Origin of the sequence: Arthrobacter sp. UYCu512 (assembly GCF_040547075.1) — a bacterium.
Taxonomy (GTDB): domain Bacteria; phylum Actinomycetota; class Actinomycetes; order Actinomycetales; family Micrococcaceae; genus Arthrobacter.
Map to the genome: position 1 here is coordinate 1 of NZ_JBEPPA010000002.1, position 115,343 is coordinate 115,343.

The window sequence follows — 115,343 nt, forward strand, 5'->3', positions numbered from 1 at the left end:
CGAAGCAAAAGAACACAAAAGAGGCAATCAGGTACATGTACCCGATGGTCTTATGGTCAGTCGAGGTGATCCAGTTGACGACAATGCGTCCCTTGGATTTCGGTACTACGGGAGCCCCAAGGATCCCGGTGGGCTGGGAATAGGTAGTTGCCACGTCGCTCCCCTTACTTGTTCTCGGCCGGGGCCGGGTTGCGGTCGTACTCTTCGCCGAGGAGGCCCGTGTTGCCATCCTGGCGCAGCTGCTCCAAGTGCGACTGGAATTCGGCTTCGGAAACGACCTTCACGCGGAACAGCATTTCGGAGTGGTACTCGCCGCAGAGTTCGGCGCACTTGCCGTCGTAGGTTCCCTCTTTAGTCGGGGTGAACCTGATGTAGTTGGTCTTCCCGGGAATCATGTCGCGCTTCTGCAGGAAGGCGGGAACCCAGAAAGAGTGGATGACGTCGCGGGCGTTCAGTTCCAGGTCAACGGACTTGTCCACGGGCAGGTACAGGGTGGGCAGCTTTTCCTTGTCCACATCGTTGCCCGTCAGGTGGGCCTGGACTCCGGCTTCGTGGACATCCTCCTGGATGACGTCGCCCTTTTTGTAGTTGAAGTCCCAGGCCCACTGCTTGCCGCGGACGTCAACGACAACGTCGGCAGGTACCGACCGGTTGTCGATGGCCTGCTGGTCGTTGTCAGTGAAGTAAAAGAAGACCAGAACCATAAACAGCGGGATCGTCAGGTAGAAAACCTCAAGGGGCAGATTGAAGCTGTTCTGCCGGGGGAACCCAACGGTGCCTTTACGGCGCCGGTAGGCGACGATGCACCAGATCATCAGGCCCCAGGTAATGACGCCTACGATCAGCGCGGCAATCCATGAGTTGACCCAGAGGTCCATGATGCGGTCAGTGTGGTTGGTGGTGCCACGCTCAGTGGGCAACCACCCTTTCTGTACCTCTGGTGAACATCCAGTCAAAGCCAACGCGCCGGCGAGTGCCAAGCCAGTGATCGTAGTGATCTGTTTGCGTCGGCTGCCGGTTCGGTTCTGCGAACTCACAGACGGCCCTTCCTACTTGTTGCTGTTGCCCCGGGCCGCAAAATCGCGGACGGGGCAGCCGAAAAGTTTTACTACTCGGTGTAGAGCTTACCGCTCCCCGCGAGTTTTCGCCCACATGTCCGCGCAGTGCGTCGGGACCTTTTTAAGGGCCCCGCTCGTTGTGGATCCTGCGGCACTAAGCCCGGGCGGATTCGCCGGCTTTAGTGGAAAGAATCGCCGCAGGCGCAGGACCCGCCGGCGTTGGGGTTGTCGATCGTAAAGCCCTGCTTAGAGATGGTGTCTTCGAAGTCGATGCTGGCTCCGCTGAGGTACGGCACACTCATTTTGTCGACCACAACTTCAACTCCGTCGTAGTCGCGGACGGCGTCGCCGTCGAGGAGCCGCTCATCGAAATAAAGCTGGTAGATCAGGCCGGAGCAACCGCCGGGCTGCACGGCCACGCGGAGGCGCAGATCGGTGCGGCCCTCCTGCTCCAGCAGGCTGCGGACCTTGCCGGCCGCCACGTCGGTCAGTTTGACCTCGTGCGCTGCCAGTTCCGTGCCCGCCTCGGCGGTGGTGTCGGTGCTGTTTTCATTGGTTGTAGTGCTCATGGCCTACCTTCTAACGACGGTGGTGGCGGCGCCGCTCCCGCGGCACCCGCCCCTACTTATACGGTACGGGCTATAGCTACATGCTACGTCGATCAGCCGTGTAGCTCTAACTCCTGAGCCAACCGTCCAAGCGGGCCGGATGTTCCCTGGACAGACACCCGGCCCGCCCGCCTAGGCCAGCCCGTCAGCGTTCAGCCGGGCCAGCATCAGGGCCTCCGCAACGATGGCGTTCCGGAAGTCGGCCAGGTGCAGGGATTCGTTCGCACTGTGCGCCCGGGAATCCGGATCCTCAACGCCGGTGACCAGGATCTGTACATCCGGGTACAGCTCAGTCAGATCCGCGATAAAGGGTATCGAACCGCCGATGCCGGTCTCCACCGCAGGGACGCCCCAGGCCTCGCCGAGCGCCCACATCGCGACGCTGGCCGCTTTGGAAGAGGTGTCCGTGAGGAAAGCGTTGCCGCTCTCCCCCGGGGTGAAGACCACGTGCGCGCCGAACGGCGCGTTGGCTTCGACATGCCGGCGGACGGCGTCCATCGCTTCGGCCGGGTCCTGTCCTGGGGCGAGCCGCAGGCTGAACTTGGCCCGCGCGCGCGGCAGCAGGGTGTTGGAGGCAACGTCGACCGCGGGGGCATCGAAGCCGATGATCGACAGTGCCGGTTTGGTCCACATCCGGGAGGCAATCGTGCCTGTGCCGGCGAGCCGGACGCCGTCGAGCACCGAAGCGTCTGCGCGGTATTCGGCTTCGGAAAGGTCCACAGCGACCTCGTCCCGGCTGACCAGCCCGTCGATGGCGACGTTCCCGTCGTCGTCGTGCAGAGTAGCAATCAGCCGCGACAGCAGCGTCGGAGCGTCCAGCACCGGGCCACCGAACATCCCCGAGTGGACGGCGTGGTCAAGGACCTTCACCTCGATAGTGCCGTCAACCAGGCCGCGGAGACTGGTGGTCAGGGCGGGAATGCCGACCTTCCAGTTGCTGGAGTCGGCCACAACAATCACGTCTGCGCGCAGCAGCTCCTGATGCGTTTCCAGAAAAGTCCGGAACGTTGGTGACCCGGCTTCCTCCTCGCCCTCGAAGAAGAAGGTCACGCCGAGGCCAAGTTCGTCGCCCAGCACGCGGGTCACGGCCGAGTAAGCAGCGATGTGGGCCATAATTCCGGCCTTGTCGTCGGCCGCGCCGCGTCCGTAGAGGCGCCCGTCGCGCTCGACGGCGGTGAACGGCTCGGTCGTCCACAGCGCCAGGTCGCCGGTGGGCTGCACATCGTGATGGGCGTAGAGCAGGATTGTCGGTTTGCCCGGGGCGGCCGGCCGGCGGGCGACGACGGCTGGCCCACCGGGCGTACCGTCCTCCTTGTCGCAACGCAAGGTCCGCACCTCTTCGAAGCCGGTGGCACGGACCAGCTGTGCGACGGCCTCGGCGCTGGCGTTCAACGGCGCAGGGTCAAAGCTGGGCCAGGCGATGCCCGGGATGGCGACGAGCTCCGTCAACTGGGCGATCGTCGTGTCGAACGTTTCGGTAACGGCTTGCCGGAGGGCTTCAGTGTCGACGTTTCCGACACGGCCAGGCACGGTTTTTGGGTTCCCCATGGGTGATGAAGTCATGGCCAAGACACTACCTGCGCCGTCGATCACTGCAAACCAGGCAGGGCCTATCGCATCGTGTGTGCGCTGGGTCTCGCGCCCTGCGCCCCGGGGTATTCTGTAGTGGTGTTTGGACGTAAAAAAGAAGCGCCATCGGCGCAGGACATTGTTGACCAGCAGGCGGCCGGGGCAAATGCCCGGGACGCCGCCCTCGGCAAGGGCGCGCCCACGCCCAAGCGCAGCGCGCAGGTGGCCGCCCGCAAGCGCCCGCTAGTGCCGGAGGACCGTAAGGCCTCCAAAGCCGCGGAACGCACGGCGGTCCAGGAGCAGCGGCTGAAAATGCGGCAGGCCATGGACACCGGCGACGAGAAGTACCTGCCGCTGCGGGACAAAGGTCCACAGAAGCGTTTCGCCCGCAACTATGTGGACGCCCGCTTCAGCCTTGGCGAGTACCTGATGTTCGGTGCGCTCCTCTTTGTGGTCATCTCGTTGCTGGTCCCCGCCTCCAGCGCCCAGATGATCTATGTCCTGGGCGGGTTTTGGGTAATGTTCCTGGCAGTCTTCGTCGACGTCTTTATCCTGTCCCGGAAGCTTAAGAAGCGCCTGGCGGAGAAGTTCGGCGACGTGGAGCGAGGGACCGTATGGTACGGCTCCATGCGCTCGCTGCAGTTCCGCCGCCTGCGCCTTCCCAAGCCCCTGGTCAAGCGCGGCGACTACCCGGCCTGATCCCCCTGCGCACCAGAGCCCCCGGCAGTTGGACTGCCGGGGGCTCTGTCGTCCCCGACCCGGGACACCCGGGCGGGAATGGGCCGCTTAACGCCGGGAGGGGTGCTTGGCCAGTTGCCGGTTGATGCGGGCGGCCCAAAATGGTCCTTCGTAAAGGAAAGCCGTGTATCCCTGCACAAGGGTGGCGCCCGCGTCGAGCCGCTGCTGCACGTCCTGCGCCGTTTCGACCCCGCCGACCGAGATGAGTGTCAGTCTGCCGCCGGTTGCCGCCTTGAGCCTGGCCAGCACTTCCAACGACCGTTGCTTCAGCGGTGCCCCGGACAGCCCGCCGGCGCCGCAGGCTGCAACCTTGTCCGGACCCGCGGACAGCCCGGTCCGGGCAACGGTGGTGTTGGTGGCGATAATTCCGTCAAGTTTCAGGTCCAGGGCCAGGCGCGCGACGTCGTCGATGTCCTCATCGCTGAGGTCCGGGGCAATCTTGACCAGCAAGGGAACATGGCGCCCTGCAGCGTGGTCCGCGGCTTCCCCAACTGCCGTCAGCAGCGGGCCCAGCGTCTGAACGTCCTGCAGCAACCGCAGACCCGGGGTGTTCGGGGAGCTGACGTTGACCACGAGGTAATCGGCGGCGGGCGCCAGGCTGCGGGCGCTGATGAGGTAGTCGGCGGCCGCGTCCGAAAGTTCCACCACCTTGCTCTTGCCGATGTTGACCCCAATGACGGGGCGGACCCCCGGGTACCGGCGCTGCAGGGCGGCCCGGGCCGACTTCAGGCGGGGCGCCACGGCGGCGGCCCCGTCATTGTTGAAGCCCATCCGGTTGATCACTGCCCGGTCCTCGACCAAGCGAAAGAGCCGCGGAGCGGGGTTCCCAGGCTGGGCCTGGCCGGTGATGGTGCCAACCTCAACATGGCCAAAGCCCAGCTCGGTCAGGGCTTCGATTCCGTGACCCTCTTTGTCGAAGCCCGCCGCCAGGCCAAACGGCGACGGGAAGGTCAGGCCAAATGCCTGGGTCTTTAGTGACGCTGCCGGCACTGTGAACCGCTGGAGCACACGCCCCGCGCCGCAGCTGTGGACAAGCCGGATAGCCCGGAAGCCAATCTTGTGGGCGCGTTCGGCGTCCATCCATAAAAAGGCCAGTCGGAAGAATGTCGGATATACGCGCATGGCTCTAGTTTTGCGGTTGCGGCGGTCCAGACCAAACCCGTGTACTCCCTGGCGCTAGCATGAAGCCATGAGCAGAGACAATGGCGCCCCGACCCCGGTCCCTGTGCGGGCGGCCGGATCGGTGATCGACGCCGACGTCATCGTGGTGGGTGCAGGCCTTGCGGGCCTCGTGGCCGCGGCCCAGGCTTACGCCGCCGGCCGCCGGGTTGCCGTGCTCGACCAGGAACCCGCGGCCTCCGCCGGCGGCCAGGCACACTGGTCATTCGGCGGGCTGTTCCTCGTGGACTCCCCTGAACAGCGCCGTCTTGGCGTCAGGGACAGCGCCGGCCTTGCACTGGCCGACTGGATGTCCTCTGCCGCCTTCGACCGGAGCGAAGATACCCTGGCCATGGACTGGGCCGCCGCGTACGTGGACTTCGCCGCAGGGGAAAAACGTGCCTGGCTCGCTTCGCTGGGGGTGAAGTTGTTCCCGCTCGTGCAATGGGCCGAACGCGGCGGGTACGGCCCCGACGGCCATGGCAACACGGTGCCGCGTTTCCACGTCGTTTGGGGCACCGGGCCGGCCCTGGTGGCGCCGTTCCTGGCAAAGCTGCGAGAAGGCGAGGCCTCGGGGCGGGTCACCTTCCACTTCCGCCACCGCGCCGCCGACCTGGTGACCGTGGCGGGACGAGTCACTGGTGTGCACGGCGAGATCCTGGAACCCAGCGGTGCGGCCCGCGGCGAAGCCTCCTCGCGCGTCGCCGTCGGCAGCTTTGAAGCATCAGGCGCCGCAATAGTGGTGACCACCGGCGGGATCGGCGGCAACCACACCACCGTCCGGCAGCAGTGGCCGGACGGCCGGGCACCCGGGACGATGCTGAGCGGCGTGCCGGCGTCCGTTGATGGCGAGTTCCTGGCTGCCGCTGCCCGCGCCGGAGGCCGGCTCATTAATGGGGACCGGATGTGGCACTACCCCGAAGGGATCCGGAATCATTCGCCGGTCTGGCCACAGCACGGAATCCGGATCCTGCCCGGACCCTCATCGCTGTGGCTTGACGCCAGCGGACAGATGCTCCCAGCTCCCCTGTTTCCGGGGTTCGACTCGCTGGGGGCTCTGCGCCACATCCTGGGAACGGGCCACGAGCATTCCTGGTTCGTCCTGAACAGGACCATCGCCCGCAAGGAGTTTGCGCTCTCCGGCTCAGAACAAAATCCCGACCTCACCGGCAAGGACCTCCGCTTGCTGGCGTCCCGGCTCGGGCCCGGGAACGACAGCCCACTGCAGCGCTTCCTGGACCGCGGGGTCGACTTCCTGCAGGCGGACACTCCCGCCGGGCTGGCGGCCGCCATGAACTCGCTCACCGGCCTGCCGCTGGTTGACCCGGCCGGGCTGGACCGGCTGATTCGGTCCCGGGACCGGCAGTTCGACAGCGGACTGGGCAAAGACCCGCAACTCGCTGCCATTCGCGCCGCCCGGCGATTCACCACCGACAAGGTCATGCGGGTGGCTCCGCCGCACCGGATGCTGGACCCCCGGCACGGGCCGCTGCTGGCGGTCCGGCTCTCGGTGCTGACCCGCAAAAGTCTGGGCGGGCTCCACACAGATCTGCAGTCCCGGGTCCTCGATGGTGCCGGGCAGCCTGTCCCCGGACTTTTCGCCGCCGGGGAAGCTGCCGGCTTCGGCGGCGGCGGCATCCACGGCTACCGCGCCCTAGAGGGGACCTTCCTCGGCGGCTGCCTCTTTTCCGGCCGATCGGCCGGGCGCGCCGCGGCGTCGGCGGTATAGATGCCGGCCGTGAAGTGGGTGGCCGATATTCTGGGCGGCGATTTCGAAGCCTGCACGTTCCCGGCGGCCGGTCCGGACGGCGTCGAACGGAACGCCACACTGGTCCGGCACGTTGCCGGGGCCGGAGCGGGTTCGACTGGAGGGGACACGGCCCGGGCCGTGCTCTTCCTGCATGGTTGGAGCGACTATTTTTTTAACGCCGAGCTCGCCCGATTCTGGACCCGCCGGGGTTTCGCATTTTTTGCCCTCGACATGCACAATCACGGACGGAGCCTGCGTGCGGGCGCGCCCGGCGGCTATGTGGCCGATCTCGCTGACTACGACGCCGAGATCACCGCGGCGATCGGGATCATCACCGCACTCCACCCCGGGGCGGACGGCCCGCCGGCGCTGGCGCTGATGGGCCATTCGACCGGCGGGCTGATAGCGGCGCTGTGGGCAAGCCGGCACCCGGGTGTGGTCTCTCAGTTGGTCCTGGACAGCCCATGGCTGGAAATGCACGGCAGCCCCGCCCTACGCCGTGCGGCCCGGGCCATGGTGGATCCGCTCGCGCGTTTCCGGCCGGAAGCCGTCATCCGGCTTCCGGAACGCGCTTTCTACTGGCGCAGCATCAGCAGCGCGGCCGAGGGCGAATGGGCTCTCGATGACCGTTACCGCCCGCCCCGGGCCTTCCCCGTCCGCGCCGGCTGGCTCAGTGCCGTCCTTGCCGGCCAAACGAGGGTGGCACGGGGACTGAACATCACCGCCCCCATCCTCGTGCTGATCTCCGGGGCCAGCGCCAACGGCATGTTCTGGAAGGAATCGATGCGCCGCACCGACGCCGTTCTGGACGTTAACACCATCGCCCTGCGTGCCCTGAGCCTGGGCCGGAGCATCACTCTGGAAAGGATCGACGGCGCGCTGCATGATGTGTTCCTCTCCGCCCCGCCCGTCCGGGCCGACGCCTACGCCCGGCTGTCCCGCTGGCTCCGGGCCTACAGTCCGGACAATGGCAGCACCGGATGAACCGTCCCCTGGTGACCCAGCTTTGGCGGCAGGACGTGCTGGGGGCCCGCTTTGAGAGCCTCGAGCTGCCCTTGTCCTCCGACGACGAAGGACCCGTTGTCGCGACCCTGGTGCGGCATGCCCGCCCGGGCGCAGGTGCGGCCCCCACCGCGGTCCACAGCCCGGATGTCCCGGGCATCCGGGCGCCGGAGAAGGTGGTCCTCTACCTCCACGGCTGGGCTGACTATTTCCTGCAGGCCGAGCTCGCCGATCACCTCGTTGCCAGCGGCTTCCACTTCTACGCCCTGGACCTTCGGAAATTCGGACGCAGCCTCCGGGACTGGCAAACCCCCGGCTACACGGCCGACCTGGCAGTCTACGACGAGGACATTGCGGCGGCGCTGGCAGCGATCGGCTCCGACATCGCCGGCCGCACCGGCAGCTCCGCAGACCCGACGGTGCACCTGCTCGCGCATTCCCTCGGCGGCCTCGTGGCGGCGCTGTGGGCGGACCGGAATCCGGGGAAGCTGGGCACCCTGATCCTCAATGCACCCTGGCTGGAACTGCAGGGCAGCAGCCTGATCCGGAACATCGCGATGCATTTGGTGGAACCGTTGGCGCGCACCGACCCGCGCCGGCCGCTGCTCCTGCCCAGCATGCCCGGCTACTGGGACAGCGTGAGCGGCACGGCGCACGGCGAATGGGCTGTGGATCCCGCGTGGCGGCCCAGGGAGTCGTTCCCCGTCAGGCCGGGCTGGACGAAGGCGGTCATGGCAGGCCACGCGGCCGTGGCGCGGCGGCTCGACATCACGTCGCCGGTGCTGGTGATGCTGTCAGGACGAACCCGGATCCAGGCCGAATGGTCAGAGGAACTCACGGACGTCGACGCCGTCATCGATGTGGAGGAAACGGCGCGCCGGGCGCTCGGCCTGGGCCGCCGGGCGGCCGTCTTCCGCTACCCGGGAGCGATCCACGACATCTTCCTTTCCCGCCGTGCTGTGCGGCGGGAAGCCTACGACGATCTGGTGCTCTGGCTCAGCCTGTACCCGGGCTGACTGACCCTGCACCCGCGCAGCGGGCTGCCGGACCCGCGGTCAGGCCGGCCCGGCAGGGGCAGCCGCGTCCACTGCGCCGCCGTAGCGGCGGTCCCGCTGGGCATAGATTTCGACGGCGTCCCACAGGGTACGCCTGTCCACGTCCGGCCAGAGTGTGTCCATAAAGACGAACTCCGCGTAGGCCGACTGCCAGAGCATGAAGTTCGAGAGCCGCTGCTCCCCGGAGCTGCGCAGGAACAGGTCAACGTCGGGCAAATCGGGCTCGTCCAGGAATCTCTGGATCGTCTTTTCGGTGATGGCGCCCGGCTTGAGCCGCCCGGCCGCCACCTCTTCCGCGATGGCGGACACCGCATCGGCGATCTCGGCACGGCCGCCGTAGTTAACACACATGTTCAAGGTGCAGGTGCTGTTTCCACGGGTGAAGTCCTCGGCCTCCTCCAGCTCGCGGATCACCGAGCCCCACAGCCTGGGCCGTCGGCCGGACCAGCGGATGCGGACACCCCAGTCGTCGAGCTGGTTGCGCTGGCGTCGTAGCACGTCCTTGTTAAATCCCATCAGGAAGCGCACTTCTTCGGGCGAGCGGCGCCAGTTCTCGGTGGAAAAGGCATACACGCTGACGTACTCAATGCCCAGCTCGATGGCCCCGGCCACCACATCCAGCAAGGCAGGCTCCCCCGCTTTGTGTCCTTCGATCCGGGGCAGGCCCCGCTGGTTGGCCCAGCGGCCGTTGCCGTCCATCACAATGGCGACGTGCCGCGGGATGAACTCCGCGGGGATGGCCGGGGCGACGGCCCCGGAGGCGTGCGGATAAGGGCTCACCACCGGGGTGCTCCGCTGCCGGACCGGACTCTTCTTTTTAGCAAATGCCGCGTTTTTACCCAAGGCCACAGTTACGTTCGCTCCACATGTTTGAGGGACTTAAGGACACGTTCCAGATGCCACTGCAGGTAGCTCGCCACCAGACCCGCAGCCTCGCGCCGATGCACGGAGAGCGAGGCGTCCGCCGTCGTCCAGTTCCCCGTCAGCAGGGCGCCGAGCAGCACAACGGTCTCCGCGGCGGGAGCCGGGGATCCCGGCGGCCGGCAATCCGCGCACACCATGCCGCCAAGCGGCGCCGAGAACGCATTGTGCGGACCGCGGGCCCCGCAGCGCGCGCAGTCCGTAAAACTCGGTGCCCAGCCTCCGGTGGCGAGGGCCCGCAGCAGGTAGGAATCGAGAATGAGCTCCGGGGTGTGGTCGCCGCGGCTCAGCGATGCCAGGGCACCGACCAGGAGGTTATATTGGGCCGTGCCCGCTTCGCCGTCGACGTCGGTGAGTTTCTCCGCCGTCTCGGTCATGGCTGCCGCGACGGTGTACCGCCCGTAGTCCGCGGCGATGTTTCCGCCGTAGACGCCCTTGGCCACGGCTTGGGTGACAATATCGAGGCTGCGACCGGAAATCAGCTGCAGGTCCGCGACCATAAAGGGTTCCAGCCGGGCGCCGAAGCGGCTGCTGGTGCGCCGGATTCCCTTGGCCACCGCACGGACCTGGCCGTGGTGCTTGGTCAGGATGGTGATGATCCGGTCTGCTTCGCCCAGCTTGTGGGTACGCAGCACAACGCCGTCATCACGGTAGGCGCGGGAGGAAAAGGAGGATGGTTGGGCCACGGTTAATCTTCGCACTGTCGTTGACGGAATCGCTGCCGTTGTGGAAAGCAGCACTGCGCCGCCGGAGGATCCGGCGGCGCAGTTGCCCGCCGTTTAGGCGCGGGCGTCCCGGACGGCCCGGTTCACGGCCGAGATCACGGCCTTGAGCGAGGAGGTGGACGTGTTGGCGTCGATCCCAACGCCCCACAGCACCCGTTCCCCCACGGCGCATTCGACATATGCCGCAGCGAGGGCGCTGCCGCCTTCGGAGAGGGCGTGTTCGCTGTAGTCCAGCACCCGGACGTCGACGCCGTCTTCGCGCAGGATGCTCAGCAGCGCGGCGATCGGGCCGTTTCCGGTACCGGTGCGGTGGACCGGGGTTCCGTCGACCTTGAGCGCGGCGTGCAGCGTCATGGAGCCGGCTTCGTCCGTCTCGGTGCTGAATGAGCCCAGCGCGTAGCGCCCCCACTGGGCGTCGGCCGCGCCGGAGGGCAGGTACTCGTCCTGGAAGACCTGCCAAAGCTGAGCCCCGCTGACTTCGCCGCCCACGGTATCCGTCTGTTTCTGAATGACACCGGAGAACTCGATCTGGGCACGCCGTGGCAGGTCCAGGTTGTGCTCGTTTTTCAGCAGGTACGCGACGCCGCCCTTGCCGGACTGCGAATTGACCCGGATGACGGCCTCGTAACTGCGGCCCAGGTCCTTCGGGTCGACCGGCAGGTACGGGACCTGCCAGGGGTACTCGGCCACGTCCTTGCCGGCGGCAGCGGCGTCCTTTTCGAGCGCTTCGAGACCCTTTTTAATTGCGTCCTGGTGCGAGCCGGAGAATGCTGTGAAGACGAGGTCCCCGCCGTAAGGCGTACGTTCCGCTACGGGCAGTTGGTTGCAGTACTCCACCGTGCGGCGCACCTCGTCGATATCGGAGAAATCAATCATCGGGTCGACGCCCTGGACGAACATGTTCAGGCCCAGGGTCACCAGATCCACATTTCCGGTCCGTTCCCCGTTCCCGAACAGGCAGCCTTCGATCCGGTCCGCGCCGGCCAGGTAGCCCAGCTCCGCCGCGGCGACGCCGGTGCCGCGGTCATTGTGCGGGTGCAGGGACAAGATGATGCCCTCCCGCGGGTGCAGGTTGCGGCTCATCCACTCGATGGAGTCGGCGTAGACGTTGGGGGTGGCCATTTCCACCGTGGCCGGCAGGTTGATGATGACCTGGCTGTCGGCGGAGGCCTCGAAGACATCGGCGATGGCGTTGCACACCCGGACGGCGTATTCCAGCTCGGTTCCGGTGAACGATTCCGGCGAATACTCGTAGGTGATGTGGGTGTCCTGCAGGGTCTCTTCATACTTCTTGCACAGCCGCGCGCCCTGCAGGGCAATGTCCAGGATGCCGTCTTCGTCCTGATTAAAGACCACCCGGCGCTGCAGGACCGAGGTCGAGTTGTACAGGTGCACGATGGCCTGCCTGACGCCGGCGAGGGATTCATACGTCCGCTCGATGAGGTGCTCCCGGGCCTGGGTCAGGACCTGGATTGTGACGTCCTCGGGGATGTGGTTGCCCTCGATGAGCTGACGGACGAAGTCGAAGTCGGTCTGCGACGCGGACGGAAACCCGACCTCGATTTCCTTGTAACCCATCCGGACCAGCAGTTGGAACATCTTCAGCTTGCGGGCGGGACTCATCGGGTCGATCAGGGCCTGGTTGCCGTCACGCAGGTCCACTGCGCACCAGCGCGGGGCCTTCGTGATGACCTTGTCCGGCCAGGTGCGGTCCGGCAGTTCTACCGTGATCAGGTCCTGGAACGGGACGTAGCGGTGAACTGGCATTCCTGAGGGCTTTTGTGCGTTTCGCATTACAATCGGGGCCTTTTCTGTGATTCCTGGTGAAAGGGTGGCCGGGCAACACAAACTCCGCAGCGAGGGTGGGCCTTGCGCTAGATCGCGTCTGAGGCCTCGCCGCGGCAGCTAAGAAGGAGCAGTTCTGCGCGCACCATGTCACAGTAACACGGGTGCGTAAGATGAAGGAGCCATACCTTCTCAACGTCCACCATGCAGACCGGCTTCCTTCGCAAGGCGGCGCCGGGCTGCCTCTCAGAGGAGCATCCGTGCCACTTTCGGGAATCAACCTGTCCACTATCGACGCCACTGTCCGGCCTCAGGATGACTTGTACCAGAACATTAACGGCACCTGGCTCAAGAGCATCCAGATCCCGGATGACCGGTCCCTGGAAGGGACGTTCACGGCGTTGCGGGACGGCTCGGAACTGGCGGTGCGGGAGATCATCGGGGACGCGGCCGCCCGTGGCGCGGAGTCGACCGGGATCGAGCAGAAGATCGGCGACCTCTACAACAGCTTTATGGACGAGGACGCGGTGGAATCAAAGGGACTGGAGCCGATCCGCCAGCGGCTCGCCGACGTGTTCGCCACACCGTCGGTCGCCGAACTCGTAGCGCTTGCCGGGCGCCTGTTCCGGGCGGACGTGGACGGCCTGTTCTACATCTATCCCGCTCCCGACGCCGGAAACCCGGACCGGGTCCTGCTGTACACCGGCCAGGGCGGGCTGGGCCTGCCGGATGAGTCGTATTACCGCGACGAGAAGTTCGCACCGGTGGTCCAGGCATACACGGACCATGTGGCAAACGTTTTCGCCCTGGCCGGTGTCGCCGGACCGGCGGACGCGGCCGGCCGGGTTGTGGCTCTGGAGACGGCCCTGGCTTCGCACCACTGGGACAAGGTCACGCTGCGGAATCCGCAGAAGACCTACAACCTGAAGTCAGCCGATGAGGCGTCGCAGCTCTTCCCGCTCCTGGCCACGTGGTTCGACGCCGCCGCAATCGCGCCGGAGAAACGCACCGAACTCGTTGTGAGCACCCCTGACTTCTTTGCCGGCGCAGCGTCTCTGCTGGACTCGGAGCCGCTGTCAGTCTGGCAGGAGTGGCTCGCATTGCGGGTCATCAGCTCGGCCGCTCCCTACCTCTCCGCCGCTTTCGTCGATGCGCATTTCTCCTTCTACGGCACCACCCTGAGCGGTACGCCCCGCAATAAGGACCGCTGGAAGCGGGGGGTCGCCGCCGTCGAGGCCGCATTGGGCGAGGCGGTCGGGCAGATCTACGTTGCCCGGCACTTCCCGGAAACCCACAAGGCGAGGATGGAGTCGCTGGTATCGAACCTGATCGAGGCGTACCGTGAATCCATTACCGGCCTGTCCTGGATGGGTGCAGAAACCAAACGGGAGGCGCTGAAGAAACTCGATTCGTTTCGGGCCAAAATCGGCTACCCCGACAAGTGGATCGACTATTCCGCAGTGCAGATCGATCCGTCGGATCTGCTGGGAAATGTGGAGCGCGCGCACAGTGCCGACGTCGACAGGCACCTCGATGAGGTGGGACAGCCGGTGGACCGGGACAAATGGCTGATGACGCCCCAGACCGTAAACGCCTACTACCACCCGCTGCTCAATGAGATCGTGTTCCCGGCAGCCATCCTGCAGCCGCCGTTCTTCACCGCTGACGCCGACGATGCGGTCAACTACGGCGGCATCGGTGCGGTAATCGGCCACGAGATCGGCCACGGCTTCGATGACCAGGGCTCGCAGTACGACGGAAGCGGCCTGCTGCGCAACTGGTGGACCGAAGACGACCGGACGGCGTTTGAATCGCTGACTTCCCGGCTGGTGGCCCAGTTCGATGCGCTCTCCCCCAATGCAGCGCCCGGGCACACCGTAAACGGGAAACTGACTCTCGGCGAAAATATCGGCGATCTGGGCGGGCTGACAATTGCTTACAAGGCGTACCTGATCAGCCTCGACGGCCAGGAGCCGCCGGTGCTGGACGGCCTGACCGGCGTGCAGCGCTTCTTTGCGTCCTGGGCTGCCGGCTGGCGCCAGGCCATCCGGACCGAGGAAGCGGTCCGCCGGCTCGCCACGGACCCGCACTCGCCCAACGAGTTCCGCACCAACCAGATCGCCATGAACCTCGACGCCTTCCATGAGGCCTTTGGCACAACGGAGCAGGACGGTATGTGGATGCCGGCCACCGAACGCGTCAGCATCTGGTAGGCGCCCGTCCCGGCACCAACAACGGGCCAACCGGGAAGGGCCGGCCGCGGAGTACATCCGCGGCCGGCCCTTCCCGGTTGAGCTAACCGTGCTAGCGCGTGACCAGGAACGGGTTGGCCTGCTGGCAGACGACGTCCCCGGCTGTCTGATTCACGATGTCCGCGGGTAGTTGCACCGGGGCGTCAGCGCCCGCAGCGCCGCCTACAAGGTCGCTGCCCAGATACACCTGCACACCGTTTACACCGGCGGCCGGGAGCACCTGCGCCGCCGGGACACCCAGCAGCGTGGCCACGTCCGCGGCAACGTCTTCGAATCCCGCGCCGTAGTAAACCGCTGTCGTAACGACGGCCGGGGCGGCAAGCTGGGCAAGCTGGCTGAAACCGCCTGCTGTGAGGGACTTGATGATTTCCTGGCTCCGCGCAGGGACCCCTGAACCGTTGGCCACTGTAACGGGCTGGACCGCCTTGTCATAAGCAGGGGCAGGTGGGCTGGTACTCGGCGCCGCGCTGGCGGTTGCACTCGCATCCGGTGAACCCGACGGGGTGGGCGTCGCCGTCGGGTCGGTCAAATCGATGTCCTTGCGCATCGCTGCGAAGAGCTGCGAGGCTGCGGGTTCGGCCAGGTCCAGCCGGTTCGGGTCGCTGGCGGCCGGCATGGTGGGAACAGCGACAAAGGCGATCTTGCCAACGTCGATATTCTTCAGCCGGTTTCCGACCGTCAAGAGCGTCGGGACCGACGCCATGCCCTCATCGATTGTGAGGTTCTTGGTGACGACGTCTGCGATCTGAAGCATCTGGGCGGGGTTGGTGAGCGTGCCGTCGTCCTTGATTTTGCGGACCAGGGAGGACAGGAAGCCCTGCTGCCCCTTGATTCGGCCGAGGTCGCCGCCGTCGGCAAAGGCGTGGCGGGCCCGGAGGAACGCCAGCGCCTGTTCGCCCTGGACCTTGGAGGTGCCCTTGGGCAGCCGGAGTCCCGAATCGGGGTCGAAGACGGCGTCGCTGATGCAGACATCCACACCGCCGACGGTGTTGGAGAGTTCCTTGACCGAATCAAAGTCCGCCATCATAAAGTGGTCGATCTCCAGGCCGGTGAGCTTGTTGACGGTGTCGACGGCGCAACCGATGCCGGCCTCCGACATCGCCGAGTTGATCATAACGTTTTGCCGGGCCGGGAACTCCTGCTTCGTTTTCTGGTCGGTGCATTTCGGTGTATCCACGAGCAAGTCGCGCGGAAAGCTCACGACGTTGACGCGCTTGTTGTCGGCGGAAATGTCCATCAGCATCATAACGTCCGAGTTGCCGTAACCGGTCGAATCCTCGGGGCCGCCGTACTGGGAGTTCTTGCCGTCGCGTGTGTCTGAGCCAAGGATGAGGATCTGCATCCGGTCCCGCGCGTCGTCCACCACGGGCTCGGTTTTATCACTGCCGGCGCCCAACGACGCCTTGCTGATGTTGCCCTGCAAACGAATCGCCCAGTAGGCGCCGAAGGCAATAACGCCGACCAGCAGGACGGAGACCACTGCAGTCCCGATCTTCAGCCAGCCGGGCAATCGCCGGGGCGCACCCATATGCCGCGCCGGTCCCACTGCGGGATCGACCGTATGCCGGGCAGCAGACCCGGACGGGACCGGGGATCCGGTACCGTCCTGGCGGTCTTCTCGGGGTCGAGACACTATGGAGCCTACTTTCACAACAGGGATCAGGCCATTTTAGAGTCCGAATCTGGGAAATCCCCGATGGCGGGTTCTTTGGGAGCGGCGGAGTGCGGACGGCGGCTAGAAGCCGAGCTTCACCAGCTGCTTCGGATCCCGCTGCCAGTCCTTGGCAACCTTCACGTGCAAATCGAGGTAGATCCGGGCGCCGAGCAGCGCCTCGATCGCCTTACGGGCTGTTGTGCCGACGTCACGCAGCCGCGCGCCGCCCTTGCCGATGATGATGGCCTTCTGCGAAGAACGCTCCACATAGAGGTTGACCCGGACATCAAGGAACGGCCTGTCCTCGGGGCGTCCTTCACGCGGGACAATCTCATCAACCACCACGGCAAGGGAGTGCGGCAGCTCGTCGCGGACGCCTTCGAGGGCAGCTTCGCGGATGAGTTCGGCAATCATAACGGCTTCAGGTTCGTCCGTCAGGTGCCCGTCGGGGTAAAGCGGCGGCGACGCCGGCATCTGGCTGATCAGGACGTCGGCAAGGGTCTCGACCTGGAACCCGTCGGCGGCGGAAACCGGGACGATGTCCTTCCAGCCGTCCTCGCCGAGAACTTCCCGGCCCAGCGCAGCAACGGCAAGAAGCTGCTCGGTCAGAGCCTGGCGGTCCACCGTGTCGGCTTTCGTAACGACGGCGATGACGGGCTTATTGCCGATGGCCGAAAGCTGGGCCGCGATGAACTTGTCGCCCGGACCGATCTTCTCGTTGGCCGGCAGGCAGAAGCCGATCGCGTCGACCTCGGCGAGGGTGTCGGCGACGAGCTCGTTCAGCCTCTTCCCCAGCAGGGTGCGCGGCCGGTGCAGGCCCGGGGTGTCCACCAGGATCAGTTGCGCGTCATCCCGGTGCACGATGCCACGGATGGTGTGGCGCGTGGTCTGCGGCTTGGCCGAGGTGATCGCGACCTTCTGGCCGACCAACGCGTTGGTGAGGGTCGATTTGCCGGTGTTGGGCCGGCCGACGAGCACCGCGAAACCGGCGCGGTAGCCGCCGTGGGCTGCTTCGACGTCGGACTTATTCTGCTTGCTCACGTGAGACTCCCTGTTGGATTGGTGCGGCCTCGTCGAGAAGGTCTTCAAGGTCAGTTTCTACTTTTGGTACGGCGTCCGCAATGATGTGGCTGACGCGGTTCCGCCGGCCCTCGAGCCGGTCGGCACGCAGCCTCAGCCCGTGGACTTCGACGGTACTGCCGACGATCGGCACCCGCCCGAGGGCCTTGGCGAGCAGGCCGCCCACGGTGTCCACTTCGTCGTCCTCAAGCTCCAGGTCGAAAAGTTCGCCGAGATCTTCAATGCTCATCCGAGCACTGACCCGGTAGCTTCCGTCGCCGAGTTCCACGGCTTCGGCGCTCTCGGTGTCGTATTCGTCGACGATTTCGCCGACAATTTCCTCGATCAGGTCCTCAAGCGTAACGAGCCCGGCGGTACCGCCGTACTCATCGATCACGATCGCGACGTGCGTCGATTCCTTCTGCAGTTCGCGCAGCAGTTCGCTCACCGCCTTGGAGTCCGGCACGTAGCGCACTTCCCGGGCAAGTTCGTCAACCACGGGGGGAACCTCGTCGGCCCCGAGATTGTGAATGACCGAGGCAACATCCTTCAGATAGACGATGCCCAGCACCTGGTCGGTGTTCTCCCCGATGACCGGGATCCTGGAATAGCCCGAGAGCAGGAACAGTGACATGGCCCGGTGCAGGCTCGAGCCGGAATCGATACTGAGGATGTCGGTGCGGGGCACCATCACTGAGCGGACCAGTGTGTCGCCGAAGTCGAACACCGACTGGATCAGCTCGGCTTCGTTGTCCTCGATCACGTCCGATTCCGTGGCACGGTCCACCAGTTCACGGAATTCCTCTTCGCTGAAGAACGCCTCGTTGTCGGCGGGGGCTCCCGGGGCCACCGCACTGCCGAGGGTCACAAGCCAGCCGGGAATAGGTCCCAGCACCCAGCACAGCCAGCGGATCACCGGTGCGCTGAAGCGGACCAGACCCGCCGAATGCACCCGGCCGAGCTGACGCGGGGACACACCAACAATCACGAAGCCCAGCAGGGCCATCACTCCCGTGGCGATAAGGCCGGACAGCCAGACGTTGTCGAGCAAACTGGTCAACAACACGGTGACGGCAACCGCAGAGGCCGTATCGAACCAGATGCGCCAGAAACGCAGTGCCCGCATGTGCGCCACCGGCTGCGCCATGATCCGTTTCAACGCCGAACCGCGGCTGTTCAGGATCGCGGCTTCGGCGTCGTGCCGGGAAAGATAATTGAAAGCCGATTCGGCCGCGGTCAGGAAGGCGGCAAAACTCAGGAATACAAGAGCCATGCCGGCAACGATCAGTGGCGTCACTGAATCGTCTCTGACGGCGCGTCTTTGCCCGTGAAGGCCGAAAGAAGTTCGCGCTGGAGGCCGAACATTTCTTCCTTCTCCTCCGGCTCGGCGTGGTCAAAGCCGAGCAGATGGAGGATGCCGTGGGTGGTTAACAGCAGCATTTCATCTTGGGTGGAGTGCCCGGCATTAACTGCCTGGACCTCGGCTACCTGCGGGCAGACCGCGATATCCCCAAGCATGCCCTGGGGCGTGGGCTTGCCAGGTGTGCCCGGCGTCAACTCGTCCATGGGGACCGAGAGCACATCCGTGGAGCCCGGCTCGTCCATCAGTTCTATGTGCAGCTTCTCCATCGCCGGTTCATCCACCAGCAAGATCGACAGCTCGGCCTGCGGGTGGATAAACAGGCGTTCGAAGATGAATCGGGACAGCCGTACAAGTTCGGCCTCATCGACGGTGACGCCGGATTCGTTGTTGACCTCGATGCTCACGAGTGTTCTCCCCGCTTGTCGCGGGCCACGGAATGCTTGACCCGGTTCCTCTGGATTTCATCCCACGCACTGTAGGCGTTGACGATGTCTCCCACCAGGCGGTGCCGGACGACGTCGGAGGCGTCCAGGACTGTGAAATTGACGTCGTCGATGCCCCGCAGGATGTCCTCCACGATCCGGAGGCCGGACCTGGTCCCAAAAGGCAGGTCCACCTGGGTAACGTCACCGGTGACCACCATTTTGGAGCCGAATCCCAGCCGGGTGAGGAACATCTTCATCTGCTCCGGCGTGGTGTTTTGCGCCTCGTCCAGGATAATAAAGGCGTCATTGAGCGTCCGTCCGCGCATGTACGCGAGCGGGGCAACTTCGATGGTGCCGGCCGCTATCAGCCGCGGAATGGATTCGGGGTCCATCATTTCGTGCAGGGCATCATAGAGCGGACGCAAGTAGGGGTCGATCTTGTCGCTGAGTGTGCCCGGCAGGAAGCCCAGGCGCTCCCCCGCTTCGACGGCGGGCCGGGTCAGGATGATTCTCGTGACTTCCTTCTGCTGCAGCGCCTGGACGGCTTTGGCCATCGCCAGGTACGTTTTGCCGGTACCTGCCGGGCCGATGCCGAAGATCACGGTGTTGGCGTCAATGGCGTCTACGTAGTTCTTCTGGTTCAGCGTCTTCGGCCGGATTGTTTTGCCGCGGCTGGAGAGAATGTTGTGCGTGAGTATCTCAACCGGGCTCTGCAGCGACTGGCTTCGGAGCATCGACACAAGCTGCTGCAGGACGGCCGGAGTGATGACTGTGCCGCGGGCGACAAGGCCCCGGACCTCGTTGAGCAGACGCATGATCCGCGGCACGTCCGCCGCCGGACCGCTGATCGCAAGTTCGTTGCCGCGCACGTGGAAATCGACGGCCGGGAACTGCGCCTCGATGAAGCGAAGGGCTTCATCATGGCTGCCGAGTGACTGGACCATCTGATCGGAATTATCGAACAGGACTACCTCCGTCCGCAGCCCTGGGAGGGAGTGGGGAAATTCACCTGCGGAGCGCTCTGCGTCGCTGATCCGGGACTTGCCGTTCGCTGCTTCAGTCATGGTCTTGGCCCGCGGGCCCCTGGTCCCCTCCAGTTCGGAAATGGTCTGTTCCGCGATCCGGTCCGACGGCGATGCTCGCCGTCCGCGGCCGGGGCAACGGGTAGCTCCATCTTACGCCAGCGCCGTGGACGCGTCGCCCGGGGTGTTAGCGCCAGTGCTGCCCCCGCCCTGCCGGGAACGGGCTTTAGGTATCAGGTTTATATCGGCCGTATATCGTTCCCGTTGCAGTTCTTGCCCCCCTGCCCATTCCAGCTCTCCGTGCCGGACCTGTATGCAATGCTGGAAAATGCCTTCGCACGGCATTTTCATCCGGCCGGGCAGAGGCTTGGGCACGAAGGAACCGAGCAGAAAGGGCAGCAGCCATCAGGCAAGCCGGGATTGGGCAGGCAACAGCAGGCAGGCGTACCCGCCGGGCCGCGCTGCTGCTGATGCTGCCCGCCGCGCTCACCCTCTCCGGCTGCGTGGCGACCCCCCAAGCCGGGATCACAGACTCAGCCTCGCCGTCGCAAGCCCTCGCGCCCCAGGCATCCCCGCCCACCACAAGTGCCCCGCTGGAAACGACCCAAGCGTCCAACAAGGCGCCGGTGTACTGGATCGGCCGAAGCAACAACAGCACCTTCCTGTACCGGGAGTTCCGTGACGTTACGGAACAGGACAACCCGGTCACCCGGGCGCTGCGCGTTATGACCTCACAGAAACCGCTCGACCCGGACTTCTTCACCCCGTGGCAGGACCCCAAAAAACTCGCAAGCTCCATCTCGGGTAAAAACGTCATCACCGTGGACATGTCCGCCGACGCGTTTAACAGCAACCTGGACCCGGCCATGGCTGAGCGCGCAATCCAGCAGCTCGTCTACACAGCGACAGCAGCCGCGGCCAGCGCCGGACTGGTCGACTCCGGCCAGCAGATCCAGGTGGTGGTGCTGGTGGACGGGCACACCGACTACGTTGCCTTCAACCACGTCCGGTTGGGCTCCCCGACCTCGCGCAGTGTCGGAATGGTCGCTCCCGTCTGGATCATTGATCCGCAGGAAGGCACCACCGCCGCGGACGGCGCGGTAAAGATCTCCGGCCGCAGCACCGCCCCGGGCGGAAAGCTTCGCTGGGAGATTCTGCGCGTCAACGGCAGCGTCGAGACAACATACCTGAACGGGACCCTCACAGCCGCCGCCGAGGCCGACCAGTCGGGCGCCTTCAGCCTGTCGGTCAACTTGGGGCCGGGCCGCTACGAGGTTCGGGTATCCCAGCTGGAAGACAGTAACCCGGCCGAGGACCTGAACGTTGATACCCGCGGGTTCACGGTCAAGTAGTCAACACCGCAGCGCCGGGCAGCAATCCGGAGCGTCGCCGCGCTACCAGCGGCCCAGAATATCGCTGGCCAGGACAGTCGCGGCGGGCCCGGCCGTGGACGAGCGAAGTACATGCCGGCCGAGCAGGGCTGTTACGGCACCGGCGTCGCAGAGCCGTGTCACTTCCCGCGGGCTGATGCCACCTTCCGGTCCCACAATCAAAAGTATCTCCCGGTAGCTGCCGGCGCTGCCACCGGTGGCCCCGGTGGCCCCGGTACCTTCCCAGGCCTCCAGCACCTGCCGCAGCGGACGCACGGCGTCCTCATGCAAGATGACGGCGAGGTCGGCGGCCGCCACGGCCCCCTGCAGTGCGGCGCTGTCGACGGCGGGGCGGACTTCGGGAATCCAAGCACGGCGCGCCTGCTTGGCCGCGGCGGTAACCACCGATTGCCACTTGGCATGGGCCTTGGCCGCACGGTCCGCCTTCCAGCGGACAATCGAGCGTTCAGCCTGCCAGGGCACCACGGCGTCGATCCCCAGCTCAGTGGCGGTCTCGGCGGCCAATTCATCCCGGTCGCCTTTCGCGAGGGCCTGGACCAGGACCAGCCGGGTCCCGGGCCGGGGTTCATCGGCCAGGACGGCGCACTTCACCGTCAGTTCGGCGGCTGCGACAGCCGCCACGGCGCCGGTGAGCCGCTTTCCGGCGCCGTCGGCGATGTCAACGGACTCCCCGATGCCGAGGCGCTTAACCGTCACCGCATGGCGCGCCTCCGGACCGTCAAGGACAAAGAGCGATCCCGGGGCCAGCCCGTCCAGGGTACCGGGGGCAGTAAAAAAGACCGGGTTACTCACGCCTACAGGTTACCGAACCGGTCCCGCAGCTTGGCGAAGACCCCGCCGCTCGCGGCAAGCTTCCCTTCGCTGAACTGTTCGCCGCGCAACTTGGCCAACTGCCGAAGCAAATCCTCCTGGGCGGCGTCGAGCCGGGCGGGGGTGTCGACCTGAAGATGAACCTTCAGGTCCCCGCGGCCGTAGCCGCGCAGGTGGGTTACGCCGAGGCCCCTAAGTGTCATAACTTCACCGGACTGGGTGCCGGCCTTGACGTCAATCTCCTGCTGGCCGTCGAAGGTGTCGAGGGTCAGTTCGGTGCCGAGTGCGGCCGCCGTCATCGGGATGCTCAGGCTCGCGTGCAGGTCGTCGCCGTCGCGAATGTAGGTGGCGTCCTCCTTGACCCGGATCTCGACGTAGAGGTCCCCGGCGGGACCGCCGGCAGGTCCGGCCTCGCCCTGGCCGGAGAGCTGGATGCGGGTGCCGGTGGCGACGCCGGCGGGGACCTTCACGGTCAGGGACCGACGGCTGCGAATCCGGCCCTGGCCGGCACATTCGTTGCAGGGATCCTTGATGACCGTACCGAAGCCCTCGCAGGAACCGCAGGGTGCCGTGGTCATCACCTGGCCGAGGATGGAACGGACAGCGCGCTGCACCTGGCCGCTGCCGCCGCAGATGTCGCAGCGTTCCGGGTGGCTGCCTTCGCGGCAGCAGGAACCCTCACAGCTGGGACAGGTGACGGCCGTGTCGACTTCGAGCTTCTTGTTGACGCCGAAAACGGCGTCGCGGAGCTCGATCCGGACGCTGATCAGGGCGTCCTGGCCGCGGCGGATCCTGGATGCCGGTCCGGCCTGGCCGCCGGCACCGAAGAACGTCTCGAAAATGTCCTGGAAAGCGAAGCCCTGGCCGGAGTAGCTGCCGCCGCCGGAGCCGTTGGCGTTGCCGTTTTCGTTGCCCGTGGTGTCGTAGATCCGGCGCTTCTGCGGATCGGAGAGTACCTCGTAGGCGTGCGTGACCGCCTTGAACCGCTCAGAGGCGTCGTCCCCCGGGTTCACGTCCGGGTGGAGGGTCCGCGCCAGCTTGCGGTAAGCCTTCTTGATCTCTTCTCCCGTGGCTTCGCGGGAGACTCCAAGAACGTCGTAGTGGCTGCTCAAAGTTGTTATCTCTTCCTGGTAGTACTGCCTGTTAAGGGGCACGAAGTCTGATGCCGGCCCCGCGGGCCGGTCGGTTGCGGGTGGACGCGGTCCGTCAGGGACCGAGAATCCGGGAAAGGTAGCGTGCGACCGCCCGGACGGCGGCCATGGTCGTCGGGTAATCCATCCGGGTGGGGCCCAGCACTCCGACTTTCGCCGTCGCGTCCGGGCCGTAGCCGGTGGCCACCACCGAGGCCTCGGCGAGTCCGTCGTAAGGATTTTCCCTGCCGATGCTCACCGTCACGCCCCGGGGGTCAGCTGCCATGTCGCCGAGCAGGCGAAGCATCACCACCTGTTCCTCCAGGGCTTCCAGCACGGGGCCGATGCTCAGCGGGAAGTCCACGTTTGACCGGGCCAGGTTCGCGGTTCCGGCCATGACCATCCGGTCCTCGCGGCTGCTGGCGGCCAGAGCCTCAATGCCGCGGGCCAGCGCCTGGGCGGCGCTGCGACGCGCGGGCGGGCAGTTGCCGATCACCGAGTGCAGCGACTGCGGCAAGAGGTTCAGCGGGGTCCCTGAGATGCCGCCGAGGAACCGCGTGCGCAGCTCCGACAAGGCCTCATCCGAAAGATCGTGCCCCACGTCAATGACGCGTTGCTCCACCTTCCCGGTGTCCGCGATGAGCACCGCAAGTACTTTACGGGGCGCCAGCAGGACAAATTCGACGTGCCGCACCTTGGCCCGGCTCAGATGGGGGTACTGCACAACGGCGACCTGGTTGGTCAGCTGCGAGAGCAGCCGCACGGTCCGGTCCAGGACGTCGTCGAGGTCCTCAGAGCCTTCCAGCAGGGCCTGGATGGCCCGGCGTTCGGCCGGCGAAAGCCGTTTGACCGCCGAAATCTGGTCCACAAAAAGCCGGTAGCCCTTGTCCGTCGGGATTCGCCCGGCACTGGTGTGCGGTGCCGTAATGAGCCCCTCGTCCTCCAGGGCCGCCATGTCGTTGCGGATCGTGGCACTGGACACGCCGAGGTGGTGCCGCTCCACGAGGGCTTTGGATCCCACGGGTTCGCGTGAATGGACGTAGTCTTCCACGATGGCGCGCAGCACTTCGAGTTTGCGTGGTTCGCTCACGCTCCACCTCCTGTCGACCGTCCCGCATTCGATGCCACCGCCCGCCGCACGCGCCGGACACACAGTGGCCGGGCACACAGTGGCTAGCACTCGACATGCCTAAGTGCTAACCAGTCTAATATGAGTCGCCGCGTTGTTAGCATTGAATTCGCTTCGGGCGTTCTTCCCGGGGCAGGTGTTTTGGGGCACAGCCCACCGAGCGCAAAGCAGTGTGTAACCGATGTCGTACCAGAACTGGGGGCCCCAGGACCTGTCCGCGCCCGCCAAAACCCAACTACCCGAAGTCGCCGTCGAGCGCGGAATGGTGCTCGAAGATGTGCAGTCCGGCTGGGTCGGCGCCGTGACCCGGGTGGAGAAGTCCGGCGGGATGCACGTCGTCGCCCTGGAAGACCGCCGGGGGAAGTCCCGGTCCTTTCGCCTCGGCTTCGGTTTTCTGCTGGAAGGCCAGCCGATCCGGCTGATGCCGCCGGCGCCCCGCGGGAGCGCGGCGGCCGCCGGGGCCCGCACCGCCTCGGGTTCCGTCCGCGTGGCGGGCCAGCGCGCCCAGATTGCCAAAGCCAGCCGGATCTGGGTGGAAGGCAAACACGACGCCGAACTCGTCGAAAAGGTCTGGGGTGACGATCTTCGGGTCGAGGGTATCGTCGTGGAGCCGTTGCATGGCATTGACGACCTCAGCGGGGCGGTGGCTGCCTTCCGGCCCGGCCCCGGACGCCGCCTCGGTGTGCTGGTGGACCACCTGGTGCCCGATTCCAAGGAATCCAGGATCGCGGCGGCCGTGATGGCCTCCCCCGGGGCGGCCGGAAACGTCCTGATCGTTGGCCACCCCTACGTCGATGTCTGGCAGGCCATCCGGCCCGCGGTCCTGGGGATCGAGAAGTGGCCGGTAATCCCCCGCGGTGTGGACTGGAAGACGGGTATCCTGACCGCGTTCGGCTGGCCGCACAGCACCAAGGAAGACATTGGCCTGGGCTGGCAGAAACTCCTCGGCACGGTCCACAACTACGCTGACCTCGAACCCTCCCTGCTGGGCCGGGTCGAGGAGGTCATCGACTTCCTGACCGTCCCCTGAACGCCGCCGCCGGACATTCCTGCCAGCGGGCCGATCCGTGATTGCGCGCACCAGCACGTATTCTTGGTATGGCGGTTGCGCTTCCGGCGCAGCAGCGGCATTTCCAGGCACCAAGGCACCACCGCAATCCGAAGGAAAACACCGTGGCAGATGAAGCACGCGAGCATAACGGCGACAAGGCTGGCTATGGCCGGCCCCCTTACCATGGCGTTCCCGCCAACGCGCTGCCGCTGACGGCCGGCGAGGACCGGCAATGGGCCACCTTGGCTCATTTCGGCGGCATCCTCGGTTGCGTGCCCTCGTTGCTGATCTACCTGATCTTCAAGGACCGCGGACCGTTCACGGCGCAGGAGTCCAAAGAAGCCCTCAATTTCACGCTTCCCCCGACAATTGCTGCCGTCGTGTGCAACCTCCTGGTCTTTATCCCGGTAGTGGGCAACATTTTCGCCGTGCTTGCCACTCTGATCTGGATCGCCGTCACCTGCTTTTCGGTCGCAGCCGGAATCCACGTCAACCGCGGCCAGCCGCACCGCTACGAGTTCAACTTCCGCTTTATCAAATAGGGCCCCGGGCACGCAGGGTTAGTCCGGCAGGATCCTGCGGACCACTGCGTCCGCCAGCAGGCGGCCTTTGAGCGTGAGGATGAGGCTGCCGTGGAAGGCCGCGACGGGCTCCACCAGGCCATCGGCGATGAGTCCCGCGACAGCATGCCGCCCGGTATCCCCCAGTCCGCCCAGACTGGCAATGTCCAGCCCTGAGTTCAGCCGCGCTTCGAGCATCACGCGCTCGACGTTGCGGGTCGCAGAATCAAGGGTCTCCCGGCCGGCTGCCGGGGAAAGCCCGGAACCCATCCGATTGGCGTAGGCAGTGGGGTGCTTCACGTTCCACCAGCGCACACCGCCCACGTGCGAGTGAGCGCCCGGGCCGACTCCCCACCAGTCATCGCCCCGCCAATAGGCGAGATTATGCCGGCAGGCCTGTTCCGGGCTGCGGGACCAGTTGCTGACCTCGTACCAGGACAGTCCAGCGGCGGAGATGAGTTCGTCGGCCAGTTCGTACTTTGCCGCATGGTCGTCGTCGTCAATTCCCGCTACCTCGCCACGGCGGATTTGCGCGGCAAGCTTCGTGCCATCCTCGATGATCAGTGCGTAGGCGCTGATGTGGTCAGGCTGATAGGACAACGCGGTCTCCAGCGAGAAGCGCCAGTCGGCCAGCGACTCCCCCGGCGTTCCGTAGATCAGGTCCAGGCTGACGGCGAGCCCGGCCTCCCGCGCCCATTGAACGGCCCGGGGAACCCGGCTGGGAGTGTGGGTGCGGTCCAGTACCTTAAGGACATGCGGCACCGCAGACTGCATGCCGAACGACACCCGGGTGAATCCGGCGTTGGCCAGCAGCTGAAGGGATTCGGGGGTGACCGAGTCCGGGTTCGCCTCAGTGGTGACCTCGGCCCCGGGCGCCAGGCCCCACGCCCCGATGGCGGCGGCAAGGATTCGGGCCAGGTCCCCGGCGGGGAGCAGTGTCGGCGTTCCGCCGCCGAAGAAGACAGTGCTCAGCGGGCGGGGCGGCAGGCCGCTGGCCGCCAGGACCGCCGCCGCAAAGGAAACTTCTGCCACCGCCGTGCCGGCGTAGGCGTCCTGCGAGGCGCCGCCACCGAGCTCCGTGGCGGTATAGGTGTTGAAGTCGCAGTAACCGCAGCGCACGGCGCAGAACGGGATATGCACGTACAGCCCAAAATCCCGGGAAGCGGCACCCTCCAGTGCCTGGCCGGGCAGCAGCCCGTCCGGTGGCGCCGGATCGCCCAGCGGAAGGACGCTAGGCACGGGCCGGGCCCGTCTGCCGTGGAACAGTCGTTGCTGGCACCGTTACTTCTTGGCCTTATCCTTGGACTCATCCGTGGTGAGGGCGGCGATAAAGGCTTCCTGCGGGACCTCCACACGGCCCACCATCTTCATGCGTTTTTTGCCTTCCTTCTGCTTTTCCAGCAGTTTGCGCTTTCGGGTGATGTCACCGCCGTAGCACTTGGCGAGCACGTCCTTGCGGATCGCGCGGATGCTTTCCCGGGCAATGATGCGGGAGCCAATGGCGGCCTGGATGGGAACCTCGAACTGCTGGCGCGGAATGAGTTCGCGCAGCTTGCCGGTCATCATCACGCCGTAGGCGTAGGCCTTGTCCCGGTGGGTGATGGCGCTGAAAGCATCCACCTGTTCGCCCTGGAGCATAATGTCGACCTTGACCAGGTCAGCGACCTGGTCCCCGTCCGCTTTCCAGTCCAGCGACCCGTAGCCGCGGGTCTTGGACTTGAGGATGTCAAAGAAATCAAAGACGATCTCGGCCAACGGCAGACGGTACCGGATTTCCACCCGGTCCTCGGAGAGGTAGTCCATGCCGCCCATCACGCCGCGCCGGCTCTGGCACAGCTCCATGATGGCCCCGACAAACTCGTTCGGCGCCAGGATGGTGGCGGCGACCATAGGCTCACGGACCTCGGCGATCTTGCCGCTGGGGTATTCACTGGGGTTGGTGACGTGGACGACCTTCTTGTCCTCCAGGGTTACCTCGTACTCCACGTTCGGAGCGGTGGAGATCAGGTCGAGGTTGTATTCGCGTTCCAAACGCTCCCTGGTGATTTCCAGGTGCAGCAGCCCCAGGAAGCCGACTCGGAACCCGAATCCCAGCGCCGCGGACGTCTCCGGCTCGTAGACCAGGGCGGCATCGTTGAGCATCAGCTTCTCCAACGCATCGCGGAGCACCGGGTAGTCCGTGCCGTCCAGGGGATACAGGCCGGAGAAGACCATCGGCTTGGCATCGGCATAGCCGGGAAGTGATTCGCTGGCCGGCTTGGCCAGGTTGGTGACGGTGTCGCCGACCTTGGACAGGCGGACGTCCTTGACACCGGTGATGAGGTAGCCCACCTCGCCGACACCGAGGCCCTTGGAGGGGGTTGGCTCCGGGGAGCTGACACCAATCTCGAGGAGTTCATGGGTGGCACGGGTGGACATCATCTGGATGCGTTCGCGGGGGTGCAGCATGCCGTCAACCACGCGGACGTAGGTAACTACGCCGCGGTAGGTGTCGTAGACGGAGTCGAAGATCATGGCGCGCGCGGGAGCGTTGGGATCGCCCACCGGAGCCGGCAGGTCTCGGACGATCTTATCCAGCAGAACCTCCACGCCCATACCCGTCTTGCCGGACACCCGGAGCACATCGTCGGGCTCGCCGCCGATCAGGTTGGCGAGTTCCGCCGCGTACTTCTCGGGCTGGGCTGCGGGAAGGTCGATCTTGTTCAGGACCGGAATGATCGTAAGGTTGTTCTCCATCGCCAGGTAAAGATTGGCCAGGGTCTGGGCCTCGATGCCCTGCGCAGCGTCGACCAGAAGGATCGCGCCTTCACACGCCGCGAGCGAGCGGGAGACCTCGTAGGTGAAGTCGACGTGTCCCGGGGTGTCGATCATGTTCAGCGCGTAGCTGACGCCGTCGAGCTCCCAAGGCATGCGGACGGCCTGGGATTTGATGGTGATGCCGCGTTCGCGCTCAATGTCCATGCGGTCCAGGTACTGGGCCTTCATGTCACGGGACTGGACGACGCCGGTGTACTGGAGCATCCGGTCGGCCAGTGTGGACTTGCCGTGGTCAATGTGCGCAATGATGCAGAAGTTCCGGAGGATGGCCGGATCTGTTGCGGCGGGCACCGGGGCGGTGCGGGCCATGGGAGACACGCAGGGTCCTTACTGTTGGCATTACGGGTGGCTTTTCCACGGATCGGCGCTGGCTCTGGTTTCCCGTCCTGCGACGTGCCGCGTAGCTGAACCTATAGTCTCCCACGTCCGGGCCCGTGGGAGTGCATCCCTGCTCCGTACAGCGGCGCCGATGTTCCGCCTGGATTCTTCGCCGCAGTTGTGCCCGGCGCCGGTACTGGGTGCCGGTAGGGTTTCCCCATGGCTTGGAACTTACGCTCGATCGGCAACGCTGTCCGCAGGACCTTGAGATTCCTGGAGGGCCAGCCCCGCTCCGCGCCGGGCAGCTCCCCGCCGGGAAGAACACCCGCCAGCCAGCCAGCCCCGGGCTCACTGACCGGTACCTACCCCGGAGATTTCCGCGGCACGGCCAAGGTGAGCTACGCCCCGTCTGCCAACGGACGCCCGGAGCCGGGCGAAGTTGTCTGGACCTGGGTGCCGTACGAGGAAGACTATTCGCAGGGCAAGGACCGGCCGGTGCTGCTGGTGGGCAGCAACGGCTCCTACCTGCTGGGGCTTATGCTGACCAGCAAGGACCACGACGGGGACCCTCGCCGGGCCGATGACTACGCCGACATCGGCACCGGCCCCTGGGACCGGCAGCGCCGTCCGAGTGAAGCGAAACTGGACCGTGTCCTGCAGATCAATCCCCGGGATGTCCGGCGCGAGGGCGCGATCCTCGACCGCAAGAGCTTCAACGTCATCGCCGCCGCCCTGAGGACCCGCCAGGGGTGGCGCTGACCGGGCACTCAATCGCCAGCAGACCGGTCTCTCTGCTATTATTGACAGCTGTGTGTCCGTGCAGGTCGACGGCCACAGATGGTTGGTCGCCATAGGTATCCCCACGCCGCTCAGTCAATGGCCAATCTGAAAGCCCTCTAGACCATTTTCCGCATTGAAAAAGAGAGTTCACACGTGGCTAATATTAAGTCCCAGAAGAAGCGCATCCTCACCAACGAGAAGGCCCGCCTGCGCAACAACGCAGTCAAGTCAGAGCTGAAGACGGCCATCCGCGCCGTCAACACCGCCGTTGAGTCAACCGACAAGGATGCGGCCGCTACCGCACTGCTTTCCGCCAGCCGCAAGCTGGACAAGGCTGTCAGCAAGGGCGTTCTCCACAAGAACAACGCCGCAAACCGCAAGTCGGCCATCTCCAAGAAGGTCAACGCGCTCTAAGGTTTCCAGTTCTTTCGAACTGACGATTGTGGCCGGCACCCCAGGGTGCCGGCCACTTCCAGTTAAGCGCTAGAGCGACCGTGCGCAGCACCTGCTGCGTGGGCACCGGTCCCGGTCCTGGCTCAGCGGCGGACGGAGGTAGCGATCACGGTTACGGCGTGTTCGACGGCGTAGACCGGGTCCCGGGACAGGCCCTTCACCTGGGCGTCGGCCTCGGCGGTGACCTGGATGGACCGGACAAGCCCTTCGGGGGTCCAGCGCCGGACCTCCCGCTGTGCCTGCTCGACCAGCCAGGGTTGCATGCCCAGTTGCTTGGCAATCTGCGACGAGGACCCCTGGGCGCCGGCCACCTTGGCGAGGCTCCGGAGCTTCGAGGCCAGCGCGGCCACCAAGGGAACCGGGTCCGCCCCGGTATCGAGGGCGTGGCGCAGGGTGGAGAGGGCCAGCGGCGCATTCCCTGCCATCGCTGCGTCGGCTACCTTGAACGCGGTGGCTTCCACCCGGCCCCCGTAGTACCGGTCCACCATGGCAGAATCCACGCTGGTGGACGCATCGGCGATCAATTGGCTGCAGGCGGCGGCCAGTTCGGCGAGCTGGGCGCCGACGGCGTTGACGAGGGCATGCACGGCATCGGGATCAATGCGGCGGGAAGCTGCCCGAAACTCGGCTGCCACAAACGCGACCTTGTCCGCGTCCTTTTTCAGCGGCTGGCAGTCCACCACCGGCCATCCGCCGGATTTGATGGCGTCCAGGAGCTTCTTCCCGCGCACGCCGCCACTATGGCGCAGGACGAGGACAGCGTCGGGCTCGGGCCGGGCGAGGTATCTGAGACCGTCAGCGAGGAACGCGTCGTTCATGCCCTCCAGTCCTTCCACCTCGATCAGCTTCTGTTCGCCGAAAAGTGACGGACTGACATTCATGGCGAGGGAACCGGGCTCGTAGTTGCCGGCAGTGAGCCGGGTGACTTCGACATCAGGGGCGGCGGCGCGGACCTGCGCCCGGATCCGGTCCATGGCGCGGGAGCCCAGGTAGTCTTCCGGGCCGCCCACCAGCACAACGGCTGCCGGGCTCACATCGCGCCAGGTGGCCGTGTTCGAAGCCGCGGGCCGGGTGCGTGGGGTCTGGGCAGCAGCCACTGAGGTTTCCTCCCGGAAGATTGTGTGCAGACTCTAAGCCTGCCACGGCCGGGGCGGTGCACCAAGCCGGGCCAGCTCCCTTCCCGGGCCGAGTGCCGGCCATCGCCGCGCATCGGTATCCGGTTCAGCAACGCCACCGTTCGCTGATGTGCCGTCAGGGCCAACCCGGCCGTCCGGAAGGGGTGGAAGGCCAGCCACCAGGCGGCGAAGGCCGCGGCCGAGAAGAGCGCCATGGTCGCGGCGCCGTAGGCCCCGTCCGGCCACGGCAGCACCGCGCCGGGCAGGCCCGCGAAGAACCGGGCAATTCCTCCTACCCCGGCGGCGAAGGCGGCGGCGACGCCCAACGGGACAGCGGCGAAGCCCGGAGCCAGCGGAACCAGCGGCACGGCCGCGGTCCCCAGCAGCGTGACCGGGGCAACCAGGGCAGCGGCGGCCATGTTGGCGGGCAGGGCGTAGGAAGTGAACTGGGGCTGGAGCAGAACGATGACCGGCCCGCAGAATGCCTGTGCGGAAAGCGGCACGGCCACTGCAGCGGCGGCCCAACGCGGTACGGCTGCCGGAAACCACTTCATGACCGGTCTGCCTGTGGTCACAATACCCAGGGTCGCCAGCACGGAGAGCAGGAATCCGAAGCTGGCGGCCAGCACCGGTTGGAGCAGGACAAGGCCGGTGACGGCCACGCACAGGAGGCTTAGCCCGCGTCCTGGCCGGCCGCCGGCAAGGGCCGCAAGACCGATGGCGCCCATCACCGCGGCCCGCAGGACACTCGCATCCGGGCCCACCACCAGGACGAACAGGCCCAAGCCAACCAGGCAGAGGACCGAAGCGAGTACCCGGCTCAATCGCAGGCTGCGCGCGGCCAGCAGGAGGGCGCCTAGGATGACGCTGCAGTTGGCGCCGCTCACTGCCGTCAGATGGGTCATGCCGACAGACCTCATCGCCACGTCCAGCTCCTCGTCCAGGAGGGTCGTGTCGCCGGTGACCATTCCCGGCAGGAGTCCCCGGGCGTCGCCGCCGAACTGCCCGGTGGCCGCAGTGAAACGGCTGCGCAGCTCCCCCGGGGCGAGCTGCCAGGTGCCGGGCTCCCCGACCGTCGTGGGGACGGAACTTGCCAGGAGGACTGCCGCTTCGGTCAGGCCCGGTGTGGGCGGAGCAAGTTTACCGGTCGTTCGGATCCGCCGGCCGGGGACGGCGTACTCCCAGCCGGCGCCGCCCAGGACCAGGAGCCTGGCCGGTACGCGTACCCGCTGCGCGTCGAAGGTCATGTCGATCAGCGTGACCGGTACGGCCCATCGGTCCGCCGCCCCGGTATGCCCGGGCGACTTGAGCCGGCGCGGCGTCCCCGTTACCTCCACTTCCGCGGCAACGGCTGTTACCTCGGCTGCGGCGGCAGACACGGCACCCTCGTGCCTGAGGGAAGAATCTGCGGCGGCGTGCCCGCCGGCGGCAGCCGCGAGCAGCAGTGCCACGGCCATCGTCGCGCGGAAGCTTCGCCGGGCCGGCGGGCCCGGCTGCCCACTGCCTGAACCGGCTGCCGCCACGGCCAGGAGCAGCCCGGACCCCGTCACGAAGCTCATGCAGAGCGCCGCCAGGACCGCCGGGGGCAGCTGCTGCGCCGCGGCCGCCGTCGCCCAGACCATTGCCGCCATCGGAACCAGGCGCACATCGGTCCTGCGCCATAAGTCCTCCCGCGCCGGCGCGGGCCCGCCCGGGGCTTCCCATGACGCACACCAGGTGCGGAGCCTCGGGCCAAGCATCCGGAGCCGGCCGGACCACTCCGGTGGCGGCGGCCCCTTCGCCTCCCGCGGCTGCTGGTTTGCGGCGGGCCGGCGGGCCGCGGCGTCCACGTACCGCTGCCAGCGGCTGCCGTGGTCCATGTCCGCCCCTCAGACCCTCACCAGAGGCAGCAAGGCTGCGAGCATCTTGGCCCCTACGCCATCCACGGCATCCAGCTCCTCGACCCGTTCAAAGCGGCCGTGCTGGGACCGCCACTCGACAATCCGCCGGGCCAGCACCGGGCCGACGCGCGGCAGGGTCTCCAGTTCGTCGACGCCGGCAGTGTTCAGGTTGATCTTTCCGCCCGGAGGAGGGGGCCCGCCGGCCGAGTCCGGCCCGTCCGCGGCGCCGGCCGCCCCAGCGGCAGCAGCTCCGGCCGGCCCGGTACTTTCACCCTGCCGCGGCACAACGACCTTTTGTCCGTCTTCCAACACGGCCGCGAGATTAAGCTGGCCGGGGTCCGCATCGGGCGCTCCGCCTCCCGCCGCCGAAATCGCCTCGTGCAGGCGGCTCCCCGATGCCAACTCCACGATTCCGGCATGGACCACCGCGCCCGCCACGTGCACGGTGATCCGGTCGGCTGCGACGGCTCCCGTCCCAGGTCCCGTCGCAGGTGCCGTCCCAAGTTCCGGAGCGGGTTCCGCGCCGGGTTCCGCGCCGGGTTCCGCGGTGCTGACGGCGCCGAGCGGGCTGACCTGGGTTGCGGTGTTCGATGCCTGCCACCAGAAGCAGCCAAGGAGCGCCATCGCCACCAGGCACAGCAAGGTAGCTGCGCGGTGTCCGGTCCGCCATCGGAGCCGGGGTCCGCGGCTGGCCGGCGCATCCGCCTGGCCCGGAACGCGCTGTTCCGCGGCGCGCCCGGTCCCGGGTGGCCCGCTGAGCAGGCCGGAGACGGGGCTGTCACCGGCGGAGGCAGGCCTAAAGTCCTCGGCACCCCGGAAGGCAGGAGTCACGGCGGCCGACAACCTGCGGCCGGAAGGGACGGCCTCGGGGCTGGGCGGGCTTTCCGGATCGTGACGCGGCATGCGCCCATCCTACGAACCGCAGCGTACGAGGCACCGGGCCGAGTGTGCCATGTGGAAAACCCCTGTGGAATAGCCGGTCCCCGGGCGTGGCGGCGGACGGCGTGCCGGTCAGGAAGTGCCGGAAGCCGTCCCGGTCAGGAGGCGGCAGACGGCACCCGTGCTGCCGGCGTGCCGCTCTCCCCCACAATAACCGCCAGCACTCCGAGCCCGGCGTGGGCAGCGAGCACGGCGGGGAGTGCGCTGATCTGGACGGGCAGACATCCCGGGACGGCTGCGGCCAGCTCCGCGGCGAGCTGTTTAGCCTCCGCCGGGTTACCAAAGTGGTGGACAGCGAGGAGCGCCCGCCCCGGGGGCCGGCTAATGGCGTCGGCCACTGCGATCTCCCGGAGCCGTGCGATGGCTTTCGCTGCGGACCTGACCTTCTCCAGCGGAACGACCCTGCCGTCCTCGACCGCAAGGATTGGCTTGATCGCGAACATGGTCCCCCAGAGAGAAGCCGCGGCTCCGATCCGTCCGCCGCGCCGGAGCTGCTCGAGGCTGGGTACGTAGAAGTAGACCTTGGAGCGGGCCAGCCCGTATTCAGCGCACTCACGCACGGCGGCGGCTGCCTTGCCTTGCGCGGCAGCGCTGACTGCGCATTGGACCGCCATTCCCTGAGCCATACCGACGGTGCGCGAGTCCAGGACGTCCACCGGGATGCTCACCTTGGCGGCAGCCAGCCGGGCGGAGTCCACCGTGCCGGAGAGTTCCCCGGAAATGTGGAGCGACACAACGGACTCGAAGCCATTGCGCTGGGCGGCCACATAAGCCTGTTCAAACTGGCCGGGTGAAGGTCGGGAGGTCTTGACGGGTTTGCCGCTCGCCAGGGCCACGGCGATGGTATCCGCGATGTCGTCCTCGCCCTCGCCGTAGATTTCAGTGCCGACCATCACAGGCATCGGGACGACCGTCAGCTCCCCGCCGGCGGATACCGCGCGTACCCAGTCGGCCGGAAGTGCTGCGGCAGAGTCCGTGACCACGGCCGTCCGGACTCCATCCGGGGCAGCCCCGGACCCGGGGTCCATTGCGGGGACCCTGGCCTGGCGCAACCCGTTGAGGCGCTCCTTCAGCCACGGCCACCCCGCTGGGTCGCGGTGGGGCACCAGGCACCTCCTGCCGTCTGCACTTGCTGTCGGGTCCCGCTGTGATGGCCGGCCGCCGTTTCCCGCGGCGGCCGGCCTGTTCACTGACCTGCCCGGTTAGGCCGGGACGATGTTGACCAGTTTAGGCGCCCGCACGATTACCGTGCGGATATCGCGGCCGTCGAGGGCCCGCTGGACGTTTTCCGAGGCCAGCGCCAATTCGCGCAGTTCGTCCTCGCCGATCGCCGGTGAGACGTCCAGCCGGTCGCGAACCTTGCCCTGGACCTGGACGACGGCGGTGACCGTGTCCTGCACCAGGAGGGACTCGTCGTGTGCCGGCCAGCCTGCGTTGGCCACCGAGGCGGGGTGTCCCAGCACGTTCCAGAGATCCTCGGCCGTGTACGGCGCGAAGAGGCTCAGAATGACAGCGACGGTCTCAACGGCTTCGCGGACCGCCGGGTCGGAGCCGCCCGCCCCGGCGTCAATCGTCTTTCGGGTCGCGTTGACCAGTTCCATCAGCTTGGCGACCACCACATTGAACTTGTTGTGGTCAAGCAGGGCTTCGGCGTCGGCGATTGTGCGGTGCGTAACGGTACGCAGGGCCCGGTCCCCGGCGGCAAAGTTGACGCCGGGTGCGCTGGTGACATCCTGTCCCAGCCGCCAGGCGCGGGCGAGGAACTTGGCGGAGCCCGACGGCGACACGTCTGCCCAGTCGACGTCGTCCTCCGGCGGCGAGGCGAAGATCATGGTGAGCCGGACGGCGTCGACGCCGAATTTGTCCAGCTGCTCGCCCAGGTCAACGCCGTTGCCCAGGGACTTGCTCATGGCCTTACCGCCGTTGAGTACCTGGCCTTGGTTCAACAGGGCGCTGAACGGCTCGTCGGTGTCGATCATGCCAAGGTCATGGATGACCTTGGTGAAAAAACGGGCATAGAGCAAGTGCAAAATGGCATGCTCCACGCCGCCGACGTACTGGCCCACCGGCATCCAGTCATTGATCTTGGCGGGGTCGAACGGCCCCCCGGTGTAGTCCGGGGAGACGAAGCGCAGGAAGTACCAGGACGAGTCCACAAAGGTGTCCATGGTGTCAGTGTCCCGCCTGGCCGGCCCGTGGCAAACGGGGCAGTCGACATTGACCCAGCTTTCGACGGCGGCCAGCGGGGAGGTGCCCTTGGGGGAGAGGTCCTCGCCCCGCAGGTCTGCCGGCAGGGTAACCGGGAGCTGTTCGTCCGGGACCGGGACTTCCCCGCAGGAGGGACAGTGGATGATCGGGATCGGGGTGCCCCAGAACCGCTGCCGGCTGAGCAACCAGTCGCGCAGGCGGAAGTTCACGAATTTTTCGCCCGTGCCCTGCTGCTGCAGGATCTCGATGGCGGCCGGAATGGCTTCTGCCTTGGGCAGTCCATCCAGGGCACCGGAGTTGATCAGGGTTCCCTCACCCGTGGTGGCAGTACCGCTGGATGCGGGATCTTCTTCCCCCGTATCCAGCACTGCCCGGACCGGCAGGTCGAAGGTGCGGGCAAAGTCGAGGTCGCGCTGGTCGTGGGCAGGGACGGCCATAATGGCTCCGGTGCCGTAGTCGGCCAGCACATAGTCGGCCGCCCAGACGGGCAGTTTCTCGCCGTTCAGCGGGTTGGTGGCATAACGGCCGGTGAAAACTCCGGTTTTTTCCCGCTCAGTGGACTGTCGCTCGATTTCGGAAAGCGCCTTGACCTGTTCCCGGTACGCGTCCAGGGCCGCGGCGTGTTCCCCGGTGACCAGCTCGACGGCGATCGGCGCGTCGGCGGCGACGACGAAGAACGTCGCGCCGTAGAGGGTGTCCGGGCGGGTCGTGAAGACCGTAACGTCCTGGGCGGCCTTGCCGCCCTCGGCCTCGATCACGAAGGTGACGTGGGCACCCTCGGATCGGCCGATCCAGTTCTTCTGCATGGCCAGGACACGCTCGGGCCAGTGGCCGCGCAGTTCATCCATGTCATCAAGGAGCCGGTCTGCGTAGTCGGTGATTTTGAAGTACCACTGGTTCAGCGACTTCTTTGTGACCGGAGTGCCGCACCGTTCACAGGCGCCGTTGACGACCTGTTCGTTGGCCAGCACGGTCTGGTCCTTGGGGCACCAGTTGACCGGGGAGTTCTTGCGGTAGGCCAGGCCGCGTTCATAGAAGCGCTTAAAGAGCCACTGGGTCCAGCGGTAATACTCCGGGTCGGAGGTGTGGATCCGACGGGACCAGTCCGCAGAGATGGCGTAGCGCTTGAACGAGGCAGCCTGGGTGTCGATGTTGGCATAGGTCCACTCGCTGGGGTGCGCGTTGCGCTTAATCGCCGCGTTCTCGGCGGGCAGTCCGAAGGAATCCCAGCCAATCGGGTGCAGCACATCGAAGCCCTGCTGTCGGAGGTAACGCGCGACGACGTCGCCCATGGCGAAGGCCTCTGCGTGGCCCATGTGCAGATCCCCGGACGGGTACGGGAACATGTCCAGGACATACCGCCGTTCCTTGGACCCGTCATCGACGGGTGTGAAGACCTTGAGGTCCTCCCAGACCTGCGGCCATTTGGCCTCCATGGCGGCAAAGCTGTAGGCACCCTCGTCAGGCGTCTCCGCTGCGACTGCTGGTGTTCCGGTCTCTGTCTCCGGCTGAACGCTCACTGCTGGCCTCTTCTGTTCTTTCGATCTTGTCAGATCAGGACTGTCCCGCCTGATCCCCTGCTGCGGGCCGGCAAACATCCCGGACACACAAAAGCCCCTCGACACGGAGGGGCGGCCGCGCGGCAATCCGGGTTTTCGACGGAATGCCGGGCGGCTAGCTAAGCAGGAGGATCGCGCGCACAGGACTACTTTAGCGCACCCACAAACCACCCACAGGTAAGTCGCCACGAGCGGCTGAAGTGTGGACGCACTCGAGAGGGAGGCCGCACCCCGCCAGGGTGTGGTGGGCACCGCGATGGGCCCCCTGCTGCGAGGGTCCCGACACGAGCTTGCGAGTGTCAGGGAGCAGCAGGGGACGGGCAGGGCGGGTGCGGCCTCCCTCAACAGAGGCTGGGACTTACTTCACGTCGGCGTCGACCCAGTCCATGGACTTGGTGACGGCCTTCTTCCAGAGGCGCATCTGGCGGTCCCGCTCGGCGTCATCCATCTGCGGCTCCCAGCGCTTGTCCTCGGCCCAGTTGGCCGAGCATTCGCCCAGATCCTTCCAGAACCCCACGGCAAGGCCGGCGGCGTAAGCCGCCCCCAGGGCAGTGGTCTCGACGACTTTGGGCCGGATCACCGGCACCCCCAGGATGTCGGCCTGAAACTGCATCAGGGCGTCGTTGGCCACCATGCCGCCGTCGACCTTCAGCTCCGTCAGCGGCACGCCCGAATCGGCGTTGACCGCATCGAGGACCTCCCGGGTCTGGAACGCCGTGGCCTCCAGCGCAGCTCGGGCGATGTGGTTCTTGTTCACAAAGCGGGTCAGGCCGACGATCGCGCCCCGGGCGTCGGAGCGCCAATACGGAGCAAACAGTCCGGAGAATGCCGGCACAATGTACACCCCGCCGTTGTCCTTGACCGCGGCGGCAAGGGTTTCCACTTCCGGGGCGCTGCTGATCATGCCAAGGTTGTCACGCAGCCACTGGATCAGGGAACCGGTCACGGCGATCGAGCCCTCCAGCGCGTAGTGCGGCGCCGCGTCGCCGAGCTTGTACCCGACAGTTGTCAGCAGCCCGTTCTTGGAGTGGACGATCTCCTCACCGGTGTTGAAGATCAAGAAGCAGCCGGTGCCATAGGTGTTCTTGGCTTCGCCGGCTTCAAACGCCGCCTGCCCGAACGTTGCGGCCTGCTGGTCGCCCAGGATCCCTGCGACCGGAACTTCACGCAGCAGCTGGGACGTGTGCACCGTCCCGTACACCTCGGAGGAAGACTTGATCTCCGGCATCATCGAGGCCGGGACACCGAAGGCGTCCAGAATGTCCTGGTCCCAGGACAAGGTCTCGAGATCCATAAACAGGGTCCGGGACGCGTTGGTCACATCGGTGACATGGACGCCCCCGTCGACGCCGCCGGTCAGGTTCCACAGCACCCAGCAGTCAGTGTTGCCGAACACGAGGTCGCCTGCTTCGGCCTTCTCGCGGGCGCCCTCAACATTGTCCAGGATCCATTTGATTTTGGTGCCGGAGAAGTACGTGGCCAGCGGGAGCCCCACCTTTTCCTTGAAGCGATCCACACCGCCGTCCTTTGCCAGCTCGTCCACGATGGGCTGGGTGCGGGTGTCCTGCCAGACGATGGCGTTGTAAACGGCTTTGCCGGTCGTTTTGTCCCAGACGACGGCGGTCTCACGCTGGTTGGTGATGCCTACGGCAGCGATGTCGTGCCGGGTGAGGTTTGCCTTGGACAGCGCGGTGCCGATGACCTCGCGGGTGTTGTTCCAGATCTCCGCGGGATCGTGTTCCACCCAGCCGGCCTGCGGGAAGATCTGTTCATGTTCGAGCTGGCCGGACGAGACGATGCTGCCGCTGTGGTCGAAGATGATGGCTCGGCTGCTGGTGGTGCCCTGGTCGATTGCGATTACATACTGGTTCATGGTGACGTCCTTGTCTTGGGGTTGGCTGTTGGAGGTGTGCAGCGCGACGGTTAAGCCGCCGCGGTGGCAATGATCGGCACCACTGCGGCCACAATGCCGGCGAGGCCGCCGCCGACGAGCGGTCCGACGACGGGGATCCAGGAATAGCTCCAATCCGAGGATCCCTTGCCCTTGATCGGCAGCAGGGCGTGGGCGATGCGCGGGCCCAGGTCACGGGCGGGGTTGATGGCGTAGCCGGTGGGGCCGCCGAGGGAGACGCCGATGCCGACGACCAGCAGGGCAACGGCCAGCGGGCCAAGCCCGGACGGTGTCCCGCCGAAGGTGAGGATGACGAAGACCAGGACAAAGGTGCCGATGATTTCGGTGACCAGGTTCCAGGTGGTGGAGCGGATGGCGGGGCCGGTGGAGAATACGCCAAGTTTGTTGGCGGGCTCGGGCTCGACATCGAAGTGCTGCTTGTGGGCCAGCCACATCACCACAGCACCCAGGAAGGCTCCCAGGAGTTCACCGCCGAAGTAGGTAAACGTCGAGGCAAAGTCGACCGGAACGCCGGGGGCGTAAGTGCCTTTGCCATTGATCAGCAGGCCGAATGTCACGGCGGGGTTCAGGTGCGCACCTGATTTCACGGCGACGAATACACCGGCGAAGACAGCGATGCCCCATCCCCAGGTGACCATCAGGAATCCGCCGTTATTTCCTTTTGTACCCTTCAGTGCAACGTTTGCCACAACGCCACAGCCCAGCAGGGTCAGCATTGCGGTACCGAAGACTTCGGACAGGAAAACTATTCCAAGAGACATCTTTGACTCCTCTATTTTCTGTTGTCAGCCCCTCGCGGGTTTGAAGGGCTGGTGTGCCGGCGGGGCCGTGGCTCCGCCGGCCGGCCGCTGCGCGGGTCTTCCATTGAACCCCGCAGCCGGTGCGCCCGGACGTCATCCGCCCGGGCGCCGATCTCTATCCGGCGACCACGCTGTGGACGTGGACCCCGTGGAATCGCTTGAGCACCTCCTGAGCGTGGCTGATCTCGGCGGCTTGGGTGGCCGCGTCCCAGCCGAGCGGGCCTGCAAGGATGCCGGCAACCTCGTGCAGAAGTTCGCCGGTCACCAGGCCGCGGAAGGCGAGGGACGTGCGACGGATCAAGACGTCGATCAGGTGCCCGATCTGCTCGTTCCGGGCCATAAACTCCAGTTCACGGACGGAGAGCTCGCGGGTGGAGTGCAGGAGCGGGTCCGGGCCGGCGTCGAGGAAGCTGATGATCTCCCCGGCGCGGGTGCCGTAGCGGGTGAGCAGCCCTGCGGTGCGGTCGGCATCACGGTTGTCCGTCATGTGTGCCTTGATCCAGCGCTGCACGCCATCCTCGCTCTCGGGGAAACCGGCACCGCCGCCGATGGCCAGTTTCGCCGTCGAGATTTTACGGTGCATTCCGAGTTCAGCGAGGACCTTGTCGCTCAGGTGTTCGGCGAGGGCGCGGAAGGTGGTCCATTTTCCGCCCACAAGGCTAAGCACGACTGCGCCGGCACTCCCCGTCCCGGCGGCGCCCCCGGCGCGGCGTTCGATCCGGTAGTCGCGGCTGACGAAGCCCGGCTGGGTGGCGTCGTGCCGGGGCAGCGGACGGACTCCGGAAAACGTGTAGACGATCTGATCCCGGCCCACGGTGATGTCCGGGAAGACATGGCCGATCAGGTCGAAGAAGTAGTCGATCTCTTCCTCGGTGCATACAGCGTCTTCCGCCATGTCCGCGTCGATGTCCGTGGTCCCGACCAGGACGCGGTCCCCCATCGGGTAGATCAATACGATCCGGCCGTCGGTGTGTTCGAAGAAGATCTCGCGTCCGCTGCAGGCGGCGAGCAGTTCCGGGTGGTCCAGCACAATGTGCGAGCCCTTGGTGCCGCCCATAAAGGCAGACGCCTCGCCCATCGCCTGGTTTGTCTGGTCGACCCAGGCGCCGGTGGTGTTGACGATGACGTCGGCGGAGAACTCAAACCGTTCACCGGTGAGTTCGTCTCGAAGTTCCGCGATGCTTCCGGTGCGCCCGGTCCCTGCTGCGTCGCGGACCGCCACCAGCGAGAGGTAGTTGCTGGCGCGGGCATCGCTGGCCCCCGCGGCGCCGGCCTTCTCGCCGTCCTGCAGCACATCCAGCGTGAGTCGCTCCGGGTTGTGCACGGAGGCGTCGAAATACGTCGCCGCATATTTGATTCCCGGGTGCAGGCGGGGCAGCTCGGCAAGAGCCCGCCGGCGGCCGCGGAACTGGTGTCGGGGGACGGTGCCGCCGTCCCGGGAGAAGAAGTCGTACATGCTCAGGCCAAGCTTGATCAGGAAGGCCCCGCGTTCCGTGGGAGCCCCGTGCTGCTTGTGGGTCAGGAACCGCAGCGGCGCGGCGAGGATGCCGGAAAACGTGCTGAAGATGGGGATGGTCGTCTGGAGCGGCTTTACGTAGTGCGGGGCGATGCGCAGCAGCCGGTTGCGTTCCACAACCGATTCCTGGACGAGGCGGAACTCGCCGTTCTCAAGGTAACGGATACCACCGTGGATCATGTGCGATGAGGCACCGCTGGCCCCCTGGCAGTAGTCACCGCGCTCCACAAGTGCCACGTCAACACCCTGCAGGGCGAGGTCCCGGAACGTGCCCACTCCATTTATGCCACCGCCGATGATAAGCACCTGCGCGTGCGGCCGCCTCTGCAGCTTCTGCACCGATGCGCGCTCGCCGGCCGACGCCTGGTTGCGGGCTGAATCCTTCTGTCCCAAGAACTACTCCTTTGGGTTTGGTCCTGTGCGGCGCGCCGTGCGGCGCGGCGCCGTTCATCACTATTCTTTGGAGTAATGGAAAATGGAGTCAAGCACTATGCACAAACGTGCAGAACGGAAGTGGGATGACACCCTCACGAAGCTCCGACGCCCTCCGCGCCGCCCAGTTGTATTACCTTCAGGACCTGACCATGGACGCGATTGCACGCGAGCTGCGCACGTCCCGGTCCACCGTGTCGCGGCTGCTTTCCTCAGCCCGGGAATCGGGGCTGGTGCAAATCCAGATCCGCAGCCCCCTCGACACCGGGCCCGAACTCGAAAGCATGATCCGCGCCGAATACAAGGTGGACGTGCACGTCGTTCCGGTAGTGGACACGCTCAATGAGGCGGAAACGCTGGACCGCGTGGCCATGCAGGCCGCCCGCACGATCGGGCCGCTGGTGGATTCCAACGCCATTATCGGCGTCGCGTGGGGCTCGACCTTGAGCGCTGTGAGCCGGCACTTGACCCGGAAGATCACCCACGACTGCGTGATCGTCCAGCTCAACGGGGCGGGCAACATGCAAACCACTGGTATCACCTATGCCTCCGACATCATGCGCCGCTTTGGCAGCGCCTACGGAGCGCGGGTGGAGCAGTTCCCGGTACCGGCGTTCTTCGACCACGCCGCGACCAAAACGGCCATGTGGAATGAACGAAGCGTGCAACGGATCCTCGAACTTCAGTCCCGCATGAGCATTGCCATTTTCGGCGTGGGCTCTGTCGACGCCGACTATCCCAGCCACGTGTACGCCGGCGGCTACCTCGACGAAGAAGACCTGAACGTCCTGGCCACCTCAGACGTTGTGGGCGATGTTGCCACGGTGTTCTTCCGCGCAGACGGCTCCTCGGACGGGATCATGCTCAACGAGCGTTCCACCGGTCCGGACCTCGCACAGTTGCGCCAGGTCCGCCGGCGGATCTGCGTGGTCTCGGGGGCTTCCAAGATCAACGGCCTGCGCGGCGCCCTTGCCGCCGGCCTGGCGACAGACCTGATTCTGGACGAGGCCAGCGCCCGGCACCTGGTCAGATTCGACGGTTTGGTCTGATCCTGCCGCTTCCCGGGCCGCCCGGACTCCCGTGTCCGGCCCGTCGTGGGCGGTGCAGGCGGCGGAGTCGGTAAAGTCGATGGTATGAAACCCTCACCCCGGCTCAGCCTCAACAACGGTGTACTGATCGACCAGGTGGGTTTTGGACTCTATAAGGTGCCCCCGGAGGACGCCCCCGGACTCGTGACGATGGCGCTCGAAGCCGGCTACCGGCACTTCGATACGGCCGCCATGTACGGCAACGAGACCGGCGTTGGCCGGGGCGTTGGCGCCTTGTCCGGTTTTGTTAGCGGCGATGACGCCCGCGGCGGTTCCGGCGAAGCCTCCCCTTCCTTGTCCCGCGAGGACCTGTTTATCACCACCAAGGTCTGGAACGACGACCACGGCTACGACGCGACGCTGCGTGCCTTCGACACGTCGATGGCCAACCTCGGGCTGGAATACGTTGACCTGTACTTGATCCACTGGCCGTGCGCGGAACGGGGGCTGTATCCGGAGACCTACCGCGCCCTGGAGACGCTGTACCGGGAAGGCCGGGCCCGGGCCATCGGGGTCTCGAACTTTCAGCCGGCCCACCTGGACCGCCTCCTGCAGACGGCGGAAGTCGTCCCGGCCGTCAACCAGGTTGAACTGCACCCCTGGCTCCAGCAGGAGGAACTGCGCAGCCTGCACCGCGAGCTTGGAATCACCACCGAAGCGTGGAGCCCGCTGGGCCGCGGCCAGGTCCTGCAGGATGCGGCTGTCCTTCATCTTGCGGCCCTCCACGGCAGGACCCCGGCGCAGATCATCCTCCGCTGGCATGTCCAGCTTGGCAATATCGCCATCCCGAAGGCGAGCTCGTACGCCCGGATCAGGGAAAACCTCAATGTCTTTGGCTTCAGCCTGGACGACGCCGCCATGGACACCCTTGCCGGACTGGAACGCGGCTTCCGGACCGGCTCGCACCCGGACTCCGTCAATTAGGACTCATCGAATGGTAGACATGGCCACCGAGCCTTCCCCCGGCACTCCCCTGCTCAGCGCCGGGCTTGCGGCGCGCACCCATCCCGCCGAAGTGGTAGTGAACGGCACCAAAGTCGCGTATTGGAGCTACGAGCCGGTAACGGTGACCCCGCAGACCCGCACCATCCTGGTGGTCCATGGCTTTCGCGGCGACCACCATGGACTCCTTAGGGTTGCCGACCAGCTCCCCGAGATGCGGCTTATTATGCCGGACCTCCCCGGATTCGGCAGCTCCGCCGCGTTCACCGATGCCAGGCACAGCGTGGAACGTTACTGCCGCTTCGTCGCCGATTTTATCGCGGCCCTGGCTCTGGGACCGGACACCGTCCTGCTGGGACATTCCTTTGGCTCCATCATCGCGAGCCATTACGTGGCCAGCCACCCCGGCACCGTGGCGGAGCTGATCCTGATCAACCCGATCGCCGCCCCGGCCCTTGAGGGGCCCAAGGCCCTGCTGACCAAACTCGCCGTCCTCTACTACGAAACCGCTGCGCGCCTGCCGCGCCGGCTGGGACAGGGCCTGCTGCGCAGCCAGCTGATTGTCCGGGTCATGAGCGAGACGATGGCGAAAACGCGCGAGAAACATCTCCGACGTTTTGTCCACGCCCAGCACAGCGCCTATTTCTCCGCATTCGCGGACCGTGAGAGCCTGCTGGAAGCTTTTAAGGCATCGGTTGGCAGCAATGTCGCCGAAGTGGCCGCCAGCCTGACGCTTCCCGTGCTGCTGATCGCCGGTGAAAAAGACGAAATTGCGGCGCTACCGGACCAGCACACCTTGCTGGCACGGCTGCCGGACGGCCGCCTGGACGTGATCGCCGGCGTCGGGCACCTGATCCACTACGAAACCCCGGAACCCGCCGCGGCATTCATCCGACGCTTCCTGAAGGACCATTCCGCGTGAAAATCATTATTGATGCCCGGTTCACCCGGCTGGACCACCACGACGGAATCAGCCGTTACGGCGCCAGCCTGATCGCCGCAACGGCAAAAATCGCCGAGGTCTCCATGCTCATCAGCGACGTTCGCCAGCTGGCCCTGCTCCCGGACGTGCCCTATTCCCTGATCAACAGCCCGCTCTCCCCCGCCGAGTTGTTCGTCGCCCGAAAGGTGAACGCACTCGACGCCGACGTGGTGGTGTGCCCGATGCAAACGATGGGCAGCTGGGGCCGGAAGTACCCGCTGGTGCTGACCCTGCACGACCTGATCTACTACGAACACCCCGCTCCCCCGGGCTTCCTGCCCGCACCCGTCCGGGTCCTCTGGCGCCTCTACCACAAGGCCTTTTGGCCGCAGCGCTTCCTGCTTAATCGTGCCGACGTTGTTGCCACCATCAGCGCCACGACGGCGGCACTGATCTCCAAGTACCAGCTGACCCGGCGTCCGGTCCGGATCGTGGGCAACGCCCCGCAGCACGGCCACGCGCCGCGGGATCCAGGGTCAGGGGCAGACAAGACGATCCTGTACATGGGCTCCTTTATGCCTTACAAAAACGTGGAGACCATGATCAGGGGCATGGCGGAGTTGCCGGATATAAGCTTGCACCTGCTCAGCCGAATCACCCCGGAACGCCGGGCGGAACTCGAGGCCCTGGCGCCCGCCGGCACGAGCATCACCTTCCACAACGGCGTGACCGACGCCGAGTATGAGGCCATGCTGGGACGCACTACGGCTTTGATCAGCCTCTCCAAAGCGGAGGGTTACGGGCTGCCCCTGGTGGAAGCGATGTCCCACGGCACACCGGTGATCGCCAGCGACATCCCGATCTTCCGCGAGGTCGGTGGTGACGCTGTCAGCTACGTCCACCCGGATTCACCGCAGGAATTTGCTGCCGCGGTGCGGCAACTGGAGGATGCGGAGCTGTGGAAGGCTCGTTCGCTCCGCTCGGTCGAGCGCGCCGCGGACTTCAGCTGGGACGAATCGGCGCGCCGACTCCTGGACGCGGCCGCGGAGGCCAAGGAGTTGCACGAACGGCCCAGGCCCTAGGACTTCAGCCGCCGGGTCGGTAAGGTCCCGGCATACACGGTGCTGCGGTCACTGCCCGCATCGGGCGCCAAAACGTGAGTGGACGTCCGCTGATTGAGGGATGAAACCAGAGTGATCCCAGCTCGCCAGCAAAGCCATCGGAGTAGATCTGCACTCCTTGTAATCCCGGGAACACGTCGATGCCGGCAGCGGCAGAAGTCACGTCCTGGAGGCTGGCCGCGGTGTCATTTCCGCAAGTCCGCTGTACAAGCGCCGAGGCGGCCGGCACCTCTTGGTCCTTCCCTAGAGCACGTCCACGCCGTCCAGCCGCAGCTGCACCGGGTCGTCCGTGCGTTTGGCGGCCGCGGCGGCCTTAACCGCCCGCAACGCCATGGTGACGTGGGCCGCCTGGCCGTAGGGGATGAACATCAGGGTCCGGACATCATCCCCCGCCGCGCCCCGAACGCTGCCGTGGGCGGGTGCGCCGGTGATCACAAGCGGCGCGGGGCCCGCTGTCCGAAGGGTAATCCCCTGCGCGGCCAGCTGTTGCTCGACGGCCTGGCTGAAGTGCCCGACGGCGGTCCGGCCGCCCGTCAGCGACGCGACCCGAACAGCAGGGGGCAGCTGCAGTTCCTGGCGCAGGGAAAGCTCACGCTCGGCGTAGCCGGCCGGGTCCCAGCGCAGCAGCGCGCCCACACCGGCGGCGTCGTCAGCGGTGATCACCACGAGCCCGCCCTCCCCGGCGGGGCGGACCAGCGCCGCAGCGTTGAACCAGCGCCTGACGGCGTCTTCCCCGGCCCGCAGGTTTTCTCGCCGCAGCAGTGAATCGCCGTCCAGCAGAAGTGCCGCCGCATAGCCTCCGGGCGCGACGGGTTCGGCGCCGACCGTGGCGACTACCAGCGCCTTGGAATCAGGAACGGTTGCCAGCACCCGGTCCCCGGATGAGGTGACCACCGGCTTCCCGGGGAAGGCCCGGCCCAGTTCCTCAGCCGTCCGCAGGGCCCCCGTGGCGCCGCGCCTCAGCCGTGTACCATTGCACGTGCCGCAGCGCCAGTCAGGCGCCGGCGTTGAACACCAGCGGCATTGCGGCACCGCGGAGCTCCCGCTGGCCCCGGCGATGGCCAGCGGCCCGCTGCAGGACGTACAGCGCGCCGGCTCCCGGCAGTTTTCACAGGCCAGCGACGGGGCGTAACCGGCCCTCGCGACCTGGACCAGGACCGGGCCGCGTTCGAGTCCGTCCTTGGCAGCACGCCAGGCCGCGCCGGGCAGCCGTGCGATCCGGGCCAGCGGATCGTGTTCAAGTTCGTAGCTGTCGGCCGTGTTCAGCACACGCGGGACGCTCCGGCGGACAACGGAGCGTCCGGCCTCCACCGACCGGGCCCATCCTGCCTCGACGAGTCGCTGCGTTTCGGTACTCCGGGTATGCGCTGCGAGCAGGCACGCCGCGCCCTCCTGCTCGGCGCGCAGCAGCAGGACTTCGCGGGTATGGGCGTAGGGTGAGCGCTGCTCGATGTGCAGGTCGTCACCGTCGTCCCAGCAGACAACGAGACCCAGGTTGTGCACCGGGGCGTAGGCGGCGGACCTGGTGCCGACAGCAACCCCGGCGGCGCCGCTGAGGATCCGCAGGAAGCTGCGGTAGCGGGGCGTCTGGCCATCGTCCGCCGTGAGCCGGGCGACGTCCCCGGCCGGCAGCAGCTGCAGGAGCGCCGTTTCCGCCCGGTCCAGGTCACGGTAGTCGGGCACCACAACGATGGCCCCGCGGCCGGAGAGGCGGACGGCTGCAACTGCTTCGGCGATCAGCCGGGGCCAGCCGCCGGCACCGTAGCCCTGCAGTGCGCTGAGCACCGCCCGCGGCGACTCGCCTGCGTTCAGGTGCTGCAGGAAGGCCGGTCCGTTGCGGTACCCGGACCAGCGTGAACCTTCCAGACCGCCGGGAAGTGCCGCGCCCGTTCCGCGCCCGGAGGCCTCGTCGGCGAAGACTGAGGGGTCCAGGACCCCCTCGGCGGCGAGCTCCTTCTCCAGTTTCGCCATCCGCGGCGGAACCGCCACGCGGAGTACGTCGCTGACATTGCCGGCGTAGCGGGCCGCAACACGTCCCGCGAGTTCTGCGACGGCGGCCGTTAGCACCGGCACCGGCGAGAGCACTTTGTACAGCGGAACGAGGGGGTGGCCGGCGTCGGATTCGGCTGCCCGGTCCATCAGGTAACCGGCGAGCTCCTGACCGTTGAACTTAACTTTCACCCGGACGCCAGGTTGCGCCGCGGCGTCCAGGGCGGCGGGCACGCTGTAGTCGAAGGGCCGGTCAAGGTGCGGGAGGGAAGATTCAAGCCGCACCCGCGCCACCGGAAGCCGGGCGGCAAGTTCCGGACCCGGGGACGCCGCTGCCACGGTGGGAAAGCCCTGCAGCAATGAGAGTTGATGGGGTTCATCCGGGGTGGCGTGTTGAATCGGGCCGTTCATCCGTCTCCTCCCTTCAGCAGCGGTTAAGCGCCGGCCCAGCCAGCACTGCATGAAACAAAACAGCCAGGCCGCCGGATTCGGCGGCCTGGCTACAGCTCATCATGGGGCAGCGACATTAAATCACCGTAAACGATCAGCCATTGCGGTGACCAGGCTGCACAACCGGGCGTCTTACGCGTTGAAGAACGCCTTCAGCGCGTCTACCCGGTCCAGCCGCTCCCACGTGAAGTCGGGATCCTCCCGGCCAAAGTGGCCGTGGGCGGCGGTCTTGGCGTAGATCGGCCGCTTAAGGTCGAGGGCGTCGATGATGGCACGGGGGCGCAGGTCAAAGATTTCCGCGATCGCGGCACTGATCCTGGCCGGATCGACGGTCTCGGTGCCGAAGGTTTCGACATAGGTCCCTACCGGGCGGGCCTGCCCGATCGCGTAGGCGATCTGGATTTCGGCGCGCTTGGCAAGTCCGGCAGCCACCACGTTCTTGGCGACCCAGCGCATGGCGTACGCAGCTGAGCGGTCTACCTTGGACGGGTCCTTGCCGGAGAAGGCGCCGCCGCCGTGGCGTGCCATGCCGCCGTAGGTGTCAACGATGATCTTTCGTCCGGTGAGTCCGGCGTCGCCGACCGGCCCGCCAATAACGAAGGCACCGGCCGGGTTCAGGATGTTCCTGGCCCGGGAGATGTCCAGGTTGGACAGTGCCATGACCGGGTCAACGACGTGTGCCGCGAGATCGGCGCGGAGCTGGTCGAGGCTGGTGCCTTCAGCGTGCTGGCTGGAGATAACCACGGTCTCTACCGATACCGGCCGGTCACCGTCGTAGCCAACTGTGACCTGGGTCTTGCCGTCCGGTCGCAGATAGCCGAGCTCGCCGCTCTTGCGGACCTCGGTCAGCTTTTCGGAGAGCCGGTGCGCGAGCCAGATCGGGACCGGCATGTAGGAGGGGGTCTCGTCGCTGGCGTAGCCGAACATCAGGCCTTGGTCTCCCGCGCCCTGGAGGTCGTAGTCGTCCTCCTGGCGTCCTTCGCGCGATTCGAGCGAGTTGAAAACGCCACCGGCGATGTCATTGGACTGCTGCCCGATCGAGACGGACACACCGCAGCGGGCACCGTCGAAACCGTTGGCCGAGGAGTCGTAGCCGATGCCCAGGATGGTTTCCCGCACGATCTGCGGGATTTCGACATAAGCGTCGGTGGTAACCTCGCCGGCGACGTGGACCAGCCCGGTAGTGGCAAGTGTCTCCACGGCAACCCGGGACTCGGGGTCCTTGGACAACAAGGCGTCGAGGATCGCATCGCTGATCTGGTCGCAGATCTTGTCGGGGTGCCCTTCGGTCACCGACTCGGAGGTGAAGAGCCGAAGTGATGCGGGCGTGGGCCCGTGGAAATCAGGGATGTGCAGCGGTAAAGTCACTCAACTACCTTACTGGTTGGAAAACGGACGTCCGGCGGCGTGTGTCCCCGTACGACGGAGACGCAGCTGACACCGGGTTCAAGCGGGCGGAACAACCCGGCTGAGCTCGGCGCTGATGCGCTCTATTACGGCAGCCGCGACGTCGGACTTCGAACCCGACGCCTCTTGGTGTTCGGAGCCGGAGCGGGAAAGGATGACTACGGAGTTAGTGTCTTCGCCGAAGACTTTGTCCTGGCCCACCTGATTAACGACGAGCAGGTCGCATGCCTTGCGGCGCAGCTTGGCCGCTGCGTATTCCAGCACGTCACCGTCAGCATCACCGGTCTCCGCCGCGAAGCCTACGATCAGTTGGTGGCGCAAGGCCGCGTCCCGGACCTCGACGAGTTCGCGCAGGATGTCCGGGTTGCGGACCAGCGAAATGACCGGATCGGCGACGTCGTCGCGCTTTTTGATTTTGGTGTTGGACACATCCGCCGGGCGGAAGTCCGCCACGGCGGCCGCCATGATGATGACGTCGGAGTCAGCGGCCGCGTGCAGAGCCGCCTTGCGGAGCTCCAAGGCAGTCCCGACCCTGATCACGTCTACTCCGGCCGGTGCGGGGACGTCCATGTGCGCGGCCAGCAGCCGGACCTTGGCCCCGGCTTCACGGGCGGCGACGGCCAGTGCTGCACCTTGTTTGCCGGAGGACCGATTGCCGAGGAACCGGACGGGGTCCAGCGGTTCCCGTGTGCCGCCGGCGCTGACAGTAACAGTGAGTCCGGCCAGTGGCCGCAGCGGCGAAGGATCGGCGTCCTCCGCCACTGGAGCCGCTGCTGGAGCTGGCGCCCCTGCGAGGGCGAGTGCCGCCTCGAAAATAGCTTCGGGCTCAGGCAGCCTGCCGGGCCCGGAGTCCGATCCGGTGAGCCTTCCGGAGGCAGGCTCCAGCACGGTGATGCCCCGGCTGCGGAGTGTCTCGACATTCGCCTGGGTCGCCGGGTGCTGCCACATCTCGGTGTGCATGGCGGGCGCCATCAGCACCGGAGACCCGCCGGCCATCAGAAGCGTGTTGCTCAGCAGGTCGTTGGCCTGTCCGGCCGCGGCACGGGCCAGCAGGTCGGCGGTGGCGGGGGCCACTACGATCAGTTCGGCCTCGTGTCCGAGCCGGACATGGTTGACGGTGTGAACCTCGTCGAAGACGCTGTTGCTGACCGGATTTCCGGACAGCGCTTCCCACGTGGCGACACCAACAAAGCGGATCGCGGCTTCCGTGGGGACGACTGTAACGTTATGGCCGGCTTCAGTAAAAAGCCGAAGGAGGGACGCCACCTTGTAGGCGGCTATCCCTCCCCCGACTCCGAGGACTATGCGCACGTGTGCTCCGCCTGCGTAATTACTCTGCAGGTTCGATCGGAGTGGAGACGAGCTTGCCTTCATTGATCTCGCGCAGCGCGATGGAAAGCGACTTCTCGTTCAGCTTGGTGTCGACCAGCGGGCCGACGTACTCGAACAGGCCCTCGTGCAGCTGCGCGTAGTACGCGTTGATCTGGCGTGCGCGCTTGGCGCCGAAAATTACCAGTCCATACTTCGAGTCGGCGGCCTTCAGCAGCTCGTCGATCGGCGGGTTGATGATGCCTTCAAGGTTCGTGGACACGAATTCTCCAAATTCTAACGGGCCGATACGTCCCGGCGCCTAGCGTGGGTTCGGGGTCAGCCCCATGAGTGAAACAAGCTCGTCCGCTGCCCGTCGAACGTCATCATTGATGACGGTGTGGTGAAACTCCGGTTCAGCGGCAAGTTCTAGTTTAGCGGTTTCAAGCCGTCGCTGCTGTTCCTCCGCCGTTTCCGTGCCGCGGCCGACCAGGCGGCGGACCATTTCATCCCAGCTAGGCGGGGCCAGGAAGACAAACTGGGCATCCGGCACGGCCTGTTTGACCTGGCGCGCACCCTGCAGGTCGATCTCCAGGAGCACCGAACGGCCATCGGCGATGGCGGCGTCTACCGTGCTGCGCAGGGTGCCGTAGCGGTTCCGCCCATGGACCACCGCCCACTCGAGGAGGTCCCCGTTCTCGACCAGGACGTCAAATTCCTCGGCCGATTTGAAGAAGTAGTGGACGCCGTCGACTTCGCCGGGCCGCGCCTGACGTGTGGTCGCCGAAACGGAAAGCCAGACGCCGGGATAGTTGTCCCGGATATAGGTGGACACGGTGCCTTTGCCAACAGCCGTCGGGCCAGCGAGGACTGTCAGTCCCGGTTTCTTGCTCACATATTCCTTTGATCCGGTTGGGAGTCAGCCCGGCGGTCCGGGCTGCTTGTTGTCTATAAAATCTACCAGCGCCCGGCGCTGGTGATTTCCCAAACCGCGGACCCGGCGGGATGCCGCGATGCCCAGTTGCGCCATAATCGCCGCGGCACGCACCGGTCCGATGCCGGGGAGGGCTTCAAGCAGCTCGACGATCCGCATCCTGGCGATCGCGTCATTGCTCTCGCCTTCGCCCAGCAATTGCGCGATTGTCAGCTGTCCCGATTTCAGCCGGTCCTTGGCCGCGGCCCGGGTTGTCCTGGCCGCGGCGGCCTTCCCGAGGGCGTCGGCACGCTCCTGCGCAGTGAGAGGTCGCAAACCCAATGAATGCCTCCCTGCCTTGTCGGACGGACCGCTTCGACTGCCCGCCCGGACGGACCGCACGCACCACCGTGCGGTGCCGCGAACTTCCCCTGAACCTACCGTCTTGGCGAGGCAGAAATCAATGGACAACTTTCGCAGCACTGCCCGGTGTCGCTGCCCGCAGCGGACCGCGGCCGGCATGTGCCGCAGACGGCCCGCAGAGCGGTCCACCCAGCGGCCGGTTCCGTCCGCTGGGCACGCGGTCGCGCTCAGGCTGCGCGCAGCTCCTCGAGGGTGCGACGGACCGCTGCCTGGAGGTCTTTGATCCGCGGGCCGGCGGAGAGAATATCCCGGCTGGACGTAGCCAGGACCTGGCCGTAGGCGCCTCCGAAGGTCCGGCGCAAATCCGCCGCCGTCGCGCCTTGTGCCCCCAATCCCGGGGCCAGGATCGGACCACGGACGAGGGCGAGATCCAGGTCCAGGTCCAGCAGCGCGGAGCCGACGGTCGCGCCCACAACGAGGCCTACCGAACCCAACTCCCCCGGATACCGACGGTTCTCCGCGGCAGCCGCCCGCACGATCCGGCGGGCAACGGAGTCGGCGCCCCCCACGTGCTGGACCGAGGCACCCTCCGGATTGGACGTCAGTGCCAGGACGAACACACCGCGCCCGGTGTGTGCCGCAAGCTCCAGGGCCGGACGGAGCGACTCGAAGCCCAGGTACGGGCTCAGCGTGACCGAATCGGCGGCCAGGGCGGAACCGTCCCGCAGCCAGGCGTCCGCGTACGCGGCCATGGTGGAGCCGATGTCGCCGCGTTTCGCGTCGGCAATTGTCAGCACCCCGGCCTGCGCCGCAGCGGAGAGAGTGCGTTCGAGCACGGCCATGCCGGCCGAGCCGTGCCGCTCGTACAGCGCCACTTGCGGTTTAACCGCGGCAGCGAGGGCAGACACGGCCTCCAGGACGGTGAGCGAGAAGCTTTCGAGCCCGGCGGCGTCGTCGTTCAGTCCCCACTGCTGCAGCAGCGCCGGGTGCGGATCGATCCCAACGCACAATGGTCCGCGCTCCGCCATGGCCCGGCCCAACCGGGAACCGAAGGACTCCCGGGCCGCCGGGTCAGCAGCGGTGGCCTCAGGCATGCGAGTTCGCCTCCCGGGACATCCGCTCCTGTGAGAGCGCCAGTGCCGCGGCGTGCTCCTGCAGGCTCGTAACGGACCATTCGTAGGTACGAAGCGCCTCGATGGCCTGGACGGCGGCGTTGAACTCCGCCACCGTCGTGATGCACGGGATGCCGATCGACGTCGCGGCGGCGCGCAGTTCGTAGCCGTCGCTGCGGGCTTCGCCGCCGGAGGGGGTGTTGAAGACCATGTCGATCTCACCGGCGATGATGAGGTCCGCGATGGTGCCTTCGCCGTCGGCACTGGAGCCCTCGGCGACCTTCCGGACCGGGGTGGCCTGGATACCGTTGCGGCGCAGCACATCAGCGGTACCGCCGGTGGAGACGATCTCGAAGCCAAGGTCGGAAAGCCGCTTGACGCCCATGATGACGGAGCGCTTGTCCCGGTTCGCGACCGAGACGAAGATCTTGCCCCCGGTGGGCAGCGCGTTGTTGGCGGCTGCCTGGCTCTTGGCGAAGGCGGTGTCAAAGTGCTTGTCGATCCCCATCACCTCACCGGTTGAGCGCATTTCCGGCCCGAGCAGGGAGTCCACTACCTTCCCCTCCGGGGTGCGGAACCGGCTGAACGGCAGCACGGCTTCCTTGACCGACACCGGCGCGTCCAGCGGCAGCGTGGAGCCGTCCCCGGTTTCCGGCAGCATTTTGTAAGCGGTGCGGAGCTGGTTGATGGTGACGCCGGTGCCGATCAGGGCAGCCGCCTTCGCCATCTGCACACCGGTGGCCTTGGAGACGAACGGGACGGTGCGGGAAGCCCGAGGGTTGGCTTCCAGGACGTAGAGCACGTCGGAGGCAAGGGCGAACTGGATGTTGATGAGGCCGCGGACACCTACACCTTCGGCGATCGCCAGGGTGGCGGTACGGACGCGTTCGAGCACGTTGTTGCCTAAGGTGATCGGCGGCAGCACGCAGGCGGAGTCGCCGGAGTGGATGCCGGCTTCCTCAATGTGCTCCATGATGCCGCCGAGGTACATCTCGGTGCCGTCATAGAGGGCGTCGACGTCAATTTCGACGGCGTCCTCGAGGAACCTGTCGATCAGCACCGGGTGGTCCGGGGTGATCTCAGTGGCGTTGGCGATGTAGCGGGAGAGATTGGGCTCGTCGTAGACGATCTCCATGCCGCGTCCACCGAGTACGTAGGACGGTCGGACCAGGACCGGGTAGCCGATCTCGTCAGCGATCTTTTTGGCGTCGTCGAAAGACACCGCGGTGCCGTTCTTGGGCGAGATGAGTCCGGCCTTGTCCAGCACGCGGGAGAAGGCGCCGCGGTGCTCGGCGAGGTCGATCGCTTCCGGGGAGGTCCCCAGGATCGGCACGCCGGCATCGGCGAGCTGCTGGGCGAGCTTGAGCGGGGTCTGTCCGCCGAGCTGGACGAACACGCCCAGCACGCCGCCGGTGCGTTCCTCGGCCGCGATGACTTCCAGGACGTCCTCAAGCGTCAGCGGCTCGAAGTACAGCCGGGTGGAGACGTCGTAGTCGGTGGAGACGGTCTCGGGGTTGCAGTTGACCATCACTGTTTCGTAGCCGGCCTTGCGGAGCGCCATGGAGGCATGGACGCAGGAATAGTCAAACTCAATTCCCTGCCCGATCCGGTTCGGCCCGGAGCCGAGGATGATGATGGACGGCTTGGCGTGCAGCGCGATCTCGTCCTCCTCGTCGTAGGAGGAGTAATGGTAGGGGGTGTACGCGGCAAACTCGGCGGCGCAGGTGTCCACGGTCTTGTAGACGGGGCGGATGCCGAGGGCCTGGCGGACGCCGCGGACGACGTCCTCGGAGTTGTGCGTCAGGGCACCAATCTGTTCGTCGGAGAAGCCGTGGCGCTTGGCCCGGGTCAGCATCTCCGGGGTCAGTGCGGCGGCCCTGCGGATTTCAACCGAGATCTCATTCAGCAGCTGGAGCTGGTCCAGGTACCAGGGGTCGATCTTCGTCGCTTCGAAAAGCTGCTCCACGGTGGCCCCGCCGAGCATGGCACGCTGGACCTGGTGCAGGCGCTCGGTGGTGGGACGCTTGGATTTTTCGATCAGTTCCGGGACTTCCCATTCCGGAACGTGGCTGAAGTCCAGCTGCGAGCCCTTCTGCTCGAGGGAACGCAACGCCTTCTGCAGGGCCTCGGTGAAGTTGCGGCCCATCGCCATGGCCTCGCCCACCGATTTCATGGTGGTGGTCAGCGTGGGGTCAGCGGCCGGGAACTTCTCAAAAGCAAAGCGCGGGACCTTCACGACGACGTAGTCCAGCGTCGGTTCGAAGGACGCCGGGGTCTTCTGTGTGATGTCGTTCGGGATCTCGTCCAGGGTGTAACCGAGCGAGAGCTTGGTGGCGATCTTGGCGATCGCGAAGCCGGTGGCCTTCGAGGCCAGGGCGGAGGACCGGGAGACCCGCGGGTTCATTTCAATCACGACGACGCGGCCGGTGTCCGGCTCGACGGCGAACTGGATGTTGCAGCCGCCGGTGTCGACGCCGACTTCGCGGATGACGGCGATGGAAATGTCGCGCAGCCGCTGGTATTCGCGGTCCGTCAGCGTCAGCGCGGGGGCGACGGTGATCGAGTCCCCGGTGTGTACCCCGACAGGGTCGAAGTTCTCGATCGAGCAGACGACCACAACGTTGTCGTTCTTGTCGCGCATCATCTCAAGCTCGTACTCCTTCCAGCCGAGGATGCTCTCTTCGAGCAGCACCTCACTGGTGGGGCTGTACTGCAGTCCCTGGCCAACGATCCGGCGGAGGTCCTTCTCGTCGTAGGCCAGGCCGGAGCCGAGGCCGCCCATGGTGAAGGAGGGCCGAACCACCATCGGGTAGCCGAGGTCCTCGGCGGCGGTCAGTGCCTCATCAAGGGAGTGGATGATGTGGCTGCGGGCCGATTCGGCGCCGCAGCGTTCCACCACACCCTTGAACTTTTCGCGGTCCTCGCCGAGCTCGATCGCGGCGATGTTGGCGCCGATCAGCTCGACGTTGTATTTCTCCAGGACGCCGTTTTTGTCCAGCGCGATGGCGGTGTTCAGTGCGGTCTGGCCGCCCAGGGTGGGCAGGATCGCGTCAGGGCGTTCCTTGGCGATGATCTTCTCGACCACTTCGGGCGTGATCGGCTCGATGTACGTGGCGTCGGCAAACTCGGGGTCGGTCATGATGGTGGCCGGGTTGGAGTTGACGAGGATGACGCGCAGGCCCTCCTCCTTGAGGACGCGCAGGGCCTGGGTGCCGGAGTAGTCGAATTCGGCGGCCTGGCCGATCACGATCGGGCCGGAGCCGATGACCAGGACGCTCTTGAGGTCAGTTCTCTTAGGCATTACTTCGTGTCCTCAGTCTTAAAGTCGGTGGCAGTCTTTGTAGCGGAAGCAGTGTCCGCCATCAGCTCGATGAAGCGGTCAAAGAGGTAGGCGGCGTCGTGCGGTCCGGCGGCTGCCTCGGGGTGGTACTGGACCGAGAAGGCCGGGATGTCGAGGCAGGACAGCCCCTCTACAACCTCATCATTCAAGCTGATGTGGCTGACTTCGACCCGGCCAAAGCGCTCCTCCGGGGCCTGCGTGGCCCCGTCGAGCGGGGCGTCGACGGCGAAGCCGTGGTTCTGCGAGGTGATTTCCACCTTGCCGGTGCGGCGGTCCAGGACCGGCTGGTTGATGCCGCGGTGGCCGTAGCGCAGCTTGTAGGTGCCGAATCCCAGGGCGCGGCCCAGGATCTGGTTGCCAAAGCAGATGCCGAAGTACGGGATCTTCTCGTCCAGGACGGAGCGGAGCAGCTTGACCTGGTTGTCGGCGGTAGCGGGATCGCCCGGTCCGTTGGACATAAAGAAGCCGTCGGGGTTGACCGCCTGGACATCGGCCAGGGTGGCGGTGGCCGGCAGCACATGCACCCGGACGCCGCGTTCGGCGAAGCGGACGGGAGTCATCCTTTTGATGCCGAGGTCGATCGCGGCGATGCTGAAGACGGGTTCGCCGTCCCAGCCCCAGTCCTTGGGTTCCACGGTGTAGGCCTTATCAACGCTGACTTCCTCGGCCAGGCGTGAGCCCTCCATCGGGGCACTGGCCAGGACCGCCTCGACCAGCTCCCGGTCCGCCGCGCGGGCGGCGTCGCCGGAAAAGATTCCGGCCCGCATGGTCTTGTGTTCGCGGAGGTGGCGGGTGATGGCGCGGGTGTCCACGCCCTGGATGCCGACGATTCCCTGTTCGGCCAATTCAGCATCGAGGCTGCGTTCGGAGCGCCAGTTGGAGGGCCGCCGGGCGGCGTCGCGGACGATGTAGCCGGCCACCCAGATGCGCCATGACTCTGCGTCTTCCTTGTTCACCCCGGTGTTGCCGATGTGCGGGGCGGTCTGGACCACCAGCTGGCGGGCGTAGGAGGGGTCCGTGATGGTCTCCTGGTAGCCGGTCATACCGGTCGCGAAGACGGCTTCGCCGAGTGCGGTTCCGGTGGCGCCGTAGCTGGTACCGCGGAATATCCGGCCGTCCTCCAGGACGAACACGGCGGGGGCGGGTGCAGTTGTTGTCGCTGCAGTTGTTGTCACGTCTGAAACTTCGTTGGATTCCGTCACGTCGTTACTTTCCACTATCGGCATTGGCCTGGGGGGCCGCGGGGATCAAATCATGCAGTGCTTTGAGGAGGATGTTTTTGTCGTCGGCGCGCCGGGTGCGGAACCCGGAATCGAGTTCGCGGCTGCCGAGCATCCAGCTGATTATCAGCAGCCCGTCCTTTTCGACGAATTTTCCGGCCATCCCGCTTTCCTGCCGCACGCCGGTGAGGCTGCCCGCGGGGATAAAGACCGGGCCGGCGCCGGCGCGGTCGAACAGCACCCCTTCGGGGTGGACGCTGAGTTCGGCGTTCGTCCGGATCCCCAGCTGATGCACGGCGATCCGGTCCAGCCAGTCGCCGGCGGTGGTGGTGGTCACGTACTGGCCGGCGGCGGCGGCCAGCGATGCGCCGAGACCGGCGGGGACCGGCGGGAGGGGGTCGACGTCGGCCTGGCGGCGCAGCCGGTTCCGCCAGCCGAACCACATCAGCACCAGCACCGCTGCCGCAAGGGCGAGCATCAAAAGTCCGGGGAGCAACCTGTCCATCAGGGACGGCCCGCCGATGCGGTACCAGCGGGCTCTGCCGGCCACCGGTAGGGGGTATTGAGCTGGCCGTCCAGGACTGTGGGGTGGCCCTTGAAGAACGTCGCCACCACTTTGCCGGGAAGCTCCCGGCCGGCAAACGGTGAGTTACGGCCCATGGTGGCCATCTTAGAAGGGTCCACGGTCCAGCGCGCAGCCGGGTCCACGAGTGTGACGTTGGCGGGTTCGCCGGCCTCCAGCGGACGGCCCTGGTCGCCAAGGCGTCCAATTGCCGCCGGGGCGCTGGAGGTGACGCGCGCGAAGTCGGCCCAGCCCATCAGCCCGGTTTCGATCATGGTGTGCTGGACAACGGACAGCGCGGTTTCCAGCCCGGTCATGCCCATGGCCGCCTGTGCCCATTCACACTCCTTGTGCTCGCTGGGGTGCGGGGCGTGGTCGGTGCCAACAACGTCGATCGTGCCGTCGGCGAGAGCGGCGCGCAGGGCCTGGACATCGGCGCCGGTGCGCAGCGGCGGGTTGACCTTGTAGACCGGGTCGTAGCTGCGCGCTAGCTCATCGGTGAGCCAGAGGTGGTGCGGGGTGACTTCGGCCGTGACGTTCACGCCGCGGGATTTGGCCCAGCGGATGATCTCTACGGAACCTGCAGTGGAGACGTGGCAGACGTGCAGCCTGGAGCCGACGTGCTGGGCCAGGAGCACGTCGCGGGCAATGATGCTTTCCTCGGCGACGGCGGGCCAGCCGGTGAGGCCGAGGACGGCGGAGACCTCCCCTTCGTTCATCTGGGCCCCGGCGGTGAGACGGGGTTCCTGTGCGTGCTGGGCCACGACGCCGTCGAACGCTTTGACGTATTCCAGCGCACGGCGCATCAGGACGGGGTCGTGGACACACACGCCGTCATCGGAGAAGACCCGGACGCGGGCCCGGGAGTCCGCCATCGCACCGAGCTCGGCCAGCTGCTCCCCCGCCAGGCCCACGGTGACGGCGCCCACCGGGCGGACGTCCACCCAGCCGGCGGTGCGGCCGAGGGTGAGGACCTGTTCGACGACGCCGGCAGTATCGGCCACCGGGGTGCTGTTGGCCATCGCGTGCACCGCCGTGTAGCCGCCCAAGGCAGCGGCGCGGGTGCCGGTTTCGACCGTTTCGGCGTCTTCGCGGCCGGGTTCACGCAAGTGCGTGTGGATATCCACCATGCCGGGCAGGGCCACCAGGCCGGCCGCGTTGATGACGGTCGCCCCGTCCGCTGGGAGGTTGTGCCCGCGGGCGGCAATGATTCCGTCCCGGATCAGCAGGTCTTCGGGGGCTCCGCCGAGGATGGCGGCGCCGCGGATCAGGTAGGCGCCCGCTCCGGGGTCCTGGGGTTGTGCTGCCATTAGTGGCTCTCCTTGGGGGCGGGGGTGGAGGTGTTCTCTGCGGGGCGGATGGTGCTGGTGTGGCCTGCCGGTTCGCGGTTGTCACCTGAGAGCAGCAGATAGAGGGCTGCCATGCGGATGGACACACCGTTGCGGACCTGAGCCAGCACCGTGGAGCGGGGCGAGTCGGCCGCGGCGGAAGAGATTTCCAGCCCGCGGTTCATCGGCCCGGGGTGCATGATGATGGTGTCTTTCAGGCCCAGATGGTCGAGGGCCTGGAGGCGGTTGTCATCAAAGCCCCAGCGCCGCGAATATTCGCGGGTGCTCGGGAAGAACGACGCGTTCATCCGCTCGCCCTGGACCCGCAGCATCATCACGGCGTCAACGCCGCCGGCAAGCGTCTCGTCAAGGTCGTAGCTGACGCTGCAGGGCCATTTTTCGACGCCGATCGGCAGCAGCGTCGGCGGGGCAACCAGGGTGACCTCGGCGCCGAGGGTGCGCAGCAACCAGACGTTGGAACGCGCCACCCGGGAGTGCAGCACGTCGCCGGCAATCGCTACCCGCATGCCGGCGAGGTCCGCACCCGCGGACGGGGTTCCGGCCAGCCGTGACCAGTGCCGGCGCATGGTGAAGGCGTCCAGCAGCGCCTGGGTGGGGTGTTCGTGGGTGCCGTCGCCGGCGTTGATTACGGCGGCGTCGATCCAGTCGGTGGCGGCGAGGCGGTGCGGGGCACCGGAGGCCCAGTGCCGGATAACGACGGCGTCGGCGCCCATCGCAGCGAGTGTCTGGGCGGTGTCCTTGAGGGATTCGCCTTTGGAGACGGAGGAACCCTTCGCAGCGAAGTTGATGACGTCGGCGGAGAGCCGTTTGGCGGCGGCCTCGAAGGAGATCCGGGTGCGCGTTGAGTCCTCGAAGAACAGGTTCACGACGGTCCGGCCGCGCAGGGTGGGAAGCTTTTTCACCTCACGCTCCCCCACCGCGGCCATTTCCTCGGCGGTGTCGAGGATCCGGACCGCGTTGGACAGGCTCAGGTCCTCGGTGGAGAGCAGGTGCTTCATGCGGCGGCCTCGATAACCACTTCGTTGACCGGTACGCCGTCGACCGAGTCGGTCTCCGCCAGCCGGACCCGGACCTTTTCGGAAGAGGACGTGGGGAGGTTTTTGCCCACATGGTCCGCGCGGATGGGCAACTCCCGGTGGCCGCGGTCAATCAGCACTGCAAGGCGCACGATCCGCGGCCGGCCCAGGTCGATGATCGCGTCGAGGGCCGCCCGGATGGTCCGGCCGGAGTACAGGACGTCGTCGATCAGGACAACTACCTTGTTGTCGATGCCGGTGCGGGGAAGCTGGGTGGGGTACGGCGGCCGCAGTCCCTGGTGGGAGAGATCGTCGCGGAACATTGTCACATCCAGCTGGCCGACAATCGCCGCGGGGTCCACGGTCGGATCTGCTGCGGCAATCTTGGCTGCGAGCCGGACGGCGAGCGGGTAGCCCCGGCGCGGGATGCCCAGCAGGACCAGATCCTGGGAGCCTTTGTTGGACTCGAGAATTTCATGGGCGATACGAGTGAGTGCACGGTCAATATCCGCCTGGCTAAGCACTACGCGGGCGAGTGCAGCCTTGGCCGGAACCGGTGCTTCTGGAACAGAAGTCAACGCTCGTCTCCCCTTTCCCCGCCTCACGGGACGGAATTAAAAAAGGATGGTTTGCGCTCCTAAATTACCACAGCACTCCGACGGCGCCGACGCCGGGGGCCTGCGATTCAGCTCACACGCACATGGGCTCGAGTCCATAACAACAAACGATCCACCGCCGGAGCACCACCGCTCCGGCGGACTCCCGGGCGGTCCGCGGCCGCGGCCCCGGCAGGCCAATCCGACGTGGCTCGGACATGTCCGGCCGGAGTATTACCGGCCGGCCCCGGCAGCGGATCCTCAGGGGCTGCGATGCGCCCGTACACCACCTCGACGGGCACCATCAACCCGCCGAGACTGCCCCCTCCCGGACGCCGTCGCCGGCTGCCTGGAGAACACCAAAGAACCCCGCCCGGGATGATCCGGACGGGGTTATTGTGAGCTTCGGGGTCAGGCGAGCAGCGAAGGCTTCAGCTGCTGCAGCCGGCCCAGCAGGCCGTTGATAAACGACGGCGACTCGTCGGTGGAGAGGGTCTTGGCCAGGGCCACGGCCTCGCTGACGGCAACGCCGTCGGGCACGTCGTCGTTGTACAGCAGCTCCCAGGTGCCGATCCGCAGGATGATGCGGTCCACGGACGGCATACGTTCCAGCGTCCACCCCTGCGAATAGGTTTCCAGGAATTCGTCGATCGCAGCCTGGTGGGAGACCACACCCTCGACGATTTCGAGGGTGTACGGGTTAACGATCTGGTCCGTCTGCTCCCGCCGGGACTTCAGCACATCGAACGCTGACACGGAACGTTGTTCCGCCTCAAAGAGCACATCCAGGGCCCGGTTGCGGGCCTTACCGCGGGCACTCACTAGTCGTTAACCCGCCCGAGGTAGTTTCCGTCACGGGTATCAACTTTGACCTTGGTGTTGTTCTCGACGAACAACGGCACCTGGATCTCGTAGCCGGTCTCAAGGGTGGCGGGCTTGGTGCCGGCCGAGGAGCGGTCGCCCTGAAGGCCCGGTTCCGTGTAGGTGATTTCCAGTACCACGCTGGGCGGCAGCTCGATGTACAGCGGGTTGCCCTCATGGATGGCAATGCTGACCTTCTGGTTCTCGAGCATAAAGTTGGTGGCGTCCCCGACGGTTGCCCCCGAAACGGTGAGCTGGTCGAAATCGGCCGTGTCCATAAACACGAAGTCCGCGCCGTCCTGGTACAGGTACTGGTAGTCACGGCGGTCTACCGTTGCGGTCTCGATCTTCAGTCCGGCGTTGAAGGTCTTGTCCACGACCTTGCCGGACATCACGTTGCGCATCTTTGTGCGGACGAACGCGCCACCCTTACCGGGTTTGACGTGTTGGAACTCGATGATGTTCCAGAGCTGGCCCTCAAGTTTGAGGACGGTTCCGTTCTTGATGTCGTTAGTGGTTGCCACTGTATCCTCTGGTTTCTCTTCTGACGGCTTCTAGCTGCCAGCCGGTTATGCCAGGCAAGCATGCCAAATGGCCCGCCAGCGCGTATTTATCAAAAATCCAAAAACCATTCTACCGGTTTTGTCTGCCCGCTGCCGGACGGGTGCGGCCGGAAGCTGCACGCAGGCCCGCGCGGACCCGCGTCAAGAGTCGAGATCCAGCACGTACCGGGCGCGTTGCAGAGCCACCGTGGAGGCGTAGATCAGTGCCGCGTCGGCAGACCCGGCCACACGCAGGTCCAGCGCTTTGGCGAAGCTTTCGACGGCGGCGCCGACGTTGCCGCTGGCAAAGTGGGACCGTCCGAGGTGCTGGCGGATGACCGCCTCGTCCGGTGTGCCGCGGGTCTCCGCCAGCAGCTGATCAAACAGCTCAACGGCCCGGTCAAGCCGGTTGGAAACCCGCAGTACGTCGGCTTCGAAGATGCGCAGGCGCAACGAGCCAGGGTCACTGTAGCGGGCTTCGGCGAGCAACTCTGCAGCCTCGGCCGGGTGCCCTTCGACCAGACGCACAAAGATCAGGTCCCCCGGGTCCGTCGATGCTGCAAGCGCTTCGGCGACGGCATCCTCATTGACGATTTGCGGGACCAGGCTGTCCGGGTTGATCTTGATCCCGGGGAACCCTGCAGCGGGCCAGTCGCTGGTACCGCCTGGGAGGAATGCCATCAGGAGGCAATCTCCTGGTACGCGGCGAACAGCAGCGAGGTGTCCGGGACGTCGAGGATACCGGGGCGTGCTACGCCGTCGAGCACCACAAAGCGCAGCAGGTCACCGCGGGACTTTTTGTCCCGCCGCATTCCGTCGAGCAGCGCCTGCCAGCGGTCGCGCCGGTAGGTCACGGGCAGACCGAGGCTTTCCAGGATGCTGCGGTGCCGGTCGGCGCTGGCGTCGCTGAGGCGCCCCACGCTGCGGGCCAGTTCCGCAGCGAACATCATCCCGACCGAGACGGCGGCGCCGTGGCGCCAGGAGTAGCGTTCGGCGAGCTCGATCGCGTGGCCCAGGGTGTGGCCGTAGTTGAGGATTTCGCGCTGGCCGGTTTCTTTGAGGTCCGCGGAGACGACCGTGGCCTTCACCGTGACGGCGCGTTCAATCAGTTCCCGCAACGCGTCACCGCGGGGCTCGGTGACTGCCGCGGGGTCTTTCTCGATCAGTTCGAGGATGGCCGGGTCCGCGATGAAGCCGCATTTGATGACCTCGGCCAGGCCGGAAATAATCTCGTTTTTCGGCAGTGTGTCCAGGGTATCGAGATCCGCGAGAACAGCGGCCGGCGGGTGGAAGGCACCAACGAGGTTCTTGCCTTCGGCGGTGTTGATGCCGGTTTTGCCGCCGACGGCCGCGTCGACCATACCGAGCAGGCTCGTGGGCATGTGGATGACTTTGACACCGCGAAGCCAGGTCGCGGCGACAAAGCCGGCAAGGTCGGTCACGGCCCCGCCGCCAACAGCAACGACGGCATCCGATCGGGTGAAGTCGTTCTGGCCCAGCACCTGCCAGCAGAAAGAGGCCACCTCGATGTGTTTGCCTTCTTCAGCATCGGGAATTTCGGCGGTGAGTGCCGTGAAGCCCGCCGACGAGAGCTCTTCCCTGACGGTGTCACCGGTGAGGCGCAGGGCGCGCGGGTGGATAACAAGGACCCGTTTGACCCGTTCCCCCAGCAGTCCGGGCAGGCTGGCCAGCAGGCCGCGGCCCACCACGACGTCGTAGTTCTCACCGGGCGTCTGCCCGGTGACCTTGATGACGGTTGATTCGGTGTTCACTTTTCAACTTCCTTTGTCGCCGCTGGTGCGGGTACACCAGCGGTTCCCGCCGCGCCATACGCGCGCAGCGCATCTTCAAGCCGGTGTGCGATGTCCGCAACGGTTCCGTTGCGCACATCGAAGACCAGGTCAGCCAGCCGTTCGTAGACCGGCCGGCGGGTGGCGAACAATGCCTTCCAGCGTTCCATGGCATCTCCGGCCAGTAAGGGCCGGCCGGAATTCCTGGCGATCCGGTCAACCACTGTGCCGGCGTCACACTCGAGGTAGACCACTGTGCAGTGCCCCAGCAGTTGCTGGGTACCGGAGTCCAGGACTGCCCCGCCGCCAAGCGAGACTACCGTATTCCTGCCTTGCGCGTCTTCCAGGGCCCGGGCGACGGCCCTGGCTTCCAGTTCGCGGAACACATGCTCGCCGCGGCTGGCGAAGATCTCTGCGATGGAGCCGTGGTTGGCAACGATTGTGACGTCAGTGTCCACAAACGTGGCCCCCAACTGCTGGGCGAGCTGGTATCCGATGGCTGATTTGCCGACTGCCATCGGCCCGATCAAGACGATGGGCCGGGCAGCATTCCTGGCCGGCCCTGCCGGCATTTCGGCCGGCACTATCGGCCGATCGAGTCCAGGGACGCCGGAATGTTGTCCAGGTAACCCTTGATGTTTCGGGCGGTTTCCTGCACGGAGTCGCCGCCGAACTTTTCCACAACCGCCTCGGCCAGGACAAGCGCGACCATGGCTTCGGCGACGACGCCCGCTGCGGGAACCGCACAGACGTCGGAGCGCTGGTGATGGGCCCTGGCGGCCTCGCCAGTACTCACATCGACGGTCCTGAGGGCTCGGGGCACCGTGGCGATGGGCTTCATCGCGGCGCGCACCCGCAGCACGTCGCCGATGCTCATTCCGCCTTCAATGCCGCCGGCGCGGTTTGAGGTGCGCACGATCCTGCCGTCGGCGTCCTTAACAATCTCGTCGTGGGCAGCCGAGCCGCGGCGTGACGCGGTGAGGAAGCCGTCACCGACTTCAACGCCCTTGATGGCCTGGATGCCCATCAGGGCTGCCGCCAGCCGTGAATCGAGGCGGCGGTCCCAATGGACGTAGCTGCCAAGTCCCGGCGGAAGCCCGTAAGCGAGGACCTCGACGATACCGCCGAGCGTTTCGCCTTCCTTGTGCGCGATGTCGACCTCGGCGACCATGGCGTCGGAGGTTTCGCGGTCGAAGCAGCGCAGCGGATCGGCGTCGAGTGCCAGCACGTTCTCCGGGACCGGGAGCGGCCGCCCTTCCGGCACGGCCGTCGTGGCGATCGACACGGTGTGGGAGACAAGTTCGATGCCGAGCTGCTTGAGGAATCCGGAGGCGACGGCGCCCAGGGCGACGCGCGTAGCCGTTTCGCGGGCACTGGCGCGCTCCAGCACGGGCCGCGCCTCGTCAAAGCCGTACTTCTGCATACCGGTGAAGTCCGCGTGCCCGGGCCGCGGACGGGTCAGCGGCGCATTGCGGGCCTGGTCGGCCAGGATTTCCGGGTCCACGGGGTCAGCAGACATGATCTGCTCCCATTTGGGCCACTCGGTGTTGCCGATCTGGATGGCGACGGGACCACCTTGGGTGATGCCATGGCGGACGCCGCCGAGGATTGTCACAACGTCCTGCTCGAACTTCATCCGTGCGCCACGGCCGTAGCCCAGCCGGCGCCGGGCCAGCGAATCAGCGATCCGTTCGCTGGTGAGCTCCACACCGGCGGGTACGCCTTCAATAATTCCGACCAGGGCCGGCCCATGGGATTCTCCGGCAGTCAACCAACGCAACATAAAATCCATCCTGCCATGTAAGGCGGTTAGAACACCCGTCGGGGTGCCCCGACTGCGTCACACATCACATCTATGACTTCCGCCGGGACTGCCTCGTGCAGGCCGGTGAAATGCCGGACCTGTTCCACGGCCTGGTAGATCAGCATTTCCAGGCCGGGAACCACCACACCGCCGGCCTTCAGCCAGGCGGCAGCGATCCGGCTGGGCCAGGGTTCATATGCGACGTCCAGCAACACACCCGGGCGGACCTCTCCGGCCGGCCCTCCGGCCCCTTGCGCGAACAACCGTGCCAACTCCTCGGCCAGCGGATCGGCGGCCCGCGGGGGCAGCGTGGAAATCACGACGTCGGCCCGGGCCAGGGCGGCAGACGCGCCCTCCAGGGGCCGGACCCGCACGGGCAGGCCAAGTGCCGCAGCTGCCGCGCGTGCCTCCCGCGCGCGGGTGATGTCGCGGACGAAAATGTCGGCTGCTGGCGCGTCCAGCTCCTTCAGCGCTGCGATGGCAGCGGCTGCGGTTCCACCGCCGCCCAGGACGGCGGCAGCGGGCGCCGAGGCGGCACCTGCATGGCGGAGTGCGTTTACGATTCCGGCGACGTCGGTGTTGTAGCCGACCAAACGGACGGGAGCGGCGCCCGTTCCCGCGGCCGGCCGTTCGAACGCGACCGTGTTCACCACCCCGAGCTCGCGGGCCACGCCTCGAACCTCATCCACTTCGCCGACCATGGCTGACTTCAGCGGCATGGTGACGGACAGCCCGTGCCAGCTCGGCCCCAGCTGCACGTCCTTCCTGACCCGGGCCATAAAGGCCGGCAGCCCGGCTTCGGTCACATCGATCGCCGAATAGTCCAGCTCCACACCCAGGCGGGCGTAGGCGGCCCGGTGCAGGGCCGGAGACTTCGAATGGCTGATCGGGTGCCCAAGCACGGCAGCCCTGCCGGTCATACGCAGCGTCCGGCGTTTGCCTCACACCAAGCGTTGTATTTGGCCACGTAGGTGTTGTGCTCCGCGAGCGTCTTGGAGAAGCGTGTCTCCTTGGTGTCCAGGTTGATGGTCACCCAGTAGAGGTAATCGTTGGTCTTGGGCTTTGCCGCAGCGTCAATCGCCGTTCGGCCCGGCGATCCGATGGGTCCGACCGGCAGGCCCTGGTTGGCGTAGGTGTTATACGGGTTGGACTTGTCCGCCTTCTGGTCCTCGTCGATGTGGAAACTTTTGATGCCGAGGCCGTAGGTTACGGTGGCGTCCGACTGGATCAGCCCGTTAGTCTCCGTGTTATTTGGCTTGAGGCGGTTATAGATCGCGCCTGCCACATCGCCGTATTCGGCCTGGCCGCCCTCGGCCTGGACAATGCTGGCGACCGTCACAACGTCGTACTGCTTGGCCGGATCGGTGACGCCTTGGGACGTGAGCTCATCCAGGGTGGTGGTCACGAGCTTTTGCACCACATCCTTGGCCGGGGTGCCGATCGGGAACCGGTATTCGCCCGGGGCGAGGAAACCTTCAAGGGTCTTAGCCCTGGCCGGCACCCCGAACTGGGCTGGCGATGCGTTGAGTGCCTTGAGCTCGGATACCGGCACTCCGGTACCTTCGGAGATGGCTTGGAGGGAGTCACCGATGCGGAGCCCGGCGCTGAGCGCAAAGTACATCACCTTGCTTTGGTCCTTGTTCAGCAGGACAGCGACGGCGTCCGAGTTCTTCATTTCGTTGCGCATGCTGAAGTCGCCCGGGGCCAGCGCACCGCCGGAGGCCACAAAGTCGCGCAGGAAACTGTCGGCGTTCGCCACGACCTTCTTGTCCTGCAGCTCGGTCGCTACGGACTTGGGTCCGGCGCCCGGCGGCACGGTAATCATGACCTCACCGGTTCCGGGCCCCGGGTAATCAGCCACGGTGTCCGCGCCCAGAAGCGGCTTCAGGAACTGCGCGCCCACAGCAATCGCCACCACAAAAACAGCCAGGGTCAGCAGCAAGGCAAGGAAGCGGCGCCGGCGGCGGACCTTCTTGGACGGACCCTTGGACGTGCGGATGGCGGCTCCTCCGGCCAACACAATGTGGCCGTCTTCCTCGTGGTGATGGTCCTCGTGGTGATGGTCCTCGTGGTGATGGTCGTCGTTGTACGTGTACGCGTCGGGGTGGCCGTCCTGGGTCACCCCGTCCGGGTGCGGTTCGTCGCCGGGATGAAGGTCGGAATCATGGAAGACGGTGTCCGCATCTGCCACAGTCCCGGCGTACTCGTGTACTGGAACCTCCGGATCCACGGGATGGACATGCTCCACGGGAACCTCTGGAACCTCTGGATCCACGGGATGGACATGGTCCACGGGAACCTCTGGAACCTCCGGATCCACGGGCAGTTCGTGGACGGTCGGGGCTGCGGCCGGCGGCTCCGGCGCCTCGTCCGCCTGGCTCGGCCCGCGATTACCTGCCGCGTCGTCGCCGGTTTCGGGGACGGATCGGTTGTCGGCGCCGGGTGCTGCCGCAGGGGCTTCCTCGCCGGTTTCGAACGCCTGCGGCGGGACGACGTTGTGCCCCTCGGGCGCCTGGACCTTCTCCTGGGCCCTCAGCTCCCTGCGTGTCAGCGGTCGGCCGGTGCCGAAGGCAGCACCGGAGGAGTCGTCACTGTTGACCGGGCTCACTGTAGCCTTCCATTTTGGGCAGAATGCGTAGTGCAGAATGCTCGTCTTGTGCCGGACTGGCCTGTGGACCATCCCCGGTCGGCCCCGGCGCGGACTCCGCGTATACGCGGCTTCCGACCTCCGTCCCCCTGGCCTTTTGCATATCGATCGCGTGTTGCAGGATACCTGCGGCCGCAACCTGATCAACTACCTTACGGTGATCCCGGCTGCTCATGCCAGCTTCGTGCAGGTGCCGGTGCGCAGATACTGTGCTCAGCCGCTCGTCCACCAGCCGAACCGGCACCCCGGAACCTGACTCCCCCAGTTTACCCGCCAGTAGCTTTGCATAGTCAGTCGCCATCCGGGCGGAGGCGTGCTCCTCACCCTTCATGGTCCTCGGCAGGCCGACGAAGATCTCCACAACGGCGAGTTCCAGGGCCAGTTCCGCCAGGATCCGCACGTCCGTATTCTTCTTCGCGTTCCGTTCCAGGGTGCGCAACGGCGTGGCCAGGATGCCGTCACGGTCACAGACAGCCACACCAACCCGGACGGTCCCGACGTCTACCCCGAGCTTTACGCCGATTGGGTAGCCGCCGGGCACAGCAGTTTCGTTCACGGCTTTTCCACTATCGTCCGGTGATGGCGTCCACGACGGCGGCGAGGGCCGCGCCGACCTTGCCGGCGTCCGTGCCGCCGCCCTGGGCGACGTCGTCCTTGCCGCCGCCGCCGCCGCCGAGGATTCCCGCGGCGAGCCGCACCAGGACCCCAGCCTTGACCCCTGCCGCCCGGGCGGCATCGTTGGTCGCGATCAGGATCACCGGACGGTCATTACTGACACCGGCAACCGCGACGGCGGCCGGATCGGAACCGAGCCGGGTCCGCAAATCCAGGGCCAGGCCGCGGAGGTCGTCCGCACCGCTGACCTGGCCGGCGTCGTGCGCGATGACCTTGATGCCGGCGGCATCCCTGGCGGTACCCACCAGCTGGCCGGCGGCAGCTGTGAGCTGCTCCTTGCGCAACCGCTCGAGTTCCTTTTCGGCGGTCTTGAGTTTGGCCAGGGTGGCGGCGATCCGGTCCGCGAGCAGTCCCGACGGCACCTTAAGCATGTCGGTGAGTTCGGTGACCAGCGCGCGTTCGGCAGCGAGGTGCCGGAAGGCGTCCATTCCGACGAAGGCCTCGACGCGGCGGTTTCCCGAGCCGACAGACTGTTCCCCGAGCAGTGACAGGCTGCCGATCAGCGAGGTGTTCGCAACATGGGTGCCGCCACAGAGTTCACGGGACCAGGCACCGTCGATCTCCACAACACGGACCTCGTTGCCGTAATTTTCGCCGAAGAGTGCCATGGCACCGAGGGCCTTGGCCTCGGCCAGTCCCATCACTTTGGTGTCCACCCGGTAGTTGTTGCGGATGGCGATGTTGGAAACTTCTTCAATTTCGGAGCGCGTGGCGGGGCTGAGGCCTTCGCCCCAGGCGAAGTCGAAGCGCAGGTAGCCTGCCTTGTTGAAGGAGCCGCGCTGGAGTGCTTCCGGGCCGAGGATCTGATGGAGGGCGGCGTGCACGATGTGGGTCCCGGTGTGGGCCTGCTCGGCGGCATGCCGGCGTTCCCGGTCCACGGCCGCCTGGACGAGGGAGTCCGCTCCGATTTCGCCCTCGCGGACAATTGCCTTGTGCACACTCAGCCCCTTGATCGGGCGCTGGACGTCCAGGACCTCGACGACAAAACCGTCCCCGGTGATCAGTCCGGTGTCTGCGGCCTGGCCGCCGGCTTCGGCGTAGAAGGGGGTCTCGGCGAGCACCAGCTCGATTTCCTCCCCGGTGGAGGCCTGGGAGACCTTGCGGCCGCCGGCAAGGATGCCGCGTACCTTCGATTCCCCCGCGAGTTCGGTGTAGCCGGTGAAAACAGTCTCTCCGGCGGACAGCAGCTCCTGGAAGGCGCTGAGGTCGGCGTGGGAACCCTTTTTGCCCTTCGCGTCGGCCTGCGCGCGCTGGCGCTGTTCGAGCATCAGCTTTCGGAACTCCGGCTCGTCGACCTTAAGCCCGGCCTCTTCGGCCATCTCAAGGGTCAGGTCGATCGGGAAACCGTAAGTATCATGCAGGGCGAAGGCGTCGGGGCCGGACAGCGGACGCCCGGCGGCCTGTGACTCCTTGACGGCGTCCTCCAGCCGGGCCGTGCCGGAGGCGATGGTGCGCAGGAACGCCTTCTCTTCCGCGTAGGCGATCCGGCTGATCCGGTCGAAGTCCGTCTCGACGATGGGGTAGACGCCCTTCATGGCATCCCGGGAAGCGGGCAGCAGCTCCGGCAGGCACGCTTTTTCGACGCCGAGCAGGCGCATCGAGCGCACGGCCCGCCGGATCAGGCGGCGCAGCACGTAGCCGCGGCCCTCGTTGGAGGGGGTCACGCCGTCGGCGATCAACATCAGGGAGGATCGGATGTGGTCGGCGACGACACGCATCCGGACGTCGTCGGTGTGATGCGGGTCGGCCGCGGACTCGGCGGAGGTGTATTCCCGGCCGGAGAGGGCCGCGGCCCTGTCGATCACCGGGCGGACCTGGTCCGTCTCGTACATGTTTTCGACGTCCTGCAGGATCATCGCCAGCCGCTCCATGCCCAGGCCGGTGTCGATGTTCTTTTTCGGGAGTTCGCCGGTGATGTCGAAGTCAACCTTGGAGCGGACGTTGTCGATCTGGTACTGCATAAACACCAGGTTCCAGATTTCCACGTAGCGGTTCTCGTCCGCGATCGGGCCGCCCTCGACGCCGTAGGAGGGGCCACGGTCATAGTAGATCTCGGAGCAGGGGCCGGCGGGACCGGGCTGGCCGGTGGACCAGTAGTTGTCCGCCTTGCCCATCCGCTGGATCCGCGCGGCAGGCATGCCCGTGTTCCGGAGCCAGAGCTGCTCGGCCTCATCGTCCTCTTCGTAGACAGTGACCCACAGCCGCTCGGGTGGGAGCCCGTACCCGCCGTCGTCAACGCTCGAGGTGAGCAGTTCCCAGGCGAACTTGATGGCGTCTTCCTTGAAGTAGTCGCCGAAGGAGAAGTTCCCGCACATCTGGAAGAACGTTCCGTGGCGGGCGGTCTTGCCGACTTCCTCGATGTCGCCGGTCCGGATGCACTTTTGCACGCTCGTGGCACGCTCGTACGGCGCTTCCTCCCGGGCCGTCAGGTACGGGATAAACGGGACCATGCCGGCGACGGTGAACAGCAGGGAAGGGTCGCTGGAGACCAGGGAAGCGGAGGGCACCGCGGTGTGGCCCTTTTTGACAAAAAAGTCGATCCAGCGCTTAGTGATCTCCTGCGACTTCATGAGCTGATTACGTACCCTTCACTGTTCACTGCGTTTGTGGTCACTGCGTTTGGCGTTCACGCGTATGGTCCGCGGAACGGTCTGGTCCCGGCCATAGGCCGTGCCGGCGGCCCGTTTTCCGGACGCCGCTGTTCTGATATTCTCTCCCGGCTAGCGCCGGACTGCATCCCGGCCGGCTGCGCCGTGGGCTATGGTCTGGTCCAGGCCCGCGTCAATGCCGAGCGCTCGGCGCAGTTCGGTCTCACGCTCATTCATGCCCTCGCGGACGGCATCGGCGAAGTCGTACAGACCGTCTGCGACGCGCCCCACGGCCCGGTTGAGCCCTTCGGGGCCCAGGTTCGATTGCGCTTCGGTGATCTTGCGGAAGGCGATGACGCCGATGGCGACGCCGATTCCCATCCAGATGATTCTGTTCATGTCAGGTTCTCCAGCTGGGTTAGCGGCTGCGGCGGCCGGTGGCGGGCTTTTTGCGGGCGGTGAACGCCGCGCGCACACCATAGCTGAAGGAGGCGACCTTGATCAGCGGCGAACCGACGGTGGCGGCCACCAGCGAGGACAGCGCCGAGATGTTCGCCGATGCGTCGGAGACGTTGTTCGCGATACCGTCGACCTTTTTGAGCTGTTCGTTGGTGGTGGAAACAGTCGCCGTCACTTCGTCCATCAGCGGCGTGGCGCCGTCGCTGATCGAACGGATGGAGGTCCGCACCTCATCGAACACTCCCCCAAGCTTTAAAATCGGCACGGCAAGCAGCAGGACCAGCAGTGCAAACACTCCGGCCGCGATGAGGCCGGCAATATCGCCACCAGTCATAGTCGTTCATCTCCTTGTTGCGTAGTGTCTCTGCGGGCACCGCCGGCCCAAACAGCCGGCAACCGCAGAACTCCCCCAAGTACCTTACATACAAAGAAGCCCGTGGCGCTTGCCACGGGCTTCTTTGTAAGGTGTCGCGGTGAATCTAGCGTGCGTAGAATTCCACAACGAGCTGCTCTTCGCAGGTCACGGGGACCTCGGAGCGCTTGGGGCGACGGACCAGGCGTGCCTGCAGGGCGTCAAGCTTGACGTCCAGGTAGGCAGGAACCATGGGCAGAACATCGCGGTGCGCACCGGCTGCTGCAACCTGGAACGGAGCCATGGTCTCGCTGCGGCTGTGGACGTGGACCAGCTGGCCCTCGCCGACGCGGAACGACGGACGGTCAACGCGGATGCCGTCAACCATGATGTGGCGGTGCACAACAAGCTGGCGGGCCGAAGCGATGGTGCGGGCGAATCCTGCGCGCAGCACGAGGGCGTCAAGACGCATTTCGAGCAGTTCGATCAGGTTCTCGCCGGTCAGGCCCTTGGTCCGGCGGGCTTCTTCGAAGGCGCGGGTCATCTGGGCTTCGCGGATGCCGTACTGGGCGCGCAGACGCTGCTTTTCGCGCAGACGTACGGCGTAGTCGGAGTCCTGCTTCTTGCGGGCACGGCCATGCTCACCGGGGCCGTACGGGCGGCGCTCCATGTACTTGGCGGCCTTGGGGGTCAGAGCAATGCCGAGTGCACGCGAGAGGCGTGCTGTACGGCGAGCACGAGTGTTGTTAGCCACTTGTGTCCTTCCAATATCTGCGGTGTGTCAGTGTTACTGGCCTCCACGATGGAGAGCATCGGCCAACCGCTGCCTTTTGCTACTGGGCACGGGGCAAACCCGTTTGAACAGCATAAAATGCCGGTATCAAGTGGATTGTGCGTCTGTGCCTTGCCAGACAACGACCTACTTTACCACGCCGGGACCGGCGATCACTTGCCCCGGATGATCCTGCGGAGCCGCTCAAGCCGGGTGGAAATGTCCCGTTCGGCGCCGTTGCCGGTCGGTTCGTAGTAGTTACGGCCGACGAGGTCGTCCGGCGGGTACTGCTGGGTAGCGACCGAATGCGGGGCATCGTGGGCATATTTGTAGCCTTGGCCGTGGCCCAGTTGCTTGGATCCCGGGTAGTGGGCGTCGCGCAGATGCGCCGGGATGCCGTTGCCGAGACCGGCGCGGACGTCGGCGATCGCCTGGTTGATTCCCAGATAGGCGGCGTTGGATTTCGGTGCTGTGGCGAGGTGGACCACGGCTTCGGCGAGGATGATGCGGCCTTCGGGCATGCCGATCAGCTGCACGGCCTGGGCGGCGGCGACGGCGGTCTGCAGCGCCGTCGGGTCGGCCATGCCAACGTCTTCGGCTGCGGAGATGACAATGCGCCGGGCTACGAACCGCGGGTCCTCCCCCGCCTCGAGCATCCGGGCGAGGTAGTGCAGGGCGGCGTCGACGTCGGAACCCCGGATGGACTTGATGAATGCGCTCGCGACGTCGTAGTGCTGGTCGCCGGCCCGGTCATAGCGTACGGATGCGACGTCGAGGGCCCGTTCCGTGTGCTTCAGCTCGATCTGCACCGGGGCCGGCCCGGCCGTCCCGGCGATCGTGTCGGCGTCGTCAGCATCCCCGTATGCGACGCCGGCCGCCGCCTCCAGTGCGGTCAGTGCCCGGCGGGCGTCCCCGCCGGAGAGCCTCACGAGATGGCCCCGGGCCGCATCGGTGAGTTCCACTTTGCCGCCGAGTCCACGGGGGTCCGCCGCTGCCCGCAGCAGCAATCCCTCCACGTCGGCGTCGGTCAGCGGCTTAAGTGTCAGTAGCAGGGACCGGGACAGCAACGGGGAGACGACGGAAAAGGAGGGGTTTTCGGTGGTCGCGGCAACCAGGACTACCCAGCGGTTCTCGACGCCGGGCAGCAGGGCATCCTGCTGGGCCTTGTTGAAGCGGTGGATCTCGTCCAGGAACAGCACTGTGGTGGTCTTGAAAAGGTCCCGGGCGGTGAGAGCTTCCTCCATAACGCGGCGGACGTCCTTGACCCCGGCGGTGATGGCGGAGAGCTCAACGAACTTCCGGCCGGGACCTTTAGCGATGACGTGCGCGAGTGTGGTCTTCCCCGTGCCGGGCGGGCCCCAGAGAATCAGGGAACTGGGACCCGCGGGGCCGGTGGCATCCGTTCCGGCGGCCAGCTGGCGCAGCGGCGAACCCTGTCCCAGCAGGTGCTGCTGGCCCACCACATCATCGAGCGTCCGCGGACGCATTCGGACGGCCAGCGGGCTGCGCGGGGAGGCAGCGCGACGGGCCGGACCACCGTCAACGGCGTCCTCCGCGTCGTTATCATCCTCGACAGCGGCGCCGCCGTCCCGTCCTGCGCCAAAGAGATCTTCCACATAGATAGGCTACTTCTAGTTCCCGCCCGCACCGACACCCCCACAACGGAGACCCGCGCCATGGCCAGCACCGAAACCCGCATGGCGTTTGTCTCCGGCGATCGGCTGCCGGGCTGGGTGGAGCGGTTCGCGGCCAGCCATGGCGTCCTCGCCGAGGAGGAGCTCGACGCCGGCCTGCAACTGCGCGCCGCTGACGGCGCCGTAGCATTGCTGCAGGCGCCATGGCCGGCGGACGGCCGCCCCGGCAGCGGCGGCGACGCCGTTGCCCGGCTCGCCTCCCTGGCATCGCAGCAGCGCAGCATCGGGGCGGTGCTGGTCCGCCGTGGCGGCTACTCCGTGGCAGTGGTCAGCGGCGCCGCCGTCCTCGCTTCCAAGACCGGCACCCGCCACGTCCAGTCCCGTACCGCTGCGGGAGGCTGGTCCCAGCAGCGTTTCGCCCGGCGGCGGGCGAACCAGGCCGACGCCCTGGTGGAGGCCGTGGCAAACCATGCCGCCCGTATTTTTGCGGATCACCGGATCGATTACGTGGCTCCCGGCGGGGACCGGACCCTGGCCGAGCAGGTCCTGGCCGAACCGGTGCTGAAGCAGTATGCCCCGCGGCCAAGGCTGGCATTCCTGGACGTCCCGGACCCGCGGGCTGCCGTCCTGAAGAAGGCAGCCGCCGAGCTGTGTGCCGTGCGGATCATCGTCACGGACCCGCCGCTGTAAACAGTCGCCGGGTACGGCAGGGTAATGCCGGCTCGGATGGTGCAAGGAGACGCGCAGGTGCTGCCCCCGGGTTCCTCCGTGGGCACGGCAAAACCACCAGCGCGGTACGCCGCCGGCGGACCTATTCCAGGTCGTTTGGAAGCACCCGGTCGGCAGGGTTCTTGCTGGATCCGCGCACGTAAACTCGGGGCGAACCCGCGACGGGAGCCTGAATCCACATCGGCACCCGCGCTATCCAACCGACGATCCAGAAGCCGCCGACCGCGAGGACCATCAGCGCACCGCCGCCCCAGACGGCCCATGGACCCCAGACCGGCCCGAGCAGCTCCTGGCCCGCCTCAGTGGTTCCCACGGCTGCGGCGAGCATGCCCGCAATCAGGAAGAAACCGACGAATCCCGCGCCGGCGCGGATCGCTTCGCCGCCGAGAACGGCGGCCAGCAGGAGAGGCAGCACCAGTCCGCCGATGATAAGGGCGACGGCCACGTTCCCAAGAACGTCCCCCGCCCTCCCGTCCACGTTGTCGCTCAGCGGTCCGAGGATGAATCCCGCGGCGATCGATACCAGCATGACGGTGATCAGGGCGGTGGTGACCACTTTAAGGAATCGGTCGCTGAACCGGAATTTTCCGTTCGGCCGGCTCACTTGGTTGTCGGCCCGCCGGTTCGGCGCGGACGACCGCGGCTGCGTGGCGGGATTTTTCTTACTCATGCCGTTTCCTCGTGCCTTTAGATTTCGGTTGCGAATCTGGCCTCCGCCGGGCGGTGACCCTGGGGGCGTTTGCCCGTTCTCGTCAGGGCGGGACGAGGACGCAACTCTCCGAACCAGCAAAAATCCCAATTATCGATCGAGTAGATAAAAGGAGTCTACGGGGCCCCGCACCCGGATCGCGGGTTCGAGGGCCCGGCCGGTTGTCATGCATCCGGGCCCGTTCCCTTGCCGCCGGCGGCAGCGTCGATCGCCTTCGTGAGTCGGGCGCGCTCCTTATCGATCCACCGGGTGGCGGAGTAGGCCTGGGCGAATGTCTCGGCAAACTCCACCGGGTCCTCGCCTACGATGGCGCGCACCGGCGTGGCGTCGACAGCGGCGCGTTCCCAGAGATCGGCATGGTCACCGATCATCGTGGTGAGGGTGTCTCCGTCGGTGATCCCGCCGTAGTACATAAAGTACCGGTTGAACGCCTTCGCCGAACTGCGGTAGGGCTCCGGAAGTGCCTCGATGCGGGCCATGGACTGCTTGTACTGCTTCTTCTGTTCCAGCGACCCGGTGAGGGCCTCGAGCCACTTTGCGGCCATGACTACTCTCCGTCTTCCTGGGGGTGATCCTGCGGGTTTTCGATCTGCTGGTGGAGTTGTCCGATCCGCTCTACGAGGAAGCTCCAGCTCCTCCAGAACTCGTCGAGGTACTCGGCGCCTGCGGCGTTCAGCGAGTACACCTTGCGTGGCGGGCCCTTCGCCGACGGGACCTTCGCAACGTCGACGAAGCCACGCTGTTCGATTCTGATCAGGAGGGCGTAGACGGTGCCCTCAACGATGTCGGAAAAGCCCTGCTCGCGCAGCCGTGCGGTGATCTCGTAGCCGTAGGCCGGCTGAACGGCCAGGTTCGCGAGAACGATGCCTTCGAGGGTTCCCTTGAGCATCTCGGTCATCTGGTTGGCCACAACGGCCTCCTCTTTACTACTCAGTGTTGCTGACTACCACTAGATAGTATCACTGAATAGCGAGGTGGTGACGGTCAGTTGATGCATTTAATCCAGCACCGCCCGTGCGCTCTGAGAGTTTTGGCACACCTCAGATGATCGGCTGGGTGAACGGTGTGGTGTCATCGATGTCGCGATCGAAGATGGCCGTGCCACTGCTGCCGAACCTGGCGCTGTGGACTTCGATTCGGTCCAGGAACCAGTCGGGGGCGTTGCCGTCGTTGTCCCGCTGCACGGTTAGTGTCTGCAGCGCGCCGAGGTCCCCGCTTGGGAGCGTGACCCAGTTCCAGTCGTCGCTTTCCATTCGCTTAATGAGCTCGGTGTTCACGGTCTTGCTCGCCGACCCGGCAGCTCCGGTAAGGGTGAAGGTGACGTTGGCATCCGTGCCGGCCATCCATTTGTCGGCAGTGTGGATGTGCAGGCCGTAGCCGAAATTCGCCGGTTTGAACGGATTGTCCGCGCGCGTGGCCAACCGGATCAGCGACGAGAATTGACCTTCCGCTGCGATGTCGCGCAGGTCACGGGGGTCGTCGGTGATGGCTCCGTCGACTCCGATGCGGATGTACTCCCGTAGCTCGTCGTGCGCGTTAACCGTCCAAACGTAAATGAACGCAGGCCGCGCGGCCGCTGCGCGGATCCCGCACGCCGCCTCCAGCGTATAGCGGTAGTACGGGCCGAGGATGAAGTTCATGAAGCTGATGCCGTTGCCGTAGCCCTGGTGGCCGACGCCACGGCTGGTGAAGTAGTTCGATACCGCCGCAGCATCGTTCTCGGCATCGATCATCAATCCTTCGCGCGGGCCCAGGATGTCCACGATCCGGTCGAAGAAGGCACCTTGGTTGTCGTCCCGGTTGCCGATGGAGAGGATAACGTTCAGATCGTTGTCGAAGGTCAGGTGCTCGCGGATCGCCAGCAGCAGTTCGAAGCCGTGATCCGGTGAGGTGACTTCCGGTTTGCAGTCGAAGACGAGCAACGACAGTTGGGGGTTTGCCTGCGCGAGCTGGTGGATGCCGATCAGATAGTCCGCTACCGAGGGTGCGGACGGTTCCCCTGTCCCGTGGCTGATGCACAGCTGCCCGGGGTGGTCCTCGTAGACTTGCACGTCCGGCTCGAGGCCGTTGGCACCGTTGGTGACGGCCTCGGTCGCGTCGGCGACGGTGTTCGGGTTGTGGCCAACAACGTAGAAGGGTCGGGGCCCGAACGCCGCCGCGAAGCCGACCACCGTTGTGGCTTTGACCTCTGAGGCCCTCCCGCACAGCCATTGCTGGGCCGTCACAAGATCCCGCAGATGGAGCGGCCGAATCAGTGTGACGAGAGCGACCTGGTGCAGCGCGTCAGCCGTCGCCGAACCGAGGAACTCGTGGCCGGCGCCGTAAACCTCGATCACCGCGCCCGGCACCGCGCCCCGGACGCCGACGGCGGTGTCTGCATCCTTAAGCGGCCCGAGCACCTCTACCGGCCCCGGCATGGGATGGGCCGCCACGTGCCCCGCTGCGGAGTCGACACCGGTGTCACTGCAGGCCCACTGTCGGACGAAGACACTTGCGCCTTCGACCAACAGTGGGGTCACGGCGATGACGACATTGGTGTGGAGGGCCAGCACCTGGTCGCTGATGGCCGCGTCCCCCTTGGCCGTTCGAACGAAGACCTGGAGCACCGCCCCGCGGTGGGCCTTTGTGACGCTGACCGTACCAGTGCAGGAAAACAGTTGGCCGAATATTTGCGCGGCCGGCACCTCCTCCTGGTGCGCGTCAACCGTCACAGGTACCGCGGGCGTGCTGAGAATTCCACAACACTCCTGCGTTGCGCTTACCGGATCGGTGGTCAGCGGCGGCACGCGGCAGTCGAGCCAAGTCTGCTCCGCCGGTGCTGCGCCGTCGAACACCAACTGATTCGCCGCCAGGTGGACTGTCGCTCCGGGTCGCAAACCGGTCACCCGGACGGTTGTGGCGCCGGCACACAGCGGCGAGACAACGACCGGCGGGTCCACGGGTTCGAGCTTGCCAACCAGGACCGGGTCCGAGTTCTTCGGTGGCCGTTCGCAACGCTTAGCCACCTCCTGCCGGATGGTGATCTCATCGTCCTCCGCCAGCGGTTTCGACAGCAGGAAGCGCAGCGATGAACGATCAAACCCGGCGCTGTCGACGATCCCGGAACGCCGCTCTATCGTTACGGTGGCCCCATCGAAAACCCCGCTCACCATAACGGAAGGGTCACAGCCGCGGACCGGGGACTGTATGACCGGGGCAGGCAGCGGCCGGCCCAAGCCGCCCGGAAGCGGGTCTGAGGTCCGGCCGACGTCGGGCCCGGGCGCGAGCCCCGGTCCCGACTGGTGCGCGGTGATCCACCCGTTTGGCGGGATGGCACTGGTGAGGGCGAAGCGCGCGGTCCCTTCGTGCGCCTGGCCGGTGCCGAGGATGCTGCCGTTAGCGAGCAGCGTAACGTCTGCGCCTGAAACCGCACCGTCAATCCACACGTACTGGCCGCAGGCGAACAGCTGGGTGGCGACATGGACCGGGCCAAATTCAGCGCTGCTTGTCGGGGCCGCGGCAACCGGCATCGCCAGGTTGCCCGACGGAACCTCGCTCTGCTCGGCCCCGAGGTGCTGGATTGCGAACAGGGTTTCTGAGCGGGACAGGGTCAGCCCCGGTTCCAGCGGGAAGCGTTGGTCACCTGAGGTGGCAGTCCCCTTGGCCACCGTGCGAAGACCGGTCTCGACTGTCACGCCCGCGCCGGGCAGTTGCCCCCGGACACGGATCGAGGAACTGAGCTCAGAGAGCGGACCAACAATAACGGGCTGCATAAGTGCCACAGCTCCAGAGTGTAGGCCCGGCCAGGTCGAGGAACAATAGCTGGCGTCCAGCGCCACGGAATCCCAGGCTTCCAGGGTACGAAGACCACTGTCGGCGGCGCAGCGCCATCAGGTCCTGGACGCTGCTGTCCACGTCGTAAGCATGCTGATAGACACCGGGGTCGCCCGAGGTCAAACTGCGTATATGGACGACGCGGACAAACAGGACACCATCAACAAGGTCACGGACCGGATAGTCGTCCGGCATCCCGAGGCTCCCCGTACGCTCATCGCGAGGATCGTCACGGAAGAGTACGAACAACTGGCTTCCGGCCGGATCCGGACCTTCATCCCGACCCTGGTTGAGCACGGGGCCCGGAACAGAATCAGGCGGCAGTTCTCCTCCGGGACAGTGGACAGCAGCTGAAGCCGTTCAGTCCTGGCAGTCCTGCACCGACGGCCTTGTCCCAGCGTTGCCCCCGGCGAAGCAAAAGGTCCGACCAGTGTGGCCGGTCGGACCTTTCGCGTCAGCGCAGCGCCTGCTTCAAGAGGACTGCTATCCGGCCTTCCCGGACAGCGCTACAAGCACTCCGGCCGTGGCGAAGAATTTGTTGCTGCCGAGGTCGCGGATGGTCTTGATTCCCATGCCGGCAAGGAGTTCGTCGTGCTTTTCGGTGAGCCCGGCCAGCGCTGACGGCGGGGCGGCAAGAACTTCCTCAAGGGTCAAGTTCTCATAGGCCTTATCGAGTGCCTTGCCAAGTTCAACGGATACAGCCATGGTTATGTCCTTTGATCGATTCGGAACAACAGCACACTCGCCGCAGACTGCCTGCGAAAGCCGGAACGGGAATGCACCGACGCCGGGATACTCCCCGAGCCTCTGGCTACGCTATCGCAGCGGCCCTAACAAAACATCCATATCGGGATGTGAATCCTCATCATGCCCGCGCCGCTGCTGCATTCTGGATCCGGGGTGAAATGGCCGCGCGCAGTCCCTCGATGGCGCGGCTGCTGTCATTCCTTTGGCACCTTTGGGAAACGCTTCCAGGCCTTGCTGAACCGGGATTCGGCGTCGGCCGCCATGGCTTGTTCAAGCGCGTGCAGCCTCCCGTAGGTGAAGGCATTTTCCCCGGCGAGGTGCGCCTGGGCGCCGAGGCGCCGGAGCAGGGCCCGGGTGACAACGCTGTCCTGGTGCTCGCCCAGTATTTTTTGCAGTCCGTGGGCGGCGCCGGCCAACCGGGCAGCGCGCTTGCCGATCACAGGAATTCCGGATTCGGCTGCGTAGCGGAGCCGTTTGGCGCTTTTACGCGCCTCGTGCAGGGCGGCGTCGTGATCCGGGCCGTCCGGCGTGGCCTCCGCAATCCGAACATTCCGGCGTAACCGCTTCCAGTCTTTCCTGACCAGGGCGGCCACGGTCGCGTGCGCCGGCCGCGGATCAGGAACGGCCACCGGCACGGCGGCAAGGAAGTCGTCGAGACTGTCGAGGAGGCGGAAATACCGTTTATCCTCGAGCACCTGCAATACCGCGGCGCGGGCGGCGCCGTAATCGGCGCCCAGCGCTTCCCGCATCCGGCGCGAGACGGGTCCGATCACCAGCTCCGCCGGCTCGCAGGCAACCAGGTCCTCGAGCCGTTCGCGCATCACCTCCGCGTCCCGTGCCTCGCCCAGACAGCCGGCCAGCCATTTAAGCTCCGCCCGGAGCGTGTTTACCTGTTCCGGTTCCAGCAGCCGGCGGTAGGTGCCCAATACCGAACGCATCCGTCTGGTCGCCACCCGCATCTGATGAACGGCGTCCGGTGCGTCCCGGCGCACCCGCGGATCCAGTTCCGAAATGGCCTGCACCTGAGCGTGCACATAGGCCACGAGCACGGCAGTCGCCGGCCCCTTGCGGCGCACGGGCGGCGGAAGTGCAGCCGGACCGGCCAGCGGCTGATCCCCGAGCGTGCGTTCCAGCTTCGAGGCATGCGCGGCCGGGCGCCCGCCGGCCGCGGCAAGCACCGCCTCCGCCGCGTCCAGCAGCTCACGGGACCCCTGGACGAGTTCTATCTCCCACTCCCGCCACGTCAGGCTGCGGGGTTCCGGTCCGAGCCTGTCGGCCTGCACCCGGTCATCGGCAACATCGGCAAGAATCCCGTTGTGATCGTCCAGGAGGCGGTGCACGATCCGCCGGGTCCGCACGCGGGCGACGGCGGCAAGGGGACGGTCCCGGACGTGCACCCGGACGAGCTGCAGGAACCTCGGCGGAACCAATTCCGCGTCGTTTCCCGGTGGCTCATGCATTTCGAGCCTTGTGTCCTGGCCGCCCGGGAGTTTGAGGTGCCAGCCGGAATCGTCGCCGCCGGTCCGCCGGCGCAGGGTTATGCCGTGCGCCGCCAAGGCCAGGCCGGCCGTGTCGAAATACTCGGCCTCCAGCTGCTGCTCAACGGGCCGCTCTGCCCGGGCCACCCCCGGCAGCTCGTCAAGGGGCGGCAGCGCGGCCCTTTCGTCGACGTCGTACTTTCGCTCGATTTCAACGCTGTCCCCTGAGGCCATGACACAGTCTAGGACCGGCACCCCGGTCTCGCACCACAACCGCCACCCGAGCGTGTTCCTGCAGGAACGGCTCCGCGCAGGCCCCGGCACTTCTTAAGCGTTTCTTAAAGGCCCTGCGGGAAAGTTGGAGCGTGCGCCGGACAGCGCCCTCGACCCGACCGGAGGACCCCATGACTGGACCCGCCCATGCTGGCAGCGTTACGGCGCCCCGTGATTCTGCCGGACTAAAGGCAGCTGCCGGCCCGCAGCCCTGGGCCATCCCCCAGCCCCGTCATTGGCTGTTATGGGGCATCCTGCTGTCCGCGGCGGTCATCGCCCTGGGCGCAACGGCACAGCTGTTACCCGGTGGTACGGCGGCTGAACTGGGCGTTGACCAGGACCTCAGCCAACACCACGCCGCAATCCTGACCGGCCTCGCTATGACCCTGAACCTGGTGTTCGGCCCGGCGGCCGGAGTCGCATTCGTTGCCGCCGCTGCACTCTACCTTTGGGTGATCAGGCGTTCCCTGGTAAAAGCCATTGCGTTCGGCATCTTTGCATCCTCCGGTTGGGTGGCAAGTGGCTTGTTTAAGCTCATCATCGCCCGGCAACGTCCCAATCCGGCGCTGCTGGCCGATCCACTCTCCCCCGAAACCGGCTCCAACAGTTTCCCGAGCGGGCACGTGTCCTTTGCGGTGGCGCTGGGATTTGCCGTGTACTTCCTGGTCCGCGGAACCCGCTGGGCCAAGGCGACAGCCTTCGCCGCGGCGGCACTGGCCCTCGTGGTGGCGTGGTCGCGGCTGTATATCGGAGTCCACTACCCCACCGACGTGGTGGCGTCCTTCCTCGCGGCCAGTGCGGCTGTGGTGCTGCTGTCCGGACTGTGGAACCGTTTCGCCGTGCCCCTCCTGGACCGCGTGACGGCCCCCGCCGCACTCCGATCATCCCAAGCCTAAGGAACTGACCATGTACGTCATATACGCCTCCGGGCTTGTCCACACAGTGGCCCCCTCGATTGATCTTCGCTCACTGCTGGACCCCGCCAGCCTCCTCCAGGGTCTGGGTCCGGCGGCGCTCGGCGTCATCTCGCTGCTGGTCTTCATCGAATCCGGGGTGCTTTTCCCGTTTTTGCCCGGAGATTCACTGCTGTTCACGGCCGGCCTCCTGCACCAGCAATTGCAGTTGTCGCTGCCGGTGCTGATCGGCGTTGTCACGGCCGCTGCCATCGCCGGCGACCAGGTTGGCTATATGATCGGACGCACCTTCGGCCGCCGGTGGTTCAAGGACGATGCCCGGATCCTTAAGACAGCGCACCTGACCACCGCCGAGGATTTCTTCCGACGCCACGGCGGCGCCGCAGTTGTGCTGGCCCGCTTTGTGCCCATGGTCCGGACGTTTGCACCCCTGAGCGCCGGCATCGCCCGTTACGGCTACAAGTCCTTTACGCTCTGGAACATCTCCGGGGCGCTGGCTTGGGCCGCTTCCGTCACGCTGCTGGGAACATGGCTGGGGCACTTTGAGGTCATCGCCAAGAACATCGACGTCATTGCAGTGCTGATGGTCCTCGTTTCGGTCCTGCCGTGGGTGGTCGAGTTCGTTAAGCGACGGCGCCGGAACCGCGGCCCCGCGGCCGAAACCCGGCCCGGTCCCGGCAGCCTGGAGACAGACCGGCCCCCGGCGCAGCGTATTTCGCAGGACAATAGCTGACATGAGAACCCCATTCGGTCCGCCGTCCCTGCTGCTGGTGGAGGATGACATTGTGCTGGGACCGCTCATCGCCGAACTGCTGGAACCGGACTACCATGTCAGGCTGGCCACCAACGGCCAGGAGGGTCTGCATCAGGGGCTGACCCAGGACTGGGACGTGATGGTGATCGACCGCGGCTTGCCGCTGATGGACGGTATCGCCCTGATCGGAGCGCTGCGGGCCAAGGGGGTATCGACGCCGATGCTTATCCTCACGGCTCTCGGGGCCGCCGAAGAAAAGGTCAGGGGCCTGGACGCGGGAGCCAATGACTACCTGAGCAAACCGTTCGACGCCGGTGAACTCGGGGCGCGCCTGCGGGCCTTAACGCGCACTTTTGCGCCCGCCCTGGCGCCGCTAAGCATCGGCAACTGGGAACTCGATCCAGCATCTCGTTCCGTGCGCTCGGTGTACGGGACACGGGTGTCCCTGACGGCAAAGGAAGCTGAGCTACTGGCTGCCCTGGCAGTCGAGCCGTACAGGGTCTTCACGCGGGACGAACTACTTTCCGGGCATTTCCAGCCCACCGACCAGCCGGGCGTGATCGACACCTACGTCCACCACCTCCGACGAAAAGTCGCCAGGTCGATCGTCCGCACAGTCCACGGCGTCGGCTACCAGATCGGCGATGCCTTATGAACGGCCGCTCCGTCCCGGGCGAAGCGGACCGGGACACCCTTCGCCGGGCTTCGCTGAGGGTCGCCGTGCGGATCAGCGCCGCCTGCGGAGTGCTGGTCCTGTGCCTCCTCGCTGCCGCGACGGTGTACCTGATGAATAAGCTGGCCAACCCGGATCTACCGGGCAGCTCCCCCGCGGGCAAGGCCTACACTTATCTCGATTCCAAGGACCTCATCGAGGCGATGATCATCGCGGGGGTGACCGGCGTTGTTCTGGCCGGCGTGGTCGGGTGGCTCAGTGCGCGCAGCGCCATCCGTCCCTTGGGGGAAGCACTGGCCCTCCAACGCCGGTTCGTCCAGGATGCCAGCCACGAACTGCGTACGCCCTTGGCCATCCTGGACGCGCGGATACAGCTCGCCCAGCGTGATGCTGAGCCCGATTCCACAACGGGCCGGGCCCTGGGGCGGATCCGTGCCGACACGGGAACCCTGACGGGCATTGTTAACGAGCTCCTCGTGGCGGCAACCGGAGCAGCACCGGATTCCACCGGTGAACCGACGGATCTGGCCGCCGTCGCCGGATCCGTTGCTGAGAGCCTGCAGGACATTGCGGCCCAACAGGATATCCGGCTCACATTCTCCGACGCCGGGCGGCCGGAAGCGCGCATTGACCCGAGCCCGCTGCGCCGGGCCGTGCTTGCGCTCGCGGAAAATGCCCTCGCCCACACCCCGCCCGGCGGGCGCATCACCATCAGCACAGCCGTGGAGCGCAACCAGGCGGCAGTGTACGTGGCGGATACAGGGCCCGGAATCACGGGCGTGGACCAGGCCAGGATCTTTGACCGCTTCGTCAGGACCGCCGCCCCGGATGCGCCCCGGGGCCGGCGAAGCTTCGGCATCGGCCTGGCATTGGTCCGCGAAATCGCCGCTGCGGCCGGCGGCACCGTCGAAGTTGCCCGGAGCGGACCGGCGGGTACCACGATGAAGCTTTTGCTTCCGCTGGCCAGGCACTGAGTGCGGGAGCGGGCAGCTGAGCATTCCCGCCCGCGCAAAAGACTTCCGGACAGCGGCCTTCAGCCCGTTCCGTAGCTGACGTGTGTGCCGCCACTCCCACGCTCCGGAACTTAGTGCTTGCCTAAGGCAATTATCAGGGACACAATGGGATGGATGGAAGCCGGTGCCTCCGAGGCACCGCTATATTGGGGGCTGCACAGCGCAGGAGCCGTAGTTCTGTGCTGTGCAGCGGGCCGGGGTTGTGTTTGCTGTGCCGGACCGGCAGGGGGTGTTCCTAGCGGCCGGAAGCTTCCGTCCGGGTACTTCTTCCGTCCGGGTACTTCGTGAGAGGTCGGCCACCGCGGCAATATCCCGCGGGGTGGTTCGACAGCACCCGCCAATGAGCCGGGCACCAAGTTCACGCCAAATTGATGTTCCCTCCGCAAGTCCAGCGGGTGGTTTGCTGCCGGGGCCGGCCGGAACCCGCTGCCGGCCCCCAGGTTTTGGAGACCGGGTCGTAGCGTTCGCCCGCATTCGGGTAGGCAATCAGCGGCATGCCGGTGACTTTACCCAGGGCACGCAGGGCCGGGGAGACCAGCTCAAGGGGCACACAGTTCACCCCGATCGCCGCCGCGAGTGGCTGCTCCGCAACCAGCGCCGCCACCTGCGCCAGCGGCGTACCGTCGCTGATGTGCCCACCGTCCCGCAGCGTAAAGGAGAGCCAGGCTTCGACGTCGTACTCTTTGATCAGTGTCAACAAGGCCGCCGCTTCCGGCAGGGACGGCAACGTCTCACACGCAAGAACGTCCGCTCCGGCATCCACCAGCGCCGCGATTCGCGGCCGGTGGAACTCCAAAAACTCCTCTCCGCTGAGGCTGTAGTCGCCGCGGTATTCCGACCCGTCCGCGAGGTATGCGCCATAAGGTCCGACCGATCCGGCAACCAGCAGGGGCCGGGGGACGGGGCTTTCGGACAGGTACTCGCGGCGCGCTTCGTCAGCCAGGCGCACGCTCAGGGCAATCAGCTCCAGGGCGGTATCCGCGCTGATGCCGCGCTGCGCAAATCCCTGCGGGGTGGCCTGGTAACTCGCGGTGATCGCGGCCGAGGCTCCGGAGCGGAAATAGTCAAGGTGTACGCGCCTGACAAGATCCGGTTCCTCCCGAACCGCCACTCCAAGCTTGCCACACACAACCCCAGTCACGGCCGACTCGTGGACCGACTCAGCAGCCGGTCAAGTGCCGCCTCGGCCGTTCCTGCCGGTAGAGGTATCGGCCCGCCGGTCGGAAACCTTCGCGGGCGTAGAGTTCGCGGGCCCCGGCGTTGGCCACCGTCACCAGCAGCCAGTATCCCGCCAGGGCCCGTGCGTCACCGGCGCGCAGCAGCGCCCGCAGGATCCTGGCCGCATAGCCGCGCCGCCGGACGTCCGGACGCGTCGCCATACAATACAGCCCGCCCCGCGCGCCGGCACCACCGGGGAGTGCGAGACGTCCGACGGCGGCCGGTTGGCCGCCGTCGTCCCGGACAAGGGCGTACAGCGAGGGACAGCCCTCGAGGATCCCGCGGGCGACAGCCAGCTCAGAGTCATCGCCGCGGCCGTCCACGCCCCACCACAGCCGCAGCCACTCCGCCGAAGGCCCCGCAGAAATTTCGACCTCGCCGGCATCGTCCGGCGAATCGGTTGCACCGTCCCGGACCAGCACCAGGGTTTCGGACTGCCGGGTAAAGCCTTCGGCGTCCAGCAAGGCGCTCAGCCTTTCGACGCGAGGGTCCTCGAAGACCTGAAAGATCAGCGGCAACCGGCGGTTTCGGTACCAGAGGCGTGCCGCCCGGAGCAGTGCGAGTTGATCCCCGGAGTCCGGGCCGGGCTCCCGGGGCCACACCGAGTTTGCCCGTTGCGTCACTCCGGCGGCCGCGCGGAGAACCCAGCCGCCGGACTCTTCCCGCTCAACCGGCGGCCACGCGGCATCCATCAGCGCGTCAAGGCCGGTCATCGCTGCCGGTTCCATGGCCTTGGCTGCTGCCGGCGTCAGATTACTTGGTGCCGTCGGCCTTCTTGGCCTCAGGCTTGAAATCCACGCCGGCTTCCTTGCGCTGCTGGGCCGTGATCGGGGCGGGCGCCTGGGTCAGCGGGTCATAGCCGCCCCCGGACTTGGGAAACGCGATGACGTCGCGGATGGACTCGACGCCTGCCAGCAGGGCAACCACCCGGTCCCAGCCGAACGCAATGCCGCCGTGCGGAGGAGCGCCGAACTTAAAGCCTTCGAGCAGGAAACCGAATTTAGTCTGGGCATCCGCCTTGTCCAGGCCCATAAGCTCGAAGACCCGTTCCTGGACCTCGCTCTGGTGGATACGGATGGAGCCGCCGCCGATTTCGTTGCCGTTGCAGACAATGTCGTAGGCGTAAGAGAGCGCGGACTCTGGATCCTTGTCGAACGTGTCCATGAATTCGGGCTTGGGCGAGGTGAATGCGTGGTGCACGGCAGTCCACTGGCCGGCTCCGACGGCGACATCACCGGACGCGACGGCCGCCGCGGCGGGCTCGAACATCGGCGCGTCCACAACCCAGCAGAAGGCCCAGTCGCTCGGGTTGATGAGGCCGGTGCGGTGGCCGATCTCGACGCGGGCGGCGCCCAGCAGGGCACGGGAAGGCGTCTTCTCACCGGCGGCGAAGAAGATGCAGTCCCCGGGTGTGGCGCCGACGGCCGCGGCCAGGCCTGCACGCTCGGTATCGGTGAGGTTCTTGGCCACGGGGCCAGCGAGTTCGCCGTCTTCCTTGAACAAGACGTAGGCCAGGCCCTTGGCGCCGCGCTGCTTGGCCCATTCCTGCCAGGCATCGAGGGCGCGGCGGGCCTGGGAGGCGCCGCCGGGCATAACGACGGCCCCGACATAGGGCGCCTTGAAGACGCCGAAGTTTGTGTCCTTGAAGAATTCGGTGAGCTCGGTAAGCTCCAGGCCAAAACGCAGATCCGGCTTGTCCGAACCGTAGCGGGCCATGGCGTCGTGGTAGGTGATGCGCTGGATCGGCGTCGGGATCTCGACGCCGATCAGCTTCCACAGCGCCTTAACGATGTTTTCGCCGAGGCCAATGATGTCGTCCTGGTCAACGAAGCTGGCTTCGATGTCCAGCTGGGTGAACTCCGGCTGGCGGTCCGCGCGGAAGTCCTCGTCCCGGTAGCAACGGGCGATCTGGTAATACTTCTCAAAACCGCCCACCTGCAGGAGCTGTTTGAAGAGCTGCGGAGACTGCGGCAGCGCGTACCAGGAACCCGGTGCCAGGCGAGCGGGGACCACAAAGTCGCGGGCACCTTCCGGCGTCGAGCGTGTCAGCGTCGGGGTTTCGATCTCGACGTAGCCGTCCTGGTGGAGAAGTTCGCGGGCCACCCGGTTCGCCTCCGAGCGCAAGCGCATGTTGCGTGCGGGGCCGGGGCGGCGCAGATCCAGGTAGCGGTGCTTGAGGCGGGCTTCCTCGCCGACTTCAACATGCTCATCGATCTGGAACGGCAGCGGCTCGGAAGTGTTGAGGATGGTGACCTTCTCGGCCATCACCTCGATCTCGCCGGTGGCCAGCGCGGAGTTCTCGTTGCCCTCGGGGCGCCGGGCGACAGTGCCGGTAACCTGCAGCACGTATTCGTTGCGCAGGCCGTGGAAGACTTCCTCTTCACGAACAACCACCTGGGATACGCCCGAAGCGTCACGCAGGTCAACGAAGGCAACACCACCGTGGTCACGACGCCGGCCGACCCAGCCGGCGAGGGTTACGGTTTGTCCAATGTGCTCGGAGCGAAGGGATCCGAGGTCATGTGTGCGCAGCACAGCACGCCTTTCTGAAGAAGACAGAGGGAAATCAAAAATCATGTTCACTAGGATCGCTAACAGGAACGATCCCGTACGAGTTTACCCGTTGGAAAGGCCCCTCCCGCCATGGCAAGCCGCCGCCAGATGAAGCCGTCCCCGGACCGGCAGACGCCCCAGCCCCTACAGCGCCGGTTGGGCGTGCTCGATTCGACAGCGATCGGCCTCGGCTCGATGCTGGGCGCCGGCGTCTTTGTGGTTTTTGCACCGGCGGCTGCGCTGGCCGGTCCACTGCTGGCGGCCGCTGTGGCGCTGGCCGGTGTGATCGCCTACTGCAACGCGGTGGCCTCGGCGCAATTGGCCGCCGTGTACCCGGCCAGCGGCGGAAGCTATGTCTACGGGCGGAACCGGCTGGGCGAATGGCCGGGCTTCATCGCTGGCTGGGGGTTTGTGACCGGCAAGACGGCGTCCTGCGCGGCGATGGCGTTGACGTTCGGACACTATGCGGCGCCGGAGTTCGCGACGCCGCTGGCGGTGGCCGCGGTGGCGGTCCTGACGGGGGTGAACCTGCTGGGCATCACCCGCACGGCACTACTGACCCGGATCCTGCTGGGTGCGGTGCTCACCACACTGGCGTTTGTGGCCGCCGCCGCACTCCTGGGCCCGCATCCGGCAGCGGACCCTGCCGCCGGCGCTGCCACGGCAGGCGGCGGCTGGGGCGTGCTGCCGGCGGCCGGGCTGATGTTCTTTGCCTTCGCCGGCTATGCCCGGATTGCGACGCTGGGCGAGGAGGTCAAAGACCCGGCCCGCACCATTCCGCGGGCCATTTTTGCGGCGCTGGCCGCTGCGTTCATCATCTATCTTGGGCTGGCCCTGCTGCTGGCCCGGCACCTGCCGGACGGGCAACTTGCCGGCTCCACGGCGCCCTTGCTTGACGCTGTGGCCGGCTCCCGGCTCAGCGCCGGCGCCCCGCTCGTCCAGGCGGGCGCCGCAGCAGCTTGTCTCGGCGCGCTGCTGGCACTGATCACGGGGGTGGGCCGGACCACCATGGCCATGGCCCGGGAAGGTGACCTGCCGGCTCCGCTCGCCCGGGTGGGCGGCACGCACCCGGTCCCGTTCCTGGCCGAACTGGCCGTCGCCGCGGCCGTCATTGTGCTGCTGCTGACCACCAACGTGCTCACGGTGGTGGGGTACTCGAGCTTCGGAGTGCTGGTCTACTACGCGGTGACGAATGCCGCAGCGTTCACCCTCGCCGAGCGCCCCGGGCACGCCCCGCGCTGGCTCAATGCCGTGGGCTTCCTCGGCTGCCTGCTGCTGGCCGTGACGCTCCCGCCGGCCTCGGTGCTGGGGATGGCGGCGGTGCTCGGCGCCGGTGCTGCGGGGCGCGTCCTGGCGCTGCGGCGGCGGCTCCGGAAAGCCGCTGCCTAGGCCTTCAGGATCCGGACGTGCAGGTCCTCGGCTGCTGGAGCCCAGCTGGCCGGATCGGCGTCGACCTGCTCACCGGAGCGGATGTCCTTGACCTGGTGTTTGCCCTCGTCGTCGGTGAACCAGACGAAGGGGATACCGCGGCGGTCTGCAAATTTGATTTGCTTGCCGAACTTCTCCGCCTTGGCCGCCACTTCGGTGGCGATCCCCCGGCCGCGCAGCTCCGCGGCAACGTCCTGCGCAGCCCCCCAGCTGTCATCGCTGCTGAGCGCCACCAGCACGGCGGTGGGCACCGACCGGGTGGCTTTGGCGAGATCCTGGCTGAGGATTCGGGACACCAGCCGGGTTACGCCGATGGAGAGTCCAACGCCGGGGAACGTCCGGTTGCCCTTGCTGGCGAGAGCGTCGTAGCGCCCGCCGGAGCAGATGGAGCCGAGCTGTTCGTGGCCCACCAGGACAGTTTCCACCACGGTGCCGGTGTAGTAGTCCAGGCCGCGGGCGATGCTGAGGTCCGCGACAACCTTGCCGGGGGCGCGCTGGACGGCGGCCGCGATGACCTGTTCCAGCTCGGCCAGGCCCTCTTCGAGGAGCTCATTGCTGACTCCGAGAGCGCGGACCTGCGCCACGAAGGACGTGTCCCCGGTGCGGATCGAAGCCAGCTTGAGCGCTAACTGGGCCTGCTCCACGGTGGCTCCCAGCTCGGACCGGAGCAGCTCGGCGACCTTGGCAGCGCCGATCTTCTCGAGCTTATCGATGCTGCGCAGCACCCCTGCGGTGTCGCTGAGGCCGATGCCGTCGTAGAAGCCCTCGGCCAGCTTGCGGTTGTTGATCCGGAGCAGGAAATCCGGGATCGGCAGGGCACTGAGGGCCTCCGCGATCACCAGCGCAATCTCGACGTCGTACCGGAACGGCAAATTACCGTCGCCCACGATGTCGATATCCGCCTGGGTAAATTCCCGGGCTCGGCCTTCCTGCGGTCGCTCGCCGCGCCAGACCTTCTGGATCTGGTACCGGCGGAACGGAAACGCAAGGTAGCCGGCGTTTTCGACGACGTACCGGGCGAACGGCACCGTGAGATCAAAGTGCAGGGCCAGGGCGTGCGGATCGCTTCGGTGTGAAGTGGCACCGTCAGGCGCCGGAGCCCCCTCATCGTCCTGCAAACGGCTCAGCCCATAGACCTCTTTGTCGATCTCACCCTTTCGCAGCAGCTGCCCCACAGTCTCCACGGCCCGGGTTTCAATGGAGGAAAAACCATGCAGTTCGAAAACCCTGCGCAGGGTGTCCAACACATGCAGCTCCACCATCCGCTCCTCGGGAAGCCACTCGGGGAATCCGGACAGGGAGGCGGTGCGTGCCATGGTGGATTTTCTCCTCAGGTAATAACCGGCCGAGGTGTTCTGCGCCGCGGTGGGGCTGAAACGGGCGTCCGAAACGGGGATCAGATGGGCGGCAGACAGGCCGGTCATGCATAAACTGTGTGCGGCAGTCAGTTTATGCTTTCCGCGCCCGCATCTTCTAATGCGGCGGTAAACGGCGCGATTGCCTGCAGTTTTACCGTTGAACCCGCGCAGCGCCACGGCGCCTGCGCAGGTTCGGCCCTAAACCCAGGAGGACTTTTGGCGGCCAGTTCACGGAGCGCCCGCGAAGCGAAGCGGCGCGTCCAGCAGATGGAGGCAAAGCGCGAGCTGCGCAAGGAGCAGGACAAACGGCGCAAGCGCGACAACGTACTTGCCGTCGGCGCCGGAGTCGCCGCGCTCGTCGTTGCACTGGTCCTGCAGCTGACAGTTTTCGCCGCCAATCCCAGTGAGGACGAATACGCCGCAGCCCAGGCCGGACTTACCACCCCGTCCGCCACGCCGTCGGCCTCCGCCGGTAATGCCGACAACATCCCCAAGCCTGAAACAGCGGCCGGCCAGACGTTCACCGGCGAACTGAAGCTCAACAGCGGCACCCTGGGCATCGAGCTGGACGGCACCAAGGCGCCCCAGGCAGCCGCCGTCTTCAAGTCCCTCGCGGACCAGAACTTCTATTCCGGGCTGAGCTGCCACCGGCTCACCACTGGCGAAACGTTCGGCGTCCTGCAGTGCGGGTCCAAAGCCGGCGACGGAAGCGGCGACGCCAACTACACGTGGGGCCCGCTGGAAAACACGCCGCAGGACAACACCTACCCTGCCGGAACCATTGCCGTGGCCAGGACCGGTGGAAACGCCTACGGCAACGGCACGCAGTTTTTCATCGTGTACAAGGACACCGTCATTCCCGCCGATGCCGCGGGCGGATACTCCGTGGTCGGGAAACTGACCTCGGGCCTGGATGTTGTGACCACAATCGCGGCCGCCGGACTAAAACCAGGTGACAGCCCCACAGACGGCGCCCCGGCGGAACCAGTCACGATAGACTCGTTCTCTCTGAAGTAACCAGCCGTCGCCCTCGTGGCACCGGCCCCGGTATTTCCCTCCAAGCGAAAGACTTCTAGCGGTGACAGACAGTCAGAAATCCGACGAAACAGTGTCAGCAGCAGCTGCCAACGAAACGCAGGCCGGAGCTGGGTTCGCAGAACCAGCCACAGGCCCGGGCACGGCGCAGGCAGATGCCACAACCCCGGCTACGGTGACGGAGACGGCACCAGAGGCGCAGGCCGCCGCGGCTGTCGCCGCAACGGGGGCTCCCGCTTCCACCCACGCCGGCGAAGCCGCACCCGCCGCCGCCGAAGCCGCGGATACCGCCTCTGAGCCCGCGGCTCCCCCGGCCCCGCGCCCCGCTCCGTCACCGGCAGCGTTTGCGGCACGGCCGAAGGCGAAACCCGCACCGGCAGCACCGGCAGCACCGGCTACCGTTTCCTCCGCTGCTTCACTGGCCGAGGCCGCACGATGGGGCCGGGTCGAAGGCGACGGCCACGTGTTCCTGACCCTCGACGGTGCCGAGCACCCTGTCGGGCAGTACCCGGACGTCAGCGACGACGAGGCACTGGGTTACTTCGCCCGCAAGTACGATGACGTCGTCGCGCAGATTGTCCTGCTGGAACAGCGGGTCAGCTCCAAGGCACCCACCACGGACATGCACAAGACCGTGGCCCACCTGCGCGAGCAACTCGCCGGGCGCAACATGGTGGGCGACCTTCGCTCCGCCGAGTCCCGTCTGGACGCCCTGGCCACGCAGATCTCCGAGCTCGAAAAGTCCGAGAAGGCAGAACACGATGCCGTCCGCGCTGCCGAGTTGGCCGCCCGCGAAGCCATCGTCGCCGAGGCTGAAGAGATTGCCGGCCACGACCCGGCCCAGATCCAGTGGAAGACATCCAGCGCCCGGATGAACGAACTGTTCGAGGGCTGGAAGACCGCGCAGAAGAGCGGCGTCCGGCTCGGCCGCAGCAATGAGGACACCCTCTGGAAGCGCTTCCGCGCCGCCCGTACCGTCTTTGACCGGCACCGCCGTGCGTATTTCTCCCAGCTGGACAGCACCAACTCGGCAGCCAAGGCCGCTAAGGAGAAGCTGATCACCGAGGCGGAAGCGCTCTCCTCCTCGACCGACTGGGGCTTTGCCGCCGGCGAATACCGCCGCCTGATGGATGATTGGAAGGCATCGCCGCGTGCCAGCCGCAAAGACGACGACGCGCTGTGGGCCCGGTTCCGTGCCGCCCAGGACGTCTTCTTTACGCACCGCCAGGCGGCCAACGATGAGATCGACCAGGAATACGGTGCAAACCTCGTGGTCAAGGAGGCGCTGCTGACGGAAGCCAACGAGCTCCTCCCCATCAAGGACCTCACCGCGGCCAAAAAGGCGCTCCAGTCCATCCGTGACCGTTGGGAAGAGGCCGGCAAAGTCCCCCGCGCCGACATGGCACGCGTCGAAGCCGGGCTGCGGAAGATCGAAGATAGCGTCCGCCACGCCGAGGACGAGAACTGGAAGCGGTCCAACCCGGAGACGAAAGCACGCACCAACAGCGCGCTGACGCAACTTGAATCGGCCATTGCAGGGCTGCGGGAGGACCTGGCCAAGGCGGAGAAGGCCGGCGACGATCGCAAGATTAAGGCCGCCAAGGAAGCGCTCGAGGCCCGCGAGGCTTGGCTGGAACAGCTCGAAAAATCAGCGAGCGAACTCTCCTAGCCCGCAGGCGCCGGACCCCAAGCCCTACGAAGCGGGCCCCGCACCGGTTATCCACATGACCGGTGCGGGGCCTGTTCGCTGATTCCGGGACGGGTCAGGATGGCTGAATGGTCATCGTTCACGGCCCCGCTGCCACGTCCACCCCAGGCTCACTTCTACCGTCACTGTCAACGTTGCGGTCAGGGTCAGCGCCGCTGACGGCTGCACTGTCGCCGCCGGCTGAATTGTATTCCCCCGGAGCGCTCTTCTCCTGGCCCGAACTTCAAGCGATGGCGTTGGACGGCGTGCTGACGCAGCTCTACCAGCGCGGCTACCTGCCGCCGGGGACCCGCCCCACGCCGCGGCTCAGGGCCCGTGCGGCCTCCCTCCTGATAAGCCCGGCCATCCGCACCCGGGTTGTCGCGGGGCGGATGACGGCCGCCTGGATTTACGGCTGCGCCATCGAACCTGACCGTCTTGCCCTGCTCGTCGACACCAAGCGACGGATATCCAGCCTCAGGTCGGCCCGCGGGTGCACACTCCACGAGGTGCGCCTGGGCCCGTTCGACGTCGTGAGCCTGGGTGGTCTGCTGGTCTCCAGCCCGCTGCGGACCGCTGTGGACATCGCCCTGCATGTGGACGCGGAGCGGGCCGTTCCGGCGCTGCGGGCGCTGCTGGCAAACCCAGATCTGGGTTTGCAGACCCGGCTGCTGCTGCGGGCCGTGGAGGCATCGCCCCGGATGCCGCACAAAAAGGAAGCGCTGGCGAAACTCGAACAGCTGCAGCCCCGTCCGGCGCCATAACCCGGCGCCTCCCGGCGCCCGGTTACGGTGTCTCGCCAAACAAGATTCAGCCGCGCCGCCGGCTGCCGGTGGTCCGGTAGACGTCAAAGACCCCGTCGATGCGTCGGACGGCACTGAGCACATGGCTGAGGTATTTCGGGTCGCCCATCTCGAAAGCGAATTTCGAGATGGCTACCCTGTCCGTGGATGTGTGAACGCTCGCGGCCAGGATGTTGACGTGGTTCTCCGACAGGATGCGGGTCACGTCCGAGAGCAGCGACTTGCGGTCAAGGGCTTCAACCTGGATTTCGACCAGGAAAACGCTCGACTGGGTGGGTGCCCAATCAACCTCCACTATCCGGTCTGGCTGCTCCAGCAGCCCACTGACGTTGGTGCAGTCCGTCCGGTGCACTGAAACGCCGGAACCGCGGGTGACGAAGCCCAGGATCGGGTCCGGCGGAACAGGTGTGCAGCAGCGGGCGAGCTTGACCCAGACATCGTCCACGCCGCGTACTACGACGCCTGAATCGGAGTACCGTCCCTTGCTGACTTGCGAGGGGATGGAAACCTCGGTGAGGGCGTCGTCGGGAGTGTCGTTGCCGCCGACGCTTTCCACGAGGCGTTCCATAACGGACTGAGCCGAGGTGTGGCCGTCGCCGACCCCTGCGTACAGACCGGAGATGTCGACATACTTTAAGTCCTCCGCGATCGCGGCGAGGGCGTCATGGGTCATCAGGCGCTGCAACGGCAGGTTTTGCTTGCGCATCGCCTTGGTCAGCATTTCCTTGCCCCGGTCGATCGACTCTTCGCGGCGTTCCTTGCTGAACCACTGACGGATCTTGTTGCGGGCCCGGGCGCTCTTGACGAAATGCTGCCAGTCCTGGCTGGGACCGGCGCCCTCGGCCTTGGACGTGAAGATTTCCACCCAGTCGCCGTGGTTCAGTTCACTGTTCAGCGGGACCAGTTTGCCGTTGACTCGGGCCCCGATGGTCCGGTGGCCCACTTCGGTGTGGACGGCGTAGGCGAAGTCCACGGGTGTGGAACCGGCGGGTAGGGCCATAACCTCGCCCTTGGGGGTAAAAACAAAAACCTCCCGGGCGTTGATTTCAAAACGCAGCGAGTCCAGGAACTCGCCCGGATCGGAGGTTTCCTGCTGCCAGTCCACGAGGGAGCGGAGCCAGCCCATCTCACCCTCGCGGGGGCTTCCCGGCCCGGCAGCGGTGCGGTTCGGCTGATCCTTATACTTCCAGTGTGCCGCAACGCCGTATTCAGCGCGGCGGTGCATTTCGTGCGTGCGGATCTGGATCTCCACGGGTTTGCCGCCGGGGCCGATGACGGTGGTGTGCAGCGACTGGTACATGTTGAACTTGGGCATCGCGATATAGTCCTTGAACCGCCCGGGGAGGGGGTTCCAGCGTGAGTGCATGGCGCCGAGGGCCGCGTAACAGTCCCGGACCGAGTCGACCAGCACCCGGACGCCCATCAGGTCGTTGATGTCGTCGAAATCTTTGTCCCGAACAATCATCTTCTGGTAAATCGAGTAGTAATGCTTGGGCCGGCCGCTGATAGTGGCCTTAATTTTCGCTTCGCGCAGGTCCTCGGTGATCTGGTTCCGGATCACCGAGAGGTTCTTTTCGCGTTCGGGGGTCCGGTCCCCCACCATACGCACGATTTCCTCGTAGACCTTCGGATACAGCGCCGCAAAGGAGAGGTCTTCAAGTTCCCATTTGATGGTATTCATGCCCAGCCGGTGTGCCAGCGGAGCGAAGATTTCCAGTGTTTCCCGGGCCTTGCGCGCCGACGACTCGGCCGACACGAAGCGCCAGGTCCTGGCGTTGTGCAGCCGGTCGGCCAGCTTGATCATCAGAACCCGGATGTCCTTGGCCATGGCGACGACCATTTTGCGAACGGTTTCAGACTGGGCGGCCTCGCCGAAGCTGACCTTGTCCAGCTTGGTGACCCCGTCGACCAGCATGGCCACTTCCGGCCCGAATTCGGCTTTCAGGTCCTCCAGGGAGTACGAGGTGTCCTCGACCGTGTCGTGCAGGAGAGCCGCCGCCAGGGTGGTTCCGGTGAGCCCCAGTTCGGCCAGGATGGTGGCCACCGCCACGGGGTGGGTGATGTACGGGTCGCCGCTCTTGCGCTTCTGCCCGCGGTGGCAGCTCTCCGCCACCACAAAGGCACGCTGAATCAGCTCAAAGTCCTCTTTGGGGTTATTGGCCCGCACTGTGCGCAGGAGCGGCTCCAGGATGGGCGAATAGGCAGGTGCACCGCGGCCGGTCAGGCGCGCCAGCCGGGAGCGGGTGCGCTCACGGCGGCCGGGGAAGGTCTGGCGGGCCCCCGAACTGTCGACCGGGACGGGCGGATCAGCGCGTCCCGGAGCCACCACGCCAGTCTGCGAACCCTGGCCTGCAGCCTCATCCGCCTGTGCTGTTGGCACCGGCGTCGAACGTTCTTCCAATGGAGCACCTCTCCGAACCCGTTAATTCTTCCAGTCTATTCCCGCAGCAGGATACTTCGATAACCGTCGACGATACGGCGACGGGCCGGAGAGCACCACGAATGGCGTTCTCCGGCCCGAAGGTCTGCGGAAGCAAATACCCCGGCGGACCGGGTCCGGCAGGACAGCTGCGGCTAGGCCGTCGCGGGAGCTTCTGCGGTTTCCGCCTTGGCGGCAGCCTGCGCCCGGCGCTGCTGCACCCGTGCGGCCTGCTTGACCAACTCCCGTTCGCCCTGCCGCAGCCAGGCGTAGAGGGGCGCGGCGATAAATATGGTGGCCGCCGTGCCGATCAGGATGCCGACAAAAAGAGCCAGTGAGAGGTCCCGCAAGGTTCCGGCGCCGAGCAGGCCAGCGCCGATGAATAGGATCGCCCCCACCGGAAGGATGGCAACCATCATGGTGTTGATGGAGCGCACCAAGGTCTGGTTGACAGCCAGGTTGACCTCCTCGCCAAACGTCCGGCGGGTGGACGCCTGCAGGTCCGCGGTGTTCTCGCGGATCTTGTCGAAGACCACCACAGTGTCGTACAGCGAGTAGCTCAGCACGGTGAGGAACCCAATGATGGCCGACGGCGTGACCTCGAAATCGCTGAGGGCGTACACGCCGGCGGTGATGAACATCGTCACCAGCATGCCCACGAGGGCCGAGAGCGACATCTTCCAGGTCCGGAAGTAGAGCGCCATCAGCACCGCGGCGAGCCCGACGAAGATCGCCAGGCCCAAAAGGGCCTGTTTTGTAACGTCAGCACCCCAGGTCGGCCCGACAAAGGTCGAGGTGACCTCATTGTCGGTGACGCCGTAGGCCGTGGTGAGTCCGTCCTTGATCCGCAGTGTCTCGTCGTCGGTGAGCTTGTCCGTTTGGATCCGCATCGTGGTGCCGGCAACATTGGCGACCCGCGGGACGCTTCCGGAGACAACGTCCTTCACGGCTTTCTCGCCGAGGGCAGGGTCCGTGGTCTTGACGTTGGAGACGGTGAATTCCGAGCCGCCCCTGAACTCGATGCCGAGGTTGAAGCCACCCTTGGCGACCGGCAGCAGGATCGAGAGCGCAACCAGGACGGCTGCAATCAGGAACCAGATTTTCTTGGAATCGACAAAGTCGTACGAGCGCTTGCCCGTGTAGAGCTCATTGCCGAAATTGGCGAAGCTGGTGGCCATTTAGTTGCCCTCCTTGGACGCGTTCTTGGAGGAACCGGCAAGCTGTTCCTGGCGTTCCGCGAGCCGTCGTTCCGCAATGGTCATCCGGCGTTCGGCCTCGGCCGCGGCGCCGGTGTTCTTGGCGCGAAGCGCAACGGCGGGCTTGTCATCCGGGGTGCGGATCCGGCCCGCCCCGCGGTACAGCGGGATGGCGCCGAGCCGCTTCGGGTCCAGGCCGGAGAACCGGTGGCCTTCGCCGAAGAACTTGGTGCCCGAGAGCAGCTGAAGCGTCGGGTGCGTGAACATAAATACAACGATGAGGTCAGCGATGGCAGTCAGGCCAAGCGTAAACGCGAAGCCGCGGACGTTGCCCACAGCCACGAAGTACAGCACCAGCGCGGCCAGCAGGTTCACCGCCTTGGATGCGAGCACTGTGCGCTTGGCGCGCTTCCAGCCGTTCTGGACTGCCGAAACGAGTCCGCGGCCTTCCCGGAGCTCGTCCCGGATGCGTTCGAAGTAGACGATGAAGGAGTCAGCTGTCTGTCCGATTGCCACAATCAGACCGGCCACACCGGCAAGCGAGAGCCGGTAGTTTTCCGTCCAGCCAAGGATCGCTATGGCCAGGTAGGTCAGGGCACCGGCAACAACCAGGGACGCCACGGTGACCAGGCCCAAGGCCCGGTACTGGAACAGCGAGTAGACGACCACCAGCAACAGGCCGATCAGGCCCGCCAACATGCCCATCCGCAGCTGCTCACCACCCAGGGTGGCTGAGATCTGCTGTTCGCTCTGGATTTCGAAGCTGATCGGCAAGGCTCCAAAGCGGAGCTGGTCCGAGAGTGCCTTCGCGGACTGTTCGGTGAACCCACCGGTAATCTGCGGACGGCCGTCCGTGATGGTCGCATTCGCACGCGGCGCGGAGATGACCTGGTCATCGAGCACGATGGCAAACTGTGCCTTCGGATCTGAGCCGCCCTGGGCCTGGCTGGCGACGTTGAACTGATACAGCCGCTCGGTGACTGCCTTGAACTTGGTGGTGCCTTCGTCGTTGAACTGGATGTTCACTGCCCACTCGTTGGTCACCGCACCCTGGGCGCCGCGCTGCAGCTGGAAGGAAGACCCGGCGATGTTTGAGCCCTTGACTTCAACCGGGCCAAGGATGTACTTGATCGCCGGGGAGTTGGCGGAGGCCGGCTCGCAGGTTACCAGCGGTTTGGTCGGGTCGGAGCGTTCCTGCTTGTCCTGCGACGGGTTGTCGCAGTTGAGCAACTCGAACTTCTTGTAGACCTCCGGGGTAACCCAGTTAATGTCGCTGCCGTTGGTGGGCTCGGCGGTGGGCTTGGGCAGCTGGTCTTCTGGAGTCAAGGACTCCGTGGGGACGGCTGCGCCCGGACCGGCTTGGAGGACGGGGCGGAAATTCATGTCGGCGGACGCCTGGATCAGGGCGCGGGTTTCCTTGGCGGGTGTGCCCGGCAGGCTGACGACGACGTTCCGGCCCGACTGCGTGCTGATTTCCGCTTCCGCGACACCGGAGCCGTCCACACGCTGGCGGATGATCGCCACGGCCTGATTGAGCTGCTCTTCATTGATGCCTGAACCGCCTTCAACCTTGGGCGCCAGGATCATCTGGGTGCCGCCTTCAAGGTCCAGGGCGAGCTTGGGTGCCCAGCTCGCCTGGCCGGCCATGGTGCCGCCGGCCAGGACGGCCGTCAGGACGGCGAGGATAACGCCGAGCCAGACCAGCACCCTGAGGGCTGTGTTTTTGGGGCCAGTTCGTGCCATTGTGGATCTTTCTATTGTTTACGGAGGAACCGCCGTGCGGCCCTCACGGGCGCGCTCCGGCGGTGGCCCGCAGCCGTTGCTTCGCGGGATAGCTCAAACAGGCAGACTAGCTGTCTTTTTTGCCTTCGTCGCTGAGGCGGCGCAGGGTTTCCTCAGGCGTCTCATCGCGCGGCGCATCGTTGACAGGAGCGATGCTTTCGGACTTCTCGATCGTCAGCGAAGATGCATCGTTGGGAACCACGGCAGGCTCCTCGGCGGCGAGGACCGGCTCGACGATCTTGGTAACTGCCTGGCGGTGCACCGTGGCGGTGTTCCCCGGGGAGAGTTCGAGCAGCACCTTGTTCTCTGCGTCGTCGATCTCGACGATCCTTCCGAAGAGGCCGAAACTGGTCATAACCTCGACACCCGGGGCGAACTGTGACTGCAGCGTGGCTGCCTGTTCCTTGGTCTTCTTGTTGCGGCGGAACATCATAAAGACGAAGAGTCCGAGCATAACGAAAAGCAGGATGTTCATTGGATCCAAGGGAAAAGTTCCATTCTGTACTTGCGTAGCTGGTTGTACAGCAACGTCCGTTTCGCTCCGGGATAGCTGGCAGGCAATTATGCCGAGCCGACGGCGGCCAGGAACTGGCCGCGCACGGAAACAAAGACCCGAACGTGCCGAGCGTCATACCAGTCTAGAGGGAAAGGCTACGCGCCGCTGCTATTGACGGTTACGGATCCATTCCGGATCGGCATCCTGGCCCGGGCCGGCATCGAAGTCGGCGTCCCCGTCCGCCGGGAAGAGTTCCAGCGGGTCCTGCGCGAAGACGCCGGGCGGCACCGCGAAGCCAAGATGTGTCCAGGCCGGGGCGAGCGCGATCCTGCCCCGCGGGGTCCGGCCCAGCAGGCCCTCGCGGACGAGGTACGGCTCGGCGACGGTTTCCACCGTTTCCGTCTCCTCGCCGACGGCGATAGCCAGGGTGGACAGTCCCACGGGTCCGCCGCCGAACTTGGTGATCAAGGCCTCCAGGACGGCCCGGTCCAGCCGGTCAAGTCCGCGTTTGTCGACTTCGTACATGTCCAGCGCCGCGGACGCGGTCCGGGCATCGATCTGCTCGACCCCGTGCACCAGCGCCCAGTCGCGGACCCGGCGCAGGAGCCGGTTTGCGATGCGGGGCGTACCGCGGGACCGCCCGGCAATTTCGCTGAACCCGGCGGAGTTGACCTTCAGGTCCAGCAGGCCTGCAGAGCGCCGGAGGACGAGTTCCAATTCCGCCACGGAGTAGAACTCGAGGTGTCCGGTGAAGCCGAACCGGTCCCGGAGCGGCCCGGGCAGCAGGCCCGCGCGGGTGGTCGCACCCACCAGGGTGAACGGCGGAAGTTCAATCGGGATGGCGGTAGCTCCGGCTCCCTTGCCGACGACGATGTCGACCCGGAAATCCTCCATAGCCATGTAGAGCATTTCCTCGGCCGGCCGGGACATCCGGTGGATTTCATCAAGGAAAAGGACTTCACCTTCGGAAAGCGAGGACAGGATGGCAGCCAGGTCGCCTGCGTGCTGGATCGCCGGGCCGCTGCTGATTCGCAGCGGTGCGTTCATCTCGGCCGCAATGATCATGGACAGCGTGGTCTTACCCAGGCCGGGAGGACCGGAGAGCAGGACGTGGTCAGCGCTGCGGCCCCGCATGCGGGAGGCTTCCAGGACCAGTGACAGTTGTTTTCGGACCCGGTGCTGGCCCACGAAGTCGTGCAGGTTTTTGGGCCGCAGGGCGGCTTCGATGACCCGCTCCTCCGGCTCCTCTCCGCCGGCGACGACGGACGGCTCAGCCACGGGCACCTGCCCTGTTGCCGGCGCGGGCGCCGTCCTGGCCCAGCCAGCGGAGGGTGGCGCGCAGGATCTCGGCCACGTTGCCCCTGTCGGCCAGTTCGGGTGAATCGGCCAGGGACTTGTCGATGCTGGAGGTGGCATCCTTCTCGGACCAGCCCAGGCTCGTCATGGCCGCGACCACCTGGGGCTTCCAGACCGACTCGGAGCTTGCCGCGGGAGCAGGTGCATCGGCCGCGGTGCCGTGCGGCACCAGCTTGCCGGCCAGTTCCAGCACAATCCGCCCGGCGACCTTGGGGCCAATCCCGGGCACCTTGGTGAAGGCCTTGCCGTCTCCGGAGTGTGCGGCGACTCGGATCGTTTCCGGCTCATGCACGGCCAGGACTGCGAGTGCCAGCCGGGGCCCGACGCCGCTGACGCTGAGCAGGATGTCGAACACAGCCCGTTCGTCGTCGGAAGCGAATCCGAACAGGGTCAGGGAGTCCTCCCGCACGATCAGGGAGGTGAATAGCTTCCCTTCCTCGCCGGCTCGGAGCCTGCTGAGGGTCTGCGGCGTGGCGTTCACACTCATGCCGGCGCCGTTGAGGTCGATCACGGCGGAGGACAGGCCAACGTGCGCTACGGTTCCGCGGAGAAAACTGATCAAAGCCGGGCTCCTGAAAATTCAGCCATACATGAACCGGGAGGACCCGGCTATCCGAACATATCTACGAATACCCTAGCAAGCGCACCGGACATTCAGCGGGTGCGGCGCGCTTTGGCTTCCGCGTCTGCCCAAGCCCGTTGCGCGGGGGTCATGGAGCCGCTGCCGGGCCCGGTGGTGCTGACGGCCGCGCCGCTTCCGGCCCGCCAGGCGTGGGTGATGGCCAACGCAAGGGCGTCGGCGGCGTCGGCCGGCCGCGGCGGGGCGTCAAGGCGGAGGATCTTGGTAACCAGCTTGGTCACGGCATCCTTGTTGGACGTGCCGCTGCCGGTCACGGCGGCTTTGACCTCGGACGGTGTGTGCAGCGCTACCGGGATGCCGCGGCGCGCGGCAGCGGCGATCACCACGCCCGAGGCCTGGGCCACTCCCATCACGGTGCTGACGTTCAGCTGGGAAAAGACGCGCTCAACGGCCAGGACGTGCGGTGTGTACTTGTCCAGCCACTCGTCGATGGAGGTCGCGATGACCAGGAGGCGCTGGTCCAGGCTTTCCTCCGGCGAGGTCCCGACGACGCCGAACGCCACCATTGTGGCCCGGCGGTTCTTCTCAACGTCCACGACGCCGATCCCGCAGCGGGTGAGGCCCGGGTCGACGCCGAGGACGCGAAGCGTCACTCCGCTTCCAGTGCGGCCTGCACTTCGTCGCTGAGGTCGGCGTTGCTGTAGACGTTCTGGACGTCATCGAGTTCTTCGAGGGCATCGACAAGCTTCATGAACTTTTTGGCGGCTTCGAGGTCCAGCGGAACCTGCATGGACGGGACAAACTCGGCCTCGTCGGAATCGTATTCGATCCCCGCGTCCTTGAGGGCATCGCGGATGGCCTGCAGGTCCGTCGGCTCGGAATGGATCTCGAAGCTGTCCGAGTGGTCCTTGACTTCCTCGGCGCCGGCGTCCAAGACGGCCATCAGGACGTCGTCCTCGCTGAGGCCGTTCTTCGGCAGCGAAACGACACCCTTGCGGGAGAAGAGGTAGCTGACCGAACCGGGATCGGCGATGGTTCCGCCGTTGCGGGAAATGGCGAGCCGGACTTCGGAGGCGGCACGGTTTTTGTTGTCGGTCAGGCACTCGATCAGCAGCGCCGAGCCCTGCGGCCCGCGGCATTCGTACATGATCTCGGTGTAGTCCACCACTTCGCCGGTGAGGCCGGCGCCGCGCTTGATGGCACGGTCGATGTTGTCAGCGGGGACCGATGTCTTTTTTGCCTTGGTGACGGCGAGTTCCAGGCCCGGGTTGCCGGCGAGGTCCGGACCGCCCATCCGTGCGGCGACTTCGATGTTCTTGATCAGCTTGGCGAACGACTTGGCCCGGCGGCTGTCGAGGATGGCCTTCTTGTGCTTGGTCGTCGCCCATTTGGAGTGGCCTGACATGCTTTACGCTTCTCCTCTGATCATTCGAATAAACAATTTATGCACACGCTTCTCCCCCGTCACTTCCGGGTGGAAGGAGGTGGCCAGCAGCTTGCCGGAACGCACAGCAACAATTCTAGCCGCCCCGGCCAGCGCCTCGGGATGGGAGGCGCCGGCCGGCTCCACTACGGCGAGGACCTCCACGCCGTCGCCGACGCGTTCCACCCACGGTCCGCGGATAAAAACAGCGTGCACGGGGGCGACGCCGTCGCCGGTGGCACTGAAGCCCAAGCCCTTGAAATCGAGATCCGTTTCGAAGGACTCACGCTGCCGGCCGAAGGCGTTCCGGCGCACCGTGATGTCAAGGCCCCCGAAGGTCTGCTGGGGGTTGCCGGCGAGGTCCTTTGCGGGGTCGGCGATTTCCTCGGCGAGGAGAATCATCCCGGCGCAGGAACCGTAGACCGGCAGCCCGGCCCGGATGCGGGTGCGCAGCGGATCACGCAGACCGAAGGCCCGGGACAGCTTGTCGATGGTTGTCGATTCACCGCCGGGAATGATGAGGCCGTCGAGGCCGTCGAGTTCGGACGCCCGGCGGACGCCGACGCCCGTGGCGCCGGATTCTTCCACCGCGCGCAGGTGTTCGCGGAAGTCGCCCTGAAGGGCCAGGACGCCGATCCGCAGTCCCGAACCCGCGCGGGAAGAGGGGGTAGAAGAGGGGTTGGTCATCCGAACAGCATAGTGGCCTGAACGAACCCGCCGCCGCCGCCCCGCGGGCTTCCATGCCGTCGCTGGGATATATTACAGAGCATGTTTTACTTCAGCATTCCGCTCGGCAAGCTCGTCCGCCGGGTGTCCCGGCTCAGGGGCGGAGGCTCTGCCCTGCCGGGGCTGGTCGTCGAAAAGATCGACCCCGGGTTTATGCGCAGGACGCTGTCCACGCTGCCGCACGGCGTCGCCGTCGTTAGCGGCACCAACGGCAAGACCACCACCACCAAGATGGTGGTCGAACTCCTGGAGAGTCAGGGCCTGAAGGTCTTCACCAACCGCACCGGCAGCAACTTCACCCGCGGCGTGGCCGCTGCGCTGCTCGGCGAGGTGGACTGGCTGGGACGCCTCGACGCGGACGTCGCCGTGCTTGAACTGGACGAGGCGCACGCCGTGCACTTCGTGAACCAGGTGCCGCCGCGCTACTGCCTCCTGCTCAACGTGCTGCGGGATCAGCTGGACCGTTTTGGCGAGATCGACAAGACCGCGCAGCTGCTGCAGCACATCGCCGCCAAAACCACCGGAACCGTCGTGCTGAACCGAGAGGACCCCCGCGTCGCACGGATCGCGGAAACTCTCTCCGCGCAACCGCACGTAACGGGCACGGGAAAAACAGGCACGCACAGCGGCCCCGACGTCCTCTACTTCGGCTTGGATGATTCCCTGCTGAGCACCTTCCCGAACGACGACGAGATGCGGACCGCCCCCGGCAGCCCGGTGCCGCCGGCTCCCGCCAAGCCGCATGCCGACGTTGTGCTTCGCCGGGTGGGCGCGGCGGACGCGGACTTTGAGTACGACGGCGTCACGGCCACAACGGCGATGAAGCTCCGCGGTGTCTACAACATCTTTAACGCCGCGGCCGCGCTGACCCTGGCGCGGGCAATTGCGGTGGGGGTCCCTGTCGCTGGAAAAACGGCCGTCGCGGACAACGAGAGCCTGCTGGCGGCCCTGTCCCGGGTGGCACCGGCCTTCGGCCGCGGAGAAAGCCTCGTCGTCGACGGCCTGCCGCTGGACCTGGTGCTGGTGAAGAACCCCAGCGGCTTCCGCCTCGGGCTGAAGTCGTTTCCTGCTGCGGGGTACGCCACCATGATCGCAATCAATGACAACTATGCCGACGGCCGGGACATGTCCTGGCTCTGGGATGTGGAATTCGACACCCTGAGCGAGGGCGGCGTGGACCAGTTGAGCGGCTCCCGCGCTTACGACATGGCACTCCGGCTGCAGTATAACGACGTCTCTATCGGCGCCGTGAATACCGAGATTGCGCCCGCACTGGCAGCCTTTATCCGCGGGGCCAAAAACAAGCCCAAACGAATCTTCTGCACCTACACGGCGATGCTCGCCATCCGCCGCGAGCTGGCCAAAATCACCACTGTGGAGGTGGTCTCATGAGCAAAGGAACCATCCGGGTCCTCCAGCTGTACCCGCGGGACATGAACATCTACGGCGACTGGGGCAACGCGCTGGTGTTGGCACAGCGGCTGCGCTGGCACGGCTACACGCCGGTATTGCTTGAGTACAACGTCGGCGACGCCTTTCCGGCGGACATCGACCTGGTAGTCGGAGGCGGCGGACAGGACAGCGGACAGCTTGTAATCCAGGACGACCTGCTCTCGCGCGAATCCGCGCTCAAGGAACTGGCCGAGGACGGCACCCCGATGCTGGTGATTTGCGGCCTCTACCAGCTGTTCGGGAAGTTCTTCAAAACCCGGACGGGTTCAATCATCCCGGGAATTGGCATCCTGGACGTGGAAACCCACGGCACCGATGAGCGGCTGATCGGCAACGTGTCGGTGACCTCCCCCGAGTTCGGCACCGTGCTGGGTTATGAGAACCACAGCGGGCAGACCAGCTTGGGCCCGGGCGTCTCGCCGCTGGGAGCCACCGCCAAGGGCACGGGCAACAACAGCAGTTCCGGCCAGGAAGGGGCCCGCTACCGCAACATTGTGGCCAGCTACCTGCACGGCTCACTATTGCCCAAGAACCCGGTCCTGGCAGACTTCCTGATCCGGACCGCCGTCGAGCGCAAATACGGCAGCTTCTCGCCGGGTACCCCGGACGACTCGTACGCCGTCCTGGCCCGCGACCACGCCGCCCGCCGCCCGCGCTGACGGCCAAGGCGCCGTCCGGGCTATCCGGGTAGCATGGGTCTCGCGTGCCGTGACCTGCGGCCCGTCGCTCATCCGTCGCTCGAAATGGAGTCCGCCATGGTTGGAGATCCAGATCCCGGGCTGGTGTTCGCCATCCCGGGCGACCTTTCAGCGCCCACCGGCGGCTACGCCTATGACCGCAGCCTCCTGACGCACCTGCCCGGCTCCGGCATCCGGGTCCAGCACCTCCAACTCCCGGGCCAGTGGCCGTCTCCGACGGCCGCTGACGTTGAACAAACCAGGCGGGTGCTCGCCTCGCTGCGGCGCGGGACCCCGGTTATGGTGGACGGACTCGCGTTCGGTGCGTTCCCAGACACACTGCTTGAGATGCTGGGCGACGGGACCGGCCACCCGCTCCTGGCCCTCGTCCACCATCCACTGGCACTGGAAGCCGGGATCGCGGAAGACGAACGCCGGTTGCTCGCGGCAACCGAGCGCCATGCCCTGGCACGCGCCACGCACGTGATTGCCACCAGCGCGGTGACGGCCCGGACTCTGAGCCGCGACTACGGCGTCCCGGCCGGCAAAATCTCGATCGCCTGTCCGGGGACACCACCGGCACGCCGGGCCGAAGGCTCAGACGGCACACGCGGGGCGGAACTGCTCTGCGTCGGGTCGGTCTCCCCACGCAAGGCCTACGGCGTCCTGGCCCTGGCACTTTCGCAGCTGACTGACCTGGACTGGCATGTCACCATCGCCGGTGAAACTCACCGGGTGCCGGGCGAGCACGCCCGCGTGGCCGCCGCCATCGAGGCCCACGGCCTTGCCGGCCGGGTTACTTTCACCGGTGTCCTGACGGCGGATGAGCTGGCGGCCGCCTACCGCTCCAGCGACCTCTTTGTGATGCCTTCCCTCTATGAGGGCTACGGCATGGCGTTGGCGGAGGCGATGTCCTACGGCCTGCCGATTATCTGCACCACCGGCGGGGCCGCGGCCGAGACGGTGCCGGACGGCGCTGCCGTCAAGGTCCCGCCCGGCGACGCGCCCGCCCTCGGCAATGCCCTCCGACTACTTTTGACCAATCCGCAGCGCCTCGCCGACCTCGGGGAGCGCTCCTGGGCCGCCGGACGGACGCTGCCGTCCTGGTCTGAGACTGCCGGTCGGGTCGCTGGCGCGGTGCGGGCCGTGGCCCGGTTGCTCCCGGAGCACGCGGCATGAGCGGCTTCAGCCCGGAGTGGCTGGACCTGCGCGAACCGGCTGACCACCGGGCCCGGGATTCGGAGCTAGGGCAGCAGCTGTCCGCCTATTTCGCGGCACACACACACGTCAGCGTGGTGGATCTGGGCTGCGGTTCCGGGTCCAATCTGCGGGGCACCGCGAAGTTCCTGCCGGACCACCAGTCCTGGCGGCTGGTGGACTATGACGCGCAGCTGCTGACCTTGGCCCGGCACCGCCTGGTCGACTGGGCGGACGAGAGCCGGTCCGAGGGCGCCCTCCTTCGGCTGCGCAAGGAGAACAAACACATCGACGTCAGCTTCGCCGAGGCCGACCTGACCCGTGACCTGGCGCAGGTGCTGACGCCGGCTCCGGACCTTGTCACGGCCGCAGCACTGTTCGACCTCGTTTCGGAGCCCTGGCTGGAGCTGTTCACGGCCGCCCTCAGCGCGGCCGGGCTGCCGCTCTACACGGTCCTGAGCTACGACGGCCGGCAGGAATGGCAGCCGGCCCACCCGCAGGACGGGCGTGTGCTTCGTGCGTTCAACAGCCATCAGCAGTGGGACAAGGGCTTCGGTCCGTCCACCGGTCCGCGGGCCACGGCTGCGCTGGCGGGACTGCTCGCGATGCACGGTTATGCCGTGCACACCGCCGACTCGCCCTGGCTGCTCGGACCGGAGGATTCGGATCTCCGGCGCGAACTCGCCACCGGCATCGGCGCTGCCGCGTTGGAGACGCGGGAGCTGACCCCGGGGGAAGTCGCCGACTGGCTGGCCGCCCGCCGGGATCCGGGCCAGGCCACGATCGGCCACAGCGATGTTTTCGCCACGCCCCGGCTGGACTGAGCCGGACACTCCGGTACGCCGCGCCGATGGGTTCCCGGACCGCGCCGTCGCTTAGCCAGGTCCTATATAGGCGAGGACGTCCCGGGCTATCCGGCTGCTTGAGGCTGCCCGGAGGTGACCCATGCCCTCGTACCAGATGAGGGTGCAGTCCGGGATAAGTCCGGCCGTCTCGCGCGCAACGTCCTGCGGGAAGAACTGGTCCGAGCCACCGCAAAGCAGCAGCACCGGCCGCCGGATGTGCGGGAGCACGGCCCTGGAATCAAAGCTCACTTCCGCCTCGACTTCGGTCAAGACGTCCGCGAGCGGATAGCCGGCCCCGGTGATGACCAGGCGGCTGATTACCGGTCCGAGCATCCGCCGAAGCCACCAAAGCCGCTCGTTCGGGATCAGATACTCGGCGAAGACCGTTCCGGCGCCGTCCGTGTCCCCGTCCGCAATGGCATGCGCCATCCGGGAGTCGACGTCCTTGCCCCAGTCACTCAGCTCCGCGGCGGTGACCACCATGGCCATGTGGTCGAAGGATTCGGGATGCCGCGCCGCCAGGTACTGGGCGATCATTCCGCCAAACGACTCAGCCACGACAATGTCCACGCGGCCGCCGAATTCCTCGGCTATCAGCCGCGCATAGTCGTCCGCCATGTCGGCTACCCGGTGTTCCGGCGGCATTCCCCGGCGCCGGGTGACAATCCAGACGGAGTACCCGGCCCGGAAAAGTGGGGCGAACTGCCGCCGAAGCATCTGGCGCAGCAGCCCCCGGGGAACCGTGCTCCCCGGGCCACCCTGGATGAAAAGGAGTTTTTTCCCGCCATTGCCCAGGCTCAGGTAGTCCATGCCGTTGGGAAAGGTCCCGTTCCGGGTTTCCCGGTCCGCTATCGGTACTCTGCCCACGAAAGCCTCCTGCCCGGTGGTGAAAGGAACTGCCCCCAGCTCTCGCGTCACCACCACGGTATGCGCCGGTCGGAAGCACGGCAAGACCCCGCGGAGTGGGCGCGGCCGTTCCGCCCGGCGCTACGGCTCCCTCGTGATGAGCAGTTCGTGGGCGCCCGCGGCTGCGGCTCCCATCGACTCGACCACGGTCTGAGTGCGCAGGTGGGTGGCCGCGTCGGCCGCGGCACCGGCGCAGGGGCCCTGCGGTGCGTCGGAGGCAACGGAACACCAGCGGTAGGGGCTGCGGACAATTACCGACGGCGCCCAGGCCAGATCGGAGGCGGTCCACTTGCCGGCGGCGTCCTGGCTGAACTGTGCCCGCACCAGGAGACCTTCATTGTTGACCACGTAGCTCGGTGAGAGTTCGGTGATCCCATTGCCCAGTCCGTACACAATCCACGTCCCCTTGTACTGCTCGATCGGGAGAACCGAGTGCGTGTGGTGACCGTAGATCATGGTGAACTGGCCGCTGTCCGCGAGAGCGTGGGCGACGCTTTGCTGCTCGGCGTTGGGCTCACTGGAGTACTCGTCGCCGGCGTGCATGGCAGCGAGGACGATGTCCGCTCCCAACGCGCGGGCCTTCTTGGCCTTGGCGATCATCACCCCGGGATCGAGCATGTCCACCTGCCAGTCGGCCTCCGGAACTTGCCCGTTCAACCCATAGCTGGCATCGATGACGGCGATTTTGGCCGCAGCGGTTTGCAGGACCATAATTCCCTGCGAGTCCGCTTCGCTCCGGTACGAGCCGGTGTGCTGGAGTCCGGCGGCGTCCATGGCGTCCAGCGTGCGGACCAGGCCGGCCGTGCCCTGGTCGATGTGGTGGTTACTCGCCGTCGTGCAGGCCTGGTAGCCCACCCCCTGGGCAGCCGTAATAATCTGCGGCGGGACGTTGAACGAGGGGTAGGCGGAGAAGGGGCCGGTGGGGCCGGCTACCGGTGTTTCCTGGTGGCAGATCGCCAGGTCACTCTTCTCGATGTATCGGCGCTGGCCTTCCAGCAGCGGTCCGAAGTCCAGGCCCTTCGCACCGGTGGCGAGGGCGTCGGCACGGGCCTGGTCCCACAGCTGGGCATGAACCAGCATGTCGCCGGTCACCAGCACCGAGGCGCAACGGACGGCCCGGCAGGCCGGGCCCTTCCCCGGCGTCGGGATCGGGGCCGGTGACGTCGACGGGCCCCGTACCGGGGTCCCCGCCGATGCAGCACCACTCTCGCTGCTCCCGGCGGCCGCGGAACGCGAGCCGCCGTTTTCCGGTTGGGCGCCGGACCCGCAGGAAGCCAAAGAGGCTACGAGGGACAGGGCTGCGGCAACGGTGATCAGGCGAGCACGCCGAGTCGGGGTAAGGGTACGCATGGCGCCATCCTACGATGACGCCGGGCAAAAAACGCCGGTCCGCCGTTGAGACTCCCTGCATTACATGAAAGAGTTATTTCATGATCAACCCATTGATGAGCCCCAGTCACCTGCCCTTCGGCCTGCCGCCCTTCGCGGACATCACCGATGAGCACTACTCCGAAGCGGTCGAGGCCGGCCTTGCCGCACATCTCACGGAGATCAAGGCGATCGTGGACACCGCGGAACCCGCCTCGTTTGAAAATACGGCGCTCACCATGGAGCGGTCCGGACAGCTCCTGCAGCGCGCCGCCGCTTCCTTCTTCACCCTCGTCTCGGCCGACGCCTCGGACGCCATCCGCGAACTGGAGACCACCCTATCCCCGCGTTTGTCGGCCCATCAGGACGCCGTGTACCTTAACCGTGGCCTGTTCGAACGGTTCGCCGCGATTAACACCGACCAGCTCGACGCGGAGTCTTCGCGTCTGGTGGACGAATACCTCAAGGAATTCCGCCAGTCCGGCATCCAGCTCGACGGCGGGGGCCAGGATCGGCTCAAGGCCGTCAACGCCGAGCTCTCCCGGTTGGGCACGGAATTTGGCCAGCGGGTCAAGGAAGCAATGAAGTCCGCAGCTCTGCTGCTCGATGACGCCGCCGAACTTGCCGGACTTCCCGCGGACGATGTTGCCAGCGCGGCGGAGGCTGCCCGCACTGCCGGGCACGAAGGCAAGTACCTGCTGACTCTCATCCAGCCCAGCAACCAGCCCGCCCTCGCCGCACTGGAGCAACGGGGCGTCCGCCGGCGCCTGTACGAGGCGTCCGTTCGCCGCGGCAGCGCCGGCGGCAACTTTGATGTCTTGGATCTGGTCAAGGACACAGTCCGGCTCCGGGCCGAGAAGGCTGCGCTGCTGGGCTTCGACAACTACGCCGAACTGGTCGTGGATCAACAGACCGCCCCGGACTTCGCCGCCGTGCAGGCCATGATGAACCGGCTCGCGCCGGCCGCCG

Annotated in this window: 103 protein-coding genes (1 of these 103 running past the window's edge); 29 read left to right on the forward strand and 74 right to left on the reverse strand. The window is 66.3% G+C overall.

The annotated features are described in order from the left end of the window. Positions 1-164: 164 nt before the first annotated feature. The 3 genes from ctaC to ABIB49_RS02570 form a co-directional block, all read right to left on the reverse strand. Entirely contained in the window at positions 165-1,037 is an 873-nt protein-coding gene (ctaC, locus tag ABIB49_RS02560; protein ID WP_253032724.1) for an aa3-type cytochrome oxidase subunit II, read from the reverse strand. 200 nt (positions 1,038-1,237) lie between these two features. Further along, positions 1,238-1,627 (reverse strand): HesB/IscA family protein, encoded by a 390-nt coding sequence (locus tag ABIB49_RS02565; protein WP_226775181.1) that lies wholly within the window; start codon positions 1,625-1,627, stop codon positions 1,238-1,240. Positions 1,628-1,798: 171 nt separating this feature from the next. Then, positions 1,799-3,229 (reverse strand): dipeptidase, encoded by a 1,431-nt coding sequence (locus ABIB49_RS02570; RefSeq protein ID WP_282360634.1) that lies wholly within the window; start codon positions 3,227-3,229, stop codon positions 1,799-1,801. A gap of 105 nt (positions 3,230-3,334) precedes the next feature. Between ABIB49_RS02570 and ABIB49_RS02575 the strand changes: the two genes are divergently transcribed. After that, positions 3,335-3,934 carry a DUF3043 domain-containing protein gene (locus ABIB49_RS02575; RefSeq protein ID WP_226775179.1) on the forward strand — a complete coding sequence of 200 codons (600 nt, stop codon included), beginning with the start codon at positions 3,335-3,337 and terminating at the stop codon, positions 3,932-3,934. 87 nt (positions 3,935-4,021) lie between these two features. Here the strand turns inward: ABIB49_RS02575 and ABIB49_RS02580 are convergent, their stop codons facing one another. Continuing rightward, on the reverse strand, positions 4,022-5,095 hold the full coding sequence (locus ABIB49_RS02580; protein ID WP_354156653.1) for a quinone-dependent dihydroorotate dehydrogenase: 1,074 nt from the start codon (positions 5,093-5,095) through the stop codon (positions 4,022-4,024). Between the two features lie 67 nt (positions 5,096-5,162). Here ABIB49_RS02580 and ABIB49_RS02585 point away from each other — a divergent pair, with 67 nt between their 5' ends. The 3 genes from ABIB49_RS02585 to ABIB49_RS02595 are packed head-to-tail and all read left to right on the forward strand — an operon-like array spanning position 5,163 to position 8,899. Then, positions 5,163-6,860 (forward strand): FAD-binding dehydrogenase, encoded by a 1,698-nt coding sequence (locus ABIB49_RS02585; protein WP_283479614.1) that lies wholly within the window; start codon positions 5,163-5,165, stop codon positions 6,858-6,860. 9 nt (positions 6,861-6,869) lie between these two features. After that, on the forward strand, positions 6,870-7,865 hold the full coding sequence (locus tag ABIB49_RS02590) for an alpha/beta hydrolase (RefSeq protein WP_354156654.1): 996 nt from the start codon (positions 6,870-6,872) through the stop codon (positions 7,863-7,865). A gap of 11 nt (positions 7,866-7,876) precedes the next feature. Continuing rightward, complete coding sequence (locus ABIB49_RS02595) at positions 7,877-8,899, forward strand: alpha/beta hydrolase (protein WP_354156655.1); 1,023 nt, start codon at positions 7,877-7,879, stop codon at positions 8,897-8,899. A gap of 39 nt (positions 8,900-8,938) precedes the next feature. Here ABIB49_RS02595 and ABIB49_RS02600 read toward each other — a convergent pair whose 3' ends face one another. The 3 genes from ABIB49_RS02600 to leuA all read right to left on the reverse strand — a co-directional run bounded on the left by ABIB49_RS02600 (position 8,939) and on the right by leuA (position 12,378). Then, on the reverse strand, positions 8,939-9,718 hold the full coding sequence (locus ABIB49_RS02600) for an isoprenyl transferase (protein ID WP_502913745.1): 780 nt from the start codon (positions 9,716-9,718) through the stop codon (positions 8,939-8,941). Between the two features lie 71 nt (positions 9,719-9,789). Further along, complete coding sequence (gene recO / locus ABIB49_RS02605; RefSeq protein ID WP_226775174.1) at positions 9,790-10,545, reverse strand: DNA repair protein RecO; 756 nt, start codon at positions 10,543-10,545, stop codon at positions 9,790-9,792. 93 nt (positions 10,546-10,638) lie between these two features. Next, a complete protein-coding gene (leuA, locus tag ABIB49_RS02610; RefSeq protein ID WP_354156656.1) occupies positions 10,639-12,378 on the reverse strand; it encodes a 2-isopropylmalate synthase in 1,740 nt (579 codons plus the stop codon). 251 nt (positions 12,379-12,629) lie between these two features. Between leuA and ABIB49_RS02615 the strand changes: the two genes are divergently transcribed. Beyond that, entirely contained in the window at positions 12,630-14,582 is a 1,953-nt protein-coding gene (locus ABIB49_RS02615; protein ID WP_226775172.1) for a M13 family metallopeptidase, read from the forward strand. A gap of 91 nt (positions 14,583-14,673) precedes the next feature. Here ABIB49_RS02615 and ABIB49_RS02620 read toward each other — a convergent pair whose 3' ends face one another. The 5 genes from ABIB49_RS02620 to ABIB49_RS02640 all read right to left on the reverse strand — a co-directional run bounded on the left by ABIB49_RS02620 (position 14,674) and on the right by ABIB49_RS02640 (position 20,186). Further along, positions 14,674-16,254, reverse strand: coding sequence for an LCP family protein (locus tag ABIB49_RS02620; protein WP_226775171.1), 1,581 nt, complete (start codon positions 16,252-16,254; stop codon positions 14,674-14,676). Positions 16,255-16,356: 102 nt separating this feature from the next. Continuing rightward, the gene (gene era / locus ABIB49_RS02625) at positions 16,357-17,316 is read right to left on the reverse strand and encodes a GTPase Era (RefSeq protein WP_226775170.1); all 960 of its coding nucleotides are present in this window, start codon (positions 17,314-17,316) and stop codon (positions 16,357-16,359) included. Further along, on the reverse strand, positions 17,300-18,607 hold the full coding sequence (locus ABIB49_RS02630) for a hemolysin family protein (protein WP_256446875.1): 1,308 nt from the start codon (positions 18,605-18,607) through the stop codon (positions 17,300-17,302). The genes era and ABIB49_RS02630 overlap by 17 nt, the downstream gene beginning before the upstream one ends. Before the next feature lie 20 nt (positions 18,608-18,627). Then, entirely contained in the window at positions 18,628-19,101 is a 474-nt protein-coding gene (gene ybeY, locus ABIB49_RS02635; protein WP_226775168.1) for an rRNA maturation RNase YbeY, read from the reverse strand. Further along, positions 19,098-20,186, reverse strand: a complete 1,089-nt coding sequence (locus tag ABIB49_RS02640; protein ID WP_226775167.1) for a PhoH family protein — start codon at positions 20,184-20,186, stop codon at positions 19,098-19,100. The genes ybeY and ABIB49_RS02640 overlap by 4 nt, the downstream gene beginning before the upstream one ends. A 428-nt stretch (positions 20,187-20,614) precedes the next feature. Between ABIB49_RS02640 and ABIB49_RS02645 the strand changes: the two genes are divergently transcribed. Beyond that, entirely contained in the window at positions 20,615-21,496 is an 882-nt protein-coding gene (locus ABIB49_RS02645) for a GerMN domain-containing protein (RefSeq protein WP_226775166.1), read from the forward strand. A gap of 42 nt (positions 21,497-21,538) precedes the next feature. On the opposite strand, the gene ABIB49_RS02650 is transcribed toward ABIB49_RS02645, so the two are convergent. The 3 genes from ABIB49_RS02650 to hrcA form a co-directional block, all read right to left on the reverse strand. After that, positions 21,539-22,327 (reverse strand): 16S rRNA (uracil(1498)-N(3))-methyltransferase, encoded by a 789-nt coding sequence (locus tag ABIB49_RS02650; protein WP_226775165.1) that lies wholly within the window; start codon positions 22,325-22,327, stop codon positions 21,539-21,541. Between the two features lie 2 nt (positions 22,328-22,329). Further along, on the reverse strand, positions 22,330-23,457 hold the full coding sequence (gene dnaJ, locus ABIB49_RS02655; protein WP_226775164.1) for a molecular chaperone DnaJ: 1,128 nt from the start codon (positions 23,455-23,457) through the stop codon (positions 22,330-22,332). A gap of 94 nt (positions 23,458-23,551) precedes the next feature. Then, complete coding sequence (gene hrcA, locus ABIB49_RS02660) at positions 23,552-24,565, reverse strand: heat-inducible transcriptional repressor HrcA (protein ID WP_226775163.1); 1,014 nt, start codon at positions 24,563-24,565, stop codon at positions 23,552-23,554. Between the two features lie 220 nt (positions 24,566-24,785). On the opposite strand from hrcA, the gene ABIB49_RS02665 reads away from it, so the two are divergent. Next, on the forward strand, positions 24,786-25,634 hold the full coding sequence (locus ABIB49_RS02665; RefSeq protein ID WP_226775162.1) for a DUF3097 family protein: 849 nt from the start codon (positions 24,786-24,788) through the stop codon (positions 25,632-25,634). Between the two features lie 143 nt (positions 25,635-25,777). Continuing rightward, entirely contained in the window at positions 25,778-26,197 is a 420-nt protein-coding gene (locus ABIB49_RS02670; protein ID WP_226775161.1) for a DUF4870 domain-containing protein, read from the forward strand. Positions 26,198-26,215: 18 nt separating this feature from the next. Here ABIB49_RS02670 and hemW read toward each other — a convergent pair whose 3' ends face one another. Next, positions 26,216-27,454 carry a radical SAM family heme chaperone HemW gene (hemW, locus tag ABIB49_RS02675; RefSeq protein WP_226775160.1) on the reverse strand — a complete coding sequence of 413 codons (1,239 nt, stop codon included), beginning with the start codon at positions 27,452-27,454 and terminating at the stop codon, positions 26,216-26,218. A gap of 42 nt (positions 27,455-27,496) precedes the next feature. Continuing rightward, positions 27,497-29,350 (reverse strand): translation elongation factor 4, encoded by a 1,854-nt coding sequence (lepA, locus tag ABIB49_RS02680; protein WP_226775159.1) that lies wholly within the window; start codon positions 29,348-29,350, stop codon positions 27,497-27,499. A gap of 219 nt (positions 29,351-29,569) precedes the next feature. Between lepA and ABIB49_RS02685 the strand changes: the two genes are divergently transcribed. Further along, on the forward strand, positions 29,570-30,109 hold the full coding sequence (locus ABIB49_RS02685) for a type II toxin-antitoxin system PemK/MazF family toxin (RefSeq protein ID WP_226775158.1): 540 nt from the start codon (positions 29,570-29,572) through the stop codon (positions 30,107-30,109). 174 nt (positions 30,110-30,283) lie between these two features. Then, a complete protein-coding gene (gene rpsT / locus ABIB49_RS02690) occupies positions 30,284-30,544 on the forward strand; it encodes a 30S ribosomal protein S20 (RefSeq protein ID WP_226775157.1) in 261 nt (86 codons plus the stop codon). Positions 30,545-30,666: 122 nt separating this feature from the next. On the opposite strand, the gene holA is transcribed toward rpsT, so the two are convergent. The 8 genes from holA to ABIB49_RS02735 form a co-directional block, all read right to left on the reverse strand. Continuing rightward, complete coding sequence (gene holA, locus ABIB49_RS02695; protein WP_226775156.1) at positions 30,667-31,680, reverse strand: DNA polymerase III subunit delta; 1,014 nt, start codon at positions 31,678-31,680, stop codon at positions 30,667-30,669. Continuing rightward, a complete protein-coding gene (locus ABIB49_RS19275; protein WP_256446874.1) occupies positions 31,614-33,557 on the reverse strand; it encodes a ComEC/Rec2 family competence protein in 1,944 nt (647 codons plus the stop codon). Before ABIB49_RS19275 ends, holA begins: the two co-directional genes overlap by 67 nt. 9 nt (positions 33,558-33,566) lie before the next feature. After that, a complete protein-coding gene (locus ABIB49_RS02710; RefSeq protein ID WP_226775155.1) occupies positions 33,567-34,481 on the reverse strand; it encodes a ComEA family DNA-binding protein in 915 nt (304 codons plus the stop codon). 134 nt (positions 34,482-34,615) lie between these two features. Then, entirely contained in the window at positions 34,616-35,623 is a 1,008-nt protein-coding gene (locus tag ABIB49_RS02715) for a DegV family protein (RefSeq protein WP_226775154.1), read from the reverse strand. A gap of 96 nt (positions 35,624-35,719) precedes the next feature. Further along, complete coding sequence (gene leuS, locus ABIB49_RS02720) at positions 35,720-38,245, reverse strand: leucine--tRNA ligase (protein WP_226775153.1); 2,526 nt, start codon at positions 38,243-38,245, stop codon at positions 35,720-35,722. A 397-nt stretch (positions 38,246-38,642) separates the two neighbouring features. Continuing rightward, a complete protein-coding gene (gene glpK, locus ABIB49_RS02725; RefSeq protein WP_226775152.1) occupies positions 38,643-40,157 on the reverse strand; it encodes a glycerol kinase GlpK in 1,515 nt (504 codons plus the stop codon). A gap of 50 nt (positions 40,158-40,207) precedes the next feature. Next, positions 40,208-40,957: an MIP/aquaporin family protein gene (locus ABIB49_RS02730; protein ID WP_226775151.1), complete on the reverse strand. Its 750-nt coding sequence runs from the start codon at positions 40,955-40,957 to the stop codon at positions 40,208-40,210. 154 nt (positions 40,958-41,111) lie between these two features. Then, on the reverse strand, positions 41,112-42,905 hold the full coding sequence (locus tag ABIB49_RS02735; RefSeq protein WP_226775150.1) for a glycerol-3-phosphate dehydrogenase/oxidase: 1,794 nt from the start codon (positions 42,903-42,905) through the stop codon (positions 41,112-41,114). A 125-nt stretch (positions 42,906-43,030) separates the two neighbouring features. Here ABIB49_RS02735 and ABIB49_RS02740 point away from each other — a divergent pair, with 125 nt between their 5' ends. The 4 genes from ABIB49_RS02740 (at position 43,031) to ABIB49_RS02755 (ending at position 46,978) form a co-directional block, all read left to right on the forward strand. Then, on the forward strand, positions 43,031-43,993 hold the full coding sequence (locus ABIB49_RS02740; protein WP_226775149.1) for a sugar-binding transcriptional regulator: 963 nt from the start codon (positions 43,031-43,033) through the stop codon (positions 43,991-43,993). Positions 43,994-44,077: 84 nt separating this feature from the next. Beyond that, complete coding sequence (locus ABIB49_RS02745; RefSeq protein ID WP_226775148.1) at positions 44,078-44,956, forward strand: aldo/keto reductase; 879 nt, start codon at positions 44,078-44,080, stop codon at positions 44,954-44,956. Between the two features lie 19 nt (positions 44,957-44,975). Then, positions 44,976-45,896, forward strand: a complete 921-nt coding sequence (locus ABIB49_RS02750; RefSeq protein WP_226775147.1) for an alpha/beta fold hydrolase — start codon at positions 44,976-44,978, stop codon at positions 45,894-45,896. Then, positions 45,893-46,978: a glycosyltransferase family 4 protein gene (locus ABIB49_RS02755; RefSeq protein ID WP_226775146.1), complete on the forward strand. Its 1,086-nt coding sequence runs from the start codon at positions 45,893-45,895 to the stop codon at positions 46,976-46,978. The genes ABIB49_RS02750 and ABIB49_RS02755 overlap by 4 nt, the downstream gene beginning before the upstream one ends. A gap of 282 nt (positions 46,979-47,260) precedes the next feature. On the opposite strand, the gene ABIB49_RS02760 is transcribed toward ABIB49_RS02755, so the two are convergent. The 27 genes from ABIB49_RS02760 to ABIB49_RS02890 form a co-directional block, all read right to left on the reverse strand. Next, positions 47,261-49,417, reverse strand: coding sequence for a primosomal protein N' (locus ABIB49_RS02760; protein ID WP_283479596.1), 2,157 nt, complete (start codon positions 49,415-49,417; stop codon positions 47,261-47,263). A 171-nt stretch (positions 49,418-49,588) separates the two neighbouring features. Then, on the reverse strand, positions 49,589-50,824 hold the full coding sequence (metK, locus tag ABIB49_RS02765) for a methionine adenosyltransferase (RefSeq protein WP_226775144.1): 1,236 nt from the start codon (positions 50,822-50,824) through the stop codon (positions 49,589-49,591). 78 nt (positions 50,825-50,902) lie between these two features. Continuing rightward, complete coding sequence (gene coaBC, locus ABIB49_RS02770) at positions 50,903-52,174, reverse strand: bifunctional phosphopantothenoylcysteine decarboxylase/phosphopantothenate--cysteine ligase CoaBC (protein WP_283479594.1); 1,272 nt, start codon at positions 52,172-52,174, stop codon at positions 50,903-50,905. Between the two features lie 19 nt (positions 52,175-52,193). Then, positions 52,194-52,454 (reverse strand): DNA-directed RNA polymerase subunit omega, encoded by a 261-nt coding sequence (rpoZ, locus tag ABIB49_RS02775; RefSeq protein WP_011692102.1) that lies wholly within the window; start codon positions 52,452-52,454, stop codon positions 52,194-52,196. Between the two features lie 39 nt (positions 52,455-52,493). After that, positions 52,494-53,066 (reverse strand): guanylate kinase, encoded by a 573-nt coding sequence (gene gmk, locus ABIB49_RS02780; RefSeq protein WP_283479589.1) that lies wholly within the window; start codon positions 53,064-53,066, stop codon positions 52,494-52,496. A 24-nt stretch (positions 53,067-53,090) separates the two neighbouring features. Next, the gene (mihF, locus tag ABIB49_RS02785) at positions 53,091-53,426 is read right to left on the reverse strand and encodes an integration host factor, actinobacterial type (protein WP_283479588.1); all 336 of its coding nucleotides are present in this window, start codon (positions 53,424-53,426) and stop codon (positions 53,091-53,093) included. A gap of 248 nt (positions 53,427-53,674) precedes the next feature. After that, complete coding sequence (gene pyrF, locus ABIB49_RS02790; RefSeq protein WP_283479586.1) at positions 53,675-54,541, reverse strand: orotidine-5'-phosphate decarboxylase; 867 nt, start codon at positions 54,539-54,541, stop codon at positions 53,675-53,677. Beyond that, complete coding sequence (carB, locus tag ABIB49_RS02795; protein ID WP_283479585.1) at positions 54,534-57,860, reverse strand: carbamoyl-phosphate synthase large subunit; 3,327 nt, start codon at positions 57,858-57,860, stop codon at positions 54,534-54,536. The genes pyrF and carB overlap by 8 nt, the downstream gene beginning before the upstream one ends. Continuing rightward, positions 57,860-59,125 carry a glutamine-hydrolyzing carbamoyl-phosphate synthase small subunit gene (carA, locus tag ABIB49_RS02800; RefSeq protein WP_354156657.1) on the reverse strand — a complete coding sequence of 422 codons (1,266 nt, stop codon included), beginning with the start codon at positions 59,123-59,125 and terminating at the stop codon, positions 57,860-57,862. The genes carB and carA overlap by 1 nt, the downstream gene beginning before the upstream one ends. After that, positions 59,106-59,624, reverse strand: a complete 519-nt coding sequence (locus ABIB49_RS02805; protein WP_283479735.1) for a PH-like domain-containing protein — start codon at positions 59,622-59,624, stop codon at positions 59,106-59,108. Before ABIB49_RS02805 ends, carA begins: the two co-directional genes overlap by 20 nt. Further along, positions 59,624-60,991 (reverse strand): dihydroorotase, encoded by a 1,368-nt coding sequence (locus ABIB49_RS02810; RefSeq protein WP_226775137.1) that lies wholly within the window; start codon positions 60,989-60,991, stop codon positions 59,624-59,626. The genes ABIB49_RS02805 and ABIB49_RS02810 overlap by 1 nt, the downstream gene beginning before the upstream one ends. Next, positions 60,991-62,028: an aspartate carbamoyltransferase catalytic subunit gene (locus ABIB49_RS02815; RefSeq protein WP_226775136.1), complete on the reverse strand. Its 1,038-nt coding sequence runs from the start codon at positions 62,026-62,028 to the stop codon at positions 60,991-60,993. Before ABIB49_RS02815 ends, ABIB49_RS02810 begins: the two co-directional genes overlap by 1 nt. Beyond that, a complete protein-coding gene (gene pyrR / locus ABIB49_RS02820) occupies positions 62,025-62,624 on the reverse strand; it encodes a bifunctional pyr operon transcriptional regulator/uracil phosphoribosyltransferase PyrR (protein WP_226775135.1) in 600 nt (199 codons plus the stop codon). Before pyrR ends, ABIB49_RS02815 begins: the two co-directional genes overlap by 4 nt. 429 nt (positions 62,625-63,053) lie before the next feature. After that, positions 63,054-63,464: a transcription antitermination factor NusB gene (nusB, locus tag ABIB49_RS02825; RefSeq protein WP_024368581.1), complete on the reverse strand. Its 411-nt coding sequence runs from the start codon at positions 63,462-63,464 to the stop codon at positions 63,054-63,056. Then, positions 63,464-64,027 carry an elongation factor P gene (gene efp, locus ABIB49_RS02830; protein ID WP_226775134.1) on the reverse strand — a complete coding sequence of 188 codons (564 nt, stop codon included), beginning with the start codon at positions 64,025-64,027 and terminating at the stop codon, positions 63,464-63,466. Before efp ends, nusB begins: the two co-directional genes overlap by 1 nt. 180 nt (positions 64,028-64,207) lie before the next feature. Further along, positions 64,208-64,726, reverse strand: coding sequence for a tetratricopeptide repeat protein (locus ABIB49_RS02835; RefSeq protein WP_226775133.1), 519 nt, complete (start codon positions 64,724-64,726; stop codon positions 64,208-64,210). Further along, positions 64,726-65,817: a 3-dehydroquinate synthase gene (gene aroB, locus ABIB49_RS02840; protein WP_226775132.1), complete on the reverse strand. Its 1,092-nt coding sequence runs from the start codon at positions 65,815-65,817 to the stop codon at positions 64,726-64,728. The genes ABIB49_RS02835 and aroB overlap by 1 nt, the downstream gene beginning before the upstream one ends. Then, on the reverse strand, positions 65,814-66,407 hold the full coding sequence (locus tag ABIB49_RS02845; RefSeq protein WP_226775131.1) for a shikimate kinase: 594 nt from the start codon (positions 66,405-66,407) through the stop codon (positions 65,814-65,816). The genes aroB and ABIB49_RS02845 overlap by 4 nt, the downstream gene beginning before the upstream one ends. Before the next feature lie 11 nt (positions 66,408-66,418). After that, entirely contained in the window at positions 66,419-67,618 is a 1,200-nt protein-coding gene (gene aroC, locus ABIB49_RS02850; RefSeq protein WP_226775130.1) for a chorismate synthase, read from the reverse strand. 26 nt (positions 67,619-67,644) lie between these two features. Continuing rightward, the gene (locus ABIB49_RS02855) at positions 67,645-68,559 is read right to left on the reverse strand and encodes a shikimate dehydrogenase family protein (RefSeq protein WP_283479579.1); all 915 of its coding nucleotides are present in this window, start codon (positions 68,557-68,559) and stop codon (positions 67,645-67,647) included. Next, positions 68,556-70,247: an endolytic transglycosylase MltG gene (gene mltG, locus ABIB49_RS02860; protein ID WP_354156658.1), complete on the reverse strand. Its 1,692-nt coding sequence runs from the start codon at positions 70,245-70,247 to the stop codon at positions 68,556-68,558. The genes ABIB49_RS02855 and mltG overlap by 4 nt, the downstream gene beginning before the upstream one ends. Next, positions 70,228-70,842 carry a Holliday junction resolvase RuvX gene (ruvX, locus tag ABIB49_RS02865; RefSeq protein ID WP_282360607.1) on the reverse strand — a complete coding sequence of 205 codons (615 nt, stop codon included), beginning with the start codon at positions 70,840-70,842 and terminating at the stop codon, positions 70,228-70,230. The genes mltG and ruvX overlap by 20 nt, the downstream gene beginning before the upstream one ends. A 10-nt stretch (positions 70,843-70,852) precedes the next feature. Then, on the reverse strand, positions 70,853-73,531 hold the full coding sequence (alaS, locus tag ABIB49_RS02870) for an alanine--tRNA ligase (RefSeq protein ID WP_226775126.1): 2,679 nt from the start codon (positions 73,529-73,531) through the stop codon (positions 70,853-70,855). 150 nt (positions 73,532-73,681) lie between these two features. Continuing rightward, positions 73,682-73,948: a DUF6167 family protein gene (locus tag ABIB49_RS02875; protein ID WP_226775125.1), complete on the reverse strand. Its 267-nt coding sequence runs from the start codon at positions 73,946-73,948 to the stop codon at positions 73,682-73,684. 19 nt (positions 73,949-73,967) lie between these two features. Further along, positions 73,968-74,342, reverse strand: coding sequence for a DUF948 domain-containing protein (locus tag ABIB49_RS02880; protein WP_226775188.1), 375 nt, complete (start codon positions 74,340-74,342; stop codon positions 73,968-73,970). A 145-nt stretch (positions 74,343-74,487) separates the two neighbouring features. Beyond that, positions 74,488-75,114, reverse strand: a complete 627-nt coding sequence (gene rpsD, locus ABIB49_RS02885; protein ID WP_123254752.1) for a 30S ribosomal protein S4 — start codon at positions 75,112-75,114, stop codon at positions 74,488-74,490. Positions 75,115-75,305: 191 nt separating this feature from the next. Next, positions 75,306-76,748 carry a replication-associated recombination protein A gene (locus tag ABIB49_RS02890; RefSeq protein ID WP_226775124.1) on the reverse strand — a complete coding sequence of 481 codons (1,443 nt, stop codon included), beginning with the start codon at positions 76,746-76,748 and terminating at the stop codon, positions 75,306-75,308. Between the two features lie 60 nt (positions 76,749-76,808). Between ABIB49_RS02890 and ABIB49_RS02895 the strand changes: the two genes are divergently transcribed. After that, a complete protein-coding gene (locus tag ABIB49_RS02895; protein ID WP_282360601.1) occupies positions 76,809-77,456 on the forward strand; it encodes an acVLRF1 family peptidyl-tRNA hydrolase in 648 nt (215 codons plus the stop codon). 121 nt (positions 77,457-77,577) lie between these two features. On the opposite strand, the gene ABIB49_RS02900 is transcribed toward ABIB49_RS02895, so the two are convergent. The 4 genes from ABIB49_RS02900 to ABIB49_RS02915 form a co-directional block, all read right to left on the reverse strand. Beyond that, positions 77,578-78,165, reverse strand: a complete 588-nt coding sequence (locus ABIB49_RS02900) for a hypothetical protein (protein WP_226775122.1) — start codon at positions 78,163-78,165, stop codon at positions 77,578-77,580. A 203-nt stretch (positions 78,166-78,368) separates the two neighbouring features. Continuing rightward, complete coding sequence (locus ABIB49_RS02905) at positions 78,369-78,749, reverse strand: DUF1048 domain-containing protein (RefSeq protein WP_226775121.1); 381 nt, start codon at positions 78,747-78,749, stop codon at positions 78,369-78,371. Positions 78,750-78,751: 2 nt separating this feature from the next. Then, positions 78,752-79,114 carry a PadR family transcriptional regulator gene (locus tag ABIB49_RS02910; RefSeq protein ID WP_226775120.1) on the reverse strand — a complete coding sequence of 121 codons (363 nt, stop codon included), beginning with the start codon at positions 79,112-79,114 and terminating at the stop codon, positions 78,752-78,754. Positions 79,115-79,244: 130 nt separating this feature from the next. Next, the gene (locus ABIB49_RS02915; RefSeq protein ID WP_226775187.1) at positions 79,245-81,956 is read right to left on the reverse strand and encodes a PLAT/LH2 domain-containing protein; all 2,712 of its coding nucleotides are present in this window, start codon (positions 81,954-81,956) and stop codon (positions 79,245-79,247) included. 193 nt (positions 81,957-82,149) lie between these two features. Between ABIB49_RS02915 and ABIB49_RS02920 the strand changes: the two genes are divergently transcribed. After that, a complete protein-coding gene (locus tag ABIB49_RS02920; protein ID WP_226775119.1) occupies positions 82,150-82,371 on the forward strand; it encodes a three-helix bundle dimerization domain-containing protein in 222 nt (73 codons plus the stop codon). Positions 82,372-82,500: 129 nt separating this feature from the next. Here the strand turns inward: ABIB49_RS02920 and ABIB49_RS02925 are convergent, their stop codons facing one another. Beyond that, positions 82,501-82,722, reverse strand: coding sequence for a hypothetical protein (locus ABIB49_RS02925; protein WP_226775118.1), 222 nt, complete (start codon positions 82,720-82,722; stop codon positions 82,501-82,503). 236 nt (positions 82,723-82,958) lie between these two features. Continuing rightward, positions 82,959-84,476 (reverse strand): CYTH and CHAD domain-containing protein, encoded by a 1,518-nt coding sequence (locus ABIB49_RS02930; RefSeq protein WP_354156659.1) that lies wholly within the window; start codon positions 84,474-84,476, stop codon positions 82,959-82,961. Between the two features lie 170 nt (positions 84,477-84,646). Here ABIB49_RS02930 and ABIB49_RS02935 point away from each other — a divergent pair, with 170 nt between their 5' ends. From ABIB49_RS02935 to ABIB49_RS02950, 4 genes are read left to right on the forward strand one after another with little or no spacing between them, the layout of a single operon-like run. Then, positions 84,647-85,411, forward strand: a complete 765-nt coding sequence (locus ABIB49_RS02935; RefSeq protein WP_226775115.1) for a phosphatase PAP2 family protein — start codon at positions 84,647-84,649, stop codon at positions 85,409-85,411. Between the two features lie 10 nt (positions 85,412-85,421). After that, positions 85,422-86,162: a DedA family protein gene (locus ABIB49_RS02940; RefSeq protein ID WP_226775114.1), complete on the forward strand. Its 741-nt coding sequence runs from the start codon at positions 85,422-85,424 to the stop codon at positions 86,160-86,162. Position 86,163: 1 nt separating this feature from the next. Next, the gene (locus ABIB49_RS02945) at positions 86,164-86,838 is read left to right on the forward strand and encodes a response regulator transcription factor (RefSeq protein WP_354156660.1); all 675 of its coding nucleotides are present in this window, start codon (positions 86,164-86,166) and stop codon (positions 86,836-86,838) included. Next, complete coding sequence (locus tag ABIB49_RS02950; protein ID WP_354156661.1) at positions 86,835-87,830, forward strand: sensor histidine kinase; 996 nt, start codon at positions 86,835-86,837, stop codon at positions 87,828-87,830. Before ABIB49_RS02945 ends, ABIB49_RS02950 begins: the two co-directional genes overlap by 4 nt. Positions 87,831-88,010: 180 nt before the next feature. On the opposite strand, the gene ABIB49_RS02955 is transcribed toward ABIB49_RS02950, so the two are convergent. From ABIB49_RS02955 to aspS, 4 genes are read right to left on the reverse strand one after another with little or no spacing between them, the layout of a single operon-like run. Beyond that, on the reverse strand, positions 88,011-88,343 hold the full coding sequence (locus ABIB49_RS02955) for a homocysteine S-methyltransferase family protein (protein ID WP_354156662.1): 333 nt from the start codon (positions 88,341-88,343) through the stop codon (positions 88,011-88,013). Further along, on the reverse strand, positions 88,228-88,980 hold the full coding sequence (gene mmuM / locus ABIB49_RS02960) for a homocysteine S-methyltransferase (protein WP_354156663.1): 753 nt from the start codon (positions 88,978-88,980) through the stop codon (positions 88,228-88,230). Before mmuM ends, ABIB49_RS02955 begins: the two co-directional genes overlap by 116 nt. Before the next feature lie 49 nt (positions 88,981-89,029). Further along, the gene (locus ABIB49_RS02965) at positions 89,030-89,800 is read right to left on the reverse strand and encodes a GNAT family N-acetyltransferase (RefSeq protein ID WP_354156664.1); all 771 of its coding nucleotides are present in this window, start codon (positions 89,798-89,800) and stop codon (positions 89,030-89,032) included. Positions 89,801-89,840: 40 nt separating this feature from the next. Beyond that, positions 89,841-91,622, reverse strand: coding sequence for an aspartate--tRNA ligase (aspS, locus tag ABIB49_RS02970; RefSeq protein WP_226775111.1), 1,782 nt, complete (start codon positions 91,620-91,622; stop codon positions 89,841-89,843). Positions 91,623-91,730: 108 nt separating this feature from the next. Between aspS and ABIB49_RS02975 the strand changes: the two genes are divergently transcribed. Beyond that, positions 91,731-93,029 carry an APC family permease gene (locus ABIB49_RS02975; protein WP_226775110.1) on the forward strand — a complete coding sequence of 433 codons (1,299 nt, stop codon included), beginning with the start codon at positions 91,731-91,733 and terminating at the stop codon, positions 93,027-93,029. Here ABIB49_RS02975 and hisS read toward each other — a convergent pair. Further along, entirely contained in the window at positions 93,026-94,384 is a 1,359-nt protein-coding gene (gene hisS, locus ABIB49_RS02980) for a histidine--tRNA ligase (protein WP_354156728.1), read from the reverse strand. The genes ABIB49_RS02975 and hisS overlap by 4 nt on opposite strands. A 258-nt stretch (positions 94,385-94,642) precedes the next feature. Here hisS and ABIB49_RS02985 point away from each other — a divergent pair, with 258 nt between their 5' ends. The 3 genes from ABIB49_RS02985 to ABIB49_RS02995 all read left to right on the forward strand — a co-directional run bounded on the left by ABIB49_RS02985 (position 94,643) and on the right by ABIB49_RS02995 (position 97,912). Continuing rightward, positions 94,643-95,443 carry a peptidylprolyl isomerase gene (locus ABIB49_RS02985; RefSeq protein ID WP_226775109.1) on the forward strand — a complete coding sequence of 267 codons (801 nt, stop codon included), beginning with the start codon at positions 94,643-94,645 and terminating at the stop codon, positions 95,441-95,443. Between the two features lie 61 nt (positions 95,444-95,504). Next, positions 95,505-97,130 carry a DUF349 domain-containing protein gene (locus tag ABIB49_RS02990; RefSeq protein ID WP_282360592.1) on the forward strand — a complete coding sequence of 542 codons (1,626 nt, stop codon included), beginning with the start codon at positions 95,505-95,507 and terminating at the stop codon, positions 97,128-97,130. Between the two features lie 269 nt (positions 97,131-97,399). Beyond that, positions 97,400-97,912: a type IV toxin-antitoxin system AbiEi family antitoxin gene (locus ABIB49_RS02995; protein ID WP_226775107.1), complete on the forward strand. Its 513-nt coding sequence runs from the start codon at positions 97,400-97,402 to the stop codon at positions 97,910-97,912. A 46-nt stretch (positions 97,913-97,958) separates the two neighbouring features. Here ABIB49_RS02995 and ABIB49_RS03000 read toward each other — a convergent pair whose 3' ends face one another. The 9 genes from ABIB49_RS03000 to pdxT form a co-directional block, all read right to left on the reverse strand. Continuing rightward, complete coding sequence (locus ABIB49_RS03000) at positions 97,959-100,352, reverse strand: RelA/SpoT family protein (protein ID WP_256446872.1); 2,394 nt, start codon at positions 100,350-100,352, stop codon at positions 97,959-97,961. A gap of 173 nt (positions 100,353-100,525) precedes the next feature. Then, positions 100,526-101,548, reverse strand: coding sequence for a protein translocase subunit SecF (gene secF, locus ABIB49_RS03005; protein WP_226775105.1), 1,023 nt, complete (start codon positions 101,546-101,548; stop codon positions 100,526-100,528). Continuing rightward, positions 101,549-103,309, reverse strand: a complete 1,761-nt coding sequence (gene secD, locus ABIB49_RS03010; RefSeq protein WP_226775104.1) for a protein translocase subunit SecD — start codon at positions 103,307-103,309, stop codon at positions 101,549-101,551. It abuts the gene before it with no gap. A 106-nt stretch (positions 103,310-103,415) separates the two neighbouring features. Next, entirely contained in the window at positions 103,416-103,823 is a 408-nt protein-coding gene (gene yajC / locus ABIB49_RS03015; protein WP_226775103.1) for a preprotein translocase subunit YajC, read from the reverse strand. 189 nt (positions 103,824-104,012) lie between these two features. Then, positions 104,013-105,122, reverse strand: coding sequence for a Holliday junction branch migration DNA helicase RuvB (gene ruvB, locus ABIB49_RS03020; RefSeq protein WP_226775102.1), 1,110 nt, complete (start codon positions 105,120-105,122; stop codon positions 104,013-104,015). Further along, a complete protein-coding gene (gene ruvA, locus ABIB49_RS03025; protein WP_226775101.1) occupies positions 105,115-105,762 on the reverse strand; it encodes a Holliday junction branch migration protein RuvA in 648 nt (215 codons plus the stop codon). Before ruvA ends, ruvB begins: the two co-directional genes overlap by 8 nt. Before the next feature lie 92 nt (positions 105,763-105,854). Next, positions 105,855-106,433: a crossover junction endodeoxyribonuclease RuvC gene (gene ruvC / locus ABIB49_RS03030; RefSeq protein ID WP_226775100.1), complete on the reverse strand. Its 579-nt coding sequence runs from the start codon at positions 106,431-106,433 to the stop codon at positions 105,855-105,857. Then, the gene (locus ABIB49_RS03035) at positions 106,430-107,185 is read right to left on the reverse strand and encodes a YebC/PmpR family DNA-binding transcriptional regulator (RefSeq protein WP_226775099.1); all 756 of its coding nucleotides are present in this window, start codon (positions 107,183-107,185) and stop codon (positions 106,430-106,432) included. The genes ruvC and ABIB49_RS03035 overlap by 4 nt, the downstream gene beginning before the upstream one ends. A gap of 3 nt (positions 107,186-107,188) precedes the next feature. Further along, entirely contained in the window at positions 107,189-107,890 is a 702-nt protein-coding gene (gene pdxT / locus ABIB49_RS03040) for a pyridoxal 5'-phosphate synthase glutaminase subunit PdxT (RefSeq protein ID WP_354156665.1), read from the reverse strand. An 81-nt stretch (positions 107,891-107,971) separates the two neighbouring features. Here pdxT and ABIB49_RS03045 point away from each other — a divergent pair, with 81 nt between their 5' ends. The 4 genes from ABIB49_RS03045 (at position 107,972) to ABIB49_RS03060 (ending at position 112,079) form a co-directional block, all read left to right on the forward strand. After that, on the forward strand, positions 107,972-109,321 hold the full coding sequence (locus tag ABIB49_RS03045; RefSeq protein WP_226775097.1) for a Mur ligase family protein: 1,350 nt from the start codon (positions 107,972-107,974) through the stop codon (positions 109,319-109,321). After that, positions 109,318-110,040, forward strand: a complete 723-nt coding sequence (locus ABIB49_RS03050; protein WP_226775096.1) for a type 1 glutamine amidotransferase — start codon at positions 109,318-109,320, stop codon at positions 110,038-110,040. The genes ABIB49_RS03045 and ABIB49_RS03050 overlap by 4 nt, the downstream gene beginning before the upstream one ends. Before the next feature lie 96 nt (positions 110,041-110,136). Then, a complete protein-coding gene (locus tag ABIB49_RS03055; protein WP_282360582.1) occupies positions 110,137-111,237 on the forward strand; it encodes a glycosyltransferase family 4 protein in 1,101 nt (366 codons plus the stop codon). Next, entirely contained in the window at positions 111,234-112,079 is an 846-nt protein-coding gene (locus ABIB49_RS03060) for a class I SAM-dependent methyltransferase (RefSeq protein WP_354156666.1), read from the forward strand. Before ABIB49_RS03055 ends, ABIB49_RS03060 begins: the two co-directional genes overlap by 4 nt. A 51-nt stretch (positions 112,080-112,130) precedes the next feature. On the opposite strand, the gene ABIB49_RS03065 is transcribed toward ABIB49_RS03060, so the two are convergent. Both ABIB49_RS03065 and ABIB49_RS03070 read right to left on the reverse strand, forming a co-directional pair. Continuing rightward, entirely contained in the window at positions 112,131-112,967 is an 837-nt protein-coding gene (locus ABIB49_RS03065) for an alpha/beta fold hydrolase (RefSeq protein ID WP_282360579.1), read from the reverse strand. A gap of 120 nt (positions 112,968-113,087) precedes the next feature. Next, entirely contained in the window at positions 113,088-114,356 is a 1,269-nt protein-coding gene (locus tag ABIB49_RS03070) for a CapA family protein (RefSeq protein ID WP_354156667.1), read from the reverse strand. Between the two features lie 80 nt (positions 114,357-114,436). On the opposite strand from ABIB49_RS03070, the gene ABIB49_RS03075 reads away from it, so the two are divergent. Continuing rightward, positions 114,437-115,343 carry the 5' end (the start) of a M3 family metallopeptidase gene (locus ABIB49_RS03075; RefSeq protein ID WP_354156668.1) on the forward strand. The gene runs 1,106 nt beyond the window's last position, so only the first 907 of its 2,013 coding nucleotides appear in the window; the start codon lies at positions 114,437-114,439; its stop codon lies beyond the right edge, outside the window.

What these genes read in the sequence shown, in the direction of transcription:
- ABIB49_RS02855 (WP_283479579.1), bottom strand. Translation starts at nt 68,559, where the DNA reads ATGACCGGCAGGGCTGCCGTGCTTGGGCACCCGATCAGCCATTCGAAG.
- ABIB49_RS02925 (WP_226775118.1), bottom strand. Translation starts at nt 82,722, where the DNA reads ATGGCTGTATCCGTTGAACTTGGCAAGGCACTCGATAAGGCCTATGAG.
- alaS (WP_226775126.1), bottom strand. Translation starts at nt 73,531, where the DNA reads ATGAAGTCGCAGGAGATCACTAAGCGCTGGATCGACTTTTTTGTCAAA.
- ABIB49_RS02880 (WP_226775188.1), bottom strand. Translation starts at nt 74,342, where the DNA reads ATGACTGGTGGCGATATTGCCGGCCTCATCGCGGCCGGAGTGTTTGCA.
- ABIB49_RS02710 (WP_226775155.1), bottom strand. Translation starts at nt 34,481, where the DNA reads ATGCCGCGTCACGATCCGGAAAGCCCGCCCAGCCCCGAGGCCGTCCCT.
- ABIB49_RS02920 (WP_226775119.1), top strand. Translation starts at nt 82,150, where the DNA reads ATGGACGACGCGGACAAACAGGACACCATCAACAAGGTCACGGACCGG.
- ABIB49_RS03070 (WP_354156667.1), bottom strand. Translation starts at nt 114,356, where the DNA reads ATGCGTACCCTTACCCCGACTCGGCGTGCTCGCCTGATCACCGTTGCC.
- ABIB49_RS03055 (WP_282360582.1), top strand. Translation starts at nt 110,137, where the DNA reads ATGGTTGGAGATCCAGATCCCGGGCTGGTGTTCGCCATCCCGGGCGAC.
- ABIB49_RS02805 (WP_283479735.1), bottom strand. Translation starts at nt 59,624, where the DNA reads ATGGACAGGTTGCTCCCCGGACTTTTGATGCTCGCCCTTGCGGCAGCG.
- ABIB49_RS02570 (WP_282360634.1), bottom strand. Translation starts at nt 3,229, where the DNA reads ATGACTTCATCACCCATGGGGAACCCAAAAACCGTGCCTGGCCGTGTC.
- ABIB49_RS02945 (WP_354156660.1), top strand. Translation starts at nt 86,164, where the DNA reads ATGAGAACCCCATTCGGTCCGCCGTCCCTGCTGCTGGTGGAGGATGAC.
- ABIB49_RS02760 (WP_283479596.1), bottom strand. Translation starts at nt 49,417, where the DNA reads ATGAACGGCCCGATTCAACACGCCACCCCGGATGAACCCCATCAACTC.
- ABIB49_RS02815 (WP_226775136.1), bottom strand. Translation starts at nt 62,028, where the DNA reads ATGAAGCACCTGCTCTCCACCGAGGACCTGAGCCTGTCCAACGCGGTC.
- aroC (WP_226775130.1), bottom strand. Translation starts at nt 67,618, where the DNA reads ATGTTGCGTTGGTTGACTGCCGGAGAATCCCATGGGCCGGCCCTGGTC.
- ABIB49_RS03050 (WP_226775096.1), top strand. Translation starts at nt 109,318, where the DNA reads ATGAGCAAAGGAACCATCCGGGTCCTCCAGCTGTACCCGCGGGACATG.
- ABIB49_RS02750 (WP_226775147.1), top strand. Translation starts at nt 44,976, where the DNA reads ATGGCCACCGAGCCTTCCCCCGGCACTCCCCTGCTCAGCGCCGGGCTT.
- ABIB49_RS02965 (WP_354156664.1), bottom strand. Translation starts at nt 89,800, where the DNA reads ATGACCGGCCTTGACGCGCTGATGGATGCCGCGTGGCCGCCGGTTGAG.
- pyrF (WP_283479586.1), bottom strand. Translation starts at nt 54,541, where the DNA reads ATGCCTGAGGCCACCGCTGCTGACCCGGCGGCCCGGGAGTCCTTCGGT.
- ABIB49_RS02810 (WP_226775137.1), bottom strand. Translation starts at nt 60,991, where the DNA reads ATGGCAGCACAACCCCAGGACCCCGGAGCGGGCGCCTACCTGATCCGC.
- ABIB49_RS02930 (WP_354156659.1), bottom strand. Translation starts at nt 84,476, where the DNA reads ATGGCCTCAGGGGACAGCGTTGAAATCGAGCGAAAGTACGACGTCGAC.
- ABIB49_RS02730 (WP_226775151.1), bottom strand. Translation starts at nt 40,957, where the DNA reads ATGTCTCTTGGAATAGTTTTCCTGTCCGAAGTCTTCGGTACCGCAATG.
- ABIB49_RS02630 (WP_256446875.1), bottom strand. Translation starts at nt 18,607, where the DNA reads ATGGCTCTTGTATTCCTGAGTTTTGCCGCCTTCCTGACCGCGGCCGAA.
- ABIB49_RS02645 (WP_226775166.1), top strand. Translation starts at nt 20,615, where the DNA reads ATGCTGCCCGCCGCGCTCACCCTCTCCGGCTGCGTGGCGACCCCCCAA.
- ABIB49_RS03060 (WP_354156666.1), top strand. Translation starts at nt 111,234, where the DNA reads ATGAGCGGCTTCAGCCCGGAGTGGCTGGACCTGCGCGAACCGGCTGAC.
- ABIB49_RS02900 (WP_226775122.1), bottom strand. Translation starts at nt 78,165, where the DNA reads ATGAGTAAGAAAAATCCCGCCACGCAGCCGCGGTCGTCCGCGCCGAAC.
- glpK (WP_226775152.1), bottom strand. Translation starts at nt 40,157, where the DNA reads ATGAACCAGTATGTAATCGCAATCGACCAGGGCACCACCAGCAGCCGA.
- ABIB49_RS02665 (WP_226775162.1), top strand. Translation starts at nt 24,786, where the DNA reads ATGTCGTACCAGAACTGGGGGCCCCAGGACCTGTCCGCGCCCGCCAAA.
- ABIB49_RS02875 (WP_226775125.1), bottom strand. Translation starts at nt 73,948, where the DNA reads ATGAACAGAATCATCTGGATGGGAATCGGCGTCGCCATCGGCGTCATC.
- secF (WP_226775105.1), bottom strand. Translation starts at nt 101,548, where the DNA reads ATGGCCACCAGCTTCGCCAATTTCGGCAATGAGCTCTACACGGGCAAG.
- ABIB49_RS02950 (WP_354156661.1), top strand. Translation starts at nt 86,835, where the DNA reads ATGAACGGCCGCTCCGTCCCGGGCGAAGCGGACCGGGACACCCTTCGC.
- carA (WP_354156657.1), bottom strand. Translation starts at nt 59,125, where the DNA reads ATGCCGATAGTGGAAAGTAACGACGTGACGGAATCCAACGAAGTTTCA.
- ABIB49_RS02975 (WP_226775110.1), top strand. Translation starts at nt 91,731, where the DNA reads ATGGCAAGCCGCCGCCAGATGAAGCCGTCCCCGGACCGGCAGACGCCC.
- ABIB49_RS02835 (WP_226775133.1), bottom strand. Translation starts at nt 64,726, where the DNA reads ATGGCATTCCTCCCAGGCGGTACCAGCGACTGGCCCGCTGCAGGGTTC.
- yajC (WP_226775103.1), bottom strand. Translation starts at nt 103,823, where the DNA reads ATGAACATCCTGCTTTTCGTTATGCTCGGACTCTTCGTCTTTATGATG.
- pdxT (WP_354156665.1), bottom strand. Translation starts at nt 107,890, where the DNA reads ATGACCAACCCCTCTTCTACCCCCTCTTCCCGCGCGGGTTCGGGACTG.
- ABIB49_RS19275 (WP_256446874.1), bottom strand. Translation starts at nt 33,557, where the DNA reads ATGGACCACGGCAGCCGCTGGCAGCGGTACGTGGACGCCGCGGCCCGC.
- ABIB49_RS02745 (WP_226775148.1), top strand. Translation starts at nt 44,078, where the DNA reads ATGAAACCCTCACCCCGGCTCAGCCTCAACAACGGTGTACTGATCGAC.
- leuA (WP_354156656.1), bottom strand. Translation starts at nt 12,378, where the DNA reads ATGCGAAACGCACAAAAGCCCTCAGGAATGCCAGTTCACCGCTACGTC.
- secD (WP_226775104.1), bottom strand. Translation starts at nt 103,309, where the DNA reads ATGGCACGAACTGGCCCCAAAAACACAGCCCTCAGGGTGCTGGTCTGG.
- ABIB49_RS02995 (WP_226775107.1), top strand. Translation starts at nt 97,400, where the DNA reads ATGGCGTTGGACGGCGTGCTGACGCAGCTCTACCAGCGCGGCTACCTG.
- ABIB49_RS02740 (WP_226775149.1), top strand. Translation starts at nt 43,031, where the DNA reads ATGACACCCTCACGAAGCTCCGACGCCCTCCGCGCCGCCCAGTTGTAT.
- carB (WP_283479585.1), bottom strand. Translation starts at nt 57,860, where the DNA reads ATGCCTAAGAGAACTGACCTCAAGAGCGTCCTGGTCATCGGCTCCGGC.
- ABIB49_RS03045 (WP_226775097.1), top strand. Translation starts at nt 107,972, where the DNA reads ATGTTTTACTTCAGCATTCCGCTCGGCAAGCTCGTCCGCCGGGTGTCC.
- ABIB49_RS02940 (WP_226775114.1), top strand. Translation starts at nt 85,422, where the DNA reads ATGTACGTCATATACGCCTCCGGGCTTGTCCACACAGTGGCCCCCTCG.
- ABIB49_RS02915 (WP_226775187.1), bottom strand. Translation starts at nt 81,956, where the DNA reads ATGCAGCCCGTTATTGTTGGTCCGCTCTCTGAGCTCAGTTCCTCGATC.
- ABIB49_RS03035 (WP_226775099.1), bottom strand. Translation starts at nt 107,185, where the DNA reads ATGTCAGGCCACTCCAAATGGGCGACGACCAAGCACAAGAAGGCCATC.
- ABIB49_RS02580 (WP_354156653.1), bottom strand. Translation starts at nt 5,095, where the DNA reads ATGCGCGTATATCCGACATTCTTCCGACTGGCCTTTTTATGGATGGAC.
- ABIB49_RS02685 (WP_226775158.1), top strand. Translation starts at nt 29,570, where the DNA reads ATGGCTTGGAACTTACGCTCGATCGGCAACGCTGTCCGCAGGACCTTG.
- ABIB49_RS02585 (WP_283479614.1), top strand. Translation starts at nt 5,163, where the DNA reads ATGAGCAGAGACAATGGCGCCCCGACCCCGGTCCCTGTGCGGGCGGCC.
- ABIB49_RS02905 (WP_226775121.1), bottom strand. Translation starts at nt 78,749, where the DNA reads ATGGCCGCAAAGTGGCTCGAGGCCCTCACCGGGTCGCTGGAACAGAAG.
- hisS (WP_354156728.1), bottom strand. Translation starts at nt 94,384, where the DNA reads ATGGCACGCACCGCCTCCCTGTCCGGATTCCCCGAGTGGCTTCCCGAG.
- ABIB49_RS02895 (WP_282360601.1), top strand. Translation starts at nt 76,809, where the DNA reads ATGGCCAGCACCGAAACCCGCATGGCGTTTGTCTCCGGCGATCGGCTG.
- ABIB49_RS02935 (WP_226775115.1), top strand. Translation starts at nt 84,647, where the DNA reads ATGACTGGACCCGCCCATGCTGGCAGCGTTACGGCGCCCCGTGATTCT.
- ABIB49_RS02845 (WP_226775131.1), bottom strand. Translation starts at nt 66,407, where the DNA reads ATGCCGGCAGGGCCGGCCAGGAATGCTGCCCGGCCCATCGTCTTGATC.
- ABIB49_RS02565 (WP_226775181.1), bottom strand. Translation starts at nt 1,627, where the DNA reads ATGAGCACTACAACCAATGAAAACAGCACCGACACCACCGCCGAGGCG.
- ABIB49_RS02955 (WP_354156662.1), bottom strand. Translation starts at nt 88,343, where the DNA reads ATGCGGGCGAACGCTACGACCCGGTCTCCAAAACCTGGGGGCCGGCAG.
- ABIB49_RS02640 (WP_226775167.1), bottom strand. Translation starts at nt 20,186, where the DNA reads ATGACTGAAGCAGCGAACGGCAAGTCCCGGATCAGCGACGCAGAGCGC.